The organism is Bradyrhizobium sp. LjRoot220 (genome assembly GCF_964252915.1).
Lineage (GTDB): Bacteria > Pseudomonadota > Alphaproteobacteria > Rhizobiales > Xanthobacteraceae > Bradyrhizobium.
In genome coordinates this window covers 114,850-228,233 of sequence record NZ_CAXUPS020000001.1, presented here as the reverse complement: position 1 = coordinate 228,233, position 113,384 = coordinate 114,850, and the positions used below count along the sequence as shown (strand labels likewise).

The 113,384-nt window shown below is 63.3% G+C and carries 104 protein-coding genes (2 of these 104 only partly in view); 50 read left to right on the top strand and 54 right to left on the bottom strand.

The window, feature by feature from the left end; genetic code table 11:
* Positions 1-1,061, bottom strand: partial view of an amidase gene (locus ACSQ84_RS01025; RefSeq protein WP_436209788.1) — the 5' portion only. It extends 292 nt beyond the left edge of the window; the window shows 1,061 of its 1,353 coding nt (coding positions 1-1,061); it begins with the start codon at positions 1,059-1,061; its stop codon lies off the left edge, out of view.
* Positions 1,062-1,297: 236 nt separating this feature from the next.
* On the opposite strand from ACSQ84_RS01025, the gene ACSQ84_RS01020 reads away from it, so the two are divergent.
* The 4 genes from ACSQ84_RS01020 (at position 1,298) to ACSQ84_RS01005 (ending at position 5,290) form a co-directional block, all read left to right on the top strand.
* Positions 1,298-1,711, top strand: coding sequence for a Zn-ribbon domain-containing OB-fold protein (locus tag ACSQ84_RS01020; protein WP_436209787.1), 414 nt, complete (start codon positions 1,298-1,300; stop codon positions 1,709-1,711).
* A gap of 4 nt (positions 1,712-1,715) precedes the next feature.
* Positions 1,716-2,855 carry a thiolase C-terminal domain-containing protein gene (locus ACSQ84_RS01015; protein ID WP_436209786.1) on the top strand — a complete coding sequence of 380 codons (1,140 nt, stop codon included), beginning with the start codon at positions 1,716-1,718 and terminating at the stop codon, positions 2,853-2,855.
* Positions 2,856-2,997: 142 nt separating this feature from the next.
* Positions 2,998-3,912: an SDR family NAD(P)-dependent oxidoreductase gene (locus ACSQ84_RS01010; protein ID WP_436209785.1), complete on the top strand. Its 915-nt coding sequence runs from the start codon at positions 2,998-3,000 to the stop codon at positions 3,910-3,912.
* Between the two features lie 442 nt (positions 3,913-4,354).
* Positions 4,355-5,290, top strand: a complete 936-nt coding sequence (locus ACSQ84_RS01005; RefSeq protein WP_436211137.1) for an SMP-30/gluconolactonase/LRE family protein — start codon at positions 4,355-4,357, stop codon at positions 5,288-5,290.
* A gap of 197 nt (positions 5,291-5,487) precedes the next feature.
* Here ACSQ84_RS01005 and ppc read toward each other — a convergent pair whose 3' ends face one another.
* From ppc to ACSQ84_RS00990, 3 genes are all read right to left on the bottom strand, one after another.
* A complete protein-coding gene (gene ppc, locus ACSQ84_RS01000) occupies positions 5,488-8,271 on the bottom strand; it encodes a phosphoenolpyruvate carboxylase (protein WP_436209784.1) in 2,784 nt (927 codons plus the stop codon).
* 227 nt (positions 8,272-8,498) lie between these two features.
* Positions 8,499-10,043, bottom strand: a complete 1,545-nt coding sequence (locus tag ACSQ84_RS00995; protein WP_436209783.1) for an acyl-CoA synthetase — start codon at positions 10,041-10,043, stop codon at positions 8,499-8,501.
* Positions 10,044-10,178: 135 nt separating this feature from the next.
* On the bottom strand, positions 10,179-10,994 hold the full coding sequence (locus tag ACSQ84_RS00990) for a crotonase/enoyl-CoA hydratase family protein (RefSeq protein ID WP_436209782.1): 816 nt from the start codon (positions 10,992-10,994) through the stop codon (positions 10,179-10,181).
* A gap of 102 nt (positions 10,995-11,096) precedes the next feature.
* Here ACSQ84_RS00990 and ACSQ84_RS00985 point away from each other — a divergent pair, with 102 nt between their 5' ends.
* A complete protein-coding gene (locus tag ACSQ84_RS00985) occupies positions 11,097-11,972 on the top strand; it encodes an SDR family oxidoreductase (protein WP_436209781.1) in 876 nt (291 codons plus the stop codon).
* A 204-nt stretch (positions 11,973-12,176) separates the two neighbouring features.
* Entirely contained in the window at positions 12,177-13,757 is a 1,581-nt protein-coding gene (locus tag ACSQ84_RS00980; protein ID WP_436209780.1) for a fatty acid--CoA ligase, read from the top strand.
* Positions 13,758-13,940: 183 nt separating this feature from the next.
* Here ACSQ84_RS00980 and ACSQ84_RS00975 read toward each other — a convergent pair whose 3' ends face one another.
* A complete protein-coding gene (locus ACSQ84_RS00975; RefSeq protein ID WP_436209779.1) occupies positions 13,941-15,215 on the bottom strand; it encodes an acyl-CoA dehydrogenase family protein in 1,275 nt (424 codons plus the stop codon).
* A 205-nt stretch (positions 15,216-15,420) separates the two neighbouring features.
* Between ACSQ84_RS00975 and ACSQ84_RS00970 the strand changes: the two genes are divergently transcribed.
* Positions 15,421-16,200 carry an enoyl-CoA hydratase-related protein gene (locus ACSQ84_RS00970; RefSeq protein WP_436209778.1) on the top strand — a complete coding sequence of 260 codons (780 nt, stop codon included), beginning with the start codon at positions 15,421-15,423 and terminating at the stop codon, positions 16,198-16,200.
* Between the two features lie 101 nt (positions 16,201-16,301).
* Here the strand turns inward: ACSQ84_RS00970 and ACSQ84_RS00965 are convergent, their stop codons facing one another.
* From ACSQ84_RS00965 to ACSQ84_RS00955, 3 genes are read right to left on the bottom strand one after another with little or no spacing between them, the layout of a single operon-like run.
* Positions 16,302-16,676 (bottom strand): DUF6285 domain-containing protein, encoded by a 375-nt coding sequence (locus tag ACSQ84_RS00965; RefSeq protein WP_436209777.1) that lies wholly within the window; start codon positions 16,674-16,676, stop codon positions 16,302-16,304.
* Position 16,677: 1 nt separating this feature from the next.
* Complete coding sequence (locus tag ACSQ84_RS00960; protein ID WP_436209776.1) at positions 16,678-17,664, bottom strand: phosphotransferase family protein; 987 nt, start codon at positions 17,662-17,664, stop codon at positions 16,678-16,680.
* Entirely contained in the window at positions 17,661-18,452 is a 792-nt protein-coding gene (locus ACSQ84_RS00955; protein WP_436209775.1) for an enoyl-CoA hydratase/isomerase, read from the bottom strand. Before ACSQ84_RS00955 ends, ACSQ84_RS00960 begins: the two co-directional genes overlap by 4 nt.
* A gap of 153 nt (positions 18,453-18,605) precedes the next feature.
* Between ACSQ84_RS00955 and ACSQ84_RS00950 the strand changes: the two genes are divergently transcribed.
* Positions 18,606-19,385 (top strand): SDR family NAD(P)-dependent oxidoreductase, encoded by a 780-nt coding sequence (locus ACSQ84_RS00950; protein WP_436209774.1) that lies wholly within the window; start codon positions 18,606-18,608, stop codon positions 19,383-19,385.
* A gap of 812 nt (positions 19,386-20,197) precedes the next feature.
* On the opposite strand, the gene htpX is transcribed toward ACSQ84_RS00950, so the two are convergent.
* The 6 genes from htpX to ACSQ84_RS00920 all read right to left on the bottom strand — a co-directional run bounded on the left by htpX (position 20,198) and on the right by ACSQ84_RS00920 (position 25,152).
* On the bottom strand, positions 20,198-21,139 hold the full coding sequence (htpX, locus tag ACSQ84_RS00945) for a zinc metalloprotease HtpX (protein ID WP_436209773.1): 942 nt from the start codon (positions 21,137-21,139) through the stop codon (positions 20,198-20,200).
* 217 nt (positions 21,140-21,356) lie between these two features.
* On the bottom strand, positions 21,357-22,079 hold the full coding sequence (locus ACSQ84_RS00940; protein WP_436209772.1) for a histidine phosphatase family protein: 723 nt from the start codon (positions 22,077-22,079) through the stop codon (positions 21,357-21,359).
* Positions 22,080-22,316: 237 nt separating this feature from the next.
* Positions 22,317-23,153: a nucleoside phosphorylase gene (locus ACSQ84_RS00935; RefSeq protein ID WP_436209771.1), complete on the bottom strand. Its 837-nt coding sequence runs from the start codon at positions 23,151-23,153 to the stop codon at positions 22,317-22,319.
* 8 nt (positions 23,154-23,161) lie between these two features.
* Positions 23,162-23,728 (bottom strand): class I SAM-dependent methyltransferase, encoded by a 567-nt coding sequence (locus tag ACSQ84_RS00930; protein WP_436209770.1) that lies wholly within the window; start codon positions 23,726-23,728, stop codon positions 23,162-23,164.
* 29 nt (positions 23,729-23,757) lie between these two features.
* On the bottom strand, positions 23,758-24,420 hold the full coding sequence (locus ACSQ84_RS00925) for a class I SAM-dependent methyltransferase (RefSeq protein WP_436209769.1): 663 nt from the start codon (positions 24,418-24,420) through the stop codon (positions 23,758-23,760).
* Positions 24,421-24,483: 63 nt separating this feature from the next.
* Positions 24,484-25,152 (bottom strand): ArsR/SmtB family transcription factor, encoded by a 669-nt coding sequence (locus ACSQ84_RS00920; protein ID WP_436209768.1) that lies wholly within the window; start codon positions 25,150-25,152, stop codon positions 24,484-24,486.
* Between the two features lie 157 nt (positions 25,153-25,309).
* Here ACSQ84_RS00920 and ACSQ84_RS00915 point away from each other — a divergent pair, with 157 nt between their 5' ends.
* From ACSQ84_RS00915 to ACSQ84_RS00850, 14 genes are all read left to right on the top strand, one after another.
* Positions 25,310-25,933: a class I SAM-dependent methyltransferase gene (locus tag ACSQ84_RS00915; protein ID WP_436209767.1), complete on the top strand. Its 624-nt coding sequence runs from the start codon at positions 25,310-25,312 to the stop codon at positions 25,931-25,933.
* A 71-nt stretch (positions 25,934-26,004) separates the two neighbouring features.
* Entirely contained in the window at positions 26,005-26,541 is a 537-nt protein-coding gene (locus ACSQ84_RS00910; protein ID WP_436209766.1) for a Spy/CpxP family protein refolding chaperone, read from the top strand.
* Positions 26,542-26,809: 268 nt separating this feature from the next.
* Positions 26,810-27,184, top strand: a complete 375-nt coding sequence (locus ACSQ84_RS00905; protein ID WP_436209765.1) for a hypothetical protein — start codon at positions 26,810-26,812, stop codon at positions 27,182-27,184.
* Positions 27,185-27,264: 80 nt separating this feature from the next.
* On the top strand, positions 27,265-28,659 hold the full coding sequence (locus ACSQ84_RS00900) for an efflux RND transporter periplasmic adaptor subunit (RefSeq protein ID WP_436209764.1): 1,395 nt from the start codon (positions 27,265-27,267) through the stop codon (positions 28,657-28,659).
* Positions 28,656-31,844, top strand: coding sequence for an efflux RND transporter permease subunit (locus ACSQ84_RS00895; protein WP_436209763.1), 3,189 nt, complete (start codon positions 28,656-28,658; stop codon positions 31,842-31,844). Before ACSQ84_RS00900 ends, ACSQ84_RS00895 begins: the two co-directional genes overlap by 4 nt.
* A 97-nt stretch (positions 31,845-31,941) precedes the next feature.
* Positions 31,942-32,499 carry a sigma-70 family RNA polymerase sigma factor gene (locus tag ACSQ84_RS00890; RefSeq protein WP_436209762.1) on the top strand — a complete coding sequence of 186 codons (558 nt, stop codon included), beginning with the start codon at positions 31,942-31,944 and terminating at the stop codon, positions 32,497-32,499.
* A complete protein-coding gene (locus tag ACSQ84_RS00885; RefSeq protein WP_436209761.1) occupies positions 32,496-33,137 on the top strand; it encodes an NrsF family protein in 642 nt (213 codons plus the stop codon). The genes ACSQ84_RS00890 and ACSQ84_RS00885 overlap by 4 nt, the downstream gene beginning before the upstream one ends.
* Before the next feature lie 113 nt (positions 33,138-33,250).
* Positions 33,251-33,496 (top strand): hypothetical protein, encoded by a 246-nt coding sequence (locus ACSQ84_RS00880; protein ID WP_436209760.1) that lies wholly within the window; start codon positions 33,251-33,253, stop codon positions 33,494-33,496.
* A gap of 427 nt (positions 33,497-33,923) precedes the next feature.
* Positions 33,924-34,055, top strand: a complete 132-nt coding sequence (locus ACSQ84_RS00875; RefSeq protein WP_436209759.1) for a hypothetical protein — start codon at positions 33,924-33,926, stop codon at positions 34,053-34,055.
* Positions 34,052-34,768 carry a c-type cytochrome gene (locus ACSQ84_RS00870; protein ID WP_436209758.1) on the top strand — a complete coding sequence of 239 codons (717 nt, stop codon included), beginning with the start codon at positions 34,052-34,054 and terminating at the stop codon, positions 34,766-34,768. Before ACSQ84_RS00875 ends, ACSQ84_RS00870 begins: the two co-directional genes overlap by 4 nt.
* Positions 34,769-34,835: 67 nt before the next feature.
* Positions 34,836-35,447 carry a class I SAM-dependent methyltransferase gene (locus tag ACSQ84_RS00865; protein WP_436209757.1) on the top strand — a complete coding sequence of 204 codons (612 nt, stop codon included), beginning with the start codon at positions 34,836-34,838 and terminating at the stop codon, positions 35,445-35,447.
* Between the two features lie 305 nt (positions 35,448-35,752).
* The gene (locus tag ACSQ84_RS00860) at positions 35,753-37,027 is read left to right on the top strand and encodes an acyl-CoA dehydrogenase family protein (RefSeq protein ID WP_436209756.1); all 1,275 of its coding nucleotides are present in this window, start codon (positions 35,753-35,755) and stop codon (positions 37,025-37,027) included.
* Between the two features lie 259 nt (positions 37,028-37,286).
* Positions 37,287-37,904 (top strand): flavin reductase family protein, encoded by a 618-nt coding sequence (locus ACSQ84_RS00855; protein WP_436209755.1) that lies wholly within the window; start codon positions 37,287-37,289, stop codon positions 37,902-37,904.
* Positions 37,905-38,046: 142 nt separating this feature from the next.
* A complete protein-coding gene (locus ACSQ84_RS00850; RefSeq protein ID WP_436209754.1) occupies positions 38,047-38,328 on the top strand; it encodes a GNAT family N-acetyltransferase in 282 nt (93 codons plus the stop codon).
* A 142-nt stretch (positions 38,329-38,470) separates the two neighbouring features.
* Here ACSQ84_RS00850 and ACSQ84_RS00845 read toward each other — a convergent pair whose 3' ends face one another.
* On the bottom strand, positions 38,471-39,229 hold the full coding sequence (locus tag ACSQ84_RS00845; RefSeq protein WP_436209753.1) for an alpha/beta fold hydrolase: 759 nt from the start codon (positions 39,227-39,229) through the stop codon (positions 38,471-38,473).
* A 123-nt stretch (positions 39,230-39,352) separates the two neighbouring features.
* Positions 39,353-40,237, bottom strand: coding sequence for a glutathione-dependent disulfide-bond oxidoreductase (yghU, locus tag ACSQ84_RS00840; protein ID WP_436211136.1), 885 nt, complete (start codon positions 40,235-40,237; stop codon positions 39,353-39,355).
* 236 nt (positions 40,238-40,473) lie between these two features.
* Here yghU and ACSQ84_RS00835 point away from each other — a divergent pair, with 236 nt between their 5' ends.
* The 5 genes from ACSQ84_RS00835 (at position 40,474) to ACSQ84_RS00815 (ending at position 45,466) form a co-directional block, all read left to right on the top strand.
* The gene (locus tag ACSQ84_RS00835) at positions 40,474-41,733 is read left to right on the top strand and encodes a branched-chain amino acid ABC transporter substrate-binding protein (protein WP_436209752.1); all 1,260 of its coding nucleotides are present in this window, start codon (positions 40,474-40,476) and stop codon (positions 41,731-41,733) included.
* A 67-nt stretch (positions 41,734-41,800) separates the two neighbouring features.
* Complete coding sequence (locus ACSQ84_RS00830) at positions 41,801-42,748, top strand: branched-chain amino acid ABC transporter permease (protein ID WP_436209751.1); 948 nt, start codon at positions 41,801-41,803, stop codon at positions 42,746-42,748.
* Positions 42,745-44,022: a branched-chain amino acid ABC transporter permease gene (locus ACSQ84_RS00825; protein ID WP_436209750.1), complete on the top strand. Its 1,278-nt coding sequence runs from the start codon at positions 42,745-42,747 to the stop codon at positions 44,020-44,022. Before ACSQ84_RS00830 ends, ACSQ84_RS00825 begins: the two co-directional genes overlap by 4 nt.
* Entirely contained in the window at positions 44,019-44,771 is a 753-nt protein-coding gene (locus ACSQ84_RS00820) for an ABC transporter ATP-binding protein (protein WP_436209749.1), read from the top strand. The genes ACSQ84_RS00825 and ACSQ84_RS00820 overlap by 4 nt, the downstream gene beginning before the upstream one ends.
* Complete coding sequence (locus ACSQ84_RS00815; protein ID WP_436211135.1) at positions 44,771-45,466, top strand: ABC transporter ATP-binding protein; 696 nt, start codon at positions 44,771-44,773, stop codon at positions 45,464-45,466. Before ACSQ84_RS00820 ends, ACSQ84_RS00815 begins: the two co-directional genes overlap by 1 nt.
* Before the next feature lie 23 nt (positions 45,467-45,489).
* On the opposite strand, the gene ACSQ84_RS00810 is transcribed toward ACSQ84_RS00815, so the two are convergent.
* Positions 45,490-45,915 (bottom strand): DUF4870 family protein, encoded by a 426-nt coding sequence (locus tag ACSQ84_RS00810; protein ID WP_436209748.1) that lies wholly within the window; start codon positions 45,913-45,915, stop codon positions 45,490-45,492.
* Positions 45,916-46,041: 126 nt separating this feature from the next.
* Between ACSQ84_RS00810 and ACSQ84_RS00805 the strand changes: the two genes are divergently transcribed.
* Entirely contained in the window at positions 46,042-47,193 is a 1,152-nt protein-coding gene (locus ACSQ84_RS00805; RefSeq protein WP_436209747.1) for an aminotransferase class V-fold PLP-dependent enzyme, read from the top strand.
* 220 nt (positions 47,194-47,413) lie between these two features.
* Here the strand turns inward: ACSQ84_RS00805 and ACSQ84_RS00800 are convergent, their stop codons facing one another.
* Positions 47,414-49,075 (bottom strand): flavin-containing monooxygenase, encoded by a 1,662-nt coding sequence (locus ACSQ84_RS00800; RefSeq protein WP_436209746.1) that lies wholly within the window; start codon positions 49,073-49,075, stop codon positions 47,414-47,416.
* A gap of 366 nt (positions 49,076-49,441) precedes the next feature.
* Here ACSQ84_RS00800 and ACSQ84_RS00795 point away from each other — a divergent pair, with 366 nt between their 5' ends.
* A complete protein-coding gene (locus tag ACSQ84_RS00795) occupies positions 49,442-50,575 on the top strand; it encodes a nitronate monooxygenase (protein ID WP_436209745.1) in 1,134 nt (377 codons plus the stop codon).
* Between the two features lie 160 nt (positions 50,576-50,735).
* Positions 50,736-52,247: an acetyl-CoA acetyltransferase gene (locus tag ACSQ84_RS00790; protein WP_436209744.1), complete on the top strand. Its 1,512-nt coding sequence runs from the start codon at positions 50,736-50,738 to the stop codon at positions 52,245-52,247.
* A 244-nt stretch (positions 52,248-52,491) separates the two neighbouring features.
* Here ACSQ84_RS00790 and ACSQ84_RS00785 read toward each other — a convergent pair whose 3' ends face one another.
* The 5 genes from ACSQ84_RS00785 to ltnD all read right to left on the bottom strand — a co-directional run bounded on the left by ACSQ84_RS00785 (position 52,492) and on the right by ltnD (position 59,783).
* Entirely contained in the window at positions 52,492-54,192 is a 1,701-nt protein-coding gene (locus tag ACSQ84_RS00785) for a methyl-accepting chemotaxis protein (protein ID WP_436209743.1), read from the bottom strand.
* A gap of 287 nt (positions 54,193-54,479) precedes the next feature.
* The gene (locus ACSQ84_RS00780) at positions 54,480-56,507 is read right to left on the bottom strand and encodes a methyl-accepting chemotaxis protein (RefSeq protein ID WP_436211134.1); all 2,028 of its coding nucleotides are present in this window, start codon (positions 56,505-56,507) and stop codon (positions 54,480-54,482) included.
* Positions 56,508-56,789: 282 nt separating this feature from the next.
* On the bottom strand, positions 56,790-58,067 hold the full coding sequence (gene otnK, locus ACSQ84_RS00775) for a 3-oxo-tetronate kinase (protein WP_436209742.1): 1,278 nt from the start codon (positions 58,065-58,067) through the stop codon (positions 56,790-56,792).
* On the bottom strand, positions 58,064-58,846 hold the full coding sequence (otnI, locus tag ACSQ84_RS00770; protein WP_436209741.1) for a 2-oxo-tetronate isomerase: 783 nt from the start codon (positions 58,844-58,846) through the stop codon (positions 58,064-58,066). The genes otnK and otnI overlap by 4 nt, the downstream gene beginning before the upstream one ends.
* 22 nt (positions 58,847-58,868) lie before the next feature.
* On the bottom strand, positions 58,869-59,783 hold the full coding sequence (gene ltnD / locus ACSQ84_RS00765) for an L-threonate dehydrogenase (protein ID WP_436209740.1): 915 nt from the start codon (positions 59,781-59,783) through the stop codon (positions 58,869-58,871).
* Between the two features lie 117 nt (positions 59,784-59,900).
* On the opposite strand from ltnD, the gene otnC reads away from it, so the two are divergent.
* The gene (otnC, locus tag ACSQ84_RS00760) at positions 59,901-60,566 is read left to right on the top strand and encodes a 3-oxo-tetronate 4-phosphate decarboxylase (protein ID WP_436209739.1); all 666 of its coding nucleotides are present in this window, start codon (positions 59,901-59,903) and stop codon (positions 60,564-60,566) included.
* Positions 60,567-60,864: 298 nt separating this feature from the next.
* Here otnC and ACSQ84_RS00755 read toward each other — a convergent pair whose 3' ends face one another.
* The 6 genes from ACSQ84_RS00755 to ACSQ84_RS00730 form a co-directional block, all read right to left on the bottom strand.
* A complete protein-coding gene (locus ACSQ84_RS00755) occupies positions 60,865-61,569 on the bottom strand; it encodes an ABC transporter ATP-binding protein (RefSeq protein ID WP_436209738.1) in 705 nt (234 codons plus the stop codon).
* Entirely contained in the window at positions 61,553-62,287 is a 735-nt protein-coding gene (locus tag ACSQ84_RS00750; RefSeq protein WP_436209737.1) for an ABC transporter ATP-binding protein, read from the bottom strand. The genes ACSQ84_RS00755 and ACSQ84_RS00750 overlap by 17 nt, the downstream gene beginning before the upstream one ends.
* A complete protein-coding gene (locus tag ACSQ84_RS00745; RefSeq protein ID WP_436209736.1) occupies positions 62,284-63,264 on the bottom strand; it encodes a branched-chain amino acid ABC transporter permease in 981 nt (326 codons plus the stop codon). The genes ACSQ84_RS00750 and ACSQ84_RS00745 overlap by 4 nt, the downstream gene beginning before the upstream one ends.
* Positions 63,264-64,142, bottom strand: coding sequence for a branched-chain amino acid ABC transporter permease (locus ACSQ84_RS00740; protein WP_192737284.1), 879 nt, complete (start codon positions 64,140-64,142; stop codon positions 63,264-63,266). The genes ACSQ84_RS00745 and ACSQ84_RS00740 overlap by 1 nt, the downstream gene beginning before the upstream one ends.
* 171 nt (positions 64,143-64,313) lie before the next feature.
* The gene (locus tag ACSQ84_RS00735; protein WP_436209735.1) at positions 64,314-65,558 is read right to left on the bottom strand and encodes an ABC transporter substrate-binding protein; all 1,245 of its coding nucleotides are present in this window, start codon (positions 65,556-65,558) and stop codon (positions 64,314-64,316) included.
* Between the two features lie 82 nt (positions 65,559-65,640).
* Positions 65,641-66,462 (bottom strand): putative hydro-lyase, encoded by an 822-nt coding sequence (locus ACSQ84_RS00730; RefSeq protein ID WP_436209734.1) that lies wholly within the window; start codon positions 66,460-66,462, stop codon positions 65,641-65,643.
* Between the two features lie 119 nt (positions 66,463-66,581).
* Between ACSQ84_RS00730 and ACSQ84_RS00725 the strand changes: the two genes are divergently transcribed.
* From ACSQ84_RS00725 to ACSQ84_RS00715, 3 genes are read left to right on the top strand one after another with little or no spacing between them, the layout of a single operon-like run.
* Positions 66,582-67,499, top strand: coding sequence for a LysR family transcriptional regulator (locus ACSQ84_RS00725; protein WP_436209733.1), 918 nt, complete (start codon positions 66,582-66,584; stop codon positions 67,497-67,499).
* Between the two features lie 40 nt (positions 67,500-67,539).
* Complete coding sequence (locus ACSQ84_RS00720) at positions 67,540-68,790, top strand: Zn-dependent hydrolase (protein WP_436209732.1); 1,251 nt, start codon at positions 67,540-67,542, stop codon at positions 68,788-68,790.
* Between the two features lie 26 nt (positions 68,791-68,816).
* Positions 68,817-69,731 carry an NAD(P)-dependent oxidoreductase gene (locus ACSQ84_RS00715; protein WP_436209731.1) on the top strand — a complete coding sequence of 305 codons (915 nt, stop codon included), beginning with the start codon at positions 68,817-68,819 and terminating at the stop codon, positions 69,729-69,731.
* 155 nt (positions 69,732-69,886) lie between these two features.
* Here ACSQ84_RS00715 and ACSQ84_RS00710 read toward each other — a convergent pair whose 3' ends face one another.
* Entirely contained in the window at positions 69,887-70,960 is a 1,074-nt protein-coding gene (locus ACSQ84_RS00710) for a tartrate dehydrogenase (RefSeq protein WP_436209730.1), read from the bottom strand.
* A 183-nt stretch (positions 70,961-71,143) separates the two neighbouring features.
* Here ACSQ84_RS00710 and ACSQ84_RS00705 point away from each other — a divergent pair, with 183 nt between their 5' ends.
* On the top strand, positions 71,144-71,920 hold the full coding sequence (locus ACSQ84_RS00705; RefSeq protein WP_436209729.1) for an SDR family oxidoreductase: 777 nt from the start codon (positions 71,144-71,146) through the stop codon (positions 71,918-71,920).
* Between the two features lie 169 nt (positions 71,921-72,089).
* On the opposite strand, the gene ACSQ84_RS00700 is transcribed toward ACSQ84_RS00705, so the two are convergent.
* Positions 72,090-72,941: an alpha/beta hydrolase gene (locus ACSQ84_RS00700; RefSeq protein WP_436209728.1), complete on the bottom strand. Its 852-nt coding sequence runs from the start codon at positions 72,939-72,941 to the stop codon at positions 72,090-72,092.
* A gap of 52 nt (positions 72,942-72,993) precedes the next feature.
* Here ACSQ84_RS00700 and ACSQ84_RS00695 point away from each other — a divergent pair, with 52 nt between their 5' ends.
* Genes ACSQ84_RS00695 through ACSQ84_RS00685 form a run of 3 tightly spaced genes read left to right on the top strand, consistent with a single transcriptional unit; the run spans position 72,994 to position 76,421 of the window.
* Positions 72,994-74,460, top strand: coding sequence for an amidase (locus ACSQ84_RS00695; protein WP_436209727.1), 1,467 nt, complete (start codon positions 72,994-72,996; stop codon positions 74,458-74,460).
* 53 nt (positions 74,461-74,513) lie between these two features.
* Positions 74,514-75,179 carry a sulfite oxidase-like oxidoreductase gene (locus ACSQ84_RS00690; protein ID WP_436209726.1) on the top strand — a complete coding sequence of 222 codons (666 nt, stop codon included), beginning with the start codon at positions 74,514-74,516 and terminating at the stop codon, positions 75,177-75,179.
* Positions 75,180-75,203: 24 nt separating this feature from the next.
* Complete coding sequence (locus ACSQ84_RS00685) at positions 75,204-76,421, top strand: bifunctional alpha/beta hydrolase/OsmC family protein (RefSeq protein WP_436209725.1); 1,218 nt, start codon at positions 75,204-75,206, stop codon at positions 76,419-76,421.
* Between the two features lie 154 nt (positions 76,422-76,575).
* On the opposite strand, the gene ACSQ84_RS00680 is transcribed toward ACSQ84_RS00685, so the two are convergent.
* The 16 genes from ACSQ84_RS00680 to ACSQ84_RS00605 all read right to left on the bottom strand — a co-directional run bounded on the left by ACSQ84_RS00680 (position 76,576) and on the right by ACSQ84_RS00605 (position 91,584).
* Entirely contained in the window at positions 76,576-77,634 is a 1,059-nt protein-coding gene (locus tag ACSQ84_RS00680) for a YeeE/YedE family protein (RefSeq protein ID WP_436209724.1), read from the bottom strand.
* Between the two features lie 225 nt (positions 77,635-77,859).
* Entirely contained in the window at positions 77,860-78,882 is a 1,023-nt protein-coding gene (locus ACSQ84_RS00675; RefSeq protein ID WP_436209723.1) for a quinone oxidoreductase family protein, read from the bottom strand.
* 48 nt (positions 78,883-78,930) lie between these two features.
* A complete protein-coding gene (gene paaK, locus ACSQ84_RS00670) occupies positions 78,931-80,262 on the bottom strand; it encodes a phenylacetate--CoA ligase PaaK (RefSeq protein ID WP_436209722.1) in 1,332 nt (443 codons plus the stop codon).
* A 27-nt stretch (positions 80,263-80,289) separates the two neighbouring features.
* On the bottom strand, positions 80,290-80,742 hold the full coding sequence (gene paaI / locus ACSQ84_RS00665; RefSeq protein ID WP_436209721.1) for a hydroxyphenylacetyl-CoA thioesterase PaaI: 453 nt from the start codon (positions 80,740-80,742) through the stop codon (positions 80,290-80,292).
* A 216-nt stretch (positions 80,743-80,958) separates the two neighbouring features.
* The gene (gene paaE, locus ACSQ84_RS00660) at positions 80,959-82,038 is read right to left on the bottom strand and encodes a 1,2-phenylacetyl-CoA epoxidase subunit PaaE (RefSeq protein ID WP_436209720.1); all 1,080 of its coding nucleotides are present in this window, start codon (positions 82,036-82,038) and stop codon (positions 80,959-80,961) included.
* Between the two features lie 2 nt (positions 82,039-82,040).
* The gene (gene paaD, locus ACSQ84_RS00655; RefSeq protein WP_436209719.1) at positions 82,041-82,544 is read right to left on the bottom strand and encodes a 1,2-phenylacetyl-CoA epoxidase subunit PaaD; all 504 of its coding nucleotides are present in this window, start codon (positions 82,542-82,544) and stop codon (positions 82,041-82,043) included.
* Positions 82,538-83,314, bottom strand: coding sequence for a 1,2-phenylacetyl-CoA epoxidase subunit PaaC (gene paaC, locus ACSQ84_RS00650; protein ID WP_436209718.1), 777 nt, complete (start codon positions 83,312-83,314; stop codon positions 82,538-82,540). The genes paaD and paaC overlap by 7 nt, the downstream gene beginning before the upstream one ends.
* A 206-nt stretch (positions 83,315-83,520) precedes the next feature.
* On the bottom strand, positions 83,521-83,808 hold the full coding sequence (gene paaB, locus ACSQ84_RS00645) for a 1,2-phenylacetyl-CoA epoxidase subunit PaaB (protein ID WP_192737264.1): 288 nt from the start codon (positions 83,806-83,808) through the stop codon (positions 83,521-83,523).
* A gap of 10 nt (positions 83,809-83,818) precedes the next feature.
* Positions 83,819-84,811 carry a 1,2-phenylacetyl-CoA epoxidase subunit PaaA gene (gene paaA, locus ACSQ84_RS00640; protein WP_436209717.1) on the bottom strand — a complete coding sequence of 331 codons (993 nt, stop codon included), beginning with the start codon at positions 84,809-84,811 and terminating at the stop codon, positions 83,819-83,821.
* A gap of 74 nt (positions 84,812-84,885) precedes the next feature.
* Positions 84,886-85,755 (bottom strand): phenylacetic acid degradation operon negative regulatory protein PaaX, encoded by an 870-nt coding sequence (gene paaX / locus ACSQ84_RS00635; protein ID WP_436209716.1) that lies wholly within the window; start codon positions 85,753-85,755, stop codon positions 84,886-84,888.
* Between the two features lie 489 nt (positions 85,756-86,244).
* A complete protein-coding gene (locus ACSQ84_RS00630) occupies positions 86,245-87,015 on the bottom strand; it encodes an alpha/beta fold hydrolase (RefSeq protein ID WP_436209715.1) in 771 nt (256 codons plus the stop codon).
* Between the two features lie 183 nt (positions 87,016-87,198).
* On the bottom strand, positions 87,199-88,485 hold the full coding sequence (locus tag ACSQ84_RS00625) for a DUF445 domain-containing protein (protein WP_436209714.1): 1,287 nt from the start codon (positions 88,483-88,485) through the stop codon (positions 87,199-87,201).
* A 233-nt stretch (positions 88,486-88,718) separates the two neighbouring features.
* Complete coding sequence (locus ACSQ84_RS00620; RefSeq protein ID WP_436209713.1) at positions 88,719-89,195, bottom strand: phasin; 477 nt, start codon at positions 89,193-89,195, stop codon at positions 88,719-88,721.
* Positions 89,196-89,522: 327 nt separating this feature from the next.
* A complete protein-coding gene (locus tag ACSQ84_RS00615) occupies positions 89,523-90,116 on the bottom strand; it encodes an N-acetyltransferase family protein (RefSeq protein WP_436209712.1) in 594 nt (197 codons plus the stop codon).
* Positions 90,113-91,210, bottom strand: a complete 1,098-nt coding sequence (locus ACSQ84_RS00610; protein ID WP_436209711.1) for an alpha/beta fold hydrolase — start codon at positions 91,208-91,210, stop codon at positions 90,113-90,115. Before ACSQ84_RS00610 ends, ACSQ84_RS00615 begins: the two co-directional genes overlap by 4 nt.
* Positions 91,207-91,584: a poly(R)-hydroxyalkanoic acid synthase subunit PhaE gene (locus ACSQ84_RS00605; protein WP_436209710.1), complete on the bottom strand. Its 378-nt coding sequence runs from the start codon at positions 91,582-91,584 to the stop codon at positions 91,207-91,209. The genes ACSQ84_RS00610 and ACSQ84_RS00605 overlap by 4 nt, the downstream gene beginning before the upstream one ends.
* A gap of 179 nt (positions 91,585-91,763) precedes the next feature.
* Here ACSQ84_RS00605 and ACSQ84_RS00600 point away from each other — a divergent pair, with 179 nt between their 5' ends.
* Together ACSQ84_RS00600 and ACSQ84_RS00595 are read left to right on the top strand one after the other, a co-directional pair.
* The gene (locus tag ACSQ84_RS00600; RefSeq protein ID WP_436209709.1) at positions 91,764-92,681 is read left to right on the top strand and encodes an alpha/beta fold hydrolase; all 918 of its coding nucleotides are present in this window, start codon (positions 91,764-91,766) and stop codon (positions 92,679-92,681) included.
* Between the two features lie 85 nt (positions 92,682-92,766).
* Positions 92,767-93,228 carry a nuclear transport factor 2 family protein gene (locus ACSQ84_RS00595; protein ID WP_436209708.1) on the top strand — a complete coding sequence of 154 codons (462 nt, stop codon included), beginning with the start codon at positions 92,767-92,769 and terminating at the stop codon, positions 93,226-93,228.
* 143 nt (positions 93,229-93,371) lie between these two features.
* Here the strand turns inward: ACSQ84_RS00595 and ACSQ84_RS00590 are convergent, their stop codons facing one another.
* The 7 genes from ACSQ84_RS00590 to ACSQ84_RS00560 form a co-directional block, all read right to left on the bottom strand.
* Positions 93,372-94,046 (bottom strand): spermidine synthase, encoded by a 675-nt coding sequence (locus ACSQ84_RS00590; protein ID WP_436209707.1) that lies wholly within the window; start codon positions 94,044-94,046, stop codon positions 93,372-93,374.
* Between the two features lie 159 nt (positions 94,047-94,205).
* Entirely contained in the window at positions 94,206-97,442 is a 3,237-nt protein-coding gene (locus ACSQ84_RS00585) for a bifunctional cytochrome P450/NADPH--P450 reductase (protein ID WP_436209706.1), read from the bottom strand.
* A 152-nt stretch (positions 97,443-97,594) separates the two neighbouring features.
* Positions 97,595-98,590, bottom strand: a complete 996-nt coding sequence (locus ACSQ84_RS00580; RefSeq protein ID WP_436209705.1) for an alpha/beta fold hydrolase — start codon at positions 98,588-98,590, stop codon at positions 97,595-97,597.
* 10 nt (positions 98,591-98,600) lie between these two features.
* A complete protein-coding gene (locus ACSQ84_RS00575; protein ID WP_436209704.1) occupies positions 98,601-100,145 on the bottom strand; it encodes a WS/DGAT/MGAT family O-acyltransferase in 1,545 nt (514 codons plus the stop codon).
* A gap of 101 nt (positions 100,146-100,246) precedes the next feature.
* Entirely contained in the window at positions 100,247-100,984 is a 738-nt protein-coding gene (locus tag ACSQ84_RS00570) for an esterase/lipase family protein (protein WP_436211133.1), read from the bottom strand.
* Positions 100,985-101,064: 80 nt separating this feature from the next.
* Positions 101,065-101,319, bottom strand: coding sequence for a DUF6489 family protein (locus ACSQ84_RS00565; protein ID WP_436209703.1), 255 nt, complete (start codon positions 101,317-101,319; stop codon positions 101,065-101,067).
* Between the two features lie 100 nt (positions 101,320-101,419).
* The gene (locus tag ACSQ84_RS00560; protein ID WP_436209702.1) at positions 101,420-102,673 is read right to left on the bottom strand and encodes an NAD(P)/FAD-dependent oxidoreductase; all 1,254 of its coding nucleotides are present in this window, start codon (positions 102,671-102,673) and stop codon (positions 101,420-101,422) included.
* A 199-nt stretch (positions 102,674-102,872) separates the two neighbouring features.
* Here ACSQ84_RS00560 and ACSQ84_RS00555 point away from each other — a divergent pair, with 199 nt between their 5' ends.
* The 10 genes from ACSQ84_RS00555 to ACSQ84_RS00510 all read left to right on the top strand — a co-directional run.
* Positions 102,873-104,468, top strand: a complete 1,596-nt coding sequence (locus tag ACSQ84_RS00555) for an ABC transporter substrate-binding protein (RefSeq protein ID WP_436209701.1) — start codon at positions 102,873-102,875, stop codon at positions 104,466-104,468.
* A gap of 106 nt (positions 104,469-104,574) precedes the next feature.
* Complete coding sequence (locus tag ACSQ84_RS00550; RefSeq protein WP_436209700.1) at positions 104,575-105,555, top strand: ABC transporter permease; 981 nt, start codon at positions 104,575-104,577, stop codon at positions 105,553-105,555.
* 17 nt (positions 105,556-105,572) lie between these two features.
* Positions 105,573-106,544 carry an ABC transporter permease gene (locus tag ACSQ84_RS00545; RefSeq protein WP_436209699.1) on the top strand — a complete coding sequence of 324 codons (972 nt, stop codon included), beginning with the start codon at positions 105,573-105,575 and terminating at the stop codon, positions 106,542-106,544.
* Positions 106,541-107,536, top strand: a complete 996-nt coding sequence (locus ACSQ84_RS00540) for an ABC transporter ATP-binding protein (RefSeq protein WP_436209698.1) — start codon at positions 106,541-106,543, stop codon at positions 107,534-107,536. The genes ACSQ84_RS00545 and ACSQ84_RS00540 overlap by 4 nt, the downstream gene beginning before the upstream one ends.
* Positions 107,533-108,531, top strand: a complete 999-nt coding sequence (locus tag ACSQ84_RS00535; protein WP_436209697.1) for an ABC transporter ATP-binding protein — start codon at positions 107,533-107,535, stop codon at positions 108,529-108,531. The genes ACSQ84_RS00540 and ACSQ84_RS00535 overlap by 4 nt, the downstream gene beginning before the upstream one ends.
* A 100-nt stretch (positions 108,532-108,631) precedes the next feature.
* Complete coding sequence (locus ACSQ84_RS00530) at positions 108,632-110,437, top strand: gamma-glutamyltransferase family protein (RefSeq protein ID WP_436209696.1); 1,806 nt, start codon at positions 108,632-108,634, stop codon at positions 110,435-110,437.
* A 10-nt stretch (positions 110,438-110,447) separates the two neighbouring features.
* Complete coding sequence (locus tag ACSQ84_RS00525) at positions 110,448-111,167, top strand: DUF1028 domain-containing protein (RefSeq protein WP_436209695.1); 720 nt, start codon at positions 110,448-110,450, stop codon at positions 111,165-111,167.
* Positions 111,164-112,153: an ABC transporter ATP-binding protein gene (locus tag ACSQ84_RS00520; protein WP_436209694.1), complete on the top strand. Its 990-nt coding sequence runs from the start codon at positions 111,164-111,166 to the stop codon at positions 112,151-112,153. Before ACSQ84_RS00525 ends, ACSQ84_RS00520 begins: the two co-directional genes overlap by 4 nt.
* Positions 112,150-113,256, top strand: a complete 1,107-nt coding sequence (locus ACSQ84_RS00515) for an ABC transporter ATP-binding protein (protein ID WP_436209693.1) — start codon at positions 112,150-112,152, stop codon at positions 113,254-113,256. The genes ACSQ84_RS00520 and ACSQ84_RS00515 overlap by 4 nt, the downstream gene beginning before the upstream one ends.
* 17 nt (positions 113,257-113,273) lie before the next feature.
* On the top strand, positions 113,274-113,384 hold the 5' end (the start) of the coding sequence (locus ACSQ84_RS00510) for an ABC transporter substrate-binding protein (RefSeq protein WP_436209692.1). 1,401 nt of this gene lie beyond the right edge of the window; the window shows 111 of its 1,512 coding nt (coding positions 1-111); its start codon is at positions 113,274-113,276; its stop codon lies beyond the right edge, outside the window.

The window sequence follows — 113,384 nt, the reverse complement described above, 5'->3', positions numbered from 1 at the left end:
AACGACTTTCGGGCGCCAAGCAGGTCGATATAGTCGGCGGCGCTCATGCCCTCGCCGCGCAGGATGCGGACGTGCACGCGGGGATCGTAGACGTCGCCCTTGCTGACGATCAGATAGCGGTGCCACGCATAGCTCTCCGACGCCGCAAAACCGCCCTTGGCGTTCATCGCGCCGACGTCGAGGAATTCCGGCACTTCGATCCGTTCGATCAGCGCGCCCTGCCGTGACAGCGTCTCCAGCGCGCGCTCGAACGTTTTTGCGACCTCGTAATCGAGGTCATCGAGCGCAACCGTGGTCGGCACCGCGAGCCGCATGCCCCTGACGGGGCGCGGCTGTAACACCGGCAGCTCAGCCTCATCGGCCAGCACGGCGTCCATCGTCGCACAGCACTGAACCGTGCGTGCCAGCGGTCCGAAACTGTCGAGCGAGAATGACAGCGGCACGCCGCCGTCGAGCGGTACGCGGCGCTGCGTCGGCTTGAAGCCGACGATGCCGTTGAACGCCGCCGGGATCCGGCAGGAGCCGCCGGTATCGGTGCCGAGCGCGCCATGCGCCATGCCGTCAGCGACCGAGACCGCTGCGCCCGAGGACGAGCCGCCGGGCACGTGGCCGACTCTACGGTTCCAGACGCTCTTCGGCGTGCCGTAATGCGGGTTGATGCCGATGCCGGAATAGGCGAACTCGGTCATGTTGGTTCGACCGATCACGATGAAGCCGGCCCGGCGCAGCCGCGCCACCACAGGCGCATCGGCTCCCGCCGGCGTGCAATCTTCCAGCGCCCGCGAGCCGGCGCGGGTCACCTGCCCCTTGATGTCGAACAGATCCTTGATCGAGACCGGGATGCCGGCAAACGGCGACGGCGCCGCATGGGCCTTGCGCAGCCGGTCCATCGCGTCTGCCGCACCTAGGGCGCCTTCCTTGTCGACATGGATGAACGCGCGCGATCCCTCGCCCGAAGCGTCGGCTATTTTGGCAAGACATTCCTCCACCAGCTTGCGGGCGGAGGTCGCCCCGCTCTCGAGATCGGCGGCGAGTGAGGCAAGTGTTGATATGTTCGGCATGACCTGTCCGGTTTCGTTTTGCTTTGGCGCCGCTGGTCCGAAGTTGCGCGGTACGCAGGGCAATGATTTGCCGCGGCGCGGACTATTGCCTGAGACACGCTGGCATACAAGCGCTGTTGGCTTGCGGGAATGCGGCCATGCAACGGCGCCGCTGGACCGTTGACGGGGAATGGTCAAATGTCGCATCAAGATCGCAGCACGCGGGCCGATGCCCGCCTCGAGGAGGAATGCCTGATATGGCGGAGCCAGCGCGCGCTAGACCGAAGCCGACCCCGGAAACCCAGCATTTCTGGGACGGTACCGCGGCCGGCGAATTGCGCCTGCAACGTTGCGATGCCTGCGCCAATGTCTATTTTCCGCCGCGCCCATTCTGCCCGTCCTGCGCCTCGCGCAAGGTCAGCGTGTTCAAGGCGAGCGGCAAGGCCAAGCTCTACAGCTACGTCATCAACCATCGGCCCGCCGCGCCCGGCTTCACGCCACCTTATGCGATCGCCGTCGTCGAACTCGACGAAGGCCCGCGCATGATGAGCAACATCATCGATTGCCCGCAGACGCCGGAGGCGCTCGAACTCGACATGAGGCTCGAAGTCGCGTTCGAGAAGCTCGACGACAAGATCACCCTTCCCCAGTTCCGTCCGGCGAAGGGCTAGCACCATGCGCAGAAACCAGGTCGCCGTCGTCGGCGCCGCCGAGACCACCGAACTTGGCGTCATTCCGAACATGTCGCAGATCCAGCTCCACGCCGATGCGGCGCTCAACGCCATTGCCGATGCCGGGCTGAAACTGTCCGACATCGACGGCATCGCCACCGCGGTGGAAACCCCGCAGCAGATCGCCCATTACCTCGGCATCAAGCCGACCTGGGTCGACGGCACCTCGGTTGGCGGCTGCTCGTTCATGCTGCATGTCCGCCACGCCGCGGCCGCGATCGAGGCCGGGCTGTGCAAGACGGTGCTGATCACACACGCCGAGAGCGGCAAGTCGATGATCGGCAAGCTGCCGCGCTCGACGCCGCCGGACAGCCTCAACGGCCAGTTCGAATCGCCGTTCGGCGTGTTCGGCCCGCCCAGCATGTTTCCGATCCCCGTGCTGCGCTACATGAAGACCTACGGCATCACCCATGAGCAGATCGCCATGGTCGCGGTGGTGCAGCGCGAATGGGCCGCGAAGAATCCGCGCGCCACCATGAAGGCGCCGATCACGGTCGAGGACGTGCTGAACTCGAAGATGATCGCCTATCCGTTCCGCATCCTGCAATGCTGCCTCGTCACTGACGGCGGCGGCGCGCTGATCCTCACCTCGGCCGACCGCGCCAGGGATTTCCCGAACAAGCCGGTCTATATCCTCGGCACTGGCGAGAGCGTGGAAACACCGATGGTCAGCCAGATGGAGACCTTCAACTCCTCGCGCGCCTTCAAGGTGGCCGGGCCGATGGCGTTCAGGGAGGCCGGCATCGCCCACAAGGACGTCGATCATCTGATGATCTACGACGCCTTTGCGCATCTGCCGCTGTTTGGCCTTGGCGATCTCGGCTTCATGCCGCATGAAGCGACCGGCAAGTTCATCGCCGACGGCAACACGCGCCCCGGCGGCAAGCTGCCGCTCAACACCAATGGCGGCGGATTGAGCTACATGCATTCGGGCATGTACGGCATGTACGCGCTGCAGGAAAGCGTGCGGCAAATGCGCGGCATCGCGCCGGCGCAAGTCAAGGACGCGAAAATCTCGGTCTGCCACGGCGTCGGCGGCATGTTCGCGGCATCCGGCACGATCATCTTTACGAACGAACGCTAACAGCTTTCGTCATTCCGGGATGCGCCACTTGGCGCAGGCCCGGAATCCATACTCCCGATCGTGGTTATGGATTCCGGGCTCGTCGCTTCGCTCCGCCCCGGAATGACGAAAAATAATTCACACAGACAACGGGAGAACCACCATGACCAAATCACTGCAAGACAAAGTCATCATCGTCACCGGCGCGGGCCGCGGCATTGGCCGTGAGATCGCGCTGCTCTGCGCGGCCGAAGGGGCAAAGGTCGTGGTCAACGATCCCGGCGTCGCCGCCGACGGCGCCGGCACCAGCGCCGCTCCCGCCGAGGAAGTGGTCGAAGAAATCAAGAAGCGCGGCGGCAGCGCGGTCGCCAATTTCGAGTCGGTGGCGGAAGCGATCCCCGCCAGCAAGATCGTGAAGACGGCGACCGATCATTTCGGGCGGCTCGACGGCGTCGTCAACAATGCCGGCATCCTGCGCGACATGATCTTCCACAAAATGAGCGTGGAGGCGTTCGAGGCCGTCATCAAGGTGCATCTGATGGGCTCGTTCTATGTCAGCCACGCCGCGGCGCGGCTGTTCCGCGAACAGGAGAGCGGCTCCTTCGTGCACTTCACCTCGACCTCGGGCCTGATCGGCAATTTCGGCCAGGCCAATTACGCCGCCGCCAAGCTCGGCATCGTCGGCCTGTCGAAGTCGATCGCGCTCGATATGGGCCGCTTCAACGTGCGCTCGAACTGCGTCTCGCCGTTCGCCTGGACCCGCATGATCGGCACCATCCCGACCGAGACCGAAGCCGAGAAGGCGCGGGTGGCGAAAATCCAGCAGATGGGACCGGAGAAGATCGCGCCGCTCTGCGCGCATCTGCTCGGCGACGCCGCCAAGGACGTGACCGGACAAATCTTCGGCGTGCGCATGAACGAAATTTTCCTGTTCGGCCAGCATCGTCCGGTGCGCTCGGTGCACCGCGGCGAAGGCTGGACGCCACAGACCATCGCCGAGCACGGCATGCCAGCGCTCAAGGGATCATTCTCCAAGCTCGACCGCTCGGCCGACATTTTCACCTGGGATCCGATCTAACTACCGAAGCCTGGGGTGGGCAAAGGCGCGCCGGCGCCGTGCCCACCTCCCTTTGCAAAAGGAAGGGTGGGCACGCTTACACTTTGCGCACCGCACGACCGCCACTTCCTCACCACCCCCCGGTTGCCCCCAAACTTCGCCCGCTTTCCGCCGGATTGCGGGCTCAGACTTTCCTTCCCAACGACAAAAACCATGGGAGGAAATCATGACAAATCCGACTGATCTGCCTGACCACCGGGCCGATGCGAGATCGAGCGGGCTCGATCGCCGCACGTTGTTCAAGGGCGCGGCGGCGCTGGCCGCGACCGCGGCGACGATGACGGCGGCTTCCGCGGCGTCCGTCACGCCATTCGGCCAAACCGGCGTCGTAACGCGGTCAACCGCGCCGCTGCCGCTGGGGCCACTGCCGGGGGCCCGCTATCCGGATGCCCGCCTGGAGTCGATGAAAAAGAAGGGGGTCTCGTTCGGGCCAACCGGCTTCCCGGCCTTTGCCGGCACCATGGCCGTCGAGCGCGTCGCCACCGGATTCCGCTGGGCCGAGGGACCGGTCTACTTCCCAGCCGGCCGCTATGTGCTGTTCTCCGACATTCCCAACAACCGCATCATGCGCTTCTCGGAGGATGACGGTCACGTCAGCGTCTACCGGCAACCGTCGATGAACTCGAACGGCAACACCATCGATCGGGAAGGACGCCTGATCACCTGTGAACATAGCGGCCGACGGGTGACCCGGACCGAACTCGACGGCTCGATCACCATCATCGCCGACAAGTTCAACGGCAAGAAACTTAACTCGCCGAACGACGCGGTTGTCGCCGCCGACGGTTCGATCTGGTTCTGCGATCCGGGCTACGGGATCGGCGGCTTCTATGAGGGCATTAAAGCCGATGCCGAGCAGGACAAGAAGAACGTCTATCGGGTGGATCCGAAATCCGGTGACATCAAGATGGTCGTCGATGACTTCGTGCAGCCTAACGGCCTTTGCTTCTCGCCTGACGAGAAGAAGCTCTACATCTGCGACACCGGTTTCACCGACGGGCCGGACAACCCGTCGCATATCCGCGTGTTCGACGTCGATCTTGCGGCCGGCAAGCTTTCGAACAGCAAGGTCTTTGCGGACATGCCCAAGCCCAGCATCACCGACGGGCTGCGCTGCGACACCGCCGGGCGCCTGTGGTGCTCGGTGGGCTGGGGCGATCCGAACGAGGACGGCGTGCGCTGCTACATGCCGGATGGCGATCTGCTCGGCAAGATCCACATCCCGGAAACCGTTGCCAATCTGTGTTTTGGTGGCATGCAGCGAAACCGGCTGTACATCTGCGGCTCGTCATCGCTTTATGCCGTCTACACCAGTGTGCAGGGCGCGTTGAAGCCTTGATCAATCCAGGGGCGGCGACAGCACCGCTATAGTTGGGGTGATCTGCACCTACAGACGTCATTGCGAGGAGCGAAGCGACGAAGCAATCCATCCATCCGCACACGCGGAGAGATGGATTGCTTCGCGGAGCCTGTCATCGGGCGCGCATTCGCGCGACCCGGTAGCTCGCAATGACGAGATGAAGTCCCGGTCGTCCCCTACCCGCTATTCCGCAGCCCCGCCGATATCCCGTTAATCGTCAGCTGAATCCCGCGCAGTACCTGCTCGTCGGGGTTTTGCGCGCGATGCTCTTTCAGCAACTCCACCTGCACGTGGTTGAGCGGATCGAGATAAGGGAAGCGGTTGCGGATCGATCTCTCCAGCAGCGGGTTGCCCTGCAACAGCCGTTCCTGGCCCATGATGTCGAGCAGCGTCTCGATCGACAGGTTCCACTCGCGCTTGATGCGTCCGAAGATTTTGTCGCGCAGCGCTACGTCAGGCACCAGTTCGGCATAGCGCGAAGCGATCGCGATCGAGCTCTTGGCCAGCACCATGTCCATATTCGACAGCAACATCCGGAAGAACGGCCATTCGCGGTAGAGCTCCTGCAGGAACGGCATGCCCTGCTCGGGGTGTTCGGCGATCCAGCTCTCGACCGCCGAACCGAAGCCGTACCAGCCCGGCAGCATCAGCCGGCATTGCGCCCAGCTGAACACCCAGGGGATCGCGCGCAAATCCTCGATCTCGCGGGTCTTCTTGCGCGACGCGGGGCGGCTGCCGATGTTGAGCGTCGAGATTTCGGTGATGACGGTCGAACCCCAGAAATAGTCGGCAAAGCCTTCGGTCTCGTAGACCAGCCCGCGATAAGCCCTGAACGCCAGCGCCGACAGCTGGTCCATCGCGGTCAGATATTCGGTGCGCTGCGCACTTTGCCTGGGATGCAGCAGGCTGGCTTCCAGCGTGGCAGCCGCCAGGATCTCCAGATTACTGCGGCCGACCTCGGCGTTGGAATACTTGCTGGAGATGATCTCGCCCTGCTCGGTGATGCGGATTTGGCCGTTCACCGCGCCGCCGGGCTGCGCGATGATCGCGTCATAGCTCGGCCCGCCGCCGCGGCCGACCGAACCGCCGCGGCCGTGGAACAGCCGCATCCGCACATGGTGGCGCTCGAACACCTCGACGAGGCCAATCTCGGCTTTGTAGAGCTCCCAGCCCGAAGTAACAAAACCGCCATCCTTGTTGCTGTCGGAATAGCCGAGCATCACTTCCTGTACGCCGCCGCGGCTGTCTACCAGCTTGCGATAATCGTGCAGTGACAGCATCCGGTCCATGATGGCGCTGGAAGCCTGCAAGTCCTCAATGGTCTCAAACAGCGGAACGATGTTGATCGAGCTGCGGCCGGAGGGATCGACCAGTCCGACCTCCTTGAGCAGCAGCGCGACCTCCAGCATGTCGGACATGCCCTTGCACATCGAGATAATGCATTGATGAATCACGTCGGGACCGAATTTGGCGTGCGCCTCGGCGGCGGCGTGGAACACCGCGAGTTCACCGAGTGTCTCCTCGCTGTATTTCACGAAGGAGGACGTCAGCGGCCGGGCGTTGCGCAATTCGCTCGCAAGCAGCGCGACGCGCGCCTCCTCGCCAAGCGCCAGATAGGACATGCCGGGCATCGCCGCATCGAGCAATTCGGCCACCGTCCGCTCATGCACGGCCGAATTCTGCCGCATATCGAGCCGGGCCAGATGGAAGCCGAAGCAATCGACGGCGCGGCGCAATAGCCTGAGCCGCCCGCGCGCGATCACGCCCGAATTATTGGCAATCAGCGAACGGTCGAGCACGTCGAGATCGGCCTTGAATTCCTTGACGCTGGTATAGGGCGCGGCCGCGCCGACCGCCGGCCGCGTGGTTTCGACCTCGAGCCGCCCGGCGGTCGCAGTCAGGCGCGCATAGATACCCGATACCGCCAGTCGATACGGCTCGCCGCTCCGGTGCGGCGAGGTATCGGGCGAACGCTCGGCTAGCGCGCGCAACTCTTCGGAAACGTCGGCGAGATGCGCAGCGAGCGACAGCTCGGCGCCGAGCGCGTGCAGCTCTTCGAGGTAGAAGCGCATCACGCGGCTCGATTGCAGGCGCAAGGTGCCGCGCATCACGTCGGCGGTCACGAACGGATTGCCGTCGCGGTCGCCGCCGATCCAGCTCCCCATGGTCAGGAACGACGCCAGTTCGCCTTGCGTGCCGGCATCCTCCTGATTCAGCCGGTCCTCCAGCGCGCAATGCAGCCGCGGCACCTCATGCAGGAAGGTATAGTCGTAGAATGAAAGTCCGTTGGCGACTTCGTCGAGCACCGTCAGCTTGGTCCGGCGCAGCAGATTGGTCTGCCACAGCGTCAGCACGGCGCGGCGCAACTGCTCGTCGCTGGCCTCGATCTCTTCCGGGGTCAGCTGCACGCGTTCGCGGCGGTCGAGCAGCGCGGCAATCTCCATCTCGCGGTCGATCGTGCTCTTGCGGCGGACCTCGGTCGGATGCGCTGTGAGCACCGGGCTGACCTGGGCATCCCCAAAGAAGCGGCGCAGATCGGCGGCGCTGAAGCCGGCCGTCTTTGCGTGTGCCAAAGTTTGCGTGAGCACGCTCGGCCGTGACGCGCCGCCGACGCCCCATCCACGCATCTGGCGGATGTTGTTCTGGTCCTCGGCGATATTGGCCAGATGCGAGAAATAGCTGAAGGCGCGGACGATCCGCACCGTCTCGCTGGTCGACATGCTGTCGAGAATGGTTTCCAGCTCCCGCCGCGCCAGCTTGTCGTCGTCGCGGTGAAACCGGATCGAGGTCTGCCTGATACGCTCGACCAGATCGAACGCCTCAGCGCCCTCCTGGTCACGCACGGTATCGCCGAGAATGCGCCCCAGCAGCCTGATATCGGTCCGCAGCCGCGCATCCTCGGCGTCTTCGACGCGATTGACGCGGATCTCGGTCTCGGAAGGCACGGTCTGGGGTGACATGGTCGGCTACTCCAGAGGCTTGCCCGGCAAGTTCTGGAGTGTGCAAGTTTTTTGCCGCAGTGCAAGATAAAGATCGAGGCGGTGCAAACTGACGGACCTCATCCTGAGGAGTGGCCACCAGACCGCGTCTCGAAGGATGGCCACATCGGGGCCTGCATGGTTCGCCCGGCGATGCGAAGCATCGTCCGGAGACGCGCAGTTGGCGCTCCTCACCATGAGGAGTTGGACTAAATCCTTCGCCCGGCCCGCTCCCAATAGGGATCGCGCAGGCGGCGCTTGAAGATCTTGCCGGAATCTTCCCGCGGCAGATTGGCCTGGATTTCGATGTGCTTGGGCACCTTATAATCGGCCAGTGACTCCTTCAGCTCGGCGCGGACCGCGGCGATATCGAGCGTCACGCCCGGCTGCGGCTCCACCACCGCCATCAGCGCTTCGCCGAATTCTTCGTCGGGAATGCCGAACACCGCGCAGTCATGCACCCCGGGCACGGCATGCAGCGCGGCCTCGATTTCCGCCGGATAGATATTGACGCCGCCCGAAATCACCATGTCGCGCTTGCGGTCGCAGATAAAGACGTAGCCGTCTTCGTCGACATAGCCGACGTCGCCCGAGGTGATGAACCCCTCGCGGTCGATCTCGGCACGCTTCTCCGGCTTGTTGTGATAGGTGAAATCCGGATTGCCCGCGATGCGCGAATAGATTTCGCCGATTTCGCCCGGCGGCAGCACGCGCCCGTCATCGCCGATGAAGCGCAGTTCGGCGCCCGGCGATATCTTGCCGACGGTACCGGGCTTCTTCAGCGCGTCCTCGGAACTGGCGAAGGTCACGGCGCCTGACTCGGTCGAGCCGTAGAATTCATAGATCACCGGCCCCCACCATTCGATCATCGCGCGCTTGACGTCGGCCGGACAGGGTGCGGCGGCATGGATGATATGACGCAGCGACGACACGTCGTACTTCCTGCGCACTTCCTCGGGCAGCTTCATCAGCCGGATGAACATGGTCGGCACCATGAATATCGTGTCGACCCGCTCCGTCTCGATCAGGCGCAGGAATTCCTCGGGCTCGAAGCGTGGCATCAATATCAGCGCGCCGCCAAGGCGTCCGGCGCGCAGGCCGAACGAGTTCGGCGCGGAATGATACAGCGGGCCCGGCAGGATCGTGCGCGCGCCCGGTTTGAGGCCGTAGATCATCGCGCGCATCGCCTCGGCGTTGGCGCTCTGCGCGGGCGTCGGCGCAAAGCGGCGTACGCCCTTCGGGTGGCCCGTGGTGCCCGAGGTATAAATCATGTTCTGCGGCTGCGGCACCACCGGCCCATCATAGCGCGGCTGCTGCTGGAGCCAGGATTCGAAATCGATCGCGAAATCCGGCGTCGCGAGATGATCGGGATTGATCCTGTAGTTCGCCAGAATCTCCGGCGGCGTCGGCACGCTGAGCGCGGTGACGCCGGATGGAATCGCATCGCGCAACTGATGCAGCATGTCGGCATGCGCGATCAGCACGGAGGTGCCGGAATCCTTCAGCACGTAATTGATTTCTTCCGGCTTGAAGTGCCAGTTGACGGGAACACCATAGGCGCCGAGCCGCATCGCGGCATAGGCCGCCTCGATGAAGGCGATGTCGTTGCGCATCAGCATGCAGACGCTATCACCGGGCTTGACGCCGAGCTGATGCAGGCCGCTGGCGATACGGTCGGCGCGCTCGGCGACCTCGGCATGCTCGCGCCGGCGCTGGCCGCTGATGATGCCGAGGAAGGGCGATGGCGTTGTCATTGTCGCTTCCGATTTCTCGCCGGGTTTGCAAGTCCTCATGGTGAGGAGCGCGTCTTCGCGCGTCTCGAACCATGAGTTTGTGGCCATCCTTCGAGACGGCCGCTTCGCGGCCTCCTCAGGATGAGGTCTGAGCATTCATCCCGCATCCGCAAATCTCGGTGCCCGCTTCTCCAGATTGGCGCGCACGGCTTCCTGCTGGTTGGGCCCACCCATCAGCTTCATCTGCTCGACGGATTCGGCGAGCAGCGCCGGGCCGGGATCGACGGAGAGATTGTTGAGCATGCGCTTGGCGGCGCGGATCGCATCGGGACTCTTGCCGGCGATTTCGCGCGCAACCTCGAAGGCCGCGGCGCGCGGGTCGTCGCAAATTCGCGTGGCAAGGCCGTAGCTCATGGCTTCTTGCGCGGAGAAAATGCGGCCGGTGTAGGTGAGATCGCGCAGGATATCGTCGCGCACCAGGCTGGCGAGGATCGGCGTGCCCGCCATGTCGGGCACCAGGCCCCATTTGATTTCCATGATCGACATCCGCGCATCCGGGGTGAGAAAGCGCATGTCGGCGCCGAGCGCGAGCTGGAACCCGCCGCCAAAGGCGACGCCCTGGATTGCCGCAATCACCGGAACCGGAAGTTGCCGCCAGCCCCATACCGCCTGCTGGGGAAAATTGGCCAGGCCATGGGTGCGTGCGGAAAGGTCGCGCTTCTCGCCCCCGGCGATCCCGTTGCCGCCGGTCTCCTTCATCGCGGCGAAACGGCCCATATCGAGACCGGCGCAGAACGACCGGCCCTCGCCGGACAATACTACCGCCCGGACGCCTTTTTCATGGGCAAGTCGTTCAGTTGCAGCCACAATCGCCCCGAACATCGCGGCATCGAGCGCGTTCATTTTGTCCGCTCGTACCAGCCGGACGTCGGCAATGCCGTCCGAAATCGAGATCGCGACGCGCTGCTCCATGAGAATTCTCCTCCACTGCTTTTTCTTGATACCGCTTTACAGAACGGCCTTGTCCGGATTTAGTCAATCGACCAATTAACAGAATTCCTTCGGGTGGAAACGATGTTCAACGATCAGCTTCTCGCCGGGCGGCGCATTCTCGTAACCGGGGGCGGTACCGGCCTCGGCAAATCCATGGCGGCGCGATTCCTCGAGCTTGGCGCCGAGGTCCATATCTGCGGCCGCCGCAAAATCGTGTGCGACGAGACCGCAACCGAACTGATGGACCTGCACGGCGGACGCGTGGTCAGCCACGGCGTCGACATCCGCAACGCGCTTGCGGTCGATGAAATGATCGAATCGATCTGGAGCGGCGGTCCGCTCACCGACCTCATCAACAACGCCGCCGGCAATTTCGTCTCGCGCACCCAGGACCTGACGCCGCGCGGCTTCGATGCCATCGCCAATATCGTGATGCACGGTACGTTCTACGTGACGCATGCGATCGGCCGGCGCTGGATTGCGGAGAAACAGCGCGGCAACGTGGTGTCGATCACCGTGACGTGGGTGCGCAACGGCAGCCCCTATGTGGTGCCGTCCGCGATGAGCAAATCCGCGATCCACGCCATGACAATGTCGCTGGCAATGGAATGGGGCCGCTATGGCATCCGCCTCAACACCATCGCTCCCGGCGAAATCCCGACCGAGGGCATGAGCAAGCGTCTCAACCCCGGCGATGAACCCGGTGCCCGCACCATTGCCAGGAATCCGATGGGCCGCGTCGGCAAGATGGAGGAGTTGCAGAACCTTGCCGTGTTCCTGATCTCCGGCGGTTGCGACTGGATCAATGGCGAGACCATTGCGATGGACGGCGCGCAGGCGCTGGCAACCGGCGGCAACTTCTACGAGATGCGCGACTGGTCGGATGCGGACTGGGAGCGGGCGCGGGACACGATCAAGGCGCAGAACGAAAAGGATCGCGCGGCCAGGGGCAGCTAGGTTGTCGTCCCTGCGCACGCAGGGACCCATAACCACCGTCATTCGTTTTGCGAAGGCAACTAACTCTATCGTCTCACCGATGGGCCGCGGCGTATGGGTCCCTGCGTTCGCAGGGACGACAGTGGCATATTGAGCGGCATATTGTTTTTGTTGCCGGACCGCGCCAAACTCTGCGCAACGAAAATAAGACACGACGGGAGAAACATGTCCGCCACACAAGCGCCGGCCAACCTTGCCGAGATGGTGCGCGAGCGCGCCAGGAGCCGCGGCAATGCCGTAGCCTATGAGTTCGAAGGGCGCCAGACCAGTTTCGCCGAGTTCGACATCAAGACCAATCGCGTGGCCAATGCGCTGATCGCGCTTGGCGTCAAGCCGGGCGAGCGCATCGCCTATCTCGGCAAGAACAGCGACATCTATTTCGAACTCTTGATGGGCGCGATGAAGGCCAATGTGGTGATGGCGCCGGTGAATTGGCGGCTGGCCGGACCCGAAGTCGCCTTCATCGTCGCGGATTGCCGCGCGCCGGTATTGTTCGTGGGGCCGGAATTCATCACGCAGGCCCGCAACATCAAGCCGCAGCTGCCTGATCTGCGCACCATCATCACCACCGAAGGCGGCGCGTCGGAATGGCCGGATTTTGCGGCGTGGCGCGACGCGCAAAGCGGCGATGATCCGAAGGTGCCGATCAGTCCGAAGGACATCGCGATCCAGCTTTATACATCGGGCACCACCGGCAAACCCAAGGGCGCGATGCTGTCGCACGCCAACTTCCTCAATCTGGTGCAGACCGGCAGTGAGGCCGAGAAGCCCGACTGGAACAAATGGTCCACCGACGACGTCTCGCTGGTGGCAATGCCGATCTTCCACATCGGCGGCTCCGGCTGGGGCGTGATGGGGCTCTATCATGGCGCCAAGGGCGTCATCGCGCGCGAGTTCGATCCGACCAAGGTGCTGGATTTCCTCGAGCAGTCCGGCATCACCAAACTGTTCATGGTGCCGGCCGCGATGCAGTTCGTGGTGCGGCAGCCGCGGGCGCGGCAGGTGGATTTCTCGCGGCTGAAATACATGCTCTACGGCGCCTCGCCGATCCCGGCAGCGCTGCTCAAGGAATGCATCGAAGTGTTCAAATGCGGCTTCGTGCAGATGTACGGCATGACCGAAACCACCGGCACCATCGTCGCGCTGCCGCCGGAAGACCACATCGAGGGCCTCGACCGCATGCGCTCGGCCGGCAAGGCCCTGCCCGGCATCGAGCTTGCGATCCTCGACGCCGACGGCAAGCGGTTGCCGGTGGGCGAAGTCGGCGAGATCGCGACGCGTTCCGGCTCCAACATGGTCGGCTACTGGAACCTGCCGGAAGCCACCGCCAGAACGCTCGACCGCGACGGCTGGCTGCGCACCGGCGATGCCGGCTATCTGGACAAGGATGGCTACCTCTATATCCACGACCGCATCAAGGACATGATCATCTCCGGCGGCGAGAACATCTACCCCGCCGAAGTCGAGAGCGCGATCTGCGATCACCCTGACGTCGCCGAAGCTGCCGTGATCGGCATCCCCGACGACAAATGGGGCGAAGCGGTCAAGGCGATCGTGGTGATGAAGCCCGGCAAGGCCGCGACGTCCGCCGACATCATCAACTTCACCCGCGAACGCATCGCCGGCTTCAAGACGCCGAAGACGGTCGACTTCATGGAAGCGCTGCCGCGCAATCCCTCGGGCAAGATTTTGCGGCGGAATTTGCGTGACCCGTATTGGGCGGGGAAAGATCGTCAGGTGAATTGATCTCGTGCATGCGCCACCTTCTCCACGTCGTCCCTGCGAACGCAGGGACCCATACGCCCTGTCGTTATTCATTGCGGGTAGTATACGTTGCCTCCGTTTAGCTAGCGTGCCCCACACTCTACGCTGTGGTTATGGGTCCCTGCGTTCGCAGGGACGACGTGGGGAGAGAGTTGTCGCCTCCCCTCAATGCTTCCCTGCCCCCATATACCCGAACAGAAATCCCGCCACTTTCCGCTTCTGGATTTCTTCGCTGCCTTCGGTGATGCGGTAGCGGCGGTGGTGGCGGTAGATGTGTTCGAAGGGTTTATGGCGCGAGTAGCCCATGCCGCCATGCACCTGCATGGCGCGGTCGGCCGCTTCGCAGCAGAGACGGTTTGCCCAGAAATTGCACATCGAAACCTTGTCGGAGAGCGTGTGCTCGACTTCCGCCTGGGTCAGCTTGTCCATCTCCCACGCGGTCTTGCGGATCAACAGCCGCAGCATTTCGGCCTGCGTCGCCAGTTCCACCAGCGGCCACTGGATCGCCTGGTTCTCCGCCAGCGCCTTGCCGAACGGCTTTCGCTCGCGCGCGTATTTCACGCTCTCGTTGATGCAATAGACCGCCGCTCCCAGCGAACTTGCGGCCTGCCGGATGCGGTTCTCGTGCACGAAGCACTGCGCCAGCGACAGGCCGCGGCCGACCTCGCCGAACAGCGCGTCGTCAGGCACGAATACGTCGGTGAAGCTGACGCGGGGATGATCGGTCGGCATGTTGAAGGTCCACATATACTCCTCGACCTTCACGCCCTCCGCTTTGGCCGGCACCAGGAGACAGGTGATGCCGCGCGCATCGCCGTCATCACCTGACGTGCGGGCGAACAGCGCGCAATGCGTCGCGACATGCATGCCGGTGGTCCACATCTTCTGGCCGTTGACGAGCCAGCCCTTGACGTTGTCGCGGGTCGCCGGCACCGCCCGCGTTTCCATGTGCGTGGCGTCGGAGCCGTGCTCGGGCTCGGTCAAGCCAAACGTGATGCGGTATTTGCCGGTGATCGAACCGTCGATCATCGCCTTCTGCTCGTCGGTGCCGTAGCGGTCGAGCATGGTCACGATCGGCAAATTGCCGACGATCGAATGCTCGTTCTGCAAATCATTGTGCAGGCCTAATCCCTGGGAAGCGAAATGCTCGCGGATCACGGCCATCCAGAGGTTGGAACCGTCCTTGCCGCCGTAGCGCTTCGGGATCGCAAAGCGCAGATGGCCGGCGGCGTCGGCGAGGTTTTTGGCCTTGCGCAGCAGCGCTTCCCATTCGTGCCGCGGCAAACCGCCCTTGTCGAAATCGGTGCGTGCCCATTCGCGGCGATGGTCGAAGAAACGGATGTTGTCGTCGGCCTCCTCCAGCGGCTTGATCTCGCGCGCGACAAATCGATCGAGTTCGTCGAGATAGGCGACGAGGTCGGCGGGCAATGCAAAATCCACGGCGGTCTCTCCCGAAAATGTGGTTTATTGTGTTTAGTGGCTAGCCGGGCCAGGCGGCGCATTTTCGATTAAGGTTGGAAGAGCGTACCCAAGTCAAGCAACGGAATATCGCTTGTGACGCGCGGCTCGCTTGCGTAATTGAATGGGTTCCAGCGGCCGGCAGCGCGCTATTATTCCTCGTCACAGAAAAACAGCGGGAGCGAACATGGATCTCAAATTCTCCAAGGTCACGCGCAAGGGTCCGATCACCATCATCACGTTGAACCGCCCCGAAGTGTACAACGCGCTGCATATCGACGCGCATTTCGAACTCGACAAGGTGTTCGACGATTTCTCCGCCGATCCCGACCAGTGGGTCGCGATCGTCACCGGCGCCGGCGACAAGGCGTTTTGTGCCGGCAATGATCTGAAATGGCAGGCGGCAGGCGGCAAGCGCGGCTGGGACAAGGGCGGCTTTGCCGGCCTCACCTCGCGCTTCGACTGCGACAAGCCGATCATCGCGGCCGTCAACGGCGTCGCGATGGGCGGCGGCTTCGAGATCGCGCTGGCCTGCGACCTCATCATCGCGTCCGAAAATGCGACCTTCGCGCTGCCCGAGCCGCGCGTCGGCCTTGCCGCGTTGGCCGGCGGCGTGCACCGGCTGCCGCGCCAGATCGGCATGAAGCGCGCCATGGGCATGATCCTCACCGCCCGCCACGTCTCGGCCAAGGAAGGTCTCGAGCTCGGTTTCGTCAACGAGGTGGTCCCCGCGGGTGAAGCGCTGGCCGCGGCCGAGCGCTGGGCTGACACCATCGCCAAGAACTCGCCGATGTCGATCCGCGCCTCCAAGCAAGCAATCCAGAAGGGCCTGTCGGTCTCGCTGGAACAGGCGATGGCCGAGCAGCGCGAATATCCGGCGGTGAAGGCGATGGCGGCCTCGCAGGATTACATCGAGGGCCCGAAGGCGTTTGCGGAGAAGCGGGCGCCGAAATGGCTGGGGAAATGACGACGCAGTCGTCATCCCGGGGCGATGCGAAGCACCGAACCCGGGATCTCGAGATTCCGGGTCTGGTGCTAACGCACCATCCCGGAATGACGGAGTCACCATCACTTCGTCCCCAACTCCCGCTTATACGACACGTAATTCGGCTGATCGACGGCGAGCTTGTCCATCGTGGACTGCCACAGATGCTCCGCCAGCCCCGGCGTCTGCAGATCGATCTCGCCGCTTGCAATCTTGTCCGACAGCGCGCGGTTGAGGTCGAGCAGCGCGCCGTCGATGCCGAGCAATTGCTTGAGCCGCGCGGCCTCCGCGCTATCGCTGCCACCTTCCAGCGCCAGTTGCCGGGTCACCAGATCGAGGCCGTTGATGGCGACGCGCAGCTTGAAGGCGTTGTGGCCCTTGATTTCAGGCGTGATCTCGTTGCGCAGAAAATCCGCGACCGCCTTGATCAGTTCGGCGGGTGTCGGTTCGTCCTGCATGTCATTTCCCTCTTGGGACTAGCAGTCTCAGCAAATCGATTTCCGTTTCCGACGAACGGCGCCCGATCATGGCGCGCTCCATCGAATGATCCGGGCCCTGCCGAAACCGCTGCATCATGCCGCAGCACATGATGCCCCAGCGCAGCGTGCCCATCACTTCCCAGAATTTTACGCGTGCCGGATCAGCCTTGCGGCCCGCCGCCTCATAACCGGCAAACAGATCTTCTCGCGCACCGAACCCGCCGACCGGCTTGTCGATCTCGCCGAAGCGCCAGGAGTTGACGCAAATCCAGCCCAAGTCTTCCATCGGATCGCCGAGATGCGCCAGCTCCCAATCCAGCACCGCGCGGACGCCGTCGGGGCCGATGATCAGGTTGCCGTGGCGGAAATCGCCGTGCACCAGCGTGACTTCCTTCGAGGGACCGGGATCGCGTTCGCGCAGCCAGCGCAGCGCCAGTTCGAATACCGGGCGGGGCCGGCCAAAACTGCGGTACTCGCGATCGAGATCGGCGATTTCTTTGGTCGCCGTCATCTCGCGCAGTTTTGGCAGTTTTGATGCCGGCAGGCCGTGGATGCCCGCGATGACGCCGCCGAGCTGACGCGCCAGCATCGGGCGAGCTTTTGCGAATTGTTCATCGCGCAGAATTTTTCGCGCGATGGTCTCGCCCTCGATCCGTTGCATGATGAAGCCGGTGCCGAGGTCGTCCTCGGGCCGCAACACATGCATCACGCGCGGCGACGGCAGGCCGGCGTCGTGCGCCAGTTGCATCAACGTCGCCTCGGCGTCGAGGCCGGCAGCCCGGCCGGGCGAAGCACCATAGCCGGGCGGCGCGCGGCGCAGGATCGCGCCGACATTGCCGCTGAGGTGAACGATGTCGAACGACCAGGTTTCCTGGCTGGCGCCGCCGGAGAGTTTTGCGGCGCCAGTGACGCCGGTCGCGCCCGGATACCAGGCGGCGACGCAGCGTCCGAGTTGCTCCTCGATCATTTGCCCCTGAACTTGGCGGGACGCTTTTCAAGGAACGCGGTGACGCCTTCCTTGAAGTCTTCCGCCGAGCCCGCGATGCGCTGCGATTCGAATTCGAGGTTGAGCTGTTCCTCGAAGGAATTTTCCGGGCTGTCCCAGTAAAGCTTGCGGATCAGCGACAGCGCGATCGTCGGACCATTGGCGAGATCATGCGCCAGCTTCATCGCCTCTTCCATCAACACCGCATCGTCATGGACGCGGTTGACGAGGCCCCATTCCAGCGCCTTTTCCGCCGGCAGCCGCTCGCCCATCAGCGACAATTCCACCGAGCGCGCCTTGCCGATCATCCGTGGCAACAGCCAGGTCGATCCGCAATCCGGCACCAGGCCGATGCGGCGGAACGCCTGCAGGAAATAGGACGAGCGCGCGCACAGGATCATGTCGCCCATCAGCGCGAAGCTCATCCCGGCGCCCGCGGCGGGGCCGTTGACCGCGGTCACCAGCGGACAATGCAGCCTGCGGACGCGCCGCAGAAAGGGATGGAAGCCGACTTCCAGCGACGAGCCGGCGTTGCTCTTGCCGGGCTTCTGATTGTTGCGGCCTTGCAGATTGGCGCCGGTGCAGAAGGCGCGGCCGGCGCCGGTCAGCACGACGCAACGGACCTCCGCCTTCTTGTCCTCGATCTCATCGAGCGCATCGGCAAGCCCGCCCAGCATGTCCATCGAAACCGCGTTCATGACCTCCTGGTGGTCGAGCTTGAGAATTGCGACCGGGCCATCGAAATCGAGCGTGACGTGCTTGAACTGCATTTGTTTCCTCACGAGTTGTGTTTACGCGCTATTCGGCTTGCGCGATGGGTCAGATGTGTTGTCTGGACCCATATTTGATTTTCCTGATCGGCTTGTCCATGGTTGAAGGCGAACATCTGCCCGCCACCGGGCGCACGACTTGAGGAAACATTCATGAGCATTTTCGACCTCACCGGCCGCGTCGCCGTCATCACCGGCGGTAATGGCGGCATCGGCCTCGGCATTGCGCAGGCGCTCAACGCCGCCGGTTGCAGCGTCTCGATCTGGGGCCGCAACGCCGACAAGAATGCGAGCGCCGCTGCAACCCTGGCCAAGGGTCCCGGCAAGGTCGATACGAGGATCTGCGACGTCAGCGATCCCGCTTCCGTCAAGGCCGCGATGCAGGCCACGCTGGATGCGCTCGGGCGCGTCGACGGCTGCTTTGCCAATGCCGGCATCGGCGGCGGCGGACGGCGCGCCTTCATCGATCGCACCGAGGAAGAATGGCGAAAAATGTTCGCGACCAATCTCGACGGTGTCTTCCATGTGTTCCAGGCCGCGGCGCGCCACATGACCGAACGCGCGGAAGCCGGCGACAGGTTCGGGCGGCTGGTCGCGACCTCGAGCCTGGCGTCGCTGTTCGGCACCGCGCGCAACGAGCATTACGCCGGCACCAAGGCCGCGCTCAACGCGCTGTGCCGCGCGCTCGCCGTCGAACTCGCGCGTCACGGCGTGACCGCGAATGCGATCCTGCCCGGCTGGATCAAGAGCGACATGACGTCCGGGCTGATGGCCAACGACAAGTTCGTCGCCAACGTGATGCCGCGGATTCCGGTGCGCCGGTTCGGCGAGCCCGCCGATTTCGGCGGCATCGCGGTCTACATCATGAGCCAGGCGTCGTCGTATCATACGGCGGATTGTTTTGTGATCGATGGCGGATACACGGCGTTTTGACATCCTTGACCGTCATCCTGAGGTGCGCGCTCTTGCGCGCCTCGAAGGACGACGGCCCGGCTGTGGCCGATTCATCCTTCGAGGCGCGCCCAGCGGTGCAAGTGCACCGCAAGGCTCGCGCCTCAGGATGACGGGTAAGCGTTCACGATCTCGCGACGCATTGCGCCCGAGGTTTGCTGGAAACTTCCCGCCCTCTCCAAACAGAGGGCGCAGGGAAGACCGGGTGCGCGCTGCACCCGCGGTCTCGTGTGCGGTTGGTAGATAGAAAGCTGCACACGAGCATACAGGGCAGCGGGGAACACCCGGCCTTCCCTGCGCAATGGCTTTACGGCTTATAACGAGCTCTCCCCGGAGAACGGCTCTTTTGCCTCCGTTGCGCCCTGAAAACTATTGTCTCCAGGTGCATTGACGCCAGCACCGCGACGTCAGGACCACACGTCTTCGCCGTACGCTTTTGTCACGGTCGTCTCCGCGACATCAGCGTCCACCGCAACCCGTCCAACGTCCGTGACGACGGCCGACGCCCTTCTGAGTAGGACGGGATGGCCAATATGTGTCACTGATTTGGCTTCCGTAAAAGCGAAATATTTTTTATTTTGAGGCTTGACACGATTTCTGAAAACAAGAATTGATTTGCCCGTCGGGTCAATTTGCCGCGGCTCTTTCCGTCATTCCGGGGCTCGCAAAGCGAGAGCCCGGAATCCATCAAGCGACAACACTTGAGGCCTGATGGATTCCGGGGCTCGCGCAGCGCGCGCCCTCAGATGCGCGATTGCGCATCGGGAATGACGACGATGAGAGAACTCAACCGCTCAGCCCCATGGGCCGCGCGAGGTCGAGGGACGGCCCCACGGGCCGCGGCGCGGCGTGTTGCTGCCGGCACCAGCGGAAGCGGTGCCGACGCGGGCGCCCATTTCCGCGGCGAGCTGCTGCAGCGCGGCGATGCGGTTTTCGGTCGAGGGGTGCGTCGTGAACAGGTTGTCGACGCCGTGCCCTGACAGCGGGTTGATGATGAACATGTGCGCCGTCGCCGGATTGCGCTCGGCTTCCATGTTCGGCACCTGATGCGCCGCATTGGCGATCTTGGCCAGTGCGGACGCAAGCCACATCGGCTGGCCGACGATGCGCGCGCCGAGATCGTCGGCGGCGTATTCGCGGGTCCGGCTGATCGCCATCTGCACCAGCATGGCGCCGAGCGGGGCCAGGATCATCATCGCGATCGAGCCGATGACGCCGAGGCCATTATTGCTGTCGCGGTTGCCGCCGAAGAACATGCCGAACTGCGCCACCATCGAGACGGCGCCGGCAATGGTCGCCGTAATCGTCATCAGCAACGTGTCGTGATTCTTGATGTGCGCGAGTTCGTGCGCGATCACGCCGGCCAGCTCCTCGCGGCTGAGCGAGTGCATCAGGCCGGTGGTCACGGCAACCGCCGCGTTCTGCGGGTTACGGCCGGTGGCGAACGCGTTGGGCTGCGCCTCGTCCATCAGGAAGACGCGCGGCATCGGCAGGCCGGCGCGCCCGGCAAGCTCGGCCACCAGGTTGTAAAGGTCGGGCGCGGTGCTCCGGTCGACCTCATGGGCGCCGTACATCGACAGCACCATGCGGTCGGAATTCCAGTAGGCGAACAGGTTGGTCGCGGCGGCGATCACAAGCGCGATCATGGCGCCGCCGGCACCGCCAATCAGATAGCCGACGCCCATGAAGAGGCCAGTAAGACCGGCCAGCAGAATGGCAGTCTTGAAATAGCTCATACTCGTCTCCCTGCTGCCGCGGCGACGCGCCGTGACAGCCATTCCCGATGTAGGAAGCCTGCCGGCACCGCTTCAAGAAGCCATGGTGCGTCGAGGCGCCGCGCCAGGCAAAAACGCCCCGCCGGATTACCGAAATGTAATCTGGCGGAACGGGAAACGTTCCAATGCCGACGCTGCTGCCTGCGGAACCCACCGCGCGCGAGGATCAGCCAAGCGCTTAATTCGAGACGATGGTCCAATCCGCCGCCTTGATGCGTCCGACGAATACGGGAGCGCTGGCCGGTTTCGGCTGATAGACAAACGCCTCCGCCTCCCCGACATCGCCCGCTTCCTTGCCGAACGCGTCGGCGAAGTTGGTCTTGTGGGTGACCAGCAAATTGTTCGTGCCGGGCTTCGGTATCGCATTGACCAGCTCACGAATGGCGAGCCCAGCCTTCGCGTTGGCACCGGTGGGATTGGCCATCGACGAGGCGCTGCCGCCACCGCTATCGGTCAGGGCATCCACGGCGCGGACTTCTTTTCCTGACAAGATCTGGCCGGTTTCAACCGCCCGGTTGAGCTTGCTGGTATAGACGTCGCCGACCGGAATGTCCTGCGCCTTGAGCGCGGCACCGATCTGGCGAGCGGTTTCTCGGCCTTTCTCGTTCAATTGGCGTTGCGCTTTCATGTCGTCGAACTTGAAGGGGTGGATGTCCTTCTGGCTGTCGTCGGTCGCACCATGGCGGAAAATGATGACGTAATTTCCTTGCTTCAGTTGAGCGATCAGTTCTCGCGAATCCCCGGCAAATGCCTGCGTATTCGCGGAAAATAGCAGCAGGACTCCAAGGAAAAGTGATATCCTTTTCATTATTGGCTCCTCAGTTTGCTGGTCGCCGGCGTCCGGCGAGTGTTTTATGGTTTGGTGATCAATCGGAAACGCAGCCGGCACTATTTGAAGCACGGCTATTTCGAGCCCTGCATTATTTGCGCCAGGCTGTGGACATATTTGGGGCCAAGCCCTGCTCCCGGTTCTGCGGTAATATTGCCTGCGAACGGCAGGATTAGCAACCTTCGGTTGATCGGAGGAGGACGCAATGGAAAGCGAAAGCCGTCAGGCGCATTGGGACAACGTCTACGCCAGCACGCGAGAACGAGGTCAGCTGGTTTAGGCGTCACGGCTAGTCGATCGCCTGATCGATCAGGGATTCTGTGACGTCACCGTGCTCGACTGTTCCGCGGCGGCATTGGAAGCCAGCGGCGCACCGAATGCGTCAACGAGGCGCCAAAGCACCGCGAGCGCGTCCCTCGTGCCGTCAGCTTCCCCCTTTTCAAAATCGTCACCGGTCTGTCCCATCGTATTGGTGACGTGGGCAAGACAGAGCACCTGCACCTTGGCCGCAGCCGCAAACGCGTAGAGTGCGGCGGCCTCCATTTCCACCGCCAGCACACCTTTCGATTTTGCCAGATCGATAGCGGCGGCCGTTTCGCGAAACGGCGCGTCCGTGGTCCAGGTTGCGCCGACAAGCACATGTTGCGCTGCCCCACCGAGGAAATCGCTGGCTATCTTCACCAGGCTGGGGTCGGCATCCGCGTATTCTGCGGGTGCCACATAATGATAGCTCGTTCCTTCATCCCTCAACGCCCGGTCGATGATGACGAAATAGGGCGGTGGTGTGCCCGCGGTAATCTGCCCGGCAGAAGTCACGCTGATCAGCAGGCGGCAGCCGCTGGCAAAAAGCTGCTCGGCGACCAGCACAGCGAACGGTGCGCCGACCGCGCACCCAACGATGCCTACCGTCCGCCCGGCGAGGGCGAACGTATCGAGTAGCGTATGGTAACAGGCCCACGGTTTGAAAGCTCGGGCCTCGCCGCTCTCCCGCAACCGTCGTACCATATCGCCATCCGGATCAAGGATGCAGATTGCAGGGACATCGGCAGTCGGCAATCCCTTTTGCCGACGTGCCTCGCGCAACAAGGCAGCGGGAAGAAACACGGACGGTGCTGCCGTGTTCTTGTTATCCAGGATGGAAGGCATATCGACTCTCAGGCCGGATTCTGGAACACGGCTCCATAGTGGTAATGCGGAATTTCAACGATTCGTTTGAAGATCAGGCCGCTCGGCTGCACGGCCTCGATAGTCCGGGACGGAGATATTCTCAATTCACTTTCGGGGCCACGAGGCTCACCGAGAATTGCTGTTTCCTCACGGGGACGGTCGTGCCAATTGACGATTGCAACCAGCCCGCCGGGCTTAAGCACCGCTTTGATCGCGCGGGCCAGCTTGAGTCGGTCCGGAACGCCGTGGAACGCGTTCGCCATGAAGACAAAGTCGGCGGGCTCCGGCACCATCGTCTGTAATTCGTAGGCGTCGCCAGCGATAAATGCGCAATTGGTGATGCCCGAATCGTTTAGCCGCGCGCGGCTGACCTCCAGCAATCGATTATCGATATCAACGGCGACGACGCGACGGGCGATACACGCCATCTGTAACGTGAACCAACCGTCTCCGGAGCAGAGATCGACGGCGTCGCTTCCGGGCGACAACCCGACCGATTTGAGGATCGCGGCCGGATCGGGAAAAAGCGCCTCCCACCAACCTGCTTCGGGCATCCCCGTGCCTTCGAAAAATCCGGGGAGCGTCACGATCGCACCGGTACCGCTTCGGTCTGGCGCCCCTCTTTTTTCTGCGCAAGCAAAAAACTGATCCGCGCCTTGCCGCGTGTGTGCCTGCGCAGGTCGATGGACTCGAAGCCAGCATCTTCCGCCAATTGAACAACCTCGGCTTCGGGCCTGATATGATAGATCTCGCTGGGATAGGTCGCCCGGAATCCAGGATCTTCCGCTGGACGAAAGCCAAGAACGAAGCGCCCCCCAGGATTCAACACGCGGCAGGCCTCCGCGAGATGATCGAGCGGCGTTTTCCAGAAATAAATAGTATGGACAGCGAAGGCGCGGTTGAACGTCTCGTCATCGAATGGCAGCTGGTCGCTGCTCCCGAGATGAAATTCAATTCGCTTCTCTGCCACCAACCGCCGATGTCGACGCATCGCATGACGGTGCATCACCGGTGAGAAATCTATTCCACGGAGAATCCCGCGAGAAACCACGTTGGCGCACTTTGCCAGGGTTTCCCCATGGCCGCACCCAATCTCCAGCACGGCGTCTTCGGGCTGAAGCTGTAATAGCTTCAGAGCGAAATCGTTTTCGCCGGCTGTTTCCTTTGCCATGACGCGCGCAACGATCTGACCCAGCAGGCCAGACGGCTGGCGTCCTTGCTCGGCTATGAATCGCGGTTTACGCATTCGTACTCCCGGTATTTCGATCGCAGAGTCACCGATTGCTTGCCCGCTTGGGCAAAAGGTTATTCAGGCCGCAGTTTCGATCGGCAAGCCGGCAGCCTTCCATTCGGGATACCCATCCTCAAGCCGACGGGCGAGATATCCGCGCGCGCGAAGCGCCGCGACCGCCTCAAACGAGAGAATGCAATAGGGACCGCGGCAATAAGCGATGATTTCGCGGTCTGCCGGGAACTCATTCAAGCGATGCTCCAGTTTGCCAAGCGGTACGTTGAGGGCACCGGGAAGATGTCCAAGCGCAAACTCGTCTTCGGGCCGCACGTCGAGAATCATGACAAGGCCGTCACGCAGCCGCGGCATCAGGTCTTTTCTCGACACAGCCTCCAGCGCGTCGCGCGCATGGAAGTAGTCGGTGATGATGCGGTTGACCTCGGCGTTATTCCGCTCACCCACGCGCCCGAGCGCACGCATCAGCTCCACCACTTCGGCATCGCCAGCGAGCCGATAGAGCACTTGCTTCCCGCGACGCTCGGTGTCGACGAGCCGCGCGCGCCTAAGAATCTGCAAGTGTCGCGAAGTGTTGGCGAAGTTCAGATTGGCCCGCGCCGAGAGTTCCTCGACACTGCGCTCGCCTTGGGCGAGGTGCTCAAGAAGTTCCAGTCGGTGCGCGTGACCGAACGCCTGGGCCACTTCGGCCAACCTGGCAAAGATCGCTTGTTTCGGGCCGGTGCTTGACACGGACTCCCCTCAATGAAACATTCTGCAGAGTGATTGAATGACCGTACCCCGCAAAATCCAGGAGCGCAAGCCATGATTGTTCGCCAGTTCCTGCGCCACCAACCCGTTAGCATCTCGTACCCGTCCGGCTGCGGTGGACGCGCAGCAGAAGCACGCGATGAAGAATGACAGCCGACAGGCGCACTGGGACAACGTCTACGCCAGCAAGCGCGAGAACGAGGTCAGCTGGTTTCAGGAAAGCCCTGCCCCGTCGCTGGCGCTGATCGCCGAAATCGGGGCTACGCCCAATTCGGCGATCATCGATATCGGCGGCGGCGCGTCACGGCTGGTCGATCGCCTGATCGAACAGGGATTTTGTGACGTCACCGTACTCGATCTGTCCGCGGCGGCTTTGGAGACCGCCCAGGCCCGTCTCGGCGAACGGGCCTCACGCGCGCATTGGCTGGTGGCCGATGCCACCACGTGGGAGCCGTCGCGGGCGTACGACATCTGGCATGACCGGGCCGCGTTTCACTTTCTGACCGAGGAGCGCGACCGCGCGGGCTACATCGCGCGGCTCAAGCAGGGTTTGAAGACCGGCGGCCACGCCATCCTCGCGACCTTCGCACTGGATGGACCCGAGAAATGCAGCGGCCTGCCGGTGATGCGCTACGATGCGGCGCGCCTCGCCCAGACGCTGGGGGCCGGCTTCAAGCTGCTGCAAAGCCGGGCCAATGACCATGCCACGCCGTGGGGCTCGCACCAGAGCTTCCAATTCAGTGTCTTTCAGCGCGTGGCGTGATCTCTGACGAAACCTTGATGTGCGCTTGTCATCCGGATCAATAAGATCGGAACAGCACAGGAGAGAATTTCATGAAAGCCATTGCCGCCGCCATCACGATCCTCGCCCTCGCTTCGACTGCGGCGCTCGCGCAGTCGCCCTATGCCGGGATGCAAAGCCGCCCGATCAAGGCGCTGTCCGCGCAGCAGGTCGACGACCTCAGGGCCGGCCGGGGCATGGGCCTGGCGCTGGCGGCCGAGCTGAACGGCTATCCCGGGCCGCTGCATGTGCTGGAATTGTCCGAGAAGCTGGCGCTGTCGGCTGAACAAAAGCAGCGGATTCAGGCGCTGTTTGATTCCATGAAGGCGGAAGCCACCCCGATCGGCGCGCGATTGCTCGAGCAGGAAGGCGCGCTCGACCGGCAGTTTGCCGCCCGCGCGATCACACCGGACGCGCTCAAGGACGCGACCCTCGGGATCGGCGTGACCCAGGCCGAGCTGCGCAACGCGCACCTCAAATACCACCTGGCGACGGCGCAGATCCTGTCGCCGCACCAGATGAAGCAATACGCCGATTTGAGAGGCTACACGTCGGACGCGCCGGCCAGGCAGCATCACCGGATGCATTAGCCGCCGTCATTCTCCGATGTGCAATTGCACATCGTAGATGCGCCGCTTGGCGCAGGCCCGGAATCCATTGGGCCGCAAAATTCGTGTTGACATGGATTCCGGGCTCGCGCTGCGTGCGCCCCGGAATGACGGAGAGAAGAACGCGCCGCGGCCGATTGGTTAACGATTAGGTCCCCGTTCAGGATACTGGCGAATTAGTGATCCGGCCGGGGTTGGCAGCGGTTCCCTTTGGCTTTCCTTGGCGGCCGGATCGTGGGAAAATAGGCGCGTGAACATCTCGGTCCAAATTTCCCGGCTGCTGGCGGTCTTCCTGATCGCAGGGCTGGTCTTCGCCCCGCTTTCCGCGTCGGCGAATGCGGGCAAGGGAATCGAGGGGGCTGCGCCGATGGCGGCCGCGGAGATGGCGGCAATGGCCACCGATATGCCGTGCTGCCCGGACAAGTCCGGGCCCGTGGACTGCGGCCAGTGCCCGCTGATGGCGCTCTGCATGGTCACGAATTTTCAGGTGTCGCCGTCGGCCGCGACGATCGAAATCCGGCCCGTCACGGTCCGACTGCTGGCGCCCGGCAGCGATCCGCAGGGCGACAGCCTCGGCCAACATCCCCCTCCCAGACCTCCTCGCTCCCTGGTCCGTTCGGCTTAACGCCTGACGCCCCGGCGGCGCGTTCGCGCGCCTGCCTTTGCCGCTTTCGCGGCTGACCAAGAGACCCTGAGGATATCGAAATGAAGACCACCGGATTTTCGCGCTCCCTATGGGGGGCGCTCTTCGGCGTTGCCCTCACAGGCATTGCCGGCCTGGCGATTGCGCAAATGAAAAATGGAGCCGGCGAACGCGCGGCGACGGCGTCCGCAGAAGCCCCGGCCGATCGCAAGATCAAACATTACCGCAATCCGATGGGAGAGCCCGACACCTCCCCTGTCCCCAAGAAGGATTCGATGGGGATGGATTACATCCCCGTCTACGAGGGCGAGGACGATTCGACGAAGATGTCGGCCGGGAAGCCGGCCGATCGCAAGATCAAATACTATCGCAATCCGATGGGACTGCCCGATACCTCCCCCGTCCCCAAAAAGGATCCGATGGGAATGGATTACATCGCGGTCTATGAGGGCGAGGACAGCGATGACGGCTCGGTAAAACTGTCACCGGGAAAAATCCAGCGCACCGGCGTCAAGTCGGAGCCTGCGGCGCCGCGCGTCATCCGCAGCATGATCCACGCGCCGGGCACCATTCAGCTCGACGAGCGCCGCGTCTCCGTGATTTCGATGCGGGCCGAAAGCTATCTGCAGAAGATCGCCAACGTCACCACCGGCAGCCGCGTCGCCAAGGGCCAGCCCTTGATGGAGGTCTACAGCCCGGCGATCTCGTCGGCGGCGGCCGACTACATCTCGACGATCAACTCCAAGGCCATCGGCAGCGACGCGGCCTATGGCAAAGGCTCGCGTCAGCGGCTGATGAATCTCGACGTGCCCGATGCGGCGATCGTTGCGATGGAGAAAAGCCGGACGGTTCCCATTGCCGTCGAATGGACGTCGCCGCGCGACGGCATCGTGCTCGAACGCAACGCCATCGAGGGCGCACGCGCACAGCCGGGCGACGTTCTGTTCAGGATCGCCGACCATAGCCAGCTCTGGGCGATCATCGATGTGGCCGAGCGTGACATGGGGATGCTGGCGATCGGGCAATCGGCCACCGTAAAGGCGCGCGGGTTTCCCGGCCGCACATTCACCGGGAAAATCAACATCATCTATCCCCAGATCAACAAGGAGACGCGCACCGGGCGCTTGCGGATCGAACTGAACAATCCCGATCTGGTGCTGATCCACGACATGTATGTCGATGCCGAGATCGACATCGGCAGTTCCGCGCCGGTGCTTGCCATTCCGGAGAGCGCCGTGATGGACACCGGCCGGCGACAGGCCGTGTTCGTCGACAAGGGCGAAGGCCGCTTCGAGCCGCGCGAGGTCAAGCTCGGCCATCGCGGCGACGGTTATGTCGAGGTGCGGGACGGCGTCAGCGAAGGCGACCCGGTGGTGGTTTCGGCGAACTTCCTGATCGATGCGGAAAGCAATCTGAAGGCCGCGCTGAAGGGCTTTGCGGACGGAGCGCAGCCATGATCGCCCGCCTGATCGCCTGGTCGGCGCGCAATCTGCTGCTGGTGTTGTTCGGCGCCGGCTTTGCCACCGCCGCCGGCATCTATGCGCTGGCACATCTGCCGCTCGATGCGATTCCCGATCTCTCCGACACCCAGGTGATCGTCTACACGGAATACCCGGGCCAGGCGCCGCAGGTGATCGAGGATCAGGTCACCTATCCCCTCACCACGGCGATGCTGACCGTGCCGCGCTCCAAGGTGGTGCGCGGCTTCTCGTTCTTCGGCGTTTCGTTTGTCTATGTGATCTTCGAGGACGGCACCGACATTTATTGGGCACGATCGCGCGTGCTGGAATTCCTCAACAGCGCTTCGGGACGCCTGCCCGCGGGCGTGACGCCGACGATGGGGCCGGACGCCACCGGCGTCGGCTGGGTCTACCAATATGCCGTGATGTCAAAGGAACTGAATCTTTCCGATACCCGCGCGATCCAGGACTGGAATCTGAAGTTCGCCCTGGCCAAGGCCGAAGGCGTCGCCGAAGTCGCCAGCGTCGGCGGCTTCGTCCGGCAATACAACGTCATCCTCGATCCGCAGCGCATGCGCGACCTCGGCATCACGATGCCAAAGATGCGCGAGGCGATCCGCGCCAGCAATGCCGATGTCGGCGGCCGCACTGTCGAATTGTCCGAGTTCGAATATGTCATTCGCGGCAAGGGCTACATCAAGGGCATCAACGACCTCGGCAACATCGTGCTCAAGGCCAGTGGCGGCACGCCGGTGCTGCTGAAGGACGTCGCCCGCGTCGAGCTCGGCCCGGACGAGCGGCGCGGCATCACCGAACTCAACGGCGAAGGCGAAGTCGCCAGCGGCATCGTGCTGCAGCGTTTCGGCGTCAATGCGCTGGACGTGATTCAGAACGTCAAGAAGCGGATCACCGAGATCGCCAGCAGCCTGCCGAAATCGGTCGAGATCGTCGCCGTCTATGACCGCTCGAACCTGATCAACGCCGCGATCGACACGCTCAAGCGTACTTTGTTCGAGGAATGCGTCATCGTGGCGCTGGTGTGCATCGTGTTCCTGCTGCACGTCCGCAGCGCCCTGGTCGCGATCCTGATGCTGCCGGTCGGCGTGCTGATGGCGTTCGGTGCGATGAAACTGCTCGGCATCGGCTCCAACATCATGAGCCTCGGCGGCATCGCAATCGCGATCGGCGCCATGGTCGACGCCGCGATCGTGATGATCGAGAACGCGCACAAGCATCTCGAACGCGCCGAACCCGGGCGATCCCGCGTCGACGTGTTGATCGAGGCGGCCTCGCAGGTCGGGCCTGCGCTGTTCTTCAGCCTGCTGATCATCACCGTTTCGTTCATGCCGATATTTACGCTGGAATCGCAGGAAGGCCGGCTGTTCAGCCCGCTCGCCTTCACCAAGACCTTTGCGATGGCGGCGGCGGCCTTGTTGTCGGTGACGCTGGTGCCGGCGCTGATGATCCTTTTCGTGCGCGGCAAGATCATCCCGGAGCGCAGCAATCCGATCAACCGCTTCCTGATCTGGGTCTACCGCCCCGTCATCAAGGGCGTGATGCGTGCCAAGGTGCTGGTGATCCTGCTGGCGGTGGCGGTGCTCGCGGTGACGATCTGGCCGGCGCGGCAACTCGGCACCGAGTTCATGCCGAACCTCAACGAAGGCACGCTGCTTTATATGCCGACGACGTTGCCGGGGATATCCGTCACCAAGGCAGCCGAACTAATGCAGATCCAGGACCGCATTATCCGCACGTTTCCGGAGGTGGTGTCCGTGTATGGCAAGGCCGGCCGGGCCTTGACGGCGACCGATCCCGCCCCCTCCGAGATGTTCGAGACCGTGATCAACCTCAAGCCGAAGGAGCAATGGCGGCCGGGCCTGACGGTGGAAAGCCTGACCGCCGAGATGGACCGGGCACTGCAGTTTCCCGGCGTCTCCAACGCCTGGACCCAGCCGATCAAGGCGCGCATCGACATGCTTTCGACCGGCATAAGAACACCGATCGGCGTCAAGGTGATCGGCACCGATCTGGTCGAAATCGACAGGCTCGCAAAGCAGATCGAACAGGTGCTGAAGGCGGTGCCTGGGACGTCGTCAGCCTATGCCGAGCGTGGCATCGGCGGCTATTACCTCGACATCACGCCCGATCGCGCGGCGATGGCGCGCTACGGCATCATGGTGCAGGACGTCCATGACGTGATCGCGACCGCGCTTGGCGGCCAGACCGTCACCACCACCGTGGAGGGACGCCAGCGCTTCGGCGTCAACATGCGCTATCCCCGCGATTTGCGCGGCGATCCGCAGGCGATCGGCCGTGACGTGCTGGTGCCGATGCCGGGCGGCGGGGCGGTGCCACTCGGAGAAGTCGCCAAGGTAGCCCCCTCGCGCGGGCCGACGTCGATCCGGACCGAGAACGGCCAGCTCGCGGTCTATATCTATGTCGACATCCGCGACCGCGACATCGGCAGCTACGTCGCCGACGCGCAAGCCGCGGTGAAGGCCAGCATCGAATTTCCGCCCGGCTACTATGTAATGTGGAGCGGCCAGTACGAATATCTCGAACGCGCCACCGCAAGGCTCAAAATCGTCATTCCCGCGACGCTGCTCATTATCTTCCTGCTCTTGTACCTCAACTTCCGCTCCATCACCGAAACCATGATCGTGATGCTGTCGCTACCGTTCGCGCTGGTCGGCGGGCTCTGGCTGATGTGGTGGCTGGGATTTAACCTTTCGGTGGCGGTTGCCGTCGGCTTTATCGCACTTGCGGGTGTCGCCGCCGAAACCGGCGTCGTGATGCTGATCTACCTCAACCAGGCGCTCGACGAAGTCCGCGCCCGCAGCGACGCCGAGGGCCGTGCGCTGACCAGGCAGGACCTCTACGAGGCGATCATGGAAGGCGCGGTGGAGCGGGTGCGGCCGAAGATGATGACAGTCGTCGCCATCATGGCCGGGCTATTGCCGATCATGTGGAGCACCGGCACGGGCTCGGAGATCATGCAGCGCATCGCGGTGCCGATGATCGGCGGCATGATTTCCTCGACGCTGCTGACGCTGATCGTGATCCCCGCGATCTACGCGCTGGTCAAGGGCTTCGGGTTGAAGAATACGGACGATTCTGTCGGACCCCCACGGCCGATCGTCTCTCCTGGCGCACCGCAAAAAGCTCTTGAGCGTGCCGAATGATCAAACTTGGCAAGGAACTTATTGGACCCGCTTTTTTAGCTCGATGTAGACGCTGTAACTAAATTCGGCGGACGACCGAACTAACGAGATAGCAGGCATGACGACCCTCGAAATCGAACTCAAGGCCCTCATGCTTGCGAGCCTGGACGGTAACGCGGCGTCGCACCGCTCGCTGCTCGACCGGTTGAGCCGTCGCCTGCGTGCCTACTACAAGGCCAAACTCGTCGCAGTCGGCAGGGAAATAGCGGAGGCGGAAGATTTGGTGCAGGAGGCCATATTGGCGATCCACCTGAAGCGGCATACGTATGATCCGCGGGAGCCACTCACGCCTTGGGTGCACGCCATCGCGCGCTACAAGCTGATCGATTTTTTGCGCCGCAATCGCGCGTCGCTCGCCGAGATGCCGATCGACGCGGCCGATGAGGTCATGGCACATGATGACAGTTCCGACGCCGAAAGCACGCATGATATCCAGCGGCTCATGCAGCGGTTGCCGGAAGGCATGCAATGCGCGATCAAGGCCGTAAAACTTGACGGGCTGAGCGTCGCCGAAGCCGCGAATCGATGCGGTCTCTCCGAGTCGGGCGTAAAGGTAAATATTCATCGTGGGCTCAAAGCGCTCGCTGCGTCGATTTCCCGGGAAACGCGAACATGAAGACGGATGATCTGGTTGCGCTTCTGAGCACGAGCCTTGAGCCTGTCGACCCCAAGGCGGTTGTCCGAACGCTCTATGTCGCAATTGCCGCGGCGGCGATCGCGGCCCTCGGCATCGCTTTTGCCGGCCTAGGCTTCCGCCCCGACCTGACAACAACCCGCGCGCTGATCTATCTCACGATCAAGCTGACGTTCGCGATTGGGATCGTTGGTCTCTCTCTGGTTTACTTGACGAGGCTGGCGCACCCCGGCGGGGAACGGAAAATCTCGCCCCTCCTAGTCGCCGTGCCGTTTCTCATCGTTGCGGTTCTTGCCGCCATCAGCCTTGGATCCGCACCCCAGTCGCATTGGGAAAGTATGATCGTGGGCGATGAATGGCTGGAATGTCTTCTCTCCATTCCGGTCATTGCGATCGTTCCCTTCGCTATTTCAATTTGGGCCGTGCGAAAAGGCGCTCCCACCAATCCTTCGCGAGCCGGCGCGTTCGCGGGTCTCGTAGCGGGAGGCGTCAGCGCGATGGCTTATGCGCTCCATTGTACGGACGATGCGCTGCCGTTTATCGCCGTCTGGTACGGCGGAACGATTGTGCTGTGCACACTGGCAGGTGCAGCATTAGGGCCACGGCTGTTGCGTTGGTGATGATACATCAGGTGGCTTCACGTCGGCGTGAGCATGTAACCGACGGACAATTAGCTCCGAACTCATGGTTAGAGGCGCGCACGACGGCGCTTCCACAATCATGGAGCCGGAACATGTCAACCAAATACCTTCTCACGATGTCCCTCGCGTTGGCGCTCATGGCGATCTCCGCGACCACACAGGCGGGCTCGACCATTACCGATAAGAGCTATTGGCCGAACGAGATCAGGAAGAGCACGCCGATCAGGTCCGCCTCGCAAGCCGATCCGTATTCTGCATTCGCCTACGATCGGGCAGCGCCACGTATCGCGCCTGCGACTGCCGGCGGCCGCTACCAGGGCGGGCCAAAGGGTCGTTGATACCCAGGGCCGCCCCTGCTGCCGTACTAAGGTCGTCTGCCGAGGCATAGGCGCGATCTGAAGCAGGAGGGTTGCGGCTGTCGTCCCCTTCCGACTTCCGCAACCCGTCACATTTCCGTTAATCACAACAAGAGGCATTCCAATGAACTTAAGTCGAGACAACGACACGCTTATGGGCAGGGCCTCACTGATCACGACCTTGGGCGATTATTTCGCTCGCTATCGGATGGCGCTGTATCTTGTCTTTGCAACGACGATTTCCCTCAGCGTCGCTTGGAACTGGAACTGGCTGAATGCCGCTGAGATATTTCGCATTATGGCGTCTCTGCCGTGCTCATTCATGATGCTCATGTGCATGAGGCGCGCGGCTTGCAGGTAATCCTCCCCAACAGGTGATATTCCGCGAGCTGTCTGAGGTGAGCCAATGATGGACAATATGATGCCTGGAATGATGTGGGGCATGGGGTTCGTCTGGTTGTTGGTCGTGATCGTCTTGATCCTGGGGGCCGCGGCACTGATCAAGTACCTTCGCACGGCAAGCAAGGACGGTCGGCAATGAACAAGCTCATTGTCATTGGGCTTTCGACGATTGCACTGTCGTCTCCGTCGTCGGCCCAGCACGGCGATATCGCGCGGGGCCAACGGGATTTTCGCATGTGCGCGCCATGCCATTCGCTTGAGGCGGACCGGAACATGACGGGGCCGAGTCTTGCCGGTCTCTGGGACCGCAAGTCCGGATCGTTGCAGAGCTTTGAACGCTACTCTGATGCTCTCAAATCGTCCGGCATTATCTGGGATGACCGTTCGCTGGACGCCTGGTTGAGCGATCCTGATAGCATGGTGCCGGACAATGAAATGCCGTTTAACGGCATCAAGGACCCGCAGCGCCGTGCGGACCTGCTCGCCTTTTTGAGGGAAGCAACAAAACCGGGAGCCGCGCCGCAAATGAGCGCTCAAGGGCAGATGGGAGATATGGGCGGAATGATGGGAGGAATGATGGGGGGCGGCCGCGTTCCCAAACTGAAAAGCCTCGAGTCCAACATGCAGGTGAAGGCGATTACCTATTGTCACGACACCTATCGGGTGACCACCGCCGATGGCAAGACCCGCGCCTTTTGGGAGCGCAATCTGCGCCTGAAAACCGATTCCGGAAAAGATGGTCCGCACACCGGCGCACCAGCCATTGTGCCGGCGGGAATGATGGGTGACCGGGCAGACGTGATTTTTGCCGCACCGGAAGAAATCAGCAAGATGATCGAAGCGCGATGCTGAGAGGCCTGGTGTTGGCGGCCGACAGCCTCCACATCCCATGGTTCGGGGCAATTGCGGGTGTCAATTGATGGGCTTCTACAACGACGTCATCCTACCGAAGGTTTGCGATCTCGCGATGCGAAACGAGCAACTTCGGCCGTATCGCGAGCGAGTGATCGGCCCGGCCGAAGGCCGCGTGCTCGAGATCGGGATCGGTTCCGGCCGAAATCTGCCGTTCTATCGGCCACAAGTAACGGAATTGCTGGCGCTGGAGCCGTCACCTCAACTCACGGCAATGGCTCGCCGTGCTCTGCATCCGGGCTTGCAGGTCAACTTCGTCGATGCGTCAGCAGAAGCCATTCCACTCGATGATCACAGCGTTGATACCGTTGTAACTAGCTGGACCTTGTGCAGCATTCCAGATGCCGCCGTGGCGCTTACCGAAATGCGGCGCGTCCTTCGGCCAAGCGGCAAGCTCTTGTTCGTGGAACATGGCATGGCGCCGGACAAGAATGTGCGGCGATGGCAGGACTGGCTGACGCCTGCCTGGAAACGCATCAGCGGCGGCTGTCATCTCAATCGACCCATCAGCGTGATGATCGAAAGTGCCGGCTTCAGGATTGATCGGGTGGAGACCGGCTATATGCCTGGACCCAAGGCAATGACGTTCATGTACGAGGGCAGCGCCCGGCCAGGCTAGATCTGGCGGTCAGCCTCAGCTTCGCACGATCGAGCCGGAGCGCCCGACGTGATCCCCGCGATCTACGCGCTGGTCAAGGGCGCACGGCTGCAACGGAATTTCCACGCGGCGATAAATCCGAACGGCAAGCCAAGCGAGGTCGGAACACGCTAGCCATGATGGTTTCAAACACTGTTTGAATTGACCGTGATTGGCGGTTGCAGGGCTGCCGCGCGCCACGCGTCGGCCGCTTGTGCGAGGACCCATCGGACGTCTAGATTGCGCGCCAACCAACAAAGATCCGCGCCAAAGGGAGACCCTGTCACATGAAACACGCCTACATCCCGCGAACGACGACCTACAACCTCAATCCGGGCGAGGAACTCAACGATCTGCGGATGTCGGACGAGGTCCGTCCGCTCTACGAGCACGTCAAGAAGTTCATCCGCGAAACCGTCGATCCGATGTCGGTCGAATTCGCAAAGCTTGGCGAAGGCAAGAAGGATCGCTGGAGCTTTACGCCGGAGCAGCTTGCGTGCCTGCAGAAGGCCAAGGACAAGGCCAAGGAGGTCGGCCTGTGGAACTTCTTCCTACCCGATGACGAGACCGGCCAGGGCCTGAAGAATCTCGATTACGCCTATATCGCGGTCGAGCTGGCGAAGAATCCGATGGCGTCGGAGACCATGAACTGCTCGGCGCCCGACACCGGCAACATGGAAGTGCTGGAACGCGTCGGCACCAAGGAGCAGAAGGAGAAGTGGCTGAAGCCGCTGCTGGCCGGCGAAATCCGTTCGGCCTATGCGATGACCGAACCCAATGTCGCCTCCTCCGACGCCAAGAACATCTCGACCTCGGCAAAGCTCGTCGGCGACGAATGGGTGATCAACGGCGAGAAGTACTACATTTCAGGCGCCGGCGATCCGCGCTGCAAGATCATGATCGTGATGGTGAAGACCAACCCGGACGCCCCTCCCAGCAAGCAGCAATCGCAGATCCTGGTGCCGATCGACACCCCCGGCGTCGAGATCCTCGGCCCGATGCACGTGTTCGGCCACGACCACGCGCCGCGCGGCCACATGCATCTGCGCTTCAACAATTGCCGGGTGCCGAAGGAGAACATGCTGCTCGGCGAAGGCCGCGGTTTTGAAATCTCGCAGGTCCGGCTCGGCCCCGGCCGCATCCATCACTGCATGCGCACCATCGGCAAGGCGGAAAAGGCACTCGACCTGATGGTGTCGCGCGGCCTGACCCGCGAGGCCTTCGGCAAGAAGATCGCCCATCTCGGCGGCAATCTGCAGATCATCGCGCAGGCGCGCTGCGAAATCGAGGCGATGCGGCTGATGGTGCTCAAAGCCGCGAAAGCGATGGACGTGCTCGGCAACAAGGAAGCGCGGATCTGGGTCAGCATGGTCAAAGCCATGGTGCCCGAGCGCACCTGCAAGATCATCGACCAGGCGATCCAGATGCACGGCGCGACAGGCATTTCGCAATGGAGCCAGCTCGGAGAGATGTACCAGGACGTGCGGCATCTGCGCTTCGCCGACGGTCCGGATGAAGTGCACTGGATGGTGGTCGGACGGCATGAACTGAGCATGCCGTAGGGTTTGTGGGGCCGCCTTATCGGGAGTCCCCGTGGGGCGCCCCCACCCCGCCCTCCCCCGCAAGCGCGGGAGAGGGAGTGGAGCGTGCCGTGTGATGAGCAGTGTGCGCAAAAATGAGCCAGTGTTAGATCTCGATGACGCAACAAACACCGCTGCGCCCCCTCTCCCGCACTTGCGGGGGAGGGCTGGGGTGGGGGTGCCTCCGCAAATTCGCCCGCAGTGAGTCCCCTCGCCCGCCGCCGCGCGAAACAGGATCCCCATGGAATACGCGCCTGAAAGCCTGCAACCGCGCGAGCGCTACAAGCTTCTCGCCGGCTTCGTGCTGCCGCGCCCGATCGCGTGGGTAACTTCAGCGGGCCCGACCGGCGTGGTCAACGCGGCGCCGTTCAGTTTCTTCAACGTATTTTGCGAAGACCCGCCGCTGTGCATGTTTGCCGTCAACCTGCGGCCCGACGGACGCGTCAAGGACACGCTGGTCAACATCCAGCGCACCGGCGAATTCGTCGTCAACCTCACCGACGAGCCGCTGGCGCGCGCGATGCACGATTCCAGCGGCGACTTTCCGCCCGATGTCGGCGAGCCCGGCTATCTCGGCTTGAAACTGGCGCCATCGACCAGGGTCGCGGTGCCGCGGCTCGCGGATGCGCCGTGGGCGATGGAGTGCAAGATCTGGAAAACCATCGACGTCAACGGCGACCGCACGCTGATCATGGGCGAAGGCATCAACTTCTACATCCGCGACGAATTGTGGGACACCGAGACCATGCGCGTGCACATGGAGCGCTACCACCCGATCGGCCGCATGTTCGCCGACCGCTACTGCCGCACCGACGACCGCGTCGTGTTCCCGCCGGCCCCGGAACTTCCGGCGAAGTAGTGTTTTGTAGGGTGGGTTAGCCGAAGGCGTAACCCACCGCCGATGCACAGAACGAAGATGGTGGGTTACGCGGAGTTTATCATCGGGCGCGCATTCGCGCGACCCGTTGGCTAACCCACCCTACGCACCGATTGGACCGCGCATGACCGAACATTTCCGCGACAACGAAACCGGCAGCCGCTTTGAGCTGGACGTCGACGGCACGATCGCATTCGTCGCCTACCGCAAATCACCAGGCGCGATCACGCTCGAGCATACCGAAGTACCGCAGGAACTCGGCGGCAAGGGCATCGGCTCGAAACTCGCGCGCGCAACCCTCGATGCGGTGCGGGCGCAGGGACGCAAACTTACGGTGGAATGCGAGTTCATCCAGGGCTATATGCGCAAGCATCCGGAAGATAACGACCTGCTGAGCGCTTCGTAGGGTGGGCAAAGACGCCCTTGCGCCGTGCCCGTTACTAGACACTCCGTCATTCCGGGATGGTCCGCAGGACCAGACCCGGAATCTCGAGATTCTCAGATGTGCAATTGCACATCATAGTTCGCTGCGCGCCCCGGAATGACGCTTAAGCCGACGCCGGCCGGTGCGCGCGCAGGAACGACCGGATCTGGCGCGCCGCGAGCGGAATCCGCTCCTTGGGCTCCTTCCACGGAAACATGCTGACCTCCGCATTCGGCGCTAGCATCGCCGACTCCATCGCAACTGCATAGGGATGTGCCGGGATATCGTCGGGCAGGATCAGCACCGGCGTCCGGCATTGACGCACGAAATCGCGCGTCACCGTGAAAACGAAATCGGGGTTGGTCCGGTACATCCTGGTCAGGAATTTGTCGACCTGCTCCGGCGTGATGTCGGGCCGCTGCTTGAGGAGTTCCGGCGCCCAGCCCTTGGTGTTGTTGTCGTAAAACAAATCGCGCATCTCGGGCCGCGAGCCTGAGGGCTGCGCCAACACCGCGGCGACGATGCGATCGGGCGCACGCTTCAACAGATTCCAGATCAGGGGGCCGCCGATGCAGAAGCCGAGCACCATGAACTTGTCGATGCGAAGATGATCCATCAGGCCGAGATGGTCGTCGGTGTGGGAATCCCAGGGCCGGTCGACCTCGAGCGGGCCGGAGGATTTTCCGGTGTTGGCGTTGCGCAGATCAGCCGCGATGCAGCGGTACTCGCCCTTGAACTCCTCAAAGGAATCGAACGGCGGGTAATCGCCTGACAGGCCCGCGATCGTCGAGTTCAGCCCGCCGCCGGCGATCATCAGCAACGGAAAGCCGGAGCCAGCCTCCTCGTAGTGGATGCGAACGGCGCCTTTTTCGAAGGTCGGCATGGCGGTTTCCTCGGGATGATTTTTTCGTAGGGTGGGCAAAGCGAAGCGTGCCCACCATTCCAACGACGATCACAAACGAGAATGGTGGGCACGGCGCAAGTGCGCCTTTGCCCACCCTACGAACTACGGCGACGCGTTGGCCGGCTCGCCGATCTTGTCCTGCGTCTGCGTGTCGAAATCGCTGGCCTCGTGCCGCTCGTGCAGCTGGCTGGCCGGATCGCCCGAGATCCGGTTGACCATGCGCCCGCGTTTCACCGCCGGACGTTTGGCGATCACGTCGGTCCAGCGCTGCACGTTCTTGTATTCCTGCACCGACAGAAATTCGCCGGCGCCGTAGACCAGGCCCTTTGCGAGCGCGCCGTACCACGGCCAGGTCGCCATGTCGGCAATGGTGTACTCGCTGCCGGCGAGATATTCGTTGTCGGCAAGACGCCGGTCAAGCACGTCGAGCTGGCGCTTCACCTCCATGGCGTAGCGGTCTATGGCGTATTCGATCCTGGTCGGCGCGTAGGCATAGAAATGGCCAAAGCCGCCGCCGAGAAACGGCGCGCTGCCCATCTGCCAGAACAGCCATGACAGGCATTCCGCCCGCGCCTCACCGCCGGCCGGCAGGAAGGCCCCGAACTTTTCCGCCAGATGCATCAGGATCGCGCCGGACTCGAACAGCCGGATCGGCGTCGGCCCGCTGCGGTCCATCAGCGCCGGGATTTTTGAGTTCGGGTTGACCGCGACAAAGCCGCTGCCGAACTGGTTGCCGTCGATCTTGATCAGCCACGCGTCGTATTCCGCCCCGGCGTGACCGGCCGCCAAGAGCTCCTCGAACATGACGGTGACCTTCACCCCGTTCGGCGTCGCCAGCGAATAGAGCTGAAACGGATGTCGGCCGACCGGCAGTTCCTTGTCATGCGTGGGCCCGGCGATCGGGCGGTTGATGCTGGCGAACGTTCCGCCGCTTGCCTTATTCCAGGTCCAGACTTTGGGCGGCACATAAGCGGTGGGGTCGGTCACAGAATCGTTCATTGGTTTAGCTCCAGGCTTCTTTCGGCCATGTCACATCAGGGGTGATTGCCGCGCGGCGGAATAAGAATTGCGTCTGGTATACGTTGGGAGTGTCGCCGCCAACTGCAAGATGTGGCATGGCGATATCAAACAATTCCCGTGGCGGTCCGCGTCGGCTCCATGTTACGGTTTCGCATCGGTACCGCAAGACAACAAATGCGGGCCTCTCAGGGGAGGAATGCACCATGCTGCAAGGCAAGTGGTTTTCTGCGCTCTTTGGGATTGTAATTGGCATTGTACTTGGGACCGCTGGTGGCGGTCAGGCGCTCGCACAAGGCACCATCAAGGTAGCCTACACCGATCCGCTTTCGGGGCCGTTCGCGCAGGTCGGCGACGCCAACCTCAAGCAGATGCAATACATCATCGACTATATCAACGCCAAGGGCGGCGCGCTCGGCAAGAAATTCGAACTGGTTCCGTTCGACAACAAATCGCAGCCGTCAGACGCGCTGATCGCGCTGAAGAGCGCGACCGACCAGAGCATGCCCTTCATCATGCAGTGCAGCGGCTCCAACATCGCCGCGGCCCTGATCGATGGTGTCAACAAGCACAACGACCGCAACCCGGATAACCGCATCATCTATCTGAACTGCGGCGCGGTGGCCACCGAACTCACCAACGAGCAATGCAGCTTCTGGCATTTCCGCTTCGACCTGCATGTCGGCATGAAGGCCGAGGTGATGGTTCGCGCACTGCCCAAGGACGTCACCAAGGTCTACCTGATCAATCAGGACTATCTGTTCGGCCAGTCGGTACAGCGCGAGGTGAAAACCTATCTCACCAAACTGCGGCCTGACATTCAGGTCGTCGGTGACGAGTTGATCCCGCTCGGCAAGATCAAGGATTTCTCGCCTTACCTGACCAAGATCAAGGCGTCAGGCGCGCAGGCGCTCTTGACCGGCAATTGGGGTCCGGACATGAACCTGTTGATCAAGGCTGGCGTCGATGCCGGTGCGGACCTGCGCTATTACACCTTCTATGCCCATCTGGCCGGCGGCCCGACCGCGATCGGTGTCGGCGGCGACAACCGCGTGCTGGCCGTGATGCCGTTCGGCGAGAACGTGGCGCCGGAGATCGGCAACAAGGAGGCCGAGGAATTCGCCAAGGGGTTCCGCGACAAGCACAAGTTCGACTTCTCGGCGGCAGGCTTCCGCACCATCTTCGAATATCTGCAAGCCGCGGTGAACAAGGCGGGCTCGGTCGACCCGACCAAGATCGCACTCGCGATGGAAGACCTTCAGGTCAAGGACTTCCTCGGCTTTGATACCAAGATGCGCAAGGCAGACCACCAAATCATCACCGAGTACTTTGTCGGCACCTTCAAGAAGGGCGTGAAGTACGACGCCGAAGGCACCGGGCTCGGCTGGGCCACTTCGGCGACGATCCTCGCCAAGGACGTCGACCAGCCCAACACCTGCAAGATGAAGCGTCCGAGCGCCTCCTGACCAACACGATAGTCGCCTGCTTCCCTCCCCCGGGGAGCAGGCCTCGCCCTTGCGATGGTCTGGTAGCATGGAAGTCTTCGTCGTTTCCCTCCTGAACGGTCTCGTCTACGGCATGCTGTTGTTCATGCTGGCGAGCGGGCTTACGCTCATCCTCAGCATGATGGGTGTGCTGAACTTCGCGCATGCCAGCGCCTATATGCTGGGCGCCTATTTCGCCTACACGATCAGCCTCTATGTCGGCTTCTGGCCGGCGCTGATCATCGCCCCCGTGCTCTGCGGTCTGATCGGCGCGGGGATCGAGATGTGGGGGCTGCGGCGCGTCCATCAGAACGGCCACATCGCCGAGCTGTTGTTCACCTTCGGCCTCGCGCTCTTGATCGAAAAGGGCGTGCAGATGACCTGGGGCCTGCTGCCGGTGCCCTATCGCGTGCCGGAGCTGCTGGATTTTCCGCTGTTCAAGATCTACGGCACGCAATTCCCCGCCTACCGCGCCTTCATGCTGCTGATCTCAGCCCTGATGTTCGGCGCGATCTGGCTCGGCCTGACCCGCACGCGCATTGGCCTCGTGATCCAGGCGGCGCTGACCCATCCCCAGATGGCCTCCGCGCTCGGCCATAACGTGCCGCGTATCTTCACGCTGGTGTTCGCCGCCGGCACGGCGCTGGCCGGCCTCGCCGGCGTGATCGGCGGCAACTACCAGGTCACCGAGCCCGCGATGGCCTTCACCATGGGGCCGATCGTATTCGTCGTGGTCGTGTTCGGTGGCCTCGGCTCGCTGTCCGGCTGCTTTATTGCCTCCATTCTGATGGGGCTGATCCAGACCTTTGCCGTCGTGTTCGACGTGTCGCTCGCGGATTTGCTGGCCAAGTTCGGCTTCGTGGTGACGTCGAGCACGCCGTTCGCTGAAGTCCTCACCGTGACGCTGCCAAGGATCGGCGCGCTGCTGCCGTTCCTGATGATGGTGCTGATCCTGGTGTTCCGTCCCCGCGGGCTGATGGGGACACGCGATACATGAACATGCTTCGCCGCCACTGGCCCTGGCTTTTGGTCCTCGTCATCCTGCTCGGGTTCCCGTTCCTGTTCTACGACTGGACCAAGGGCCGCCATTCCGGCTTCGTGCTGACGCTGATGAGCGAGATCGGCGTGATGGCGATCTTCGCGCTGTCCTACAACATGCTGATGGGCCAGGCCGGCCTGCTGTCGTTCGGCCACGCCGTGCTGTTCGGGCTCGGGGCCTACTGCGCCGCGCATGTCATCAATCTGGTCAAGGCCGGCACGATCTGGCTGCCGACCGAATTGGTGCCGCTGGCGGGCGGGCTCGGCGGGATGTTCTTCGGCTATGTGTTCGGCTGGCTCGTCACCAAGCAGCGCGCCACGGCGTTTGCCATGATCACGATGGGGCTCGGCGAACTGGTCTCGGCCGCTGCCTTGATGTTCATGGCCTTCTTCGGCGGCGAAGGCGGCATCACCATCGACCGCGTGATGGATACCAGCCTGGTCGGCGTCCGCTACACCTCGCCATGGCAGGTCTACTGCCTGGTGCTGGCCTGGGCCTTCATCGCCGCGGCCCTGATGCGGCTGCAGACCCAGACCGCGCTCGGCAAAATGGCCAACGCCACCCGTGACAATTTCGAACGCGCGCAGTTCGTCGGCTACGATCCGCGCATGGTGCGGCTGATGCAATTCACGCTGTCAGGCTTCTTCGCCGGCATCGGCGGCGGGCTGTATGTGCTGATCTACGAGATCGTAACCTTCGACACCGTATCCGCGGCAAAGTCGGCCAACGCGCTGCTGGCCGTCTATATCGGCGGCGCCGGCGGATTCTTCGGGCCGATCCTGGGTACCATCGTCGTGGTGCTGCTGCAGAGCGGTGTCAGCCTGCTCAGCAATGCCTGGCTGCTTTATGTCGGCGTGCTCTTCATCGTCATGGTGATGTACGCGCCGGGCGGGCTGATCGGGCTGATCTTCATGCATCTGCCGATCTGGCGCGCGGGACGGATGCGCGAGCTGTTGCTGCCCTACGCGCGGGCGTTTCCGCCGGCGCTATTGGTTATGCTCGGCTTCGTGTTCATGGTCGAACTGGCGTCCTTCACCACGATCGGCGCGGCCCAAGGCAAGCGATTCACGATCGGCGGCCACCTGATCGATACCACGGCGCCGATGCCGTGGGTGATCGCAATCGCCGCGCTCGTCCTTGGCGCGCTCTGGCTGCGCCATGAGGCACGCGGCTTCCGCCGGCGCTGGGATGAGGTGATGGAAAGCGCCAAGCTGAAGGGGGCAATGGCATGACCGCACCCGCCGTCGAGCTAGTGGACGTGCGCAAGAATTTCGGACGCACCGAAATCATCCGCGGCGTCAACTTAAGCATTCCCAAGGGCGAACGTCATGCCATCATCGGCCCCAACGGCGCCGGCAAGACCACGCTGTTCAACCTGATCTCGGGGCGGTTTCCGATCACGTCAGGCTCGATCACGGTCAACGGCCAATCGACTGCCGATCTCGCGCCGCAGGAGATCAACCGGCTCGGCCTGTCGCGCAGCTTCCAGATCACCTCGATCTTCCCGCGCATGACCGTGTTCGAGAACATCCGCTGCGGCCTGTTGTGGTCGCAAGGCTATCGCTATTCGTTCTGGCGGCTGCTGGGAACGCAGAATGAATTGAATTTGGCCACCGACCGGTTGCTGGAGCGGCTGAAGCTCTCCGACCGGCGCAATCTCCAGGCTGGCTTGTTATCCTATGCCGAGCAGCGTGCGCTCGAAATCGGCATCACGATTGCCGGCGGCGCCGAGATCATCCTGCTCGACGAGCCGACCGCGGGCATGAGCCACAGCGAAACCGAAAGCGCGGTGGCGCTGATCCGCTCGGTGTCCGAAGGCAAGACGCTGATCATGGTCGAGCACGACATGAGCGTGGTGTTCGGAATCGCCGACCGCATCACCGTGCTGGTCTATGGCGAAGTGATCGCGTCCGATGCGCCGGCCGCGATCCGCGGCAACGCTGCCGTGCAGGAAGCCTATCTCGGAACGGTGGCGGCATGATGCTCGAGGTGCGCGATCTCCACGCCTTCTATGGCAAGAGCCACATCCTGCAGGGTGTCGACCTGTCCGTCGACCAGGGCGAAATCGTCAGCCTGCTCGGCCGCAACGGCGTCGGGCGCTCCACCGCCTGCAAGACCATCATGGGGCTGGTGCCGCCATCCGGGCAGATCCATTTCAAGGGCCGCACGATCGCCGGCCTTCGGCCCGACCAGATCGCCCATCTCGGCATCGGCTATGTCCCGGAGGATCGCCAGGTGTTTCCGGGCCTCACCGTGCGGCAGAATCTCGAACTCGGGTTGAAGCGCGCCGGCGTCGTCGGGCGCTGGAAATTCGAGGACGTGTTCAAGCTGTTTCCCAATCTCGCCGCGCGGCAGGACAATCCCGCCGGCGTGCTGTCGGGCGGCGAACAGCAGATGCTGACGATGTGCCGCACGCTGATGGGCGATCCCGATCTCGTCATCATCGACGAGCCGACCGAGGGCCTCGCGCCAAAACTGGTCGAACAGGTCGGCACGCTGCTCGATGAAATCGCCCGCCGCGGCACGGCTATTCTTCTGGTCGAGCAGAAGCTCACCATCGCGCTGAAGATTTCGCGCCGCCTCTATGTGATGGGCCACGGCCGCATCGTATTCGAGGGAACGCCGGCGGCGCTCGCGGCCAATGCCGGCGTGCGCAAGGAGTGGCTGGAGGTTTAGGGGGCAGTTCCCCGCCGGCTGGATTATCCGAACAGCCAGGACCCGGGATTAGCGATCGGTTTGTGCTCGATGCTCAACAGGCCGCCCTTGACGATGCGGATGAGTGACCAGATGAACCACCAGGCAACAATCGGCAGGCCGATCAGCACCAGGCTCAGCGGAATGCCGATCGCAAGGTACAGCAGTCCGATCCAGAAGGTCCTGATCTGGAACCGGAAATGGGACTGCATCACCGGGTCGGTATCGCCGACTTTCACATGCGCGATGATGACGCCCATCAGGGCTGAAATCCCGGTGAAATACCCCACGCCGTAAAACACGTAGACGGCTCCGGCGACCATATTGTCCGAGGCGATGGGTCGTTGGGTTTCGTAAGAAAGTGACATGGCCGCCTCTGTTGCCACTGATATCGTGGAGCTTTGCGAACGCCCTTTGGTCGCGCCTGCCATGCCTCAGGTTCAGCAAATCATAGCGTAAAAACCGGTGCGGCGGAGTTGTACTCGGAGCAATGCTTTTGTGGCTGGCGCGGCCGGGATCGGCGATAGTGGATCGATCGCACCAATGAGATCATTCACATGCTTGGCTCGCAACGCGCCTTGTTCGAGATCCCGCCTCACGTTTGCTACCTCAATGCCGCGTCCTACAGCCCGTTGCCGATCCGGACCCTGGAGGCCGGCCGCGCAGCAGTTCTCCGCAAGGGCACGCCGTGGACGCTGCCGGCTTCCTTCGCCAGCCAGCAGAATGAACGCGCGCGGATAGCCGCCGCGCGGCTGATCAACGCCGACCCTTCCGATATCGCACTGACGCCTTCGATCAGCTACGGCGTCGCGACGGCGGCAAAGCTTTTGACGATTCCGCGCGGCACCCGCGTGATCGTGCTGGAAAGCGATCACTCCTCCCCGGTGCTCGAATGGCACGCGCGGGCCGAGACGCAGGGTTTCGTCGTCGAGACGGTTGGTCAGCCAGATGACGGCGACTGGACGTCGGCGGTGCTCGCTGCGATCGAACGGTCAGGCGCACCACCGGTGAGCCTCGCCTCGATCTCCTCGGTGCACTGGTCCGACGGCGGGCTGATCGATGTCGATAAAGTCGGCGCGGCGCTGCGGCAGCAGGGCGCGGCGTTTCTTGTCGACGCGACACAGGCCGTCGGCGTGCTGGCGATGGACGTGACGCGGCTCGATCCGGATTTCGTGCTGTTCCCGACCTATAAATGGGTGCTTGGGCCCTACGGCCGTGCGTTTCTCTATGTCGCCAAGCGCCATCAGAACGGCATCCCGCTGGAACAGACTTCGGCCGGCCGCCGCGACGTGCGCGCCGAGAATGCGGTCTATTTCACCGATCTCGATTACGTGCCCGATGCACGCCGCTTCGACATGGGCGAGCGCGACTATTTCATCTCGATGGAGATGGCGTCCATCGGCATGGAGATGATGGCCGAATGGGGCGCATCGGCCGTGGTGCAGCGTCTGGCGATGCTGACGGAACGGATTGCAGAAGGCGTGCGCGGCATCGGCGTCAGCGTGCCGGATGTCCGCTTGCGCGCGCCGCACATATTGAGCCTCGCCTTCAAGGGCGGCATGCCGGCTGGCCTGATCGAAGGACTGGCAAGCGAAGGCGTCTACGTCGCGCCGCGCCTGGGACGGATGCGCATCTCGCCGCATGTTTATAACGACGAGGCCGATGCGGATCGGTTCGTTGAGGTGTTGGGCCGGCGGTTGCGCTCGTAGGGTGGGCAAAGGCGCACTTGCGCCGTGCCCACCACCCTAACGTGTCGCTGCAGATGGTGGGCCGCTTCGCTTTGCCCACCCTACGCAGTGACTTGTCAAACTCCAACCGTCACCCTGAGGTGCGAGCGTCAGCGAGCCTCGAAGGGTGGTTGGCAGAGTGCAAGCGGCTCATCCTTCGAGGCGCGCAAGCCAGCGGCGCAATTGCGCCGCCGAGCGCACCTCAGGATGACGCAGCACGTTTCTGAGCTGGCTCCGCGCCCGTCATCGCAAACCCCTCATAACCCTTCGCAGCGACGTCGTCGCAGATCTGCCGGTACGGTCCGACGCCGCCGATATAGGGCATGAAGATCCGCGGCTTGCCGGGAACGTTAGCGCCCATGTACCAGGAATTGGCCTGCGGAAACAGCGTGGTGTCGGCGACCTCGTTGACGTGGGCGACCCAATTGTCCTCCGCGTCCTTTTTGGCTTCCATGGTGTCGAGGCCGCGGTCGCGCATATAGATCACGCAGTCGGTGATCCAATCGACATGCTGTTCGATCGAGACAATCATGTTGCTCAGCACCGACGGGCTGCCGGGACCGGTGATGACGAAGAGATTGGGGAAGCCGGCGCTCATGAGGCCGAGATAGGTGCGCGGACCTTCGGCCCATTTCTGGTTCAGCGTCTGGCCGCTGCGGCCGCGAATGTCGATCCTGGCGACCGAGCCGGTCATGGCATCGAAGCCGGTCGCGAGCACCAATGCATCGACTTCGTATTCCCGCCCGCCGGTGCGGACCGCGTTGGCGGTGATCTCCTCGATCGGATTGGACTTGATGTCGACCAGCGTCACGTTCGGCCGGTTGAACGTCGAAAAATAGTCGGTGTCGATGCAGATGCGCTTGGTGCCGATCGGATGGGTGGTGGGCTGCAGCAGCTTTGCTGTCTCCGGATCCTTGACGATCTCGGCGACCTTCTCGCGGACGAAATCGGCGGCGGTGTCGTTGGCGGTCTGGTCCAGCACGAGGTTGTTGTAAACCGACATGAAGGTGAGGCCGCCGCGGTTCCAGCGCGCCTCGTAGTTGGCGCGCCGCTCGTCGTCGCCGTCATCGAGCGCGCCGCGGTCGGGAATTTCAGTGTAGATGCCGTTGCGCGATTCCGTGCGCGCGAACTGCCTGACTTCCGGATACTTTTCGCGGAACGCCTGCCGCTCTTCCTCGGTCAGCATGGCGTTACGGGCCGGAATCGAAAAGTTCGCAGTGCGCTGAAACACCGTGAGATGGCCCGCCTGCTCGGCGATCACAGGCACCGACTGGATGCCCGACGATCCCGTGCCGATCACGCCGACGCGCTGGCCGGTAAAATCGACTGTCTCATGCGGCCAATGACCGGTGTGATAGACCTTACCCTCAAAACGATCGAGACCCCTGATCTCGGGCATCCGTGCGTTTGACAGGCAGCCGGTGGCGAGCACCACGAATTTCGCGGTCACGGTCTTGCCGTCGGAGGTGGCGACCGACCAGAAGTTGGTGCGCTCGTCGAATTCGGCGCGTTCGACTGTTGTGTTGAACTGGATGTCGGGACGGAGTTCAAAACGGTCGGCGACGTGGTTGGCGTATTTCAAGATCTCCGGCTGCGGTGCGTAGCGTTCGCTCCAGTCCCATTCCTCCTGCAGCTCTTCGGAGAACGAATAGGAATATTGCATGCTCTCGACGTCGCAGCGCGCGCCGGGATAACGGTTCCAGTACCAGGTGCCGCCGACGCCATCGCCCTGCTCATAGACCCGCACTGAAAACCCCTGCCCGCGCAGTTTGTGCAGCATGTACATGCCGGCAAAACCCGCGCCGACCACCACGACGTCGTAGGTCTCGGAAGCTTTCACCGAAGTGGATGGCGATGCGGGCATGGAAACTCCCTGGAGAATTCTTGATTTGTTGGACAGCATTCTCCTCAGGCGGCGAAAGCGCAAGCGGCAAATCAGCCGCATCGGGCTGCATATTTTGCGGCATGGAATGTTCGCTGCCCCTCATGGTGAGGAGCGCATCTTCGCGCGTCTCGAGCCATGAGGCCACGGCCGGGCATTCATCCTTCGAGACGCGGCGAAGACGCCGCTCCTCCAGCGACAACGGCAGAGCCGTTGCGCGGGGATGAGGTTGAGCTTGTTGCTAACACGCTTGGCATCCCAGCCCTTGATGGGCTAGCGTCCGGGCAACAGACAAATAAGAAACAACAACAGGTGGCGCAAAGACCGCCACAGGGAACGGATACGGCCATGAAATCCCCGATCTGCGACATGCTGGGCATAGAATTTCCGCTGCTGGCGTTCAGCCATTGCCGCGACGTGGTGGCGGCCGTCAGCCGTGCCGGCGGCTTTGGCGTGCTGGGCGCGACCGCGCATTCGCCGGAGTCCATCGAGCAGGAGCTGAAATGGATCGACGATCACGCCGACGGCAAGCCTTACGGGCTCGACGTGCTGATCCCCGAGAACATCTCGACCGCGGGCGAAAAGGACGTCACCTGGAAAAGCCTGGAGGCGCGGATCTCGCCCGCACATCGCGACTTCACCCGCTCGCTGCTGAAGAAATACGGCATCGAACTGACAACCACCAACGTCGCCGACAACCAGCCGCAGCCGTTCGACGCGCAGCGCGCACTGGACGTGCTCGAAGTTTCCTTCCGTCATCCGATCAAGCTGATCGCGAACGCGCTCGGCGTGCCGCCGAAGGCGATGATCGAGATGGGCCGCCAGCACGACGTGCCGGTCGCCGCCCTCATTGGCTCCAAGGAGCACGCGCTGCGGCAGGTCGCCGCCGGCGTCGACATCCTGGTCGCCCAGGGCACCGAGGCCGGCGGCCATTGCGGCGAGGTCTCCACCATGGTGCTGGTGCCCGAGGTGATCAAGGCGATCAAGCCGATCCGCAACGTGCCGGTGCTGGCGGCGGGCGGCATCATGACCGGACACCAGATGGCGGCCTGCATGGCGATGGGCGCGGCGGGTGTCTGGACCGGTTCGGTGTGGCTGGCGACGGTCGAATCCGAGACCACCGAAATTTTTCGCGAGAAGATGATCGCGGCGTCCTCGCGCGACGCCATCCGATCCAGGGGCCGCACCGGCAAGCCGGCGCGGCAGTTGCGCTCGGTCTGGACGGATGCGTGGGACCGCGGGCCTGATAGCCCCGGCGCGCTGCCGATGCCGCTGCAAAGCATCATCAGCCGCGACGCCTTCAACTCGATCGACCGCGCCGCGGCCGCCGGCAACACCCAGGCGCGCGACCTCGTGAGTTACTTCGTCGGCCAGGGCGTCGGCCTGATCGACAGCGTCAAATCCGCCGGCGCCGTGGTGCAGGAGTTCAAGGAAGATTTTGTCGATGCGGTCGAGCATATGAATGCGTTGATGGAGGATTGAATTTACTCCTCATGGTGAGGAGGCGCGCTTGCGCCGTCTCCGGACGATGCTACGCATCGCCGGGAGAACCATGAGGCCCGCGGCCCATCCTTCGAGACGCGGCGAAGACGCCGCTCCTCAGGATGAGGTCCGTGTTGTAGCGAGAAAGAGAAACAAGGAAATGCCAACATCCCTCCCTGAAGACCGCATTCCCGTCATCGTCGGCGTCGGCGAAATCGTCGACCGGCCGACGGATATCGCCGCCGGGCTCGAGCCACTCGCGCTGCTGGAGCAGGCGCTGAGGCGCGCGGAGGCCGACAGCGGCGCAGAACTGCTCGGCGAACTCGGCTCGCTCGACGTGGTGAATTTCCTGAGCTGGCGCTACCGCGACCCCGAAAAACTGCTCGCCGAACGGCTCGGCGCGAGGCCGGCGCATTGCTATTACGGCCCGGTCGGCGGCGAGAGCCCGATCCGTTACCTGCATGAGGCCGCCAAGCGCATCGCGCGCGGCGAATGCAGCGTGGCGGCGGTGTGCGGCGCCGAGGCGCAGTCGACCGCCACCAAGGCGCAGCGGGCCGGCATCGAGCTGCCCTGGACGCCGTTCGCCCATGAAGTCGAGGAGCCCAAACGCGGCGCGGCGTTCCAGAAGCCGATGGCGGTGACGCTCGGTGTGTTCCGCCCCATCACGGTCTATCCGCTGTATGAATCCGCAACCTCAGCCCATTGGGGCCAGACGCCGCGCGAGGCGCTGGCGGAATCCGGACAGCTCTGGTCGACCTATGCGCGCGTGGCGTCGGAGAATCCCAATTCGTGGCTGAAGAAGAACTTCACGCCGGACGAGATCACGACGCCGACGCCGGAAAACCGGTTGATCGCCTGGCCCTACACCAAGCTGATGGTGGCCAATCCGACCGTCAACATGGGCGGCGCGATCCTGATGACGTCGCTGGCCAAGGCCCGTGCCGCGGGCGTGCCCGAGGAGCGCTTGATCTACGTTTGGGACGGCGCGTCGGCGGAAGAGCCGCGCGACTATCTGGTGCGCGACCAGTTCTTCGAGAGCCATCCGCAAAATGTCGTACTGAAGGCCGTGATGGACCTCGCCGAGGGTGACGGCAAGAAGTTCGACGCGATCGAACTATACAGCTGCTTTCCCTGCGTGCCGAAGATGGCGCGGCGGACGCTCGGCCTCGGCCCCGACGTCACGCCGACCGTCACCGGCGGCCTCACGTTCTTCGGCGCGCCGCTCAACACCTACATGACGCATGCGGCCTGCGCGATGGTGCGCAAACTGCGCAGCGGCGGCAAGCTCGGCCTGCTCTACGGCCAGGGCGGCTTTGTCACCAAGCATCACGGCCTGGTGCTGTCGCGGCAAGCGCCGAGCGAGGCGCTGGCGCAGGACACCAGCGTGCAGGCCGAAGCCGACCGCCGCAAGGGCGTCGTGCCCGAGTTCGTCACGGAGGCCTCAGGCAAGGGCAAGATTGAAAGCTTTACCGTGATCTATGGCGGCAAGGGCGATGTCGAGCACGGCGTGGTGATGATGCGCACGGCGGATAATGCGCGCGCCCTGGCGCGGGTGCCGGCGAGCGACAGCGCGACGCTGGCGCATTTGCGCAACATGGACCGTACGCCGGTGGGTTCGGTCGGCGATATCGTCACGGCCGGCGACGGCGTGCTGGAGTGGCGGGTGGGGTGACTCTCTCTGCTCCCGCGCCCCGCGCTTGCGGGGAGAGGGTTGGGGTGAGGGGCTCTCTCCGCGAGCGCTGACTGAGTTGAGACCTGTACCCCCTCACCCGGCGCTGCGCGCCGACCTCTCCCCGCAAGCGGGGCGAGGTTAAGAAAGCGTCCGAGGCACGGAAGCCCCCCGCCCTACCCCTTCACATCCTGCTTTTTCGACGCCGTCGTCGGCTTGCCCTTGGCAGCCGCGTCAGCCGGCCTGATCAGGCCGCGCGCACCGAATCGAGAAACTTGCCGACCTCGAGCTTGAGACGGTTGCTGTCGCGGGACAGCGATTGCGCCGCGGAGAGCACTTGCGCGGACGCCGAACCGGTCTCGCCGGCGCCGCGCTGCACGTCGGTGATGTTGGACGACACCATATGGGTGCCTTCGGCGGCCTGCTGCACGTTGCGCGAAATCTCCTGCGTCGCGGCGCCCTGTTCCTCGACCGCAGAGGCAATCGTCGATGCGATCTCCGACAATCGTTCGATGGTGCCGCTAATCTCCCGGATCGCATTCACCGAATCCTGGGTCGCCGCCTGGATGCCGGTGATCTGCTGGCCGATCTCGCCGGTGGCTTTCGCGGTCTGTTCGGCCAGCGCCTTCACTTCCGACGCCACGACTGCGAAGCCGCGGCCGGCCTCGCCGGCGCGCGCGGCCTCGATGGTGGCATTGAGCGCCAGCAGGTTGGTCTGACCGGCAATGGTGTTGATGAGTTCGACGACATCGCCGATGCGGCTCGCGGCTTTCGACAATTCGCCAACCCGGTCGTTGGTGGTGCGGGCCTGATCGACCGCCTCATTGGCCATCCGCGCCGATTCCTGTACCTGGCGGCTGATCTCGTTGACCGACGACGACAGCTCCTCGGTCGCCGACGCCACCGACTGCACGTTGGTGGAGGCTTCTTCCGAAGCCGCCGCAACAGTCGTGGTAACCTCCTGCGCCCGCTCGGCGGTCCTGGTCAGCGTACCGGCGGACGCCTCCAGTTCGGTCGAAGCCGATGATACGGTTTCGACAATCTCGCCAACCGCGCCCTCGAATTCGTTCGCCAGCCTGATCATGTCGGCCTTGCGCTGCAGCGCCTGACGCTGCTCGGCCGCCTGCTGGTCGGCCCTCATACGCTCGACTTCGAGCGCATTTTTCTTGAACACTTCCACGGTGCGGGCCATTTCGCCCAGCTCGTCGCGGCGTTCGATACCGGGGACGTCGGCCTTCAGGTCGTTTTGCGCAAACGCCGCCATCGTCGCCTTCAATCGAGCAATCGGCGTGGCCAGCCCCTTGATGCCGATCCAGAGGGCGATGGCCAGACCTACCAGCAGACCAGCAATTGCCGAGATCCAGACCAGGCGGATCGCAGAATTGGCCTGTCTGGTCAGATCGTCGGAAACCCTGGTGGCGTTGGCCATGAGGTCGTCGACCAGCTTCACGTGCGACTCGATCGCAGCTTCGATCGACGGAACGCATTCGGCCTTGAGGCGCACCGCCGCCTTCAGATTCTCATCTGGCGTGTTTGTCGACGCCGCATACTGAATGCCGGGTGTGCACGCCGCAAAGGCTTTCTCAAAATTGCCGATCGTGGGCTGAATGACGGCCGTCTTCTCCGGCATATCCTTCAGGACCGTAGACATGAGAGTCTCAAAGGCCTTCCGGCTATCGACGGTTTGCGCGAGATATTTTACGTTGCCCGCATCGGTGGTTTCCGCCGCCAGTTGAAACGCAGCGGAGACATAATTCTCGGCGCGGCGGCTGGCGCGGACTGCCATGGTGGTGGATTTGTCAATACGCGTCACGACATCCGTATTGGCATCGTCCGCGACCCTCATCTGGTAGGTGGCGAAGGCGACGGTTCCAAGCGTGACCATAGCCATCAGCACGACGATGAGGCTGACCTTGTAGGCAATCTTGAAATTGTTGAGCCAAGACATCTTCGATCCCCGAAAGAGTGCATTGCCACATTCCGGCGGATCAACCTCCGCGCAGCGAAATTCGCTGCCAGCGCGGGCCTCCTGCGATTTTTGAGGTCTCGAGCGGCGTCATTGAAACAGTACCGCTGGGCGCCTCATTCGTAGTTAATTTCGCACTCCGTAGGACACCCGAGTCATTTGGTCGCACCCATCGGTGCCGCGCCGGGGACCAAAACGTCGGCCAAACGGCACGTATTGCGTACTGCTACCGAAAAACGCACGTACTGATCCCAGCGATGCGCGCCCTGTCAGGCCGCGCGCACTGAATCCAGAAACTTGCCGACCTCTTGCTTGAGGCGGTTGCTGTCGCCCGACAGCGATTGCGCGGCGGAGAGAACCTGCGTGGAAGCCGAGCCGGTCTCGGAAGCGCCGCGCTGCACGTCGGTGATGTTCGACGATACCTGCTGGGTGCCGTGGGCGGCCTGCTGCACGTTGCGTGAAATTTCCTGCGTCGCGGCGCCCTGTTCCTCCACGGCCGCGGCGATGGTAGAGGAAATCTCCGACAGCTTTTCGATGGTGCCGCTGATTTCCTTGATCGCGTTCACCGAGTCCTGGGTCGCGGCCTGGATGCCTGATATCTGCAGGCCGATCTCGCCGGTGGCCTTGGAGGTCTGCTCGGCCAGCGCCTTCACTTCCGACGCCACGACCGCGAAGCCACGGCCGGCATCGCCGGCCCGCGCCGCCTCGATGGTGGCGTTGAGCGCCAGCAAATTGGTCTGCTCGGCGATGGTGTTGATGAGTTCGACGACGTCGCCGATCCGGCTCGCCGCCTTCGACAATTGGCTGACCCGGTCGTTGGTGGTGCGGGCCTGGTCGACGGCCGCATTGGCCATCCGTGCCGATTCCTGCACCTGGCGGCTGATCTCGTTGACCGAGGAGGACAGCTCCTCGGTCGCTGACGCCACTGACTGCACGTTGGTGGAGGCTTCCTCGGAGGCTGCGGCCACCATCGTCGTCAACTCCTGGGCGCGCTCGGCGTTCGAGGTCAGTGTGCCGGCGGAGGCTTCCAATTCGCTCGAGGCCGACGACACGGTCTCGACGATCTCGCCGACCGCGGTCTCGAAGGTATCGGCGAGCTTGATCATGTCGTCCTTGCGCTGCCGGGCGGCGATCTGGTCCTGCTTGATCTTGGCCTCGGCTTCGTCGCGAGCCTTCTGCTCGGCATTCTCCCTGATGGTCGTGACCGTCTTGGCGAGGTCGCCGATTTCGTCGCCGCGCTTGGCGCCGGGAATCACCACGTCGAGGTTGCCGCCGGCCATCTCGCCCAGCGCAGCGTTCAGACGCGTCATCGGACGGGAGATTCCCAGGAAGGAAAAAACCATCGATGCGAACAGCGCGATGATCACAACGACGCCCATGGCGAGGCTGACCTGGCTGGCGCGCGCGGTCTCGGCGGCAGCTTCTTCCTTCGATGTGGCGTAATTCTTTCGCGACAGGTCGACCTGGCTGTCCATCAGTGTGCCCGCCTCCTGGGCAAACTTGACGGTGCGGTTGGCGATAATATCCGCCTTCAATTCCTCGAGCTTGACCGCTTCGTCATTGGCGGCCAGGAAACGTTTGACGATCGAATCCAGCGAGGAGACCACGACCAGCAAATCGCGGTCGTCGGCCTCGCCCCGCAACAGGTTGAAGTTGGCCTTGAGCGCGGCCTGGGTCTTCGCAATCCGGGCGATCAGGCTGACATCGCCGGTGGCACCCAGCCGCCAGACCATGGCGCGCAACGTGTTGACCTTGGCGTCGGCCATGTGCAGCAGCTTTTCGATCTCGAGCTTGTTGTCGAGCTTGGCCAGCGCGGGCGAGGCCAATTGGGTCTCGATCGCCTTGGTCCATTCAGCCGAAATCGCCGAGCGCTTGTCGATCACCGCGAGGAGATTGAGCTGCGTCTTCGCCAGCTCATCAACGCCGGCCGTGTAGGAAGTCATCAGCGACTTGATTTTCTCCAGACGCTGCTTGATATCCGGCAGCCCGGCAATCGCCTGCGCATCATCCAGCGCCTTGAATTCAGCGGCCTTGAGCCGGTTGAGGTCGGCTGCGTTCCGTTCGACGTCGGCGGCCTTCGTCGCCAGCCTGATGTTGCGCGCGGCAAGTTCGATCTGGCGTCCGTTCAGATTGGCAGATATCGCGGCGTCGATGACTCGCTGCGACCGGTCGGCGCGGTCGTTCGCCGCCTCGATCGCCCGTTCCGACATCATCTGGTTGGCCACCATGCCGCCCGCCAGCAAGATGCCGAGCGCGCCGGCCAGGCCCAGTTTATACCCGATGCGATTGAGCTTGATCATGTCAGCGAACCCCAAAATTTCCCCAAAACGCACCAGTCGCCCAGCGCGCGCCGCAAAAACAATGCCCTTGTAAACAAGACTGGTTAATTTTGGCTCAGTGGAACTACCGAGTAGCCCGACCGGATTTCGCTGTAGAGTTGCAGAAGGCAAAAGCCCGGGCTCCCTTGGGGAGAGCCGGGCTCTTCGCTGCGTCGCCGTTCTCACGTCGCGCGAATCCGCCGTTCCGTAAAAATACGGTACGCGACAGAAATCTCTCGCAAATGAATGGCGTAGAACGCTTCAGCGCATCAGCTTGAGCGCGTCGGAAAAGAATTCGGCGCCGCCGAAATTGCCTGACTTCAGTGCCAGCAACATCGCGCCGTTTTTCGCTCCCACCGCGCGCAGAACCGGCACGCCTGCAGCGATTTCCGCGCCAACCAGGAAGCCGGGAATCCCCAGGCGATCGACCACAGCGCCTGACGTTTCGCCGCCTGCGACCACCAACCGGCGCACACCGGATTGCACCAGACCGTCGGCGATGTCGGCCATCGCCTGTTCGATGGCATGTCCGGCTGCATCGCGGCCATGCCGGGATTGCAGGGCTGAGACCTGATCCGGCGTCGAGCTGCTCGCGATTAGAAGCGGGCCGTCACTGATTCGTTCCTTGGCCCACGCCAGTGCGCGCCGGGCTTCTTCGGGACCAGCGATGACGCGGTCGGGATCGAGATGCAAGACCGGCATCGCCTTTTCGGCATTGGCGATCTGCAGCAAGGTCGCCTGCGAGCAACTGCCGGCGAGGCACGCGGCCGGCCCGCCGACTAGCGCCTCGGCATTCCCAGCTGTCACATCCGATCCAACCTTGCCGGAAGCGACCAGCGCCCGCGCAAGACCCAGCCCGATGCCGGAGGCGCCGACCGACAAGCGATGGTCCAGCGCGACATGGCCGATGGTTTCCAGATCGCGATCGAACACGGCGTCGATGATGGCGGCGCCAATACCCTGACTTGCGAGATCGGTGAGACGCGCGCGCACGGCGCCCTCACCTCTCGCGAGCGTTGCAAGGGCGACCAGCCCGACTCTGGTTCGGCTCTGGCGCGCCAGCACCCGCACCAGATTGGAATCATGCATCGGATTGAGCGGGTGGTCCTTCAGCGGGCTTTCGTTGAGCGGCACGGCGCCGACAAACAGATTGCCTTGATAGACCGTGCGGCCGGTTTCCGGAAAGGCCGGCGTCACCAGCACGATGGCGTCGCCGGAATCGGCGCGCAGCGCATCCATCACAGGGCCGATATTCCCGGCGTCGGTGGAATCGAAGGTCGAGCAGATCTTGAACAACACATGATCGGCGCCACGGCCGCGCAGCCATTTTTCCGCCGATCGCGAACGCGTCACGGCCAAACCCGCCTCGATCGAGCGGCTCTTCAGCGACACCACGACAGCATCGACTTCCGGCAGCATGAGATCGTCGGAGGGCACGCCGATGGTCTGCACCGTGCGCAGGCCGCAGCGCGTCAGCGTGTTGGCGAGATCGGAGGCGCCGGTGTAATCGTCGGCGATACAGCCCAGAGAAAGTTTCACGGCTTTGCTCCGGCGTAGGGTTTGAACCAGCCGAGACCGTCGGTGGTCTTGCCGCGCGGATTGTATTCGCAGCCGACAAAGCCGCCATAGCCGAGCCGGTCGAGTTCGTCGAATAGGAACGGATAATTCAGCTCCTCGCCGTCGGGCTCGTTGCGCGAGGGAATGCTGGCGATCTGGATGTGGCCAATGATCGGCATCATCTCGCGCAGCCGCATGGTCACGTCGCCATGGATGATCTGGCAGTGGTAGATGTCGAACTGCAGTTTCAGGTTCGGAATCTTCAGCTCCGTGATGAGATCGCGCGCGAACAGGAAGTCGTTCAGGAAGTATCCGGGCACGTTGCGCGAATTGATCGGCTCGATCACAACGTCGAGGCCATGGGGCGTGAAGAATTCTGCTGTCCACGCCACCGACTTGTAAAACGCTTCCACCGCCTTGCGGTCGCCGCGGTCGGCAATCCCCGCCATCAGATGCAGCCGCTTGACGCCGGTCGCCTGCGCATAGGGCAGCGCGGTCTGCAGGCTCTCTTTCAGGTCGTCGAAGCGCTCCGGCAGCGCGGCAAAACCCTTTTCGCCGGCATTCCAGTCGCCCGGCGGCAGATTGAACAGCGCCTGCGTCAGGCCGGCGGTCTTCAGCCGCTTGCCGACTTCGTCGGCTGGATGCTCATAGGGAAACAGGAACTCGACCGCGGTGAAGCCCGCTTTCGCGGCGGCGTCGAAGCGCTCGAGGAACGGGACTTCGTTGAACATCATCGTGAGATTGGCGGCAAAGCGGGGCATTGGCTGTCCTCTTTCTGCTTGGTTACTTCGGCTCGCCCGGCAGATGCGTGCCGGTGACGCGGGCATACATCCGCGCCACCGAGGCGTCGTCGTCGCGACCCATGCCGGAGGCCGCCGTCATCAGGAACATCTGCAGCGCCGCGGCCGCGACCGGCACCGGGAATTTCGCCGTCCGCGCCATGTCCTGGATGATGCCGAGGTCTTTCACGAAAATCTCGACCGCGCTGCGCGGCGCATAGTCGCCGTCGAGCACATGCGGGATGCGGTTTTCGAACATCCAGGAATTGCCGGCGGAGGCCGTGATCACCTCATAGACCTTCTTGATGTCGAGGCCCTGCTTGGCCGCAAACGCGATCGCTTCCGAAGCCGCGGCGATGTGCACGCCGGCCAATAGCTGGTTGATCATCTTGAACGCGGCGCCCTGCCCCGCGGCATCGCCAAGCTCATAGAGTTTGGCCGCCATCGCATCCAGCGCCGGCCGCGCCTTGGCAAAGGCCGCCTCACTGCCCGAAGCCAGGATGGTAAGTTCGCCCTGCGCCGCGCGCTGCGCGCCGCCGGAGATCGGCGCATCCAGATAAAGCCGCCCCGTCCCCTCCAGCTGCTTTGCGAGCCGCCGGGCGATATCGGGGTCCATGGTCGCGGAAGAAATGAATACCGCGCCCTTGGCCAGGGTTTCGGCGGCGCCATCCGCACCGAACAGGATGGTTTCGGTCTGCGCGGCGTTGACGACGACGCTGACGACGATATCGGCCGCCTTGGCGGCTTCCGCCGGGGTTTTGGCGCCACTGCCGCCATCGGCCACGAACCGCGCGACCGACTCCGCCGAGACGTCGCAGCCGGTCACGTCAAACCCGGCACGGCGCAGCGAGGTGGCCATGCCAAAACCCATCGAGCCCAGCCCGATGACGGCAACGCGCGGTTTGGCGGATTCTGGCATTGTGACGTTCCCTAAGGTTTCTCTGAGCCTTGGCCCCTTGCGGCTTTGCCCTTGGGTATCACGGCTTGGCCGCGCTGCCAAAGCGTGAGAAAAGGCCGGAGGAACAGGGTTTTATCCATGAGCGAAACCAGAATTCGCGACGAAATCTGCCGCCTCGGCCGTTCGCTGTTCGAGCGCGGGCTGACACCAGGCTCCTCGGGCAATATCAGCGTCAAACTCGACGATGGTGGCTGGCTGGTGACCCCGACCAACGCCTCGCTCGGATCGCTGGATCCGGCCCGGCTGTCGCGGCTCGGCGCCGACGGCAAACTGCTCTCGGGCGACGCCCCGACCAAGGAAGTGCCGCTGCACACGGCGCTCTATCAAACCCGCAACGCGGCCCGCGCGGTGGTGCACCTGCATTCGACCCATTCGGTGGCGCTCTCGATGCTGCCGGAAATCGATCCCCGCGCCGCACTGCCGCCGATGACGCCCTATTACCTGATGAAATGCGGTCACACCGCATTGGTGCCGTACTATCGCCCCGGCGATCCCGCCGTGGCGGACGCGATCAAGGGATTGGCGGGGAGATATTCATCCGTGCTGCTGGCCAATCACGGCCCGGTGGTGTCAGGCGACACGCTGGAAGCCGCGGTGTTCGCGATCGAGGAACTGGAAGAGACCGCGAAATTGTACCTGCTGCTGCGCGGGCTGAACCCACGGTATCTGTCGCCGGAACAGGTGGCGGATTTGACCAGGGTGTTTGGGCTGGTGTTGCCGGAGCATGGGCACGAGCACAACTGACCTCTCCTCGTCATGGCCGGGCTTGTCCCGGCCATCCACGTTCGTTGTCGTCAAGAGAAAGCAAGACGTGGATGCCCGGGTCAAGCCCGGGCATGACGGAGAAAATCCGGATACGCCAACTCCGCGTCATTGCGAGCTAAGCGAAGCCGCCACACCCACCGCCGTCATCCTGAGGTGCTCGCCGTCTTCGGCGAGCCTCGAAGGATGGGGTTACGGGAGTGCTTGCGGCTCATCCTTCGAGGCGCGCAAGGGCGCGCACCTCAGGATGACGGCGGTGTACGCAGAGATAACTTAGCAGTCACAGCCCCAAATACGCCTTCCTTACGTCCGGATTGGTCCGGATCTCCGCCGCGCTGCCCTGCATCAGCACGCGGCCGGTTTGCAGGATGTAGGCGCGGTCGGCGATTTCCAGGCACTCGGCCATTCGCTGCTCGACAATCAAGACGGTCATGCCGGTGTCGCGGATGCGTTTGACCGCCTGGAAGATTTCATCGACCAGTTTCGGCATGATGCCCTGCGAGGGCTCGTCGAGCATCAACAGCCGCGGCCGCGTCATCAGCGCGCGGCCGATCGCCAGCATCTGCTGTTCGCCGCCGGACAGCGTTTCGGCGCGCTGATCCATACGCTCCGACAATCGCGGGAACAGCTTGAAGACCAGCTCCAGCGGCGCCTCGCGGTCGGCTTTGCCGCGATAGAGATAGCTGCCGAGCCGCAAATTGTCGCGCACCGAGAGCCGCGGAAACAGCCGGCGGTTCTCCGGCACATAGGCGATGCCGCGCGAGGTGATGACATGCTGCGCCAGGCCGTCGATCCGCTCGCCGTCGAAGGTGACGGTGCCGGAACGCGGCCGCTCGGCGCCGGCGATCGATTTCAGCAACGTCGACTTGCCGGCCCCGTTGGCGCCGGCGACGCAGACGATTTCGCCCGTGGCGACCTCGATCGTGACCGCCGAGATCGCGACCAACCCCTGATAGGCGGTGGTGACTTCATGCACCGACAGCATGACGGTCCCCCAAATAGGCGCTGATGACTTTCGGATCGCGAACCACGTCGCTCGGCTTGCCCTCGACCAGCACCTTGCCGAGATCGAGCACGATGGCGCGGTCGACCAGCGGCATCACGATTTCCATGACGTGCTCGACCATCAGAATGGTAACGCCGGTGTCGCGCACCTTGCGCACCAGTTCGACGCCGGTCTGGGCCTCGAGCGGCGTCAGACCGGTCAGGCATTCGTCAAGCAGCAACAGTTTCGGTTCGGTTGCCAGCGCGCGCGCGACCTCGAGGCGGCGCTTTTCCGACGGCACCAGATCGCTGGCGAGCACATTGGCGCGCGCCGCAAGGCCGCAGAACTCCAGCACCTCATGGGCTTTCTCCCGCGCTACGCGCATCACCGTGTTTCGCATCAGCGCGCCGACGATGACGTTGTCGATCACGGTCATGGTCTCGAAGCTTTTCACGACCTGAAAGGTCCGGGCGATGCCGCGCACGCAGCGCTCAGCCGCCGGCAGCGCGGTGACGTCTTCACCGTCGAACCAGATCGAGCCTTGGGTCGGCGGCAGCACGCCCGCGATCAGATTGAACAGCGTCGATTTACCGGCGCCGTTCGGCCCGATCAGGCCGACAATTTCGCCGCGACCGACCGAGATCGAGACGTCGCTGTTGGCGACGAGGCCACCAAAACGCTGCCAGACGCCGCGGGTTTCCAGCAGGAGCGTACTCATCGCGTCGCCTCCTTGCGCTTCGGCGCGAACAGCGAGACCAACCCCTGCGGCCGCGCCAGCGAGATCGCGATGATCAGGCCGCCATACACGATCAGGTCGACGCCGCGGCCGGAACCGCCGGCGTAGGACCGCGTCAATTCCGTGATCGGAATCAGGATGACGGCCCCCAGCATCGGCCCCCATAGCGTCCCGATGCCGCCGAGCACCGCTGGGAGCGCCATCAGCAGCGAGATATGAAAGCCCATGATGCTCTCGGGATCGATATAGGAAACGAACTGCGCATAGAAGCTGCCGCCGACCGCGACCAGAAACGCCGATACCGCGGCAGCGCCCATCTTGGAATTGAACACGACGACACCAAGGCTTTCAGCGGCGTCCGGATTGTCCTTCACCGCGCGCCACCAATAGCCCCATTTGGAATCCTCCAGCCACCAGGTAACGAACCAGGCGACGCAGGCCAGCGCCAGCGCAAAGTAGAAATACGGCAGCTTGCTGCGCGCGAACTGGAATTTGAGCCAGCTGTCGCCGCGCACGGGAATCTCGATGCCCAGTGCCGCGCCCGCCCAATCCCAGTTGTGGAACAGCAGGAGCCCGATCTCGGCAATGACGATGGTGGCGATCGCGAAGTAATGCCCGCGCAGGCGGAAGCAGGGATAACCGAGTGCCATGGCAATGACCGCGGAGATCACGCCGCCGCCGACCATGCCGAACCACGGCAGGACGCCGAACTTGGTGAACAGCAGCGTCGTGGTATAGGCGCCAATCCCGAAATAGAGCGCGTGACCGAGCGAGATCTGTCCGCAATAGCCGGAGAGAATGTTCCAGCTCTGCGACAGCGCCGCCCACATCAGCGTCAGCACCATGATGTTCTGGACGTAGGAGTCCTTGACGAACAGCGGCACCACGGCGGCGACGGCGGCGAGACACAATGCGACGATCAGATCGCGGCGGCGGCGTTTTGCGAAATCCGTATCCATCACATCGATCCGAACAGGCCGCGCGGCCGCACGAACACGACCAGGAGATAGACCGCATAGATGCCGACCGACTTCAGCGACGGCGGCAGGAGAAGCGCGGTGGAGGCTTCGACCAGGCCGACGATGATGCCGCCGGCAAAGGCGCCGAACACGCTGCCGAAGCCGCCGAGCGCCACCGTGACATAGGCGATCAGCGCAAACGACGCGCCGACGTCGGGATAGATGTAGAAAAAGATCGACATGATGGCGCCGGCCAGGCCCACCAGCGCCGCACCGAGGCCCCAGCCCAGCGCGAACACGCGGTTCTTGTCGATGCCGACCAGCGCCACCGCGCCGGCGTCCTCCCGCGTCGCTTCGAGCGCGCGGCCGAAGTCAGTGCGGTTGATGAAGTAATACAGCCCGCCGAACGCCAGCATCGCCACCGCCGCGCCGATCAGTTGCGGCTGCGGCAGGAAGATGCCGCCGATCGAGACGGTTTTACCGCCGAACCATGAATGGGTGACGCTGCGGTAGTCCGGCGTAAAGAAGAATTGCGCCACGCCGCGCATCACGATCGCCAGGCCAAAGGTGGAGAAGATCTGCACCATGCCGGCATTTGCCTTCGCCCGGACCGCAAAGCGTACGATCAAAAGATAAACCACGGCGCCAAAGACGAACAACGCCGCCGCAACCAGCGGCGCCGCCAGCAGCGGATCGATCGCGAAGAACGCGAAGAGGAAGAACGACGCGTACATCGCGATCATCAGGAATTCGCCATGGGCGAAATTCACCACGTCCATCAGGCCGAAGATCAGCGCAAGGCCGACCGCGATCAGCCCGTAGAGCAGCCCCATCAGGAGGCCGCTCGCCAGGCTTTGGATAATGGTCTCGGCTGTCACTGGTGTACCCCCGTCTCACGTCGTCCCTGCGAACGCAGGGACCCATCACCACCGGATTTGCATTTGAAAGAAGGACGTGAGGCCACGATGAAGCCGATGCTCCTGAGCGTATGGGTCCCTGCATTCGCAGGGACGACGCGGCGCTTGTGATACACTTTCGGAAACGACGACTTACTTCATCGGCCAGACGGCCTCGGCGACCGCGCCTTGCGGCGGCGAGATGGTGACGAACTTGCCGCCGATATATTGCAGCAGCACCGGGTCGGCGTCGTTGTTCTGGCCCATCTCGTCGAACTTGACGCGCTTCCACGGCATGATGGTCTGCTCGCCCGGGATTTCGGTCGCGGCCAGCGCCGCACGGATCTTCTCGCCGTCGGTCGCCTTGGCGCGGTTGATGGCGTCCGCCAGCACGATCAGGCCCATGAACTCGCGCGACGTGTTGTCGTTGAGGTCCTTGCCCGACTTCGCCTTGAACATGTCGTTGATCTTGCCGACCATCGGCCGCTTGGCGGCGAGATCGAGCGAAAAACTGCCGCGGGTGATGACGCCTTCGAGCTTGTCGCCGACCGCGTCGTACAGCGCCTTCTCGGAAAAGCCCGCGGCCTGCGCCACGATGGCCTTCGGCTTGTAGCCGAGTTCGGCCATGGTCTTGACCAGCATGATGCCGTCGGTGGTGTAGCTCGAGGGCATCAGCACGTCGGCATTCGCCGACTTGAGCTGCTGCACCTCTGCCGACAGCGAGGGCGAATTGGAACGGTACTTGATGTCGGCGACGACCTTGTAGCCGAGCGCATTGGCAAGCTTGAGCTGCGCGTTCGCGGAGTCGGTTCCGAAGATGGTGTCCTCGTGGAACAGCGCCAGCGTCTCGATCCTGGTGCCCTTCTTCTTCAAGGCCTCGTAGAAGTCGAACATCGCCTTGGTGAACATTTCGTCGTGCGGCGCGGCGCGGAAGAAGAATTTCAGGCCGCGGGTATGCAGGCTCGGCGACGAATTGTCGGCCGACACGAACGGGACCTGATAGCGCTCGCAGGTCTGGCTGATGGTGACCGCCACCGAGCTCTGGTAGCTGCCGATGATGGCGCAGACTTTCTCCTGCATGATCAGGCGTTCGGCTTCGGCACGGCCCTTCTGGGGATCGCCCTGATGGTCGGCGAACACGAGACGAATCTTGGCACCGCCGAGGCCCGGCAATCCGGCATCCTTGGCCAGCGGCAGATCGAAATCATGTTTGTTGTTGATGATATCGGTTGCGGTCGCATAGGCGTGCTGCGCATCGACGCCGATCTGCGCGCTGGAGCCCGACATCGGATAAGTGACGCCGATCACCACTTCAGGCGTTTGCGCGCGGCTTGCGATCGGCGCGAGCGCAGCAGCGGCGGTGGCTCCAAGCAATACATTGCGGCGAGTGATCGTCATGACAAAATTCCCCTTTGAACGGCGGTTATCGATGAAGCGATTGACGGTTACGGTAAAGCCTCAATGAACGGCAGCGATTGCATCAAAGCACGGCAAGCGACTTGTTCTGCAGATCGGTCACCAGCATCAGTCCGGGCGCATGCGTGATCGCAAACGGCAGCTTGGCCGCCGCGATCACCGATTGCGGCGTCACACCGCAGGCCCAGAACACCGGAATCTCGTCGTCCCCGACCGGCACCGCGTCGCCGTAATCGGGCTTGTCGATATCGGCAATCCCGATCGCGTGCGGATGGCCGAGATGAACCGGCGCGCCGTGCACGGAAGGAAAGCGCGAAGTGATCTGCACCGCGCGGATCGCATCCGCCGGCTTGAACGGCCGCATCGACACCACCATCGGACCGGCGAACGGGCCCGCCGCGCCGCAGGCGATGTTGGTGCGGTACATCGGCACGCGCAGCTTGCGCTCGATGTGGCGGATCGGCAGGCCGTCCGCCAGCAACGCTTCCTCGAACGAGTACGAGCACCCGATCACGAACGCGACCAGGTCGTCGCGCCAACGCGCCATGATGTCGGTCGGCTCCTCCACCACCTCGCCATCGCGCCAGACGCGGTAGCGCGGCAGGTCGGTGCGGATGTCGAGGTCGAGGCCGAGCGAGGGTATTCTGAAATCGCCGACATCGGACATGCCGATGATCGGGCACGGTTTGGGATTGAGCTGGCAGAACCGGTGAAACGCCGCCGCGAGCTTTTCCGGCAGGATCACCAGATTGCCCTGGACGAAGCCGTTGGCGACGCCGGCCGTGGTGGTGGCCATGCCGGCGCGGCAGGCGTGCCGGGCGGCGACGCTGGGCGATAAATTCGCCGTATCGGGATCGGGTCGGTCCGTCTTTGCCAAGCTGGTCATCGTTGCAACAGCTCCAATCAGGTCGACATCTACTCGGACATAAGGCTATGATAATGTCTAATCGTCATTTTTGATCAAGATCGATAAAACTGATTTATCGTCCTGCGGACAGAGGGTGCATGGCTGATTTCAAGGCAATTGAGACCTTCATGTGGGTGGTGACGCTCGGCAGCTTCCGTGGCGCCGCCCACAAGCTCAACACCACCCAGCCGGCGATCTCGCAGCGGATCGCCCAACTCGAACGCGAGGTCGGGGTGAAGCTGTTGCAGCGCGACCGCCGCATGGTGCTGCCGACGCCGAGCGGGCGGCAAATGATGGTGTATGCGGAAAAACTGATCGGGCTGCGCTCGGAAATGCTCGCCGTGGTCGGCGACCACTCGGCGATGCGCGGCGTGCTGCGGCTCGGCGTGGCCGAAACCATCGTCCACACCTTCCTGACGAAACTGATCAAGAGCGTCAATCATACCTACCCCAACCTCTCGCTCGAGATCGAGGTCGATATCACCTCGAATTTGCGCAACCGGCTGCTGGCGCAGGAGATCGAGCTTGCGTTCCTGCTCGGGCCGGTGACGGGGCCGACCATCAGCAACCGGGTGCTGTGCGACTATTCGGTCGGATTTCTGGCGAGCCCTTCGCTTGGGTTGGGCAAGGAGCGGTTGACGGTGCACGACCTCGCCAAATTTCCCATCATCACCTTTCCACGCAAGACGCCGCCGTACGAAATCGTCCGCTCGCTGTTCAACCGGCCCGATTTGCCGCCGATGCGCCTGCACGCCAGCGCCTCGCTCGGTACCGTCAAACATATGGCGATCGAAGGCCTCGGCATAGCCGTGATTCCGACCGCGATTGTCGAAAGCGAAATGGCCGATGGAAAGCTGCAATTGTTGTCGACCAACCTGCAGTTGCCGCTGTTGACGTTTTCGGCGAGCTGGCTGACCTCCCCCGACACCGTTGCGATCGAACGCGTCGCTGAACTGGCGGCCTCGCTGGCGCAAGGCGGCGTCGTTGTTGACGCGCCGCTGCAGGCGCGTCATTGAAGCGGATCGGGTGAGCATCAATCAAGACCGGAATGGCTGAATGACCAAAATCGCATCTAATCTGCAAATCGATTCCGCCCGGCTGTGGGATACCATTCATGAAACCGCGAAATTCGGCGCGACGCCAAAAGGCGGCGTCCGGCGTCTGACGCTGGGGCCTGAGGACAAGCAGGTGCGCGACTGGTTCCGGAAAGCCTGCGAGGCCGCCAGTCTCGAGGTTCACGTCGACGCGCTCGGCTCGATGTTCGGCCTGCGCAAGGGGCGCGACATGTCAAAGGCGCCGATCGGCGTCGGTTCCCACCTCGACACCCAGCCGACCGGCGGCAAGTTCGACGGCGTACTCGGCACACTTGCTGCCCTCGAAATGGTTCGCACCTTGAACGATGCCGGGATCGAAACCGAAACGCCGATCTGCATCTGCAACTGGACCAATGAGGAAGGCTCGCGCTTCGCGCCGGCGATGATGGCGTCAGCCGCCTATGTCGGCGATTTCACCACCGACGACATTTTGTCGCGCAGGGATGCCGAAGGCGTCACCGTGGCAGAGGCGCTCGACAGCATCGGCTATCGCGGCGAGAGCCCGGTCGGCCGCCAAAAATTCTCCAGCTTCGTCGAACTGCATATCGAGCAAGGCCCGATCCTCGAAGCCGAGAACAAGACCATTGGCGTCGTCGATTCCGGCCAAGGCGTGCTGTGGTACGACGGCAAGATCACCGGTTTTGAAAGCCATGCCGGCTCGACGCCGATGCCGCTGCGCCGCGATGCGTTGGCCACCCTGTCCGAAATCGTGCTGGCGATGGAAGCAACCGCCAGGAAGCACGGCCCGAAGGCGGTCGGGACCATCGGCGAGGCCGTGATCGCCAATCCCTCGCGCAACGTCATTCCCGGCGAAATCGCCTTCACGATGGATTGCCGCAGCGCGGACGCCGCCATCATGGACGCGCTGGACAAGGATTTGCGCGCCGCGATCGCGGAGATCGCCACCCGTCGCAAGGTCGACGTCAAGATCAATCTGGTCTGGCGCAAGCCGCCGACGCATTTCGACCCGAAGCTGGTCGACGCCGTCGAGAATGCCGCCACGGCGCTGGGCTATTCGCATCGCCGCATCACGTCCGGCGCCGGCCACGACGCCTGCAACCTCAACACCGTGATGCCGGCCGCGATGGTGTTCGTGCCGTGCAAGGACGGCATCAGCCACAACGAGCTGGAAGACGCTACGCAGGCCGACTGCACCGCGGGCGCCAACGTCCTGATGCATACCGTGCTGGCGCTCGCCGGCGTGGCGTCATAAATAAATCAAAACCGGAGGGGGCTGCCATGCGCGGTGTTTTTGTCGATGCCAATGAATCGCTGGCCGTGATCTTCGAGCGGCTGCAAAAGCCCGGGGATCCCACGGTTCGCATCCACCGGGATCCCGATATCACCTCGGATCAATATCCAGAGATCCTCGACGGCGCCGAGATCGCGATTGTCGATCACACCGCGCTGCCGACGGACATTGCGGAAAAATGCACCGGGCTGAAGCACGTGGTGTTTCTCGGCACCGGCGCGCGCAGCTACATGAACCCGGAAGAACTCGGCGAACTCGGCATCGAGGTGCACCTGATCAAGGGCTATGGTGATACAGCGGTGGCCGAATGCGCCATCGCGCTGATGTGGGAAGGCGCGCGCGGCCTTGCCCGCATGGACCGCGGGATCCGCGCCGGCAACTGGCTGCGCGACGACGCCATGCAGCTGACCGGCAAGACGCTCGGCCTGATCGGCTTCGGCGGCATCGCCGCGGAAGTCGCGCGCATCGCGCTCGGCAGCGGCATGCGCGTGATCGCCTGGAACCGGTCGACCAAGAAGCATCCGAAGGTCGAGTTTGTCGAGCTCGATGAGCTGCTGACCGAAAGCGACGTGGTCTCGATCCATTTGCTGCTCAACGACGAAACCCGCGGGCTGGTTTCGGCCGCCTGCATCGAGGCGATGAAGCCCGGCGTCATCCTCGTCAACACCGCGCGCGCCGCGATCGTCGACGAGGACGCGATGATCGAGGCGCTGAAATCGGGCCAGATCCGCCACGCCGGCCTCGACGTCTTCAACATCGAGCCGCTGCCGGCGGATCATCCGCTGACAAAACTGCCCAATGTCACGCTGTCGGCGCATTCCGCGTTCCGTACGCCCGAGGCGAGCGAAAATCTGATCGGCGCGGCGTTGGAGCACTGCCGCCGGATCGCGAAGGGGAAGTAGGGAATTTCTGTCGTCCCGGCCTTGAGCCGGGACCCATACCGCGTTGTGCTATCGGCTAAAGCAAGGTGGCCGACACCTGCTACCATCACAACCGCCGCGGCGTATGGGTCCCGGCTCAAGGCCGGGACGACGATAGAGCTTGTGGTCTCGCCGCTCTACTCCACCATCTCCGCCACCGCCTTGCCGCACGCGGTCGTATCCGCATTACCGCCGAGATCCCTGGTGCGCAGCGTGCGTTCGCCGAGCGTGCGCTCGATGGCGCCGACGATCGAGGCCGCCGCTTCCTTCTCGCCGAGATGCTCCAGCATCATCGCGCCCGACCAGATCATGCCGATCGGGTTGGCGATGCCCTGCCCCGCGATATCAGGCGCCGAGCCGTGCACCGGCTCGAACACCGATGGGAAAAGCCCCGGAGGATTGATGTTGCCTGATGGCGCGATGCCGATGGTGCCGGTGCAGGCCGGACCGAGATCGGACAGGATATCGCCGAACAAATTGGAGCCGACCACGACATCGAACCAGTCCGGATGCAGCACGAAATTCGCGGTGAGGATGTCGATGTGGTACTTGTCCCACTTCACCTTGGGATAGTTCTTCGCCATCGCCTCCACGCGCTCGTCCCAATAGGGCATCGTGATCGAGATGCCGTTGGACTTGGTTGCCGAAGTCAGATGCTGCTTCGGGCGTGACGCCGCGAGATCGAATGCGAATTTGAGGATACGATCGACGCCGACGCGCGTCATCACGGTCTGCTGGGTGACGAATTCACGGTCGGTGTCCGGGAACATCCGCCCGCCGACGGAGGAATACTCGCCCTCGGTGTTTTCGCGCACCACCCAAAAATCGATATCGCCGGGCTTGCGGCCCGCGAGCGGTGACGGCACGCCGGGCATCAGCCGCACCGGACGCAAATTGACGTACTGGTCGAACTCCCGGCGGAATTTGATCAGCGAGCCCCACAACGAAATGTGATCGGGGATTTTCGCGGGCCAGCCGACCGCGCCGAAATAGATCGCGTCATGCTTGCCAATTTTGGCCTTCCAGTCCTCCGGCATCATCTCGCCGTGCTGTTCGTAATAATCCCAGGACGCGAAATCGAAATGATCGAAATGCACGGCGACGCCGTGCTTCTTCGCGGCCGCCTCCAGCACGCGCAGCCCCTCCGGGACCACTTCCTTGCCGATGCCGTCGCCGGGAATGACCGCGATGCGATAGGTTTTTTTGCTCATTCTTTGGGATTCCTTGGGTGACTGGTAGCTTGCCGGGAACACGGCTTATGGCATTTCCTTGCAATGGACCAAACTGCATTCTGGTGCAACGCTGCACTGCAATGTTGACCGCCGACGGGCCGACCGCCTACCAATTTCGCCGGACACATCCACCCGATATCTCCTCCTGAAGCGAGAACTCCCATGGATCTGCATTTGCGCGGCAAGCGCGTCCTGATCACCGGCGCCTCCAAAGGCATTGGCGCCGCCGCGGCCGAAGCCTTCGCCGAGGAAGGCTGCGACATCCGCCTCGCCGCCCGCAACGGCGAGCAATTGAAGGCGCTCGCCGACCGGCTGCGCTCGGCGCACCAGATCGACGCCACGACGCACGTCGTCGACCTGCGCAAACCGGAGGATTTGGCAAAGCTGGCAAACGATGCCTCCGACATCGACATCCTCGTCAACAATGCCGGCGATATCCCGGGCGGCTCGATCGACAAGATCGACGAGGCGACTTGGCGTCACGCCTGGGAACTGAAAGTGTTCGGCTACATCAACCTCACCCGCGCGGTCTACGCGCAGATGAAGGCCCGCGGCCACGGCGTCATCGTCAACGATATCGGTGCCGCCGGTGAAAAATTCGACGCCAATTATATCTGCGGCAGCGCCGGCAACGCCGCGCTGATGGCGTTTACCCGCGCGCTCGGCGGCAAAAGCCTCGCCGATAATATCCGGGTGGTCGGCATCAATCCCGGCCCTGTCGGTACCGACCGCCACGTCACGCTGCTCAAGACGCGCGCCAAAAGCCAGTTCGGCGACGAGAACCGCTACAAGGAATTCCAGAAAGGCCTGCCGCTCGGCCGCCCCGCCCATGCGCGCGAAATCGGCGACCTGATGGCGTTCCTGGCGTCGGATCGTTCAGGGTATACGTCGGGCGTGATTTATACGGTGGATGGTGGGATCAGTGCGGGGTGGGGGTAGGCGCGATCAACACAAGAGCGCCACCGCAAACTCCGACGTCATCCTGAGGTGCGCGCTCTTGCGCGCCTCGAAGGATGGGCAGCGGCACCTGTTGCGGTCATCCTTCGAGGCTCGCCGAAGAGGCTCGCACCTCCAGCGACAACGGCAAAGCCGTTGCGCGGGGATGACGTCAGCCCGCTGTCCGCTCAAACAACTGCCGGATCAGCGTCGTGATCCTTCCCTTCGGCGCCATCATCTCGTGCATGATTGAAAAATGATCGGCGCCGGGAATCTCTTCATAGGTCACCGGCAATCCGTATCTGGCGCGGTGGGCAGCGAAGTCGGCGGTCTGCTTGCGCAGCAGCGGCAGCTCGGCGCTGCCGACCACCAGCGACAGCGGTTTGAGCGGACCGCCCGGCTGCTTCACCGGCGAGTTGCGGAGCGAGACAGCTTCATCGGCTTGCAGTTTCTCGTTGAGATAGCTGTGCCTGACAGGCTCGAGATCGTAGATGCCTGAGATCGCCATCCCCGCCCGCACCTTCGGATGCGACAGCGCCATCGAAGTAAGATGGCCGCCGGCGGACCAGCCGGATACCACGATGTCATCGCCGGCCGCGCCCAGCGCGGGCAATTGCCCGGCGAGAAAATCGATGCCGGAATGGATTTCGGCGACGATCTCGTCGAGCGTCGCATCAGGTGCCAGCGTATAGCCGATCAGCGCCACATTGATGGCATGCGCCATCGGTCCCTCCGCGAACACGGTGAACACTTCCTTGGCGCGGGCCTGCCAATAGCCGCCGTGGATGAACAGCAGCGTCGGCGCCTTGTCGGCGGCTTTCAAAAAATCGATCCGGTTGCGTTCGCGCGGGCCGTAGCGGAGGTCGAGCTGGCCGGGGTGACGCTTGCGCATCTCGCCGGAGCGTTGTTCCCAGCCGGCAACCATCGCCATGCTCCCGGGCACCGCGACGCCGTTATTTAGGCCGCGGTCGCGGTCCTGCTGGCTCATCGCGCGCCAATCCAGCGTAGAGAACAATTCCGGCATTCCAAATCTCCAGTGCAGCCACGACGTGGACGCGTTTCCACTTTGCCAAGAAATGTTCTACAGCACCATTCACGAGCAAGAAACCACGGAGAGCAAAGTGGCTGATCAGGGGCTGGTGCGAGAGACGGCGTGTGCCATCGTCGACAAATTGAGGGCGGGCGACGTCACCCCGCTGGATCTGCTCGACGTGCTGGAAAAGCGTATCGCCGAAGTTGATGGCCCCGTCAACGCGCTGCCGACGCTGTGTTTCGACCGTGCCCGCGACCGCGCCAGGGCGCTGATGAAGAAGCCGGTCGGCGAGCGCGGCCTGCTCGCGGGCCTGCCGATCCCGATCAAGGACCTCACCGCCGTCGAGGGCGTGCTGACCACGCAGGGTTCGCCGATCTACAGGAACAACATTCCGGCGAAATCGGACATTCTGGTCGAGCATCTCGAAAACAATGGCGGCGTGATCTACGCCAAGTCTAACACGCCGGAATTCGGCGCCGGCGCCAACACCTTCAACGAAGTGTTCGGACCGACGCGCAATCCCTGGGACACCTCGCGCTCCGCCGCCGGCTCCTCGGGCGGAGCGGCGGCAGCGCTTGCCACCGGCACCGCCTGGCTCGCCCACGGCTCCGACATGGGCGGTAGCTTACGCAATCCCGCGAGCTTCTGCGGCGTCGTCGGCTTAAGGCCAAGCATCGGCCGCGTCGCACATTCGCTGGTGGCCGCGGTCGACCGCAACCTCGGCGTCCAGGGCCCGATGGCGCGCAACGTCGAGGACGTCGCACTGCTGCTCGATGCCATGAGCGGCGAGCATCCCGGCGATCCCCTGTCGCTGCCCGTGCTGCCGAATTCGTTCCTGTCCGCCGTGCGCGCAGGAGCCAAGCCGAAGCGCATCGCCTATTCACCCGACCTCGGCATCACGCCTGTCGATCCCGAGGTCGCCGCCATCACCCGCAAGGCTGCGCAGCGTTTCGCCGAGCTGGGTGTCATCGTCGAGGAAGCCCACCCGGATTTGCGCGAAGCCCACGAATGTTTCCACGTGCTGCGCGCGTTCGACTTCGCGCTGAGCAAGGCGCAGCTGCTGCGCACCCAGCGCGACCAGCTCAAGCCCGAAGTGATCTGGAATATCGAGGAAGGCCTCAAGCTGACGGTTGAGCAGATCGAACGCGCCGAAGCGCAGCGCGTCGCCATGACCCAGCGCACGCTGGAATTCTTCGATAAGTACGACCTCTTGCTGGCGCCCGCGACGATCGTGGCGCCGTTCCCGATCGAGAACCGCTATGTCGCCGAATGCGCCGGCAAACAGTTCGACAATTATGTCGAATGGCTCGGCATCGTCTACGCGATCACGCTGGTGTGCTGCCCGGCGCTGTCGCTGCCGTGCGGCTTTACGGCGTCGGGCCTGCCGGTCGGACTGCAAATGGTGGCCCCGCCGCGCGGTGAAGCCAAACTTCTTGCCGGCGCCAAGGCGCTGGAAGATATTCTGGGTGTACGCGGCAGCACGCCGATCGAGCCGCGCGCGCCGAAGTAACGCATTCCGTCACCTCAAATCGTTGGATACATCGTCACGAATGAGGTCCTGACATGAGCGACGACCAGGAGCCGCCGCCGGAGAGCAAGCTGACGCGCAGCAAGGAGCGCTGGGCGCGCGAGGGCAAATTCCTCACCGGCAAAGTTGCTCGTCCCGAGGATCAGCGGCTGCCGCCGGGCCAGCATCTGACGCGCGACTGGCCGGTGCTCGACCTCGGGCTGACGCCGAACATTTCGCGCGAGCGCTGGCGGCTCGACGTCTATGGCGCGGTCGAAAATCCGATCTACTGGAATTTTGCGCAATTCACCGCGCAGCCGCAGACGCAGTTCGTCTCCGACATTCACTGCGTCACCACCTGGTCGCGCTACGACAATCAATGGGAGGGGCTTGCGACCCGCGACCTCCTGATGGCCTGCCGTCCGCGCGACGCGGCGCGGTTCGTGGTGCTGCATTCGCACGACGGCTACACCACCAATCTTGCGTTGGAAGATTTCGCCGCTGGCGACGCCCTGCTCGCCCATAGCTGGTCCGGTAAGCCGTTGGAGCAGGACCATGGCGGCCCGGTGCGGCTGGTGGTGCCGCATCTGTATTTCTGGAAGAGCGCCAAATGGCTGCAGAGCATCGAATTCCTCGACAAGGATGCGCCGGGCTATTGGGAAGTCCGCGGCTACCACAACCGCGGCGACCCCTGGGCCGAACAACGCTATGATAGCGACTAACGAGTCACGATAGGGAGAACGCCCGTGCCGACCGAACGCTTTCAATTCACCGGCGAAGGCGGCCATCAGCTTGCCGCGGCGCTGGACAAGCCCGATGGCGCGATCCAGGCCTATGCGCTGTTTGCGCACTGCTTTACCTGCGGCAAGGACGTGCTGGCGGCCAAACGCATCGCGACCGCGCTGACGGCGCGAGGCATCGCGGTGCTGCGGTTCGACTTCACCGGGCTAGGTTCGAGTGAAGGCGATTTCGCAAATTCCACCTTTACATCGAATGTCGCCGATCTCGTCCACGCCGCCGATCATTTGCGCGAAACCCGAACAGCGCCCACGATCCTGATCGGCCATAGCCTCGGTGGTGCTGCAATCCTTGCCGCCGCCAGCCAAATCCCGGATGCCAAAGCGGTCGTGACCATCGCCGCGCCCTCCGATCCCGGCCACGTCACGCATTTCTTCAAGGATCGCATCGAGGATATCCGCGCGCAAGGCAAGGTCGAGGTTCAGCTCGCCGGCCGGCCGTTCCATATCAAGCGCGAATTCCTCGACGACATCGCCGGACACGGCCTGATGGCGCATGTCGCCAAGCTGCACAAGGCGCTGCTGATCATGCACTCGCCGACCGACGACACCGTCGGAATCGACAACGCCACGAACATTTTTATAGCGGCAAAACATCCCAAGAGCTTCGTGTCGCTGGCGGGCGCCGATCATCTGCTCAGCAGCAAGCGCGATTCCACTTACGTAGCCGACGTCATTGCCGCCTGGGCCGAACGCTATGTCGAGCCGCTTCAGGCGGCACCGACCGCCGAACTCGTGCCGCGAAACGTCGTGGTGCGCGAGACCCGCGCCGGCAAATTCCAGCAGACCGTCACCACCGGCGCGCATCAGATGCTGGCCGATGAACCCGTTGCCGCCGGCGGCCAGGACTCCGGGCCAGGACCATATGATTTCGTGCTGGCAGGTTTGGGCGCCTGCACCTCAATGACGATGCGGATGTATGCCGACCGCAAATCGCTGCCGCTGGATCGCGTCACGGTGACGCTGAAGCACAGCAAGATCCATGCGGAAGATTGCGTCGAATGCGAGACCCGCGTCGGCATGCTCGACCAGATCGACCGGCTGATCTCGATCGAGGGCGCGCTCGATGCCGACCAGCGCAAGCGGCTGATGGAGATCGCCGACAAGTGCCCGGTGCACCGGACGCTGACGTCGGAGGTGCGCATCGTGACCAAGGCTGCGGAGTGATTTGCTTACCTCGCCCCGCTTGCGGGGAGAGGTCGGATCGCCCTTGCGATCCGGGTGAGGGGGTACAGGTCGATCAACTTGCACCAATCGCGCGGATAGAGCCCCTCACCCCGACCCTCTCCCCGCAAGCGCGGGGCGAGGGAGAAGTAAAGTATTAGGCCGTCGCGAGCGGACGAACGCGGAGCGCGCCGCGCAGACCGATGGCGGTGCCGGCCATGATGCTGGCGACCGCAATCAACGAAGCCAGCGCCAGCGTCGAAAATCCCGTCAGGCCCTGCCCGATCGAGCAACCGAATGCCATCACGCCGCCGGCGCCCATCAGCGCCGCGCCGCCGGCCGAGCGCAGCATGTGACGGGGCGATTGAAAGCCCTCGAGGTGAAAACGCCCGGTCGCCAGCGCGGTGATGAGGCTGCCGGCGAGCACGCCGCCGACAGTGGCGATGCCGAAATTCAGCGTCGAGCCCGTCGACAGCATGACATATTGCAAGGCATCGCCGATCGGCGCGACGAAGGTGAGCGACACCACCGGCGCCGGATTGAAATCGTCGGCGCCGAGATAGCCGCTGGCGAACCAGCCGCCCGCGACCAGAAGACCGATCACAACACCGGCGGCGACCTGGCCTGATGATTTGCGGAACGGCGCATACGCAAAGGCGAAGATGATCAGCGCGGCGCTGACGGCGGACGCCGCCAGCATGCGCGCCGTGATTTCACTGAGGCCGAACGCCGACAACAGCGCCGGCACCGAATTCACCGAAGTCGTGGTCTGCGAGGCCTGCACCATGGCGATGCGCGCCGGCGCAATCAGGCCCTTCAGCGTCATCATCGCAAAAATGCCGAGCACGATCACCACCACGAAGGAACGCAGATTGCCGCGCCCGAGCAGCACCAGCGCGCGCGAGCCGCAGCCGTTCGACAGCACCATGCCGTAGCCGAACAACAGCCCGCCAAAAAACATCAGCGGCACCGAGAATGACGGTTGCAGATAGATCGACTTGCCGAGGTCGACGAGGCCCGCCGCCGCCAGCAATTGCGTCGACGCCACCGCCACGCCGATCGCCAGCGCATAGGTGCGGACCAGGCGGCCGTCGCCTTCCGCCCACCAGCCGCGCAGGCTCGAGAGCATGCAAAACCCGCTCAACAGGCCGACCGCGCCGTAGACGAGGCCGATCAAAAGTCCACTCAAGACAATAATGTTCGCAGCGCCCTGCACGGCATTTTCCTCAAGCGTTCGGCGATATCAGCCGCGACAGCATAAATATGCTACGGATTTCACCCTGCTATAGCGGCGCATGCATGGGGGCGTCCACGGCAGCGGCGAACAAAGAATGAAGCTTTCGCGCAGCGCGACGACGAGAGAATAAAGCAACCGACTCCAACCGGAATGCGAAGGGTTTCGTTCCCGCTGCAACGAGGAAAAAGTTCTGTCGGGGAGGACTTACGCCGGCCGCAGGATCACGCGGTCGCGCGACGAACCGGCCACCGCTGTCAAGGCGGCTTTGGCCTGTTCCAGCGGATAGATCGCACTCTCTTTGATCGGGAACGGCTTCAGGTGACCGCTGGCAAAGCCGGGGCCGATTTCCCTGAGCACCGCGCCGGTTGCGATCGACGACAAGCCGAGCGTATCGATGCCGACATACGTGTGCTGGCCGCGATAGAACGCCAGGATGTCGAACTGCACGATGCGGTCGACCGCCGCGATCAGGATCTGGCGTCCGCGCAGCGCCAGCGATTGATGCGCCGCCTGGAAATAGGGATCGCCGACGGTGTTGAAGACGATGTCGGCGCCCTTGCCGTCCGTGAGTTCGCGCACGCGTGCCGCGACGTCGGTCACCGACGCATCGATCACCTCGACCTTCGAATGGCTGTGGCCCTCATAGGGCTCGCTCCGGCGCACCACGCCGATCACCCGCGCGCCGTGCCAGCTCGCGATCTGCACCGCCGCCTGCCCGACCTTGCCGTTGACGCCCATGACCAGCACGGTGTCGCCGGCTGTTGGAATTCCGGCGCGGCGCAGGCCTTCCATCGCCGTCACGAAGGGAACGCCGATGCCGGCGGCCTCCTCCCATGAAATGCCTTTGGGTTTCTCAACGACCGCATCGGCTTCGACCACGAGATGCGTGGCATGGCTGCCGTCGCGGCGGATGCCGAGGTCGCCGGACGAGCCGAACACTTCGCGTCCGATGGACCCCGCCGGGCCGTCGATGACAATGCCGGCATAGTCGCGGCCCGGCGTGCGTGGAAACACCGCGTAGGGCATCAGGCCGGTGGCGGCCTTGACGTCAGACGGATTGACGGCGGCAGCCTTGACCTCGATCAGCAGTTCGTTCGCGGCGCGGGATAGTGCATGGGTTTCGATCACAGGTGCGAGCGAGGTGGCATCGGCGACCTTCGCCTGAAGGCGAACGCAGCGGGCGTTGATCGAAACGTGCTCGCTATCTGGCTTTCCGGCAACCGGCATCAATTAAAATCCTGATCTCGCGCGAGTTCGCGCCGCGCGAGTCAGCAGTTACCCTTTCGGGCGCTTGTCGTAAACACGTTTCGCCTTGCCGAGCGAACGTTCCAGCGTCTCGGGAGCCACGGCCTTGATGCGGGCGGTGATGCCTATGGTGTTCTTGATGAAGGTTGCGACTTTTTCCGTATGCGCGGTCAGGCCGCTGCCGTCCCAATGCTCGGGGCGGGCTTCCGCCAGCACGGTCATTTCGTCCATGCGGCCATCGCGCGTCAGTTCGATGATGAAGTGGCCGCCGCACCAGTCGGTCGCCAGCAGCGCCTCCTCGATCTGGGTCGGGAATACGTTGACCCCGCGCAGGATGATCATGTCGTCGGAACGTCCGGTAACTTTCTCCATCCGCCGCATGCCCGGCCGCGCGGTGCCCGGCAGCAGCCGCGTCAGGTCGCGGGTGCGGTAGCGGATGATCGGAAACGCCTCTTTGGTCAGCGAGGTGAACACCAGTTCGCCCTTTCCGCCATCCGGCAGCACCGCGCCGGTCTCGGGATCGATCACTTCGGGATAAAAATGGTCCTCCCAGATATGCAGGCCGTCCTTGGTCTCCACGCATTCCTGCGCGACGCCGGGGCCGATCACTTCGGACAGGCCGTAAATGTCGGTCGCGTCCATGTCGAAGGTCTGCTCGATCTCGGCACGCATCGCGTTGGTCCAGGGTTCGGCGCCGAAGATGCCGAACTTCAGCGAGGATTTTCGCGGGTCCAGCCCCTGCTTCCTGAATTCGTCCGATATCGCCAGCATGTAGCTCGGCGTCACCGTGATGATGTCGGGTTTGAAATCGTTGATCAGCTGCACCTGCCGTTCGGTCATGCCGCCGGACACCGGCACCACCGTGCAGCCGAGCTTTTCGGCGCCGTAATGCGCGCCAAGCCCGCCGGTGAACAGGCCATAGCCATAGGCGTTGTGCATGATCATGCCGGTGCGGCCGCCGGCGGCGCGGATCGAGCGCGCCATCACATCAGCCCAGACATCGATATCGGCCTGGGTGTAGCCGACCACGATCGGCTTGCCGGTCGTGCCTGAAGACGCATGGACGCGCACCATTTTCTCGCGCGGCACCGCGAACATGTTGAACGGGTAATTGTCGCGCAGGTCGGTTTTCACCGTGAACGGAAATCTGGCGAGATCGGAAAGCTGCTTGAAATCGCCGGGGTGCACGCCGGCCTTGTCAAACGCCTTCTTGTAATGGGCGACGTTGTCGTAGGCATGCGCCAGCGACCAGGCGAGCCGCTTGGTCTGCAACGCCACGATCTCGTCGCGGGAGGCGCGCTCCGCTGCGTCCATTTCGGCGCGGTACCCGCCCGCATTGGATTGAAGCTTGCTCGAAGCCATCGTGCGTTTCCTCAAAGGTCACTTTGTTTATTTGACCGTCGTATTAGGCAGCCACGCGCCGCCAATGGTGCGGGAATGCCCGCGAAACTCCGCGATGACAGCATCACCGGCGGTGACCTGCACATCGTAGATCCCCGACCTGCCGTTGCGCGAAATTTCCCGCGCGCTCGCCACCAGCACGTCGCCGAGCTTGCCGGGCCGGATGAAGGTGACATGGCACTGTGCCGCGACCGCGCGTTCGTTGTGCGTGTTGCAGGCAAAAGCAAAAGTGGAATCCGCCAGCGTAAAGATGAAGCCGCCATGGGCGATGCGCTGGCCGTTCACCATCTCCGGCCTGACCGTCATCGACAGCGTCGCCCGGCCCGGCCCGATCTCGACGATCGTCATGCCGAGCCCCTTGCTGGCGTCGTCCTCCTTCCACATCGCGTCCGCACAGGCGCGCGCGAGGTCGTCGGGCGAAAGCGTGGCATTGGCGTTCACTGCGGTCTCCCTGTCGTCGGGCCTGTTGCAACCGGCCTCTTTCGAATTCAGTCAGTCTTGGGCGAAGAGGTGTCAAACGCTCCCTCCGTCATTCCGGGATGCGCCTTCGGTCCGCAATTGCGGACCTGAGGCGCAGGCCCGGAATCCATTCATCTACGTAACCTGCCGCCTAATGGATTCCGGGCTCGTCGCTTCGCGCCGCCCCGGAATGACAAATCAAACATGATCGTAATCCACCACGACCCTGTCCGACACCGGCCGGGCCTGGCAGGTGAGGATGAATCCAGCCTTCAGCTCCCACGGCTCCAGCGAATAGTTCACCTCCATCTGCGCATCGCCCTCGACCAGCTTGGCGCGGCAAGTCGAGCACATGCCGCCCTTGCAGGCGAATGGCAGGTCCATGCCGGCACGCAGGGCGGCGTCGAGAATCGATTCATCCTCGGCCACCGGCACCTCGCGGCGCTTGCCGTCGATGACAAGCGACGCCATCGCTTTCGGCGGCGCCGATGCCTCGACGACCTTCCTGGCGCGCGGCTTGCCGCCGAATTCCGAGACGAAGCGCTCGACATGGATCCGATCCTCGGCGATGCCGATCTCGCGGCAGGTCGTTTCGATGTCCTCGCTCATGCCCAGGGGGCCGCAGATGAAGACGTGATCGATGCTGGCCGCCGGCACCAGCGAGCGCAGCAGCACGCGCACTTTATCGCCGTCGAGCCGGCCGTGCAGGATCGGAATATCCTGCTCCTCGCCGGAGATGACGTGGAACAGCGAGAAGCGCTGCAGGAAACGGTCCTTCAATTCTTCCAGCGCCTCGAGGAACATCATGCTCGATGTCGAGCGGTTGCCATAGAACAGGAAGAAGCGGCTGTTCGGCTCGCGCGTTAGCACGCCCTTCACAATCGACAGGATCGGCGTGATGCCAGAACCCGCGGCAAAGCCGGCATAGACCCGCGCCTCGTCAGGCGCATGCGCGACGCCGAAGCGGCCGGTCGGCGTCATCACGTCGAGTTCGTCGCCGGCTTTGAGTTCATCCTCAACCCAATTCGAAAACGCGCCGCCATCGACTTTTTTCACGGCAATCCGCAATTCGCCGTCATCGGGGCCGGAGCAGATCGAATAGGACCGGCGCACTTCCTCGCCATCCATGGTGGTGCGCAGGGTCAGGTATTGGCCGGGCGAAAAACTGTAATCGTTCGTCAACTCTGCGGGGATCGCAAAAGTCAGCGACACCGCGTCCGGCGCTTCGCGGCGCAAGTCGCTGACGGCGAGACGATGGAAGCGGGGTGTGAGGGACATGATCAATGACACTTGAAATAGTCGAACGGCTCGCGGCAGCTCTTGCAGCGCCACAGCGCCTTGCAGGAGGTCGAACCGAATTCGGACAACACTTCGGTATTCCCGGAGCCGCATTGCGGACAGGCCACCTGCTGTTCGCCGAACAACGCACGGCGCGAGCTTGAAGCCTGCGGCGGCGCGATGCCGTATTCCCTGAGCTTGCGGCGGCCGTCCTCGCTCATCCAGTCAGTGGTCCAGGCCGGCGACAGCACGGTGCGGATTTTGGGCCGTGCGATGCCGGCGCGCTCCAGCGCCAGTTCGATTTCGAGCGCGATCACGTTCATCGCGGGGCAGCCGGAATAGGTCGGCGTGATCGCGATTTCGACATGGCCGTCGCTGACCGCGACGTCACGCAGCACGCCGAGATCGGCGATCGTCAGCACCGGAATCTCGGGGTCGACCACTTGCGCGGCCGCACTCCAGGCGCGCCGGCGCAGATCGGCATCGCTGAGCATGACCTTCACCATGTCGCCCCCGGAAACGTGCGCGGCATCGACTGCAATTCGCTGAGGAGATGGCCGAGATGCTCGCTGTGCCGGCCGTCGCGTCCACCCCGCTGCATCCAGTTATTCTTCGGCAACGCCAGTGTCGCCTCGTTGACGACGCCGGACACTGTCTTGAGCCATGGCGCGTGCAGTTTGGCGGGATCGATCGCAATGCCCGCATCGATCAGGCCGCGCTCGCTGTCGTCGAGGTGAAACATCTCGCCGGTATAGGCCCAGAGGTCGTCAATCGCAGCCTGCGCGCGGCGGTGGCTTTCCTCGGTGCCGTCGCCGAGCCGCACCATCCATTCCGATGAATGCCTGATGTGATAAGCGCTTTCCTTCTCCGATTTCGCCGCGATCGCAGCCAGCGTCGGATCGGTCGATTGCATCATCGCGCGCCAATAGAGATCGGCGAAGGCCGCGTAGAAGAACTGCCGCACCATGGTGCGCGCGAAATCGCCGTTTGGCTGTTCCAGCAGCAACAGATTGCGGTACTGCCTGACGTCGCGCAGATAGGCGAACTTGTCCTCGTCGTTGCCCCGGCCTTCGACCTTGGCGGCGTAGGAATAAAGCTCGCGGGCCTGGCCGAGCAGGTCGAGGCCCATATTGGCGAGCGCCATGTCCTCTTCCAGCATCGGCGCATGACCGCACCATTCCGACAGCCGATGCCCGAGGATCAGCGCATCGTCGGCGCGCCGCAGGGTGTAGAGCACCAGCGGGGTTTCGGAGACGGAGATGGAGGCGACAGCCATTGAACGTCCCTTGCTAACTTGCTCCGACCTCATCCTGAGGAGCGCGCCGTTGCGCGCGTCTCGAAGGATGGGCCGCGAATTCATCCCTTGCCGCCATCCTTCGAGACGCTTGCTTCGCAAGCTCCTCAGGATGAGGTCTGCATTTTTCGCCTAAGCCTCATGGTTCGAGACGGCGCTGCGCGCCTCCTCACCATGAGGAACGAAAATCACATATGCCCGACTTCATCGGGCACGTCGTAAAACGTCGGGTGCCGGTAAATCTTCGATTCCGCGGGCTCGAACATCATGCCCTTTTCGGACGGATCGGACGCCGTGATCGCGTTCGACGGCACCACCCAGATCGAGAGGCCCTCGCCGCGGCGGGTGTAGATGTCGCGCGCGGCCTGCAGCGCCAGCGTGGTGTCGGCGGCGTGCAGCGAGCCGACATGCTTGTGCGCAAGCCCGTTGCGGCTGCGGATGAAGACTTCCCAGAGCGGCATGTTCGGTGTGGCCATGGTGATCTCCCTATTCCGCCGCTTGCGCGTGCTGGCGCTGCTTGCGCTTTTCGGCATAGGCCAGCGCCGCCTCGCGCACCCAGGCGCCGTCGTCATGCGCCTTGCGCCGCGCCGCCAGCCGGTCGCGATTGCAGGGGCCGTTGCCGGCCAGCACCTGATTGAACTCTTCCCAGTCGATCGGGCTGTATTCCCAGTTGCCGTTGGCATTTTGTTTCATGCCGGGATCAGGAATGGTGAGGCCCAGGAACTGCGCCTGCGGCACCGTGGCATCGACGAATTTCTGGCGCAGTTCGTCATTGGAAAAACGCTTGATCTTCCATTTGGTCGAGGTGTCCGAGTGCTGGCTCGCCTTGTCGGGCGGGCCGAACATCATCAGCACCGGCCACCACCAGCGATCGAGCGCGCTCTGCGCCATCGCCTTCTGCTCTTCAGAGCCCCTCGACAACGTCACCATGATCTCAAAACCCTGGCGCTGATGGAAGGATTCCTCCTTGCAGACGCGGATCATCGCGCGCGCGTACGGGCCATAGGAACAGCGGCACAGCGGAATCTGGTTCATGATCGCCGCGCCATCGACCAGCCAGCCGATCGCGCCGATGTCGGCCCAGGTCAGTGTCGGATAGTTGAAGATCGAGGAGTATTTTGCTTTCCCCGCCAGCATCAAATCGACCAGCTCTTCGCGCGAGGTGCCGAGCGTTTCGGCCGCGGCATAGAGATAAAGCCCGTGGCCGCATTCGTCCTGCACCTTCGCCAGCAGCGCCGCCTTGCGGCGCAGCGACGGCGCGCGGGTGATCCAGTTGCCCTCAGGGAGCATGCCGACGATTTCGGAATGGGCGTGCTGGGAAATCTGCCGCGTCAGCGTCTTGCGGTAGGCTGCCGGCATCCAGTCGTTGGGCTCAATGCGCTCGTCGGCATCGATGCGGGCCTGGAACTGGGCGGAGCGCGCGGCGTCCTCGATGTGGCTGTTATCGCCGTCGGACGTGTTGAGCGCCTGCGTGTACATGGCCGACCTCCCGTTTGTTCTTTCCTCCAACATATAACATAAAAATACAAATGCAAGTTATTTTTGTAACATGTTTACGTCTCGTCAAACCGCCGCGCCAATGCCCTGGCCGGCTTCGGCAACGGCCCATTTTCGTTGCTCGCATGCGCATCAAGCCATTGTTCCGATGCAGGAAGCAGCCCGCGATAGATCTCGCCGCAGAGCCGTCGCGCCGCCTGGCCCGGCCAGTTCCGCGGCAACAGCGGCGTCGGCAGCAAGGGGTCGCGCAGCACGACGCGGCGGTAATGGTGGATGAGGAGTATCCGCGCGGTGAAGGCATCGGTGTCGGATAGAATCTCGCCGCGGCCGAGCGAGGCGCGCAGCGGCTCGAAGGTTTTGATGAATTTCAGATAGGCGTCGGCGGTGCGCTGCAGCGGCCAGCTTTCGCTGAGCAGCCGCCGGCCGCTGTCGTCCTCGGCGGACACTTCCAGGCGGATCGCGCCCGCGGCTTCCTCCGGAACCGGCACACCTGAGGGCGCGACCCAAACCCCCGGCAGCGGACTGCCGAAGCCGGCATTCTTCAGCGCATCGCGCGAGGCGTCGCGATCCCCGCCGTTGCCGATCAAGAGCAGTTCAAACCGCCCGGTCCAGTCGGAGGGCGGCGGATCGTAGATGTGTTTGGTGGCGGTATCGAAGGTCTGCCGCCCCTTGTGGTCGAGCCGATAAAAGCTGTTGCGGCCGACCTTGTTGCGCTCGAGCCAGCCGTCGGCCGCGAGCCGCGACATCGCCGTGCGCACGACGCCGCTGTCGATATCCAGTGCCTGGAAAAACTCCAGCAGCGTGCCAAGCCACACCGAACCGCCGCGCGGCACGATGGCGTCGCCGAACACGGTGATGACGATCGATCCGGTGCGCGACGGTTCGCGCTTGAGCTGTTCGACAATGCGGGCGAGCGGCTGCGGCATGCGTCAAGGCATAGCGTGTTTTGCGGATTCACGGAAATGGCGGCAAGCGCGGGCCTCATGGTTCGAGACGCGCGCAAGAACGCGCTCCTCACCATGAGGGTTCGAGACGCGCTCAGTCTGCTCCCTCGCCCCGTTCTTCACGGGGAGAGGGTTGGGGTGAGGGGCTGCCTCGGCAAATTCGCAAGATATGAGTACGCGGTGAGGGCCCCTCACCCGGATTGCTTCCGCAATCCGACCTCTCCCCGCAAGAGCGGGGCGAGGTAAGCAAGCACCCTCACCGATCCGGATATGGCGGTGTTGTTGGCGATTAATGTAGAAGCGCGCGCTCAGTCTGCTCCCTCGCCCCGTTCTTCACGGGGAGAGGGTTGGGGTGAGGGGCTGCCTCGGCAAATTCGCAAGATATGAGTACGCGGTGAGGCCCCTCACCCGGATTGCTTCCGCAATCCGACCTCTCCCCGCAAGAGCGGGGCGAGGTAAGTATAAGTGCCCTTACCGATCCGGATTCGGATACACCATGCTGCGCCAGCCGCTGCGGTCGAACGGGGTCCATTTGCCTTCCGGCTGGGCCAGACGATCGGCGACCGCGTAAACCGCGGCGGGATGATGGCCCATGCCGCAATGGCTGCTCTCGACCTCGATGCTTTCAGAGGTCGCGGTGGTCTGCTCCATGCAGCCCTGCCAGGCGCAGATGCCGTCGGTACGGCTGAAGATCGCGGTGGTCGGCACCGGCGGCGTGCCCGCCAGCGATCCGCCGAACCGCGTATCCTCTTCGTCGGCGCGGCGGCCGCTCGCCATTTCATAGACGCGCCAGGCGTTGGTCGCCTTGGGGCCGGCCGCGAACGGGCTGCCGAGCGTGATCACCGAGCGCACCCGCTCCGGCATCATCTTGGCGAGCTGGCGGGCGTAGAGACCGCCGAGACTCCAGCCGACGAGGCTGACTTTTCGGCCATGCGTGTCGTTCAATTCGTGGACCAGATCGACCATCGCGTGCTGCACGCCCTGGCGCAGGCCAAGATTACGGCCCTGGCGCCAGCCGCTGACGGCATAGCCCCGGCTTTTCAGAAAGCTGCGCAGCGGGCGCGTCGAAGTGTCGGAAGCGACAAGCCCGGGCAATACCAGTACCGGATGCCCGTCGCCTCGCGGCGCCAGACTCAGCAGCGGCAACGCCCCGAGGAAAGCGCCCAATTCGGAAATCGCGCGCCCCTCCAGAAACATCAGGGTTCTGGACGGCGGACGAAGCGACTGCGTAGCAACGGACATCATATCTCCTTCTCGGGCCGGCCCCTTACGTCTCGGCAGCCAGCCCAGGGTTCGATGGAATGCGCACCTGGTAGAATCGTTCCGCAACGCAACATTGTTTCTAAAAAGCTAAGGAACCGGATTTCTTCTTTCAACGGCCACTTCACACTTGTGACAACTAAAAGCGCTGACGTGATTAATTAGTCACACGAGCCGGAGCAGGTATTCGAGCGTGTAAAGCACCAATCCTGCAAGCCCGCCGATCAGCGAGCCGTTGAAGCGGATGTACTGCAGGTCGCGGCCGATGTTGATTTCGATCAGCGCAATCAACTGCCCCATGTCCCAGGATTTGACCTGATCGGAGATGAAGGTCGAGACGCCGCTCTTCTGTTCGGCGACCACGCTGCGCAGCACGGCCACCAGGCCCTGGTTGATTTCGGCGCGCATCTCGGCGTCGGCCGCCAGCGCCTCGCCGGCCGTTACGAACATCCGCACGAGATATTGCTCCAGCACCTGCGTCTCGCCTGACGCGCTGCGCTCGAAGAAGGAGCGCGCATTCTCCCAGATGTGGCGCGCGAGGCTGGTCAATTCGGGGCGCGCCAAAAGATCGCGCTTCAGCCCCTGGATGCGCTCGGCGTAGGCCGGATCGGTGCCGAGCCGATCGACGAAGGTCAGCACCATACGATCGAACTCGTCGCGGAACGGATGTTTGGGATCGTTCCGGACTTCCTCGAAGAAAGCGCTGGCGGACGCCACGATCTTGTTCACCAGAAACTTGTCCGCGCGATAAAGTTTTAAAAGCGTCGGCAATTCGGCGCGGATCTTTTCGCGAATCATCGCCATGGTTTCGGCCTGCGTCATGGTCTGATGCACACCGCGCAGAAGATCATCGAGCAAGCCCTGATGGCGGCCCTCCTTCACGAAGGCGCGCAGCGTGCCGGCGGCGAGCGGCGCCAGATCGATCGACATCAATTGCGCGGTGATGCGGCGGCTGACAAAAGTCATCAGCCCGGAATTCTCCGTCGCGGCCACCGCTTCCGGCAACAGCCGCAACGCAAAGCGCGCGAGATCCTCGCTGCGCTTGCGGTCGCGCAGCCAGTCGGCGATGAACGCGCCGAAATCGATCTGGCGCAGTTTGGCTTCAACCGGAGCCGCCTCGAGGAAATGCACCTCAATGAATTCGCCGAGCTTGTCGGCGATGCGGTGCTGGTTGCTCTGGATGATCGCGGTGTGCGGGATCGGCAGTCCCAACGGCCGGCGAAACAAGGCAACAACCGCGTACCAGTCGGCGAGGCCGCCGATGGTAGCGGCCTCCGCAAAGGCCGCGACGAAGCCGAACGCGGGGTGGATCGGCAACAGCGCCCTGGTTGCAATGAAGATCGCAAACGTCGCCGCCAGCACCAGCGTCGCCAGCAGCTTGACGCGGCGCAATTCCGCGGCGCGCTGCGCGTCGGCAGGCGTGTCGATGACGAAGCTGGCGGGGATGGGCATGGCGGCTTTCGAATTGAAGGCTGCTCTTATATAAGTACCACACACACGGACGTCATCCTGAGGTGCGCGCACTTCCTTGCGCGCCTCGAAGGATGGCCGCAGGCGCCGTCGCCCGTGGCCATCCTTCGAGGCTCGCCGAAGACGGCTCGCACCTCAGGATGACGGCGGCGCTTCAGCCAAAAAGAAGGCCCGCCTAAAGCGGGCCTTCCAAAACGGCAGTTGGCAGATCGCGATCAGGCGGTCTTGCTGTAGACCTTGGAGAAGTTGTCCTGAGCGGTCTTGGCGCTGTCGGCGACGAGCTTGCCGAGATACTCGGTGGTGGCCTTTGCCCGCGAGACGAACACTTCGCCACGCGCACGGACCATGTCCGACTGGATCTGGGCGGCTTCGCTCAGCGACTTGGCCGAAGCGAGCTTGTCGATGCCGGCGAAGAACGCTTCCGCGTCCTGATAGAACGCCTGCTGGATGGTGCGGCTGATCTTGGCGGCCTCGGAAACCGAACCGGCAACGGCGGTCTCGATGGCGGCGGTCACCTTCTCGGAGCCGGCATGCATGTCGGCGGCGCGAACCTTGGCGGTCTCGGCCTGCTTCTTCACGAACTCACGGGCGGCTTCCGGAACTTCGAGGTTCTGGAGCTTGGTGAACGCCTCGGTGACGGGCGCGAAGGCTTCCTTGACGGTGTTCAGCACGGAATTGGTTTCGGTGGTCATTGGGGTCTCTCCATCCTCAGGTTTGAGCTATGGGCTCACCCCGTCCGGAATGGCCCGGGGCGAGATCGTTGTGCCATAGTTAATGTTGCGACGCAACATCGATGTTGCACCGCGACATCACAAACTCGTGATAAGCCTTAACGGCAGGCGGTTTGCCTAGGGAAAGGGCGAAAGTTCCACTTTAGTCTTAGTGTTGGAGGGGGAATTGGCCGCTACACGGGACGATTTTTGCGAGCCGGAACAGACCCTTGCTTTCTTTGCATGGGGTTGTTTTCGCAGTTTTGTGCCTGATGCCGGACGGCACCCTTGGTGCTGGACGGCCGGTTCTTAGTGCTGGACGGCGCCTGGAAGCCCGTACGCCTCCATCTGGGCCCGGACCTGCGCCACATTGTGCCCGAGCACGACGATGTCGTGCTTCCTGCCGTCGACGTCCCGGACATGGTCGCGCAACAGGGCCTCGGCCTTGAAGCCGAGGCTCTCGAACAGCGCGATCGCCGCCTGCTGGTCGACGGTCATCTGCACCGAGAGCTTTTCCAGCCCGGCGCCTAGCGCCAGCGCAAAGGTCTCCTGCGACAGCGCCCGGCCGACGCCCTGCCCGCGCACGTCCTGCGACACCACCATCCGGATCTCGCCGACATGGGGCGACCACGAATGCGGATCGCGCACCAGCGTGCCGCAACCGACCACCGCGCCGCCCTTCACCGCCAAGAGGCTCGTGATCTGGCCGCGCTCGATCTCGTTGACCCAGGCGGACAGCACCTTGGGCTGACTGATGTTGCGCGGCAGGAACAGCAAATCATGCGTCGGCAGTTTCTGCGCGAAGGCGAGCACGGCCGGCTCGTCGGCGCGGCCCATCAGGCGGAATTCGATCTCGCCGGCGTCGGTCTTGACGTGGCGCGGATAGGAACGTGTTTCACTCATGTTGATCTCTTACCTAACCAGTTGTCCAGTTTCGGCCACAGCCGCTTGATCGCGTTGGCGCCGGCGACGACGCTGACGTGGCCGCCCTTCAGAATCACCTCTTCCTTGTCGGACGAGCCGACCTTGGCGATCAAATGCTTGGCCGCGTCGTAGGGCACGATGTGGTCGTGCTCGGCGACCGCATGCAGGATCGGCACCTTGATGTCGGCGATATTGGCCGTCCGTCCGCCGACGCTCATGGTGTCGTTGTAGAGCTTGTTGTCCCACATCAGGTCTTTTGTAATCGTGCGAAAATACTCGCCGGCCAGCGGCAAGGTGTCGGTGCCCCAGCGATCCATCATCCGGTAGGCCTTGACGTATTCGTCGTTCCAGATGTTTTCCCATAACTGCACCTGGCTGGCGGCACGCGACGCCGGCCGCAGCATCTCGAACGACGACAGGATCATCTCGGGTGGCACATTGCCGACACTGTCGACGAGGCGATCGACGTCGAAATAGCGCCGGTCCGAGAAATTCGAGAACAGCTTCATCTCGCGGAAATCGATCGGCGTGGTGAAGCAGATCAGGTTCTTCATCGGCCCGTCGTTGAAGATCGAGCCGTAGAGCAGCGACAGCACGCCGCCGAAGCAATAGCCGATCACGGTGACGTCCTGCTCGCCGGAATCCTGCTGCACCCGGCGGACGCAATCCGGAATGAAGTCGAGGACGTAGTCCTCCATCCCCAGACGTTTCTCCTCCGGCTTCGGCGCGGTCCAGTCCAGCATGTAGACGTCGTAGCCGCGCTTCAGCAGGAACTCGATGAAACTCTGGCCCGGCACCATGTCGAGGATGTAGCCGCGGTTGGTGGTCGCCATCACGATCAGGATCGGCACCCGGTAGATTTCGTCCGCGACGGGCCGGTAGTGATAAAGATTCATGGTGCCGCGAACCGCCAGAATGTCCTTTGGCGTCGAGCCCAGCGCGGGGCCGGACGAGGCGATGTATTCGACACCCTTGATGCTGCGCTGGATCGCGCGCTGCACCTCGGACTGGATCCGCTCCGGGATCGATGCCAGATCGAGGCCTGCGGACTTGAGACCAGCGCCGGCGTTCATTTTTGCTCTCCCTCGGGCGGACGTTTGGTGCGCGGCGGCCGCGCCGCGCCATAGCCGCCTTCCGGCGCCAGCGAATTGTGATGGATCTGGTGCAGCATCGCCTTGATCTCGTTGAGCTGACCTTCGATTCCCTGAATCCGCTCGGCCATGCCGACCAGTTGCGACCGGCTCGGCAGGTTCATGCTGACGAGATATTTCTCCATCATCTCGCCGAGCTGTTTTTGCGCGCCCGCCGTGGCGCCGCCGACCTGATTCATCACCTTGGAAAATTCGGGCGAAGCCATCGCCTGGTTGGCAAAGGAGTTGAACCCCTTCTCCATCTCCCCGATCATGGTCTGCCAGATCACGGCAGGATCATTGCCTTTGTCGGCCATTGGCGCCCTCCATTGGTTACGAGCGCTTTGCTACGCCTCGGATATTATTCGCCATACGACACCGTTGCGGCTTGCTGGTCAACCGGATCAAATGGTTACCGCGGCGGTGCACCGCCTTCTGCAATGCGGTAAACCGTGGCATACCGTTCTTAGCTAGATACCATCAAAGGATCGCCGCCGTGACGCTTGCCCATCAGCCGCCGCAGATCGCCCACGCCAATGGCATCGACATTTGCTACGAAATCTTCGGAGACGCCGGCGCGGAGCCGCTGCTGCTGATCATGGGCCTCGGCGCCCAGATGATCCATTGGGACGATGAGTTCTGCCGCCAGCTCGCCGCGCGCGGCTTTCGTGTCATCCGTTTCGACAACCGCGACATCGGCAAATCCTCCCGCATGACCGGCGGCAAGCGCCTGACCGCGTTCGAATTGCTCAAGCTCAAATTCCTCAAAATCCCGGTCGCCGCGCCCTACAAACTGATCGACATGGCCGAGGATACTGTCGGCCTGATGGATGTGCTCGGCATCAAGTCGGCGCATCTGGTCGGCGCATCGATGGGCGGCATGATCGCCCAGGAGGTCGCGATCTCGTTTCCGTCGCGGGTGCGCTCGCTGACCTCGATCATGTCGACAACAGGCGATCCCAAAGTGCCGGGACCGACCCGCGAGGCCGCCGCGATGCTGATGGCGCCGCCGCCAGCGACCAGGGAAGAGTATTTCGAGCGCTTTGCCAAGACCTGGAAGGTTTTGCGCGTCGGCTCGTTCCCGGAAGATGAGGCGGCCGACCGCTCGCGCGCCGAACGCACCTATGAGCGCGGCCTCAACCCGGCCGGCGTCGGTCGCCAGCTGCGCGCGGTGCTCGCCTCCGGCAGCCGCAAGGCACGGCTCAGCGCGGTGAAGGCGCCGACGCTGGTGATTCACGGCACCGTCGATCCGCTGGTGCGGCCCGAGGGCGGCAAGGACACCGCGGCCTCGATCCCCGGCGCAAAACTTGTGATGATCGACCGCATGGGCCACGCGCTGCCGATCCCGATGTGGCCGCAGATCATCGACGCCATCGACAAGCATGCCCATGGCGCGGCGGCGAAGGCGGCTTGATCCGGTTACTTCGAGGTGACTTCTTCCGGCCACCGGGCTCGAGCACTATAGACGGCACAGCGATATCGACAGATGGAGCCTGAACATGGATCTTGTCCTCCGGCCACGCATAGCCTTGGCCGCCGTCATGCTGTTAGTCCTCGCCTCCCCCAGCGCCTGGGCCGCCGATGCGAAGCAGGAAGCCAATCGAAAGGCCGTGCTTGAATTCTATGAGAAGGGGCTGAACCAGAAGGATGCCGACGGGGCGATCGCCTATATGGGCGACCGCTATGTCCAGCACAATCCGAACGCCGCCGATGGCCCCGAGGGATTCCGCAAGTTCATCGGATTCCTGCGCGAGAAATTCCCGAACTCGCGCAGCGAGATCAAGCGCTCGTTCGTGGACGGCGATTACGTCATCCTGCATGTCCACGCCGTTCGCGAGCCCGGCACGCGGGGGAGCGCAATCATCGACATCTTCAAGCTGGAGAACGGCAAGATCGTCGAGCATTGGGACGTCGTGCAAGCCATCCCCGAGAATCCGGCGAACAGCAACACGATGTTCTGAGGTCGGACTGTAGGGTGGGCAAAGGCGCGCTTGCGCCGTGCCCACCATCTATCGTTACGCAGAACGATGGTGGGCACGCGGCGCCTGTCATCGGGCGCGCATTCGGGCGACCCGGTGGCTTTGCCCACCCTACGAATTGAAACTCAGCTCTTCGTTGCGATCCAGATGACATGACGCGCACCGCCGCCTCGGCCTGTCGCGCGCACGGCAACTTCATTCACATCGAAACCGGCAGCACGCAGCCGTTTTGAAAACGGCGCGTTGGGGCCGGACGACCAGACCGCGAGGACTCCGCCGGGGCGAAGCGCAGTGTGCGCCGCGCTCAATCCGGCTGAACTGTAAAGCCCGTCATTGGTTTTCCGGGTCAGGCCTTCCGGACCGTTGTCGACGTCGAGCAGAATGGCATCGAATTTCGATCGGCTGGACCGGATGATTTCGGTGACGTCGACTTCCTGAATGCTGACGCGCGTATCGTTCAGGCTGCCGCCAAAAATCTCCGCCATCGGGCCTCGCCCCCAGGCCACGACGGCCGGCACCAGTTCCGCCACCACGATCCGCGCCCCGGCGCCGAGCACCGCAAGCGCGGCGCGCAGCGTAAACCCCATGCCCAATCCGCCGATCAGCAGATGCGGCGTCTTGTTCGCCTCCAGCTTCTTGACCGCGAGAGTCGCGAGCGCGGCTTCGGAGCCAGAGAGGCGGCTGTTCATCAGCTCGTTGGTGCCGAGCATGATGGAGAACTCGGCGCCGCGCTTCATCAGGCGCAGTTCCGCGTCAGTGCCTGGAACATGCGCGGTGTCGATTTTTTCCCAGGGAATCATGTGGGAGTTCTAGCACACGATTATAGATTGCTGTCGTCCCTGCGAACGCAGGGACCCATACCGCGTGATCTGTCGATAGGGCAGCACGGCAGAGACCATTCGCAAAATTTCCGCCGGTGGCTATGGGTCCCTGCGTTCGCAGGGACGACGGATGAGAGACTATCCCCCCGCCCATACATCGAGCACATAGCGGTTCCTGGCTCCGAGATCGTCGATCCAGCGCACGCCTGCATCCGCATCGGCACCGCTGCGCTCGCGATAGATCGACACCAACGCTGCCTTGACGTCCGGCTCCATTTTGCCGCCGTCGCCGCAGACATAGACGATCGCGCCCTTCTCGATCAGGTCCCACACCTGATCCTTCTGCGCGGCGACGAGGTGCTGCACATAGGTCTTCGGTCCATCCGCGCGCGAGAACGCGGTGTGCAGCTCGGTGACGCCATCGGCGGCGAACCCTTTCAATTCATCCGCGTAGAGAAAGTCCTGCTCGGGATGGCGGCAGCCGAAGAACAGCATCGCCGCGCCCAGGCTTGCGCCCTTGGCCTTGCGGTCGGCGCGCTCCTGCAGGAAGCCGCGGAATGGCGCCAGCCCGGTGCCGGGGCCGATCATGATGATCGGCACCGAGGCATCGTCCGGCAGGCGGAAGCCGGCCTTGGTTTCGCGCACCGTGGCATGGATGGTGTCGCCGGCGCGGCGGCCGGCGAGATAGTTCGAGCAGACGCCCTTGTAGACGCCGCGGCCCGAACTTGCGGGCGCTTCGACCACGCCGACGGTGACGCTGCAGCGCGACCCATCGCCCGCCGGTGACGACGAGATCGAATAATAACGCGGCGCCAGCAGCGACAGCATTTCGAGATAGGCGTGGAACGGCAGCTCGCAGGCCGGATATTCCTCCAGCACGTCAAATACCGATTTGCGCTTTCCGAGAACATCGCTGCGGTAAAGTTCAGTGGAGGCGGCATCATCGCCGACATAGGCCAGCAGTTTCGGCTTGGTCATCGGGCAGCGCGTGTGCTCCGACATGATCTGGATCTGCTTGCGGGTCGCGATCTGCTGCAACTCGACGAACTCGGTCAGCAAACGCCCGACCGACACGGCATGGCCGGTCGGCAGTTGCGCGCGGCGGCCTTCGGCGACCGCAAGCCTGATCTGGTCCGCGGGCAGGAAGCCGAAGCGGCGCGCGACGGAATCGACCAGCGCCGGATCGTTGCGCGGCACCACGCTGAGGTGATCGCCGACGCGGTAGGAAATGCCCGGCGGCAACTGCACCTCGATATGCCGGGTCGAGCGGTCGGAGGGATTGGCGCCGGATCTGTTCTGCAGTTCGGAATTGAGCTGCACCTTCATCGGCGAGACGCCGCCCTGCGCCACGATGACGTTGACCGCGGTCGGCGCCACCGGCTCGATCGTGTACAGCGGCGCGTCGTCGGCGCTGCGGGTGAAAGTCGACGCGAGACCGAATTCCTTGGTGGCCGCGGCCGCGGCGGCGGCGAACCATTTCTCGAACTGGCCATCGAGATCGCTGCGGGCATCGCCCTCGCCGCGCCCATGGACGCTGCGCGCGCCATGCGCGGCCATTTGTTCGTCGATCATGCGCGGCACCGACTGATAGGTTGCCGCCCAGTCGCTGTTGCCGCAGCCGAACACCGCGTAGCGGACTTTGGCCAACGCATCCTTGGCCAGGTCACTGCCCAGCCATTTGACGAACTGCGTGGCGTTGTCGGGGGCGGCGCCATTATAGGAGGCGCAGAAGATCAGGACGCCGCCCTGCTCCGGCAGCTTGCCGACGTAATCATCGAGCGCGCCGAGTTTGGTCGCAAAGCCGTTGACCTCGGCAAGGTCGGCGACGCGGGTCGCGAGTTCTTCGGCGGTACCGAGGTTGGAGCCGTAGAGCACCAAAAGCGGCGTGTTGTGACCGGGGCGGTGGCGGGCTGGCGCTGCCGCCGTGTTCGAGGCCGCGACCGCTGCGGCCGCGCGACCGGCGAAGGCACCACGATCCCTGTCAGCGCGCGGCCGCACCTTGATCTTGAAACCGTCCGGCTTGATCGTCAGCGTCTCTTTCAGATGCATCTGATAGCGGTTAATGTCGATGAGCTTGAAGCGCTGCAGGATCATGCCGATCGCCAGCGCCGCCTCGTGCATCGCAAAGCCGCGCCCGATGCAGGCGCGCTGGCCGTTGCCGAACGGTTTCCAGGCGTTGACCGGGCGCCTGGCTTCGGCCTCGCGGCTGAAATTCTCCGGATCGAACGCGTCCGGGTTCGGGCCCCAGACGCTGGGATCGCGGTGCAACGCCATCACCAGGATGGTGACGAAGGTGTTCTTCCTCAGCTTGTACTTGCCGCCGATGGTCTCGTCCTGGAGCGGGGCGATGCCATAGGCCGGCGCCGGCGGCCATAGCCGCAGCGCCTCCTTCAGGATCTGCGTGATATAGGTCAGCTGCGTGACCTGCTGATAGGTCGGCCGCGCCTCGATGTCCGGGCCGAGCACGCGGTCGACCTCCTCATAGGCCTTCTTCAGCACATCGGGATGCTTGAGCAGCGCATAGAGCGTGCACGAGAGCAGTCCGCTGGTGGTCTCATGCCCCGCGATCAGGAAGGTGTTGATCTGGTAGCGGATGTTGACGTCGTCGAGCTGCTCGCCGGTGGCGCGGTCGACGCCGGTCATCATGGCGCCGAGCATGTCCTTCTTGCCTTCGGCGGCCTCCGCGTTGCCGCGGCGCTCGGCGATGATCTCGTCGACCATCTTGTTCATGAAGGCGACGTCCTGGGCAAGGTCGCGGCGACGCTTCTGCAGCCACAGGCCTTCGAGCGGCAGGCCGCGCGTCATCATGATGGTCTCGAGCGAGCGCACCAGCGATTCCACGAACGGATGATAGTCGCGGCGATAGAACGAGTTGAAACGGTAGTCGAAGCCGCACAGACCGATGGTGTCGAGCGTCAGCGCCGTCATGTCATGGACGACGTCGATTTCCTCGTCGCCGTTCAGCCGCTCCCACTTCTTGACCAGCTGTTCGGCGATGTCGACCATGCTCGCATGATAGGATTGCATCGCGCGGTTGCCGAACGGCTGCAGCAGGATGTTATGCGCCTTGCTCCAGTTCGGCTCCGACGTGTCGGCGGTGAACAGGCCGTCGCCGCCGACCGCGCGCACCCGGCGCAATGAGCCGCGCACCGCCTTGTCGAAGCGCTTCTCGTCGGAGAGCTCGTCGATGAGGTCGTGACCGGACACGATGACGAGCGGCGCGCCCATCATGTCGAGCCAGAAGATCGGCCCGAGCTCCTTGGTCAGCCGCACCAGATGCTGCACCGGCGCGTTCGGATCCAGCGACAGCATGTTGCCGACGACGGGCTTTTTCGGCGGATGCGGGATCGGATCGAGTTTGTTCGGCGACGCCATTGCGATATTACCCCTGCCTCGTCTTGTTTTGAACAACGCGCAACGCTCTCACCCCGTAATTGCGAGCGAAGCGAAGCAATCCATCGCACCGCAAAGAGAAAGAATGGATTGCTTCGCTTCGCTCGCAATGACGACCGGAGAGAGCCGTCGTATCACCCAAACCGCTTCCTGCGCCATTCGATCAGCTTGGCGCTGACCTCGTCCGGCTTTTCCTGTTGCGTCCAATGGCCGCTGTCGCGCACCAGGTATTTCTCCAGATCGGGAACGATCTTTTCCATGCCATCGGCCGACGACGGCGGCAGCACATGGTCGTTCTCGGCCATGATCATCAGCGCCGGCACCTTCACCGTGTGATCGATCCCGGCCGAACGCTGCCAGTTGCGCGACATGTTGCGGTACCAGTTGATGCCGCCGGTGAAACCTGACTTCGTGAACGTATCGACGAACACCTTCTTCTCTTCCGGCGACAGGATTGGTGTCCGCGGGTCATGCTTGGCGTCGTAACCCGCAATCATCTGCGGAAACGCCAAATTGAGTCGCGGTGAAGCACCGACGCCGGCGACCACCTGGTCAGCGGGTGTGTCGGCGGGCCGCGGCACCGGCTTGCGCATGAAGGCGTCAAACGTCTGCTCGACCCGGCTGCCGAAGATCTTGTCGGGCTCGCGGGCCGGATCCTGGAACTGCACGATGTACATGCTGTCGCCGAACCGCTTGCGGAACAGCTCGATCGGATCGGCCGGCGCGCGATCATGATGCGGCGTGTTGATGCCGATCACGCCAGCGACGCGGTCGATGTGGCGGAGCGGCATCTGCCAGATGATGAAGCCGCCCCAGTCGTGGCCGACGAAGATCGCCTTGTCGATCTTCAGATGGTCCATCAGGCCGACCAGATCGCCGGTGAGGTGCTCGATGTCATAGGCTTCGACCGGCTCTGGCCGGTCGGTCGAACCATAGCCGCGCTGGTCCGGCGCGATCACCCGGATTCCGGCCTCGCTTAGCGCCTTGATCTGGTGACGCCAGGAGAACGCGATCTCCGGCCAGCCATGGCACAGTATGACCGGCGGCTTGTCGGTCTTCGGCCCGGCCTCGTAATAACCCATGCGAATACCGTTCGTCTCAGCGAACTGCAGCTGCGGCATTTCAATCATCGCAAAAATCCTATTCAGCCGCGCTGGTCATCGTCGGCGGCGGCGCATAGGCCGCCTCCAGCGCTTCAAACTCCAGCGGAAGCATGTCGCACAGAACCTGGACATGCGGGATGATGTTGGCACCGGCGATGAAGCCGAAATCGAGCTGGTCGCGATAGCTCTGCACGGTGATGTTGAGCGCGAGCCCGTGGGTCGAGATCGACACCGGGAAGATGTGCAGCAATTCCGCGCCTGCCGCGTACAAGGTTTGCCGCGGCCCCGGCACGTTGGAAACGGTGATGTTGGCCGCCGGCGGCAGCACGTCGGAGAGATTCGAGCGGCTGTAGAGCAGCGCCAGGATCTGCACCACGATCGGCGCGCCCAGCATCGAGATGTTGGAGACCTGCGGCATCAACGCACGCAGCGGATGCGACATCTCCTTGGACTTGGTGGATTGCGCGATGATCGCCTCCAGCCGCCCCTTGGGATCCTCGAGGTTGGTGGCGATCGAGCAGATCATGCCGAACACCTGGTTGTTGGCCTCGGTGTTGCCCTCCTCGCGCAGCGAGATCGGCACTGCGGCGGTCAGCGACTTGGTTGGCAGCGCGCCCTGCTGCTGCAGATAGCGGCGGACCACACCGGAGGACAGCGCCAGTACGACGTCGTTGAGCTTGCCGCCGGAAGCTTTCGCCACCGCCTTGGCCCGCGACAGCGAGATCGAGGTGCCGGCAAAGCTGCGCTCGGACGAGATCGCCTTGTTCAGGATGGTCGGCGGCGACACCATGCTGGCGATGCTGTCGCGCGATTTCGGATCGGAAATCTTGCCGATCACTTCGGAAACGCTCTTGAGCATGGTCGGCACGCTGGCGGCAAACTTCACCGCGCTTTCGATCTGGAACATGGCGTTGTCGAACAGGATCGATCCGAGGTCGCTCTTGCCCGAACGCGGCAGTTCCAGGCCCTTCGGCGCCGCCGAGGAATCGAACGGCTGCCGCCAGAGCTGCTGATAGGAATCGATCAGGTTGGCGGCGATGTCGCGCGGCTCTTGCGCGACCTTGCGCGCCGTCGGCGGCTCGACCTTTCGCGGCACCGGCGTCAAATCGTAGATCATGTTGGTGAGCGCTGCCCCGGCGCCGCCGTCGATGCAGGCGTGGTGCATCTTGGAGTAAAGCCCAATCTCGTTGTCCTTCATGCCTTCGAAGACGTAAAACTCCCAGAGCGGACGGGCACGGTTGAGCAGCTTGGCATGCATCCAGCCGACGATGCGCTCCAGCGTCGCGCGGTCGTACGGCGCCGGCAGGCTGCCGCGGAAAATATGGCGGTCGATGTCGAACTGGTCGTCCTCGACCCAGGACGGATGATCGATGTCGAGCGGCGCCTTTTCAAGGCGCGCTTTCAGGATCGGCGCGAGGTGCAGTCGCGAGCCAATCATCGCCTTGAAATCTTCGAAGAAGTTGCCGTTGTAATTCTCGGGCAGGCGGAAGATCGCCATGCTTCCGACATGCATCGGCATTTCCGGCGTTTCCAGATACAGAAACGACGCGTCCATTGAGGACAGCTTTTTGGCGTCAGTCATGTTTTCCTCCCGCAGAGATCACGCGACGCTCTTATTGGCGCTTCTGGCGTTCAGACGGTCCTGAAGCCGGGATTGCGTACCCCGGTCTTCAAGGACGTTGGTCAGGATAGTGCATTTTCCGGAGCCCCATATGCAATGGCAAACGGCCCTGACCGATCAAATTGCTTAAATTCGCCTTCCGGCTGCGCCAGACGGTCGGCCACCGCCCACAGGGCGGCCGGGTTCACGCCAAGCCCGATATGGCTTGCGAGATGCACCTCGATATTTTCGGCCGTGCTGGAGGGACGCAACAGGCTGGTACGCCAGTTCACGATCCCATCGGTGCGGGAATAGATCGAGGTCACGGGCACCGGCAGGTCGCCGGCGATGGCTTCCCTGATCTCCGGGTTGTCGTTGATGCCTTCCCCCGACAGCGCCTCGTACAGCCGCGTGGCATTGGTCGCAGTGATGTCGTTGGCAAACGGACTTCCGAGCGTGATCACGGATCGTACCATGTCCGGCAGTTGCACTGCGAGATCGCGTGCGTAGATGCCGCCGAGACTCCAGCCAATGATGCTGACCTTTCGCCCCGTGGTGTCGTGGATTTGCCTCAACAGGTCGCGCAACGCAGCGCGCTTGCTGGCGACGCCGCCGAAGTTGCGGCCCATTTTCCATGCATAGGAATCGTAGCCGAGCTCTTTCAGATAGCGCCGCATCGGCAACATCGACAGATCGCTGGCGAGAAATCCCGGCAGCGCCAGCACCGGATGACCGTCGCCCTTCGGGGCGCGCATCAATAAAGGCGAAAGCAGCAAGCTCGAATTCAGTTCGAACACGCTTCTTGCTTCGGCGAGCATCATGAACAGGCTCGGTGGACGAAGCTTGCGTCCTGCCGCCGGCGCGCCCTGCGCTGCCGCCGGCGCGTCCTCCGCAACGGCCACTATTTCTTGTCCTTCTTGGCCATGCCTCCGAGACCGGCCATGGTCACGAACATGTCCTGAAAGCGTTCGGCGATCTTGGGATCGAAGGTGAACCAGGATTGCAGCAGCGATTCCGGTGAGACCTTGTCGATGTTGGCCATCACCTGCTGCTGCATCTTGTCCATGACCGCGGTCTGCATCGGCGCGACGTCGGGAAGTCCGAAAAACTGCCGGGCCTCGAGCGGCGTGCAATCAATTTCGACATTTACCTTCATGGCCGCTCCTTGATTTTGTGGCTTGCCGCAGTATCGCCGTGACTGGCTGAGTCACGCAAGGACAAGACCGCCCCCCGGGGCCCCCATTTGCCGCATATGGTCAACCAAAACGTTCGACAGCAAAAGGGCTAGTATCGGCGAACGGGGTCTCGCCGGTCATCATTTCCGCCAGCAGCCGGCCGGTCGCGGGTCCGAGCGTCAGGCCGTGGTGCTGGTGGCCGAAATCGAACCACAAACCAGGATGGCGGGGCGCCTTCCCGATCACCGGCAGCATATCCGGCAAACAGGGCCGTGCCCCCTTCCACGGCTGGGCGTCGACCGGCTCTCCCAACGGAAACAGTCTATGCGCCTTTGGCATGGCCCGTTCGACCTGAACCGGCGTCGGCGGCGCGTCGCGGCGGGCCATCTCGGCGCCGGTGGTCAGGCGAATGCCGCGGTTCATCGGCGCCAGCAAAAAGCCCTGGTCGGCGTCCAGCACGGGGTGGTTGAGCACGGCATTGCCGCGCGGCGCCAAATGGATGTGATAGCCGCGCTTGACGTTGAGCGGGATCGAATAGCCCAGCGGGGCAAAGATCTGATCGGACCATGGGCCCATGGCGACGACGACTTCGCGCGCCGTGATCGATCCTTCGAGGGTTGCGACGCGCCACCGTGCGCCGGATTGTTCGAGCGTGCGCGCATCGCCGACCAGGAAGCGGCCGCCGTTGCGGCCGAACAGCGCCGCATAGGCCTTGGTGAGTCCGCCGGGATCGGGGACAAAGCCGGGATCGGGAAAGTGCACCGCACCGGCGAAATCGCCGGTCAGATTCGGCTCGCGCGCCGCGATCGCAGGCGCATCGAGGATATTGCCTGCGACGCCATATTGCCTGGCGCGTTCAAGTTCCTTCACCGCTTTTGTCAGCGTCGCGTCGGAACGATAGAGCTTGATCCAGCCGGTCCGGCGCAACAACTCCGGCACGTTGGCTTCCGCAATCAGCGCCTCATGCTCGACCAGGCTGCGCTGGATCAGCGGCAGTTCGGCCATTGCACTGTGCAGCGCACGCTCGGGCGAAGAGGCCAGGAAGTAGCGTACCAGCCAGGGCAGGAACGATGGCAGATCGCCGAAATGATAGCGCAGCTGCGGCGTGCGATTGGTCGCGTATTGCAGGATCTGGCGCAGATCCCGGGGGAACATGTAGGGAAAGACCGACGCGCATTCGATCAGCCCGCCATTGCCGTAGCTGGTTTCCTCGCCGGCGAGTTCGTGCCGGTCGATCAGGACCGTGTCGCGGCCCTTTTTTTGCAGGTGCAGGGCGGCGCCGACGCCGACCATGCCCGCTCCCAACACAAGAACGTCGGCCTTCAGTTCCGCCATCCGGCACTCCGAAAGTTTAATGTGACGCAATCGCGCCCACAGTTAAAGGTGAAGCTACTCATTGCCGCATCGCGGCGCAAACCGGTCCGCTCAACAAGGAGATCGCGCTTGCGCGGCGGCTGGACTTTGGCAACATGGATCGGCAATATCCGCCGTCGTTTGCGGAATTGGGGCTGATCAAAGCGGGGATATCCAACAAATGTCGGTACGTCAGAGTTTGCTTGCAGCGGCTACGGTTACAATGCTCGGCTTTGCGGCTGCGCCGGCATCGGCCCAGAGCCTGCGCTACGCCAACCAGGGCGACCTCAAATCGCTGGATCCGTACACGCTGAACGAAAGCACCACCCACGCCCATCTCGGACATGTCTTCGAAGGCCTTACCGCCCGCGACAAGGACCTGAAGATCATCCCCGCGCTGGCGGAGAGCTGGGAAACGCCGGAGCCGACCCGCTGGCGGTTCCACCTGCGCAAAGGCGTCAAATTCCATAACGGCGACCCCTTCACCGCCGACGATGTGGTCTTCTCGGCCGAGCGGGTTCGGGCCAAGGGCTCGAACCTTCCCACCCGCATTCCGTCCGATGCCAAGGTCGTCAAGGTCGACGACCACACCGTGGATTTCATCCTGACCTCGCCAAATCCCATTCTACATTCGCAATGGGATACCTGGTACATCATGGACAAGAAATGGGCCGAGGCGAACAACTCGATCGCTCCAACTCCAGTGGCGGCAACTTCGCCCAGTTTTGCCTCGCTCAACGCCAATGGCACCGGTCCGTTCTCCGTCGAAAGCCATCAACCCGGCGTCAAGACCGTCTACAAGGCCAATCCGAATTGGTGGCGCAAGCCCGAGCACAATCTGAAAGAGATCGTCTTCACGCCGATCGGCTCGGCCGCCACGCGCGTGGCCGCCCTGCTGTCGGGCGAAGTCGACGTCATCGAGCCGGTTCCGATCCAGGATATCACACGCGTGGAGTCCAGCCCCAACGCCCAGGTGCTGAAGGGACCAGAACTTCGCACCATCTTTCTCGGCATGGACACACTTCGCGATGAATTGCTGTATTCCAACATCAAGGGCAAGAACCCCTTCAAGGACGTTCGCGTCCGCGAGGCGTTCTACAAGGCAATCGATGTCGAGCTGATCAAGACCCGCGTGATGCGCGGCCTTTCCACGCCATCGGCGCTGATGATCGCACCGCAATTATTTGCACTGTCAAAAGATTTCACGCGGCCGAAATTCGATCCCGACGGCGCCAAGAAGCTTCTGGCCGAAGCCGGCTACCCCGACGGTTTCGAAGTCAGCCTAGACTGCCCCAACGACCGCTACGTCAATGACGCCCCAATCTGCCAGGCGATCGTCAGCATGCTGGCCCGGATCGGCGTCAAAGTTGACCTCCTCGCGCAACCCAAGGCGCAGTACTTCGCCAAGGTTCTCAAGGCGGGCGGCTATCAGACGTCGTTCTTTCTGTTGGGCTGGACTCCCGGAACTCTCGATTCCCATAACGTGCTCTACGACGTTATCGGCTGTCGCGACAACCCCAAGAGTTCGCGCGGGGAAAACAATCTCAGCGGATATTGCAACAAGGAAATTGACGCCCTCACCGACAAGATATTGCAGGAAGCCGACACCACCAAGCGTGATCAGTTGATCAAGAGCGCTTACGCGATCCTCGACAAGGATTTCGGTTACATCCCGCTGCATCAGCAGGCGCTGGCCTGGGGCGTGTCCAAAAAAGTCAAGCTGAGCCAGCGCGCCGACAATCAGGTCCTGCTCTACTGGGCGACCAAACAGGACTAGTCAGGCCTCAACACCGGGTCCCGACGGCTTAGCGGCTTCCGGGACTTTTCGCTTTCAGGCGGCAGCGACGTCCGCCGCCGTACCGAAAGAGCAGTGAAAGGAATACATGCTCGCTTTCACTCTTCGCCGCGCGATCCAGGCCATCGGCGTCATGATCGCGGTCGGGGTCATCTCGTTCTCGATGTTCCGTTTCGCCGGCGACCCCGTCAACCAAATCGTTTCGCTGGATACGCCGGCCGCTGAGCGCGAGGCGGTGCGCAAATCGCTCGGTCTCGACGATCCAGTGCCGGTGCAGTTCGCGCGCTATTTCGGCAACGCCGTGCAGTTCAAGTTCGGGGTGTCCTATCAGTTCCGCCAGCCGGTCTCCAGCCTGCTCGCAGAACGGATGCCCGCGACACTGGAGCTCGCGATCTGCGCGACGATCTTCGCGATGGTGTTCGGCATCCTGATGGGGGTTTATTCGGCGCTCAAACGCGACACCGTGCTTGCCAAAATATTCCAGGCCGTATCGCTGATCGGAATCTCGCTGCCGACCTTCCTGATCGGCATTCTCCTGATCTATCTGTTCTCGGTGACGCTGGGCTGGCTGCCCTCGTTTGGCCGCGGCGATGTCGTGCGGGTCGGCTGGTGGACCACGGGCCTGCTGACGCTTTCCGGCCTCAAGGCGCTGATCCTGCCGTCGATCACGCTCGGCCTGTTCCAGCTGACGTTGATCATGCGGCTGGTGCGCGCTGAAATGCTGGAAGTCCTCCGCACCGATTACATCCGCTTCGCGCGGGCGCGCGGCCTGACCACGCGCGCGATCCATTTCGGTCATGCGCTCAAGAACACCCTGGTTCCCGTCATCACCGTGGCGGGGTTGCAATTTGGCTCGGTTATTGCATTTGCGATCATTACCGAGACCGTGTTCCAGTGGCCGGGCATGGGGTTGTTGTTCGTGCAGGCTGTGCAAAACGTCGATATTCCGATCATGGCGGCCTACCTGCTGATGGTGTCGCTGATCTTCGTCACCATCAATCTGGTGGTCGATATCCTCTACACCGTCGTCGATCCGCGCCTGCGCTCGACGATCCGCCGTCCGGCTTGAAGCGAGATAGATTATCGATGTCCGACGCCGTCGTCCCCCACCGAGCCGAGCCGAGCGCAGCCGTTGCGCGCGCCGGCACGGGCTGGTTCAGACGCGCGCTGGACAGCGACATCTTCTATTCGTTCCGCCGTTCCAAGCTGACGATGGTGGCGGCGGCCGTTACCATGCTGTTTTTCCTGCTGGCGATCTTCGCCTCGGTTCTCTCGGTTCAGAACCCGTTCGATCCGGCGCAGCTTCAACTGATGAATTCGCGCATTTCGCCGCTGTGGACGGCCGACGGCCAAAGCCCGTTCCTGCTCGGCACCGACGAGCAGGGCCGCGACGTGTTCTCCGCCATTCTCTACGGGCTGCGGATTTCGCTTGTCGTCGGCGTGCTCGGTGTCGTCTTCGCCGGCGCGCTCGGCATTACGCTCGGGCTGATCGCGGGCTATGTCGGCGGCGCGGTCGATGGACTGATCATGCGCATCGCCGACGTGCAACTGACGTTTCCGGCGATCCTGATCGCGCTCCTGGTCAACGGCGTCGCCAAGTCGGTGTTCGGCAACCGGCTCGACGCCATGAGTACGCTGGTGGTGCTGGTGATCGCGATCGGCTTAAGTTTCTGGGTGCAGTATGCCCGCACCGTGCGCGGCTCCGTCATGGTCGAGAAGAACAAGGATTATGTTGCAGCCGCCCAATTGATCGGGCTGCCCGCCCCCATCATCATGCTGCGTCACGTGCTACCGAACACAATGGGGCCGATCCTGGTGATAGCCACCATCAACCTCGCGCTCGCCGTCATTACGGAAGCCACCCTGTCCTTCCTCGGGGCCGGGATGCCCGATACCATGCCATCGCTGGGCACGCTGATCCGGATCGGCAACAATTATCTGTTCGCGGGCGAATGGTGGATCGTGGCCTTCCCCGGCTTTGCGCTGGCCGGACTGATCCTTTCCATCAACCTGCTCGGCGACTGGCTGCGCGACGCGCTCAATCCGAAGCTCCGATGACCATTCCTGTCCTCTCCGTGCGTAACCTCGAGGTGGAGTTCCACACCCGCCGCAGCGTCTTGCACGCCATCAACGGCATCTCCTTCGACATCGCCAAAGGCGAGGTGCTCGGCGTGGTCGGTGAATCCGGCGCCGGCAAATCCGTGACGGGCCTTGCCGTGATCGGCCTGATCGATCCGCCGGGGCGGATCGCGGGCGGCGAGATCTATCTGTCGGGGATGCGGATCGATCATCTGCCGCCGGAAGAAATCCGTCGCATCCGCGGCAAACGCATCGGCATGATCTTCCAGGATCCGCTGACCAGCCTCAATCCGCTCTACAAGATCGGCGACCAGATCGTCGAAACCATCCGGACCCATCTCAATCTCTCCGAGACCGCGGCGCGCAAGCGCGCCATCGACCTTTTGGCGGAGGTCGGCATTCCGGCGCCGGAAAAACGCATCGACGCCTATCCGCATGAATTCTCCGGCGGCATGCGCCAGCGCGTCGTGATCGCGCTGGCGATCTGCGCCGAACCGGATCTGATCATCGCCGACGAGCCGACCACGGCCCTTGACGTCTCCGTGCAGGCGCAGATCATCTCGCTGATCAAACGCCTTGGCCGCGACCATGGCACCGCCGTGATGCTGGTGACGCACGACATGGGCGTGATCGCCGAAACCTCCGACCGCGTCGCGGTGATGTATTCGGGGCGGATTGCCGAGATCGGCCCGGTTCAGGACGTGGTCCAGAACCCGCTGCATCCCTACGCCAAGGGCCTGATGGGCGCGATCCCGACGCTCGCGGGCGAAGACAAGCGGCTGGTGCAGATACCCGGTTCGATGCCGCGGCTGTCGGCGATCCCGCAAGGTTGCCCGTTCAACCCGCGCTGCGGCTTCGTCTTCGACCGCTGCCGCGTCGAGCGTCCGGAGCCGATCGCGCACGGCACGCAGGCCGTGGCCTGTCATCTCTATGATGGCGCGTCCAAGGCGATCAAGGAGACCGCGGCATGAGCGCGGCATCTTTCATCGACGTCAGGAATTTGCGCTGCGAGTTCGACGTGTCCAAGCCGTGGCTTAACCGCATGCTCGAAGGCGGCCACCTGGAATTCCTGAAGGCGGTCGACGGCGTGACCTTCGATATCAAGAAGGGCGAGACTTTTGCCCTCGTCGGCGAATCCGGTTCGGGCAAAACCACGGTAGCGCGGATGGTGGTGGGATTGCTGCCGCCGAGTTCCGGCGAAGTTCTCATCGACGGCGTCTCGATGACCGATGCAAGACAGGCGCAGGTGCGGCAAAAGCTGCGCCGCCGCATCCAGATGATCTTCCAGGATCCCTATGCCAGCCTCAATCCAAGATTCAGAGTGGACGCCATCGTCTCCGAGCCGATCCGCGCCTTCGACCTGATCCAGGGCGAGCGCGACATCGCCGCGCGCGTCGGCGAACTGCTGAGCCTCGTCGGCCTGCATGCCGATGACGGCCTGAAATTTCCCCACGAGTTTTCCGGCGGCCAGCGCCAGCGCATTGCGATCGCCCGCGCGCTGGCGTCGGAAGCCGAATTCATCGTCTGCGACGAGCCGACCTCGGCGCTTGATGTCTCGGTGCAGGCACAGATTCTCAATCTGATGCGCGACTTGCAGGACAAGTTCGGCCTCACCTATCTCTTCATCAGCCATAACCTTGCCGTGGTGCGCCACATGGCGAGCCGGATCGGCGTGATGTATCTCGGCCGCATCGTCGAGATCGCCGAAGGGCGCGAACTCTTCAGCAATCCGCGGATGCCCTACACCAAGATGCTGCTGGGCGCGGTTCCGGATCTTGCGATGTCCGGACGCCAGCGGATTCCGGTCAAGGGCGAGATCCCCAATCCGATCAATCCGCCGCCCGGCTGCGCCTTCAACCCGCGCTGCCCGCTGGCCTACGATCTCTGCCGCCAGGAAGCGCCCGCGCTGATCAACGGCGTCGCCTGCCACGCCGTCAATTCGCCGGCCGAAGCCGTGCCTGCCTGATCGCCGGGATGGGAGCCCGCCACGTCAACCAAACGGTTGGCAGCGCGCCCCGCCTGTGGTCAAGTGGCGCACCAAATACCAAGCGCAGCATCGGATTCCCATGAGCAACATCAACCCCGATCCGTTCACGACCAGGCCGGAAATCGAAGGCACGTTCGGGGTGGTGACCTCGACCCACTGGATCGCCACCGCGGTCGGGATGGGCATTCTGGAAAAGGGCGGCAACGCGTTCGATGCCGGCGTTGCTACCGCCTTCACGCTGCAGGTGGTCGAGCCGCATCTGAACGGCCCGGGCGGCGATGTGCCGATCATCGTGCACGACACCAGGCGCGGCCGCACCGAAGTGATTTGCGGCCAGGGCCCGGCGCCGTCAGGCGCCACCATCGCGCATTATCGCAGTGAGGGGCTGGAGATGGTGCCCGGCACCGGGCTGCTCGCGGCCTGCGTGCCCGGCACGTTCGAATCCTGGATGTTGCTGTTGCGCGATTACGGCACAATGCGGCTGCGCGACGTGCTGGAACCCGCGATTGCTTACGCCCGCGACGGCTATCCGCTGGTCGAGCGCGCCGCAGCGACGATCCAGATCGTCGAAAAGCTGTTCAGGAATCACTGGAAGACCTCGGCCGCGGTCTATCTGCCGAACAACGAAGTGCCGAAACCCGGCACGCTGTTCACCAACAAGCAGCTGTCGGAAACCTACGCCCGCATCCTGAAAGAGGCCGAAAGCGCTGGTGGCGATCGCGTCGCGCAGATCGAAGGCGCGCGAAAAGCGTGGTCGCACGGCTTCGTTGCGGAGGCGATCGACAAGTTCTGCCGCACCCAGGACGTGATGGACGTCAGCGGCTCACCGCACCGCGGCGTGCTCCGCGCCGACGACATGGCGCGCTGGCAGCCGACCGTCGAGGCGCCGCTGACTTATGATTACGGCCGCTACACCGTCTGCAAACCGGGAGTCTGGAGCCAGGGCCCGGTGATGCTGCAGCAACTGGCACTGCTCAAGGGTTTCGAACTCGACGGGCTCGATCCGACTGGGCCCGAATTCATCCACCTGCAGATCGAATGCGCAAAACTCGCTTTCGCGGACCGCGAAAAATTCTACGGTGATCCCAAATTCACCGACATCCCGATCGCGACCTTGCTGTCGGACGCCTACAATGACAAACGCCGCAAGCTGATCTCAAGGGACAAGGCCTCGCTCGATTTCCTCCCCGGCTCGGTGGAAGGGTTTGGTTCGGTCGTGAAAATGCGCCGCGCCGAAGGCCATCGCGAGGCGGTCGGCGCCATGGGCGCGGGCGAGCCGACTGTCGGCCGCTTCGGCGAAGTGCGTGGCGACACCGTGCATTTCGATATCATCGACCAGGCCGGCAACATGATCTCGGCGACGCCGTCCGGCGGCTGGCTGCAATCCTCGCCGGTGATTCCCGAACTCGGCTTCTGTCTCGGCAGCCGCGCCCAGATGTTCTGGCTCGAGGAAGACCATCCCGCGGCACTGGCGCCGGGCAAGCGCCCGCGCACCACGCTGTCGCCGACCATGGCGCTACGCGACGGCGAGCCGTACATGGCCTGGGGTTCGCCTGGCGGCGACCAGCAGGACCAATGGACCACGCAGTTTTTCCTGCGCCACGTCCACGCCAATCTGAACCTGCAGGAAGCGATCGACGCGCCGGCCTGGCACTCCGAACATTTCCCGATCTCGTTCTGGCCGCGCACCGCAAGGCCCGGCGTGCTGGTTGTTGAAAACCGTGTGCCGAAGGCGACCGTCGATACGTTGAAGGGCCGCGGCCATGTCGTCGAGATCGGCCCCGATTGGTCGGAAGGCCGTCTCACCGCGGCTTCCAAGGTCGGCCGCCGCCGCCGTGCGGCCGCCAATCCGAGGGGCATGCAAGGCTACGCGGCCGGACGATAAGGGGCTTCAGATGACCTGGTCGATCATCGCCCGCGATCCCGCGACCGGCCAGTTCGGCATCGCGGTCGCGACCAAATTCTTCGCGGTCGGCGCGCGCGTGCCGCATCTCGTCGCCGGTATCGGCGGCATCGCGACCCAGGCATTGGTCAATCCCTATTACGGCATCGACGGCGTGAAGCTGTTGAGCCAGGGACTTGACCCGAGCGACATCCTCAAAACCCTTGTCGCCACCGACGACGGCCGCGAAAGCCGGCAACTCCACATCATGGACACCAAGGGCCGCATCGCTGCGCATACCGGCCGCGATTGCGTCGACTGGTGCGGACACATCCAGGGCGAAGGTTTCTCGATCGCGGGCAACATGCTGGCCGGCGCCGCCGTGCTCGACGACACCGCAAAGGCCTATGTCGCCAATGCTGGCCTGCCCTTTCCTCGCCGGCTGATTGCCGCGATGCATGCGGGCGAAGCCGCCGGCGGCGACAAGCGCGGCAAGCAATCTGCGGCGCTGCTGATCCATGGCGAGGAGGAATGGTCCGAGCTCAATCTGCGCGTCGACGACCACACCGATCCGCTGCGCGAGCTGGAGCGCCTCGAACAAGTAAGCCGCGAGCGCTGGGTGCATTTCCGCGCCTTCATGCCGACGCGCAAGAATCCCGCCGGGATCACCGATCGCGCGACCATCGACGCCGGCATCGAGGCCAGCATCAAAGCGACGACTGGCAAGGCATGAGCACGACCCCCCTCATCGAAATCGAGGGCTTGCGCGTCGTGTTCCATGGCGACGATGGCCGCTCGACGCATGCCGTCGATACCGTCGATCTCAGCGTCGCCAACGGCGCGACGCTCGGGCTGGTCGGCGAATCCGGCTGCGGCAAGAGCGTCACATCGCTGGCGATCATGGGGCTGTTGTCGAAACACTCGGCGGAAGTTTCCGGCTCGATCCGCTTCGACGGTTTTGATCTGCTCGACGTGCCCGACGAGACCCTGCGCGACCTCCGCGGCAATCGCCTGGCAATGATTTTCCAGGAGCCGATGACCTCGCTCAATCCGAGTTTCACCATCGGCGACCAGATCATCGAGACCATCCTGCGCCATCGCGGCGGCTCGAAGCGTCAGGCCCGCGAACGCGCCATCGAGCTGCTGCGCCGCGTCCACATCCCCTCGCCCGACAAGCGCATCGACGAATATCCGCACAAGCTTTCCGGCGGCATGCGCCAGCGCGTGATGATCGCGATGGCGCTGGCCTGCGATCCCCGCCTGTTGATCGCGGACGAGCCGACCACGGCGCTCGACGTCACGCTGCAGGCGCAGATCCTCGATCTGATGCGCGAGCTGAAGGCCGCCAGCGGGGCTGCGATCATCCTGATCACGCACGATCTCGGCGTTGTCGCCGAAGTCTGCGACGAGGTCGCCGTGATGTATGCCGGCGAGATCGTCGAGCGCGCGCCGGTTGATGAGCTGTTCGCCAATCCGCAGCATCCCTACACCGTCGGCCTGCTCGGCTCGATCCCGCGGCTCGACCGCCGGGCCGCGCATCTGGCCACCATCGAGGGCATGGTGCCGAACATGGCCAACCCGCCGCCCGGTTGCCGCTTCGCGGCGCGCTGTCCTTTTGTCGCTGACATCTGCGTCGCAGCGCCGCCGCCGCTGGCGATCCTCAGCCCCGGCCACGCCTCGCGCTGCATCCGCGCGCCGCTGGAGCGGCTGGTATCATGAGCGCGCTGCTCGAGGTCAAAGGACTTGTAAAGCATTTCGTCGCGGCGCGTTCGGTGTTCGGCCGCGCCACCGCCTTCGTCAGGGCCGTCGACGGCGTCAGCTTCCGCGTCGAGGCCGGCAAGACGCTGGCGCTGGTCGGCGAATCCGGCTGCGGAAAATCCACCGTCAGCCGGCTGGTGCTGCGGCTGATTGAACCCGACGCCGGCAGCGTTCGCTTCGAGGGCCGCGATCTCCTCGCGCTGGGCGCCAATGAACTGCGCAACTTCCGACGCGACGCGCAGATCATTTTCCAGGACCCTTATGCCTCGCTCAATCCGCGCATGACGGTGAGCCAGATCCTGACCGAGCCGCTGGCGCTGCATGACCTCGTGCCCGCACCGCGTCGCCGCGAGCGGGTCGAGGAATTGCTGCGGCTGGTCGGGCTGGAGCCGCGCTTTGCCCGCCGCTACCCGCACGAATTCTCCGGCGGCCAGCGCCAGCGCATCGCGATCGCGCGGGCGCTCGCGGTGGAGCCGAAACTGATCATCTGCGACGAGCCGGTATCGGCGCTCGACGTCTCGATCCGCTCGCAGATCCTGAACCTGCTGCGCGATTTGCAGAACCGGCTGGGCCTTGCGTATATTTTTGTCTCGCACGACCTCGCCGTGGTGAAGCACATCGCCCACCGGGTCGCGGTGATGAATCTCGGCGTCATCGTCGAGACCGCGGACGCGCAAGCGCTGTTCGCCGCCCCCCGGCATCCCTATAGCCGGGCCTTGCTGTCGGCGATTCCGGTACCCAAGCCACAAGCCAAACGCAGCCGCATCGTGTTGCAGGGCGAGATGCCGAGCGCGCTCGATCCGCCGTCCGGCTGCCGCTTTCATACCCGCTGTCCCTATGTGGTCGAGCGTTGCCGCACCGAAGTGCCGCAACTCGTGGCCGACAGCACGGGCCATGCGACGGCGTGCCACCGGATGGCGGAACTGCCGGCACCGGACAGCATCGTGCCCTCAGATGGCGGCTTTTCACCAGTCCTTGAAAAACTGGTCGCCGCCTTTGGACGGACGGAAGGTGCGGGCCGTACCGGTGTTGGTATATCAGGGACACGACCGACAGCAGTGTAATCAAAGGGATGGGTGCGATGAAAATCTTGCGTTTGGCGGTGACCGCGGCGGCGCTGTTGCTGTCGTTCGAAGCGAGTGTGCAGGCGCAGACCACGCTGCGCATCGGCTTGGCCGAGGATCCGGATATT

Excerpts from the sequence above, each read along its gene's own strand:
- ACSQ84_RS01020 (WP_436209787.1), top strand. The coding sequence starts at position 1,298 with ATGGCGGAGCCAGCGCGCGCTAGACCGAAGCCGACCCCGGAAACCCAG.
- ACSQ84_RS01015 (WP_436209786.1), top strand. The coding sequence starts at position 1,716 with ATGCGCAGAAACCAGGTCGCCGTCGTCGGCGCCGCCGAGACCACCGAA.
- ACSQ84_RS01010 (WP_436209785.1), top strand. The coding sequence starts at position 2,998 with ATGACCAAATCACTGCAAGACAAAGTCATCATCGTCACCGGCGCGGGC.
- ACSQ84_RS01005 (WP_436211137.1), top strand. The coding sequence starts at position 4,355 with ATGAAAAAGAAGGGGGTCTCGTTCGGGCCAACCGGCTTCCCGGCCTTT.
- ppc (WP_436209784.1), bottom strand. The coding sequence starts at position 8,271 with ATGTCACCCCAGACCGTGCCTTCCGAGACCGAGATCCGCGTCAATCGC.
- ACSQ84_RS00995 (WP_436209783.1), bottom strand. The coding sequence starts at position 10,043 with ATGACAACGCCATCGCCCTTCCTCGGCATCATCAGCGGCCAGCGCCGG.
- ACSQ84_RS00990 (WP_436209782.1), bottom strand. The coding sequence starts at position 10,994 with ATGGAGCAGCGCGTCGCGATCTCGATTTCGGACGGCATTGCCGACGTC.
- ACSQ84_RS00985 (WP_436209781.1), top strand. The coding sequence starts at position 11,097 with ATGTTCAACGATCAGCTTCTCGCCGGGCGGCGCATTCTCGTAACCGGG.
- ACSQ84_RS00980 (WP_436209780.1), top strand. The coding sequence starts at position 12,177 with ATGTCCGCCACACAAGCGCCGGCCAACCTTGCCGAGATGGTGCGCGAG.
- ACSQ84_RS00970 (WP_436209778.1), top strand. The coding sequence starts at position 15,421 with ATGGATCTCAAATTCTCCAAGGTCACGCGCAAGGGTCCGATCACCATC.
- ACSQ84_RS00965 (WP_436209777.1), bottom strand. The coding sequence starts at position 16,676 with ATGCAGGACGAACCGACACCCGCCGAACTGATCAAGGCGGTCGCGGAT.
- ACSQ84_RS00960 (WP_436209776.1), bottom strand. The coding sequence starts at position 17,664 with ATGATCGAGGAGCAACTCGGACGCTGCGTCGCCGCCTGGTATCCGGGC.
- ACSQ84_RS00955 (WP_436209775.1), bottom strand. The coding sequence starts at position 18,452 with ATGCAGTTCAAGCACGTCACGCTCGATTTCGATGGCCCGGTCGCAATT.
- ACSQ84_RS00950 (WP_436209774.1), top strand. The coding sequence starts at position 18,606 with ATGAGCATTTTCGACCTCACCGGCCGCGTCGCCGTCATCACCGGCGGT.
- htpX (WP_436209773.1), bottom strand. The coding sequence starts at position 21,139 with ATGAGCTATTTCAAGACTGCCATTCTGCTGGCCGGTCTTACTGGCCTC.
- ACSQ84_RS00935 (WP_436209771.1), bottom strand. The coding sequence starts at position 23,153 with ATGCCTTCCATCCTGGATAACAAGAACACGGCAGCACCGTCCGTGTTT.
- ACSQ84_RS00930 (WP_436209770.1), bottom strand. The coding sequence starts at position 23,728 with ATGCCCGAAGCAGGTTGGTGGGAGGCGCTTTTTCCCGATCCGGCCGCG.
- ACSQ84_RS00925 (WP_436209769.1), bottom strand. The coding sequence starts at position 24,420 with ATGCGTAAACCGCGATTCATAGCCGAGCAAGGACGCCAGCCGTCTGGC.
- ACSQ84_RS00915 (WP_436209767.1), top strand. The coding sequence starts at position 25,310 with ATGAAGAATGACAGCCGACAGGCGCACTGGGACAACGTCTACGCCAGC.
- ACSQ84_RS00910 (WP_436209766.1), top strand. The coding sequence starts at position 26,005 with ATGAAAGCCATTGCCGCCGCCATCACGATCCTCGCCCTCGCTTCGACT.
- ACSQ84_RS00900 (WP_436209764.1), top strand. The coding sequence starts at position 27,265 with ATGAAGACCACCGGATTTTCGCGCTCCCTATGGGGGGCGCTCTTCGGC.
- ACSQ84_RS00895 (WP_436209763.1), top strand. The coding sequence starts at position 28,656 with ATGATCGCCCGCCTGATCGCCTGGTCGGCGCGCAATCTGCTGCTGGTG.
- ACSQ84_RS00890 (WP_436209762.1), top strand. The coding sequence starts at position 31,942 with ATGACGACCCTCGAAATCGAACTCAAGGCCCTCATGCTTGCGAGCCTG.
- ACSQ84_RS00885 (WP_436209761.1), top strand. The coding sequence starts at position 32,496 with ATGAAGACGGATGATCTGGTTGCGCTTCTGAGCACGAGCCTTGAGCCT.
- ACSQ84_RS00880 (WP_436209760.1), top strand. The coding sequence starts at position 33,251 with ATGTCAACCAAATACCTTCTCACGATGTCCCTCGCGTTGGCGCTCATG.
- ACSQ84_RS00875 (WP_436209759.1), top strand. The coding sequence starts at position 33,924 with ATGGACAATATGATGCCTGGAATGATGTGGGGCATGGGGTTCGTCTGG.
- ACSQ84_RS00870 (WP_436209758.1), top strand. The coding sequence starts at position 34,052 with ATGAACAAGCTCATTGTCATTGGGCTTTCGACGATTGCACTGTCGTCT.
- ACSQ84_RS00865 (WP_436209757.1), top strand. The coding sequence starts at position 34,836 with ATGGGCTTCTACAACGACGTCATCCTACCGAAGGTTTGCGATCTCGCG.
- ACSQ84_RS00860 (WP_436209756.1), top strand. The coding sequence starts at position 35,753 with ATGAAACACGCCTACATCCCGCGAACGACGACCTACAACCTCAATCCG.
- ACSQ84_RS00855 (WP_436209755.1), top strand. The coding sequence starts at position 37,287 with ATGGAATACGCGCCTGAAAGCCTGCAACCGCGCGAGCGCTACAAGCTT.
- ACSQ84_RS00850 (WP_436209754.1), top strand. The coding sequence starts at position 38,047 with ATGACCGAACATTTCCGCGACAACGAAACCGGCAGCCGCTTTGAGCTG.
- ACSQ84_RS00845 (WP_436209753.1), bottom strand. The coding sequence starts at position 39,229 with ATGCCGACCTTCGAAAAAGGCGCCGTTCGCATCCACTACGAGGAGGCT.
- ACSQ84_RS00835 (WP_436209752.1), top strand. The coding sequence starts at position 40,474 with ATGCTGCAAGGCAAGTGGTTTTCTGCGCTCTTTGGGATTGTAATTGGC.
- ACSQ84_RS00830 (WP_436209751.1), top strand. The coding sequence starts at position 41,801 with ATGGAAGTCTTCGTCGTTTCCCTCCTGAACGGTCTCGTCTACGGCATG.
- ACSQ84_RS00825 (WP_436209750.1), top strand. The coding sequence starts at position 42,745 with ATGAACATGCTTCGCCGCCACTGGCCCTGGCTTTTGGTCCTCGTCATC.
- ACSQ84_RS00820 (WP_436209749.1), top strand. The coding sequence starts at position 44,019 with ATGACCGCACCCGCCGTCGAGCTAGTGGACGTGCGCAAGAATTTCGGA.
- ACSQ84_RS00815 (WP_436211135.1), top strand. The coding sequence starts at position 44,771 with ATGCTCGAGGTGCGCGATCTCCACGCCTTCTATGGCAAGAGCCACATC.
- ACSQ84_RS00810 (WP_436209748.1), bottom strand. The coding sequence starts at position 45,915 with ATGGCAGGCGCGACCAAAGGGCGTTCGCAAAGCTCCACGATATCAGTG.
- ACSQ84_RS00805 (WP_436209747.1), top strand. The coding sequence starts at position 46,042 with ATGCTTGGCTCGCAACGCGCCTTGTTCGAGATCCCGCCTCACGTTTGC.
- ACSQ84_RS00800 (WP_436209746.1), bottom strand. The coding sequence starts at position 49,075 with ATGCCCGCATCGCCATCCACTTCGGTGAAAGCTTCCGAGACCTACGAC.
- ACSQ84_RS00795 (WP_436209745.1), top strand. The coding sequence starts at position 49,442 with ATGAAATCCCCGATCTGCGACATGCTGGGCATAGAATTTCCGCTGCTG.
- ACSQ84_RS00790 (WP_436209744.1), top strand. The coding sequence starts at position 50,736 with ATGCCAACATCCCTCCCTGAAGACCGCATTCCCGTCATCGTCGGCGTC.
- ACSQ84_RS00785 (WP_436209743.1), bottom strand. The coding sequence starts at position 54,192 with ATGTCTTGGCTCAACAATTTCAAGATTGCCTACAAGGTCAGCCTCATC.
- otnI (WP_436209741.1), bottom strand. The coding sequence starts at position 58,846 with ATGCCCCGCTTTGCCGCCAATCTCACGATGATGTTCAACGAAGTCCCG.
- ltnD (WP_436209740.1), bottom strand. The coding sequence starts at position 59,783 with ATGCCAGAATCCGCCAAACCGCGCGTTGCCGTCATCGGGCTGGGCTCG.
- otnC (WP_436209739.1), top strand. The coding sequence starts at position 59,901 with ATGAGCGAAACCAGAATTCGCGACGAAATCTGCCGCCTCGGCCGTTCG.
- ACSQ84_RS00755 (WP_436209738.1), bottom strand. The coding sequence starts at position 61,569 with ATGCTGTCGGTGCATGAAGTCACCACCGCCTATCAGGGGTTGGTCGCG.
- ACSQ84_RS00750 (WP_436209737.1), bottom strand. The coding sequence starts at position 62,287 with ATGAGTACGCTCCTGCTGGAAACCCGCGGCGTCTGGCAGCGTTTTGGT.
- ACSQ84_RS00745 (WP_436209736.1), bottom strand. The coding sequence starts at position 63,264 with ATGGATACGGATTTCGCAAAACGCCGCCGCCGCGATCTGATCGTCGCA.
- ACSQ84_RS00735 (WP_436209735.1), bottom strand. The coding sequence starts at position 65,558 with ATGACGATCACTCGCCGCAATGTATTGCTTGGAGCCACCGCCGCTGCT.
- ACSQ84_RS00730 (WP_436209734.1), bottom strand. The coding sequence starts at position 66,462 with ATGACCAGCTTGGCAAAGACGGACCGACCCGATCCCGATACGGCGAAT.
- ACSQ84_RS00725 (WP_436209733.1), top strand. The coding sequence starts at position 66,582 with ATGGCTGATTTCAAGGCAATTGAGACCTTCATGTGGGTGGTGACGCTC.
- ACSQ84_RS00720 (WP_436209732.1), top strand. The coding sequence starts at position 67,540 with ATGACCAAAATCGCATCTAATCTGCAAATCGATTCCGCCCGGCTGTGG.
- ACSQ84_RS00715 (WP_436209731.1), top strand. The coding sequence starts at position 68,817 with ATGCGCGGTGTTTTTGTCGATGCCAATGAATCGCTGGCCGTGATCTTC.
- ACSQ84_RS00710 (WP_436209730.1), bottom strand. The coding sequence starts at position 70,960 with ATGAGCAAAAAAACCTATCGCATCGCGGTCATTCCCGGCGACGGCATC.
- ACSQ84_RS00705 (WP_436209729.1), top strand. The coding sequence starts at position 71,144 with ATGGATCTGCATTTGCGCGGCAAGCGCGTCCTGATCACCGGCGCCTCC.
- ACSQ84_RS00700 (WP_436209728.1), bottom strand. The coding sequence starts at position 72,941 with ATGCCGGAATTGTTCTCTACGCTGGATTGGCGCGCGATGAGCCAGCAG.
- ACSQ84_RS00695 (WP_436209727.1), top strand. The coding sequence starts at position 72,994 with ATGTTCTACAGCACCATTCACGAGCAAGAAACCACGGAGAGCAAAGTG.
- ACSQ84_RS00690 (WP_436209726.1), top strand. The coding sequence starts at position 74,514 with ATGAGCGACGACCAGGAGCCGCCGCCGGAGAGCAAGCTGACGCGCAGC.
- ACSQ84_RS00675 (WP_436209723.1), bottom strand. The coding sequence starts at position 78,882 with ATGCCGGTTGCCGGAAAGCCAGATAGCGAGCACGTTTCGATCAACGCC.
- paaK (WP_436209722.1), bottom strand. The coding sequence starts at position 80,262 with ATGGCTTCGAGCAAGCTTCAATCCAATGCGGGCGGGTACCGCGCCGAA.
- paaE (WP_436209720.1), bottom strand. The coding sequence starts at position 82,038 with ATGTCCCTCACACCCCGCTTCCATCGTCTCGCCGTCAGCGACTTGCGC.
- paaD (WP_436209719.1), bottom strand. The coding sequence starts at position 82,544 with ATGGTGAAGGTCATGCTCAGCGATGCCGATCTGCGCCGGCGCGCCTGG.
- paaC (WP_436209718.1), bottom strand. The coding sequence starts at position 83,314 with ATGGCTGTCGCCTCCATCTCCGTCTCCGAAACCCCGCTGGTGCTCTAC.
- paaB (WP_192737264.1), bottom strand. The coding sequence starts at position 83,808 with ATGGCCACACCGAACATGCCGCTCTGGGAAGTCTTCATCCGCAGCCGC.
- paaA (WP_436209717.1), bottom strand. The coding sequence starts at position 84,811 with ATGTACACGCAGGCGCTCAACACGTCCGACGGCGATAACAGCCACATC.
- paaX (WP_436209716.1), bottom strand. The coding sequence starts at position 85,755 with ATGCCGCAGCCGCTCGCCCGCATTGTCGAACAGCTCAAGCGCGAACCG.
- ACSQ84_RS00630 (WP_436209715.1), bottom strand. The coding sequence starts at position 87,015 with ATGTCCGTTGCTACGCAGTCGCTTCGTCCGCCGTCCAGAACCCTGATG.
- ACSQ84_RS00625 (WP_436209714.1), bottom strand. The coding sequence starts at position 88,485 with ATGCCCATCCCCGCCAGCTTCGTCATCGACACGCCTGCCGACGCGCAG.
- ACSQ84_RS00620 (WP_436209713.1), bottom strand. The coding sequence starts at position 89,195 with ATGACCACCGAAACCAATTCCGTGCTGAACACCGTCAAGGAAGCCTTC.
- ACSQ84_RS00615 (WP_436209712.1), bottom strand. The coding sequence starts at position 90,116 with ATGAGTGAAACACGTTCCTATCCGCGCCACGTCAAGACCGACGCCGGC.
- ACSQ84_RS00610 (WP_436209711.1), bottom strand. The coding sequence starts at position 91,210 with ATGAACGCCGGCGCTGGTCTCAAGTCCGCAGGCCTCGATCTGGCATCG.
- ACSQ84_RS00605 (WP_436209710.1), bottom strand. The coding sequence starts at position 91,584 with ATGGCCGACAAAGGCAATGATCCTGCCGTGATCTGGCAGACCATGATC.
- ACSQ84_RS00595 (WP_436209708.1), top strand. The coding sequence starts at position 92,767 with ATGGATCTTGTCCTCCGGCCACGCATAGCCTTGGCCGCCGTCATGCTG.
- ACSQ84_RS00590 (WP_436209707.1), bottom strand. The coding sequence starts at position 94,046 with ATGATTCCCTGGGAAAAAATCGACACCGCGCATGTTCCAGGCACTGAC.
- ACSQ84_RS00585 (WP_436209706.1), bottom strand. The coding sequence starts at position 97,442 with ATGGCGTCGCCGAACAAACTCGATCCGATCCCGCATCCGCCGAAAAAG.
- ACSQ84_RS00580 (WP_436209705.1), bottom strand. The coding sequence starts at position 98,590 with ATGATTGAAATGCCGCAGCTGCAGTTCGCTGAGACGAACGGTATTCGC.
- ACSQ84_RS00575 (WP_436209704.1), bottom strand. The coding sequence starts at position 100,145 with ATGACTGACGCCAAAAAGCTGTCCTCAATGGACGCGTCGTTTCTGTAT.
- ACSQ84_RS00570 (WP_436211133.1), bottom strand. The coding sequence starts at position 100,984 with ATGATGCTCGCCGAAGCAAGAAGCGTGTTCGAACTGAATTCGAGCTTG.
- ACSQ84_RS00565 (WP_436209703.1), bottom strand. The coding sequence starts at position 101,319 with ATGAAGGTAAATGTCGAAATTGATTGCACGCCGCTCGAGGCCCGGCAG.
- ACSQ84_RS00560 (WP_436209702.1), bottom strand. The coding sequence starts at position 102,673 with ATGGCGGAACTGAAGGCCGACGTTCTTGTGTTGGGAGCGGGCATGGTC.
- ACSQ84_RS00555 (WP_436209701.1), top strand. The coding sequence starts at position 102,873 with ATGTCGGTACGTCAGAGTTTGCTTGCAGCGGCTACGGTTACAATGCTC.
- ACSQ84_RS00550 (WP_436209700.1), top strand. The coding sequence starts at position 104,575 with ATGCTCGCTTTCACTCTTCGCCGCGCGATCCAGGCCATCGGCGTCATG.
- ACSQ84_RS00545 (WP_436209699.1), top strand. The coding sequence starts at position 105,573 with ATGTCCGACGCCGTCGTCCCCCACCGAGCCGAGCCGAGCGCAGCCGTT.
- ACSQ84_RS00540 (WP_436209698.1), top strand. The coding sequence starts at position 106,541 with ATGACCATTCCTGTCCTCTCCGTGCGTAACCTCGAGGTGGAGTTCCAC.
- ACSQ84_RS00535 (WP_436209697.1), top strand. The coding sequence starts at position 107,533 with ATGAGCGCGGCATCTTTCATCGACGTCAGGAATTTGCGCTGCGAGTTC.
- ACSQ84_RS00530 (WP_436209696.1), top strand. The coding sequence starts at position 108,632 with ATGAGCAACATCAACCCCGATCCGTTCACGACCAGGCCGGAAATCGAA.
- ACSQ84_RS00525 (WP_436209695.1), top strand. The coding sequence starts at position 110,448 with ATGACCTGGTCGATCATCGCCCGCGATCCCGCGACCGGCCAGTTCGGC.
- ACSQ84_RS00520 (WP_436209694.1), top strand. The coding sequence starts at position 111,164 with ATGAGCACGACCCCCCTCATCGAAATCGAGGGCTTGCGCGTCGTGTTC.
- ACSQ84_RS00515 (WP_436209693.1), top strand. The coding sequence starts at position 112,150 with ATGAGCGCGCTGCTCGAGGTCAAAGGACTTGTAAAGCATTTCGTCGCG.